We start from the raw sequence: 115,343 nt of genomic DNA on the forward strand, positions 1-115,343 counted from the left end.
GTATCTTCAACCCTATACCTATAGACGGGTCAACTGCCAATTTCACCTTCTTTTTGATGAGGAATACCGGAGGCTAACCAAAAAGCTCATTAGCCAAAGGGGAAACACAAAAATGCCCCTTTTTGTGTCAGTGCCATTCAATCTCACAAATCACAGCAAGTTGGTTTGCCTTACTTATACTTATTCGACGTGCTTCTTTAGCTGTTTATTTATCAACCGAAGCCCCATAATTATGTGCCATTCGTCACAGTTGGTTGTCTCTTATTTATGTTGTTGATTTGTATGACTTACCTTCCAAAAGATGTGTGTAATGATAGTTGGTTTGATTAGAAGCAAGCTACTCGTGCCTAATGACGATGAATTTGATGTACTAAGCGAATGAAGTGCTGAAATAGTTCATGTGTGAGAACCAAGGAAGGCCTCTGAATTTTGGCTTTGTTTTTACATTTGTGATTACGGTGGCGTGCTTGAGTTTAATGTAATGGTCAGCAATTCAGTTTTAGAGGAGGTATCAAATTGTTCAAAGATTACTTTTGGCATTTACTGACAGTTGTGTTTGCACTAATTTTTGTTGTATTAGCGTATTTTCATTCACTTCAAATGAGCGATCTAGAAGTGTATCGTGCATCCACGCTAATCAAATTTGAATTTGCTACCATGCTTCTCACCGTTGCTTGCTCGCTCATAGTGCTTTGGCGAGCGATACGCGCATTATTTCGGTGTTTGTGGTTGCAATTCTCTGTCGGCTCAATTTCTATGATATGTACATGTTGTTTAGTTGGCCTAGGCCTGCTCATCGATGCGGAAACCCTCATCTACATGACGTAGGTATACATGTACAATGTGCGGCATGAAACACAGTTTTGCCCCATTATGGTTTATCGACTTTAAATCACTAGCACGTGCCTGTCGTGTTTTGCCCAAGATTTTTTTATGGATAAAACACACAAAAAACAGCCCACCAATCGATATTATTTGAGATATCTCATAACACTATAGCTAAGGGGCTATTATGTGTTACTTATTGATATTTAATAACTTTAACCTTTAAGGGTTGATCTAAATCACACCACTCATACGCAATAGCATTATCTGCAACCAAATGTACAATTTTGTAAGTTATCATTACCGATAACTCCTTAACCTGACCTTCTGTTGGGTTTAGTTGTGGATAGATAATGTCGTGAGACACTATTCGATGTAGTAACCAAGGAAGGCCATGGAACGGTGGTTTTAATCCCACCGGCAGTATTCATGTTTATGCCTCTAGGCGACAAGGAAGGCGCTGATGGTATTGAAGGGATATCACCGACCTCTCACTCCATTCTGCCGGCAACAGCAAAAATGGAGCGCATCTCGCTCTGCTAAGTCACCTTGCCGCCTTAAATCAGACAAACCCCATTGGGGAATTCTGAGAACAAGCATCTCTGGTGCGAGTTCGAGGCTCCAGCCGGAGATTAAATAAATTTAAGGATAATAAGGTGAAGACTATGAAAATGAGAACAAAATCAACATTAGCGTTATTTGCAGCGGCACTCTTCACAGGCGCGGCGGTTGCTGAGGAAGTTCGTACTCCAGTTGCTCAAGAGGACTACCAAGATTTTATGGTGGCTCTGAAGATTAACTTGGTGAATGGATTCGGAACAGTAACATGTGGTGGTGCGCTATTGGGTGAGAATTATATTCTTACTGCAACGCACTGCATGGTTGGCTGGGATGAAAACCCAATTGAGATTACTCAAGGCCTTAGCCGAAGTAACCCCGCCGCTAAGCATTACCGTAATGTGGAGCATATTCCATCCTTTAGTGGGAACTCAGAGGCTGATGCCTTGCTGCTAGAATGGTCATTCCATGACTCTGTGGTTGCGCCCATTTGGAACAGTAATGGATTTGAGGGTGAACTTCATGTGCATAACGTGCATCTATACAGAGACGGAGTGATTGATGATTATCGTAGCTATGGTGATGCATTTTTGGGCAATAACGTCCATAAAGATCTGAGCTTACTTAAGTTGGACGAGCCTATTCCACATAAGGACTCTGCCCTGATATTCCAAACCTTTAACGGTGTTGACGACCACCTGCAGTTGGGTGATGAATTCACCTTTCGTGGGTGGGGTACACTTGATTCAACCGGGACTACTTCTGATGAATTGATGGAATTCACTTCAATTCTGATGATGAAACCCCATATCGTCTACGAGTGGGTTGATACGGGATACTTGGATATTATGGGTGACCCATTGAAAGTGCCTGAGCCATGTACTCTTGAGTCAGAAAAGTGTTACTACAACCCGGGACACAAAAACCTTTACTACAACGCTAAGGTTTCTGTTAAGCCTGGCGATTCTGGTACGCCACTTGTTCACAATGGTGCGATTATTGGTGTGATTAGCTCTAACACTATGGGCGCGCAAGACGGTTCAAAACTTCGTAGTGAAGTGATCAGTTTTGATGCGTACACCGATTGGTTTGTTCGTGCCATTGATGGTCTTTTGTTCCCATCAGAAGTGAGCATTGATATCGATGAAGCTGACTCAGCGACATTTGTCGTGCAAAACTTTTCTAAAGAGACAATTGATACTTACCTAAATAGCGAAAGTATTGATGGTGTTTTCACGGTAGTTGAAGATTGTGGCCTTCTAGTTTCAAAAGATGGCTGTCATGTAACAATTGAGGTTTCAAGTGATTTCGAGCTTGATAATTCAGTTCAAACATACGCTATTCAATTGACAGATTCTTACTTCGTTCAACTTAGTCTTACTGGTAGTGTTCAAGGTAAACCAGGTACACCAATCCTTCCACCTGAAGGTGGTGACGATGGTTCCAATAACGGCACTGATAAAGAGGAAGAAGAGCCAGAAGAAGAACTGAAACCAGGTACGCCTGGTGAAGGTGGCAATGATAGCCAAGACTCTAGTGGTTCTAAGTCGGGTGGTTCCATTTCATTCGGGTTTATGATGGCACTAGCATTCGTTGGTCTACGCCGATTTACATTCAATAAATAATTTGTTGGGGAGTACATTTTTGCTCCCTTCCTTCACAATTTCTTTCCCTGAGAACATTGTTAAGCAGAGTTCTGTTGAGTAGCTCACTACAAACATTTTCGCCATACAAAAGATTATTCGTCAACTAACGAATTAAGTATTTGCCCTAACAAGGTTTTGTCCAGAACCTTGCTGACTGAGGTTCTGGCACAGTTGTGATCACCAAGCGAATCTGTCGTATGCTTATTACCAAGCGATTTTGTCGTTAAGCTAATTACCAAGGGAAAGTGACGGAACGGATTAGCGTACCTTTTAAAGTAATCAAAACCAGCTTTAAAGGGTGCTAAGGATGTTCTACATGGATTCAAAGTCTCAGTTTACTATCGATATCATTAGCAAAGTTATTGATGGCAAAATCACTATCAATAGCGCAACTCAATTGCTGCAGAAATCACGAAGGACCGTTGAGCGTTACTTGAGCCGGTATCGCAAAGAAGGTATTCGATTCGTGATTCATGGCAATACGGGTCGTGCTCCCATCAATAAAATCCCTGACTCACTCAAGAAGGAGGTCCAGCGCCTCATTCAAATCAAGTACTACGACTTCAATCTTCAACACCTCTCAGAGCTTCTGGAGAAGAATGAAGGGCTGTCGATTAAGCGTGAGACCTTGCGCTCTTGGGCACACGATATTCATCATGTTAAACGCGCTAAGCGCCGTCGTAGCCGGGTTAGAAAGTATCGTCAGCGGATGCCTTCACCTGGGCTGATGCTGCAAATGGATGGTAGTCCGCATCGCTGGTTCGGTAATGAACGGTCGTGTTTAATTGCTATCGTTGATGATGCGACCAGTGATATCCATGCGCAGTTCTTCCGCTCTGAAACCACCGAAGGCTGCATGAAAGTGATGCGGGCCTATATTGAGAAGCGTGGGGTGTTTAAGACCCTGTATGTGGATAGAGCCGGTATCTTTGGTGGTCCAAAGCGCAGTAACTTCTCGCAAATGCAGCGTGCATGTGAGGAGCTCGGTATCGAGATTATCTTCGCCAACTCACCCCAAGGTAAAGGGCGGATAGAACGCGCCTTCGACACCTTCCAGGACCGTCTTGTGCCGGAGCTGCGGCTGAACAACATCACCGATATGGACGGCGCTAATCGCTATTTACACGAGGAGTTTATTCCCAATTACTGGACTAAGAATGTCATGGTGATGGCCGCCAGCTCAAGCACCGCGTTTAAACCCGTGCCGCCTGACTTGGACCTCAATAGTATCTGTGTGCAGAAAGAGTATCGCACGATACGCCGTGACCACACCTTCAGCTTCGACAGCAAAATGTACGTCATCGACTCTCCAGTACGTTACTCCATCGAGAACCAAAAGGTCGAAATCCGCTGCCAGTTCGACGGCTCGTTCTCAGCGTACTTCGGGCATCGTCGCCTCGATATCACCGAACTGGTTGAGCCGCGTAAGTGTCAAGAGTATGGCAAAGAGGTCCAGCGCAAAATCGAGGCGCTTGAGCTGGTTGCCGAGGTCGGTAGTGTCAGCAAAGCTGCTCGTATCTTAGGGTGCTCACGTCAAACGTTGTATACCTATCAGCAAATTATGGAAGAGGAAGGTCCATTGGGTCTCAAGCGGGTTAATAAACCGCTCAATCGCAGTAAAAACCGTATTCCAGAAGCGAGTGAAAATAGGATCATCGAGCTGACCTTATTGAATCCACATCATACGTCCATACAGCTGATGAAATTACTCAAACAAGAGGATATCACCGTGAGCATCACGACTATCCAAAAAATCTGGAAGAGAGAAGCACTCAATACTCGTGAGCTGAGAATAGAACGGTCTCAATCGGTGAATATCGATGTGTGACGCGAGTAAGCTAAAATAAAAGAGCATGACAGAATCGGTTGGTATTTATCCCGCCACGCTTCCTTGGTAATCACATGAGGTTCTGGCACAGTTTTACCCCATTGTTTGTTATGGCCTGCGTACCAAGGTAAGACGATAGCATGTTTTAGATTGAGATTTTCTAATGTGAATATTTAGCTAAACGTCTTTTTACTTAGCTTACGATTTTGAGCTTACTCGATGTTAGTGTGTTGAGTTACGGTATTGGATCGGGGTCATGCCTGTTTTAGCTTTAAACAACTTTGACAGGTGCTGCGGATATTCAAAGCCAAGTCCATAAGCGATTTGGCTAACTTGCATATTGGTACTTAGCAGGGCGTTTTTAATTCGCTCAATCACATGATCCTGGATGTACTGCTGAGCATTACGTCCGGTAGCATTTTTTACCATATCACTCAGATAGTTACTCGACATGCACATAGCTTGGCTTACGTATTTTACTGTCGGTAACCCGCTTTCTGCCGTTTTATCTGATTCAAAATAGTCGCGCAAGATAACATCGACCCTCTCCATCAAATCAAGGTTGTGATTTTGGCGGATGATAAATTGGCGCTCATAAAACCGAGTGCAGTAATTTAGCATCAGCTCTATATTTGAGACGATGAGTTTTTGCGTGTGCTTATCTATATTCTGGCTGTATTCTTCTTCTATCTGGCTGACCAGCTCACCCAATATCCGCTTTTCTCGTTCTGAGACATGAAGGGCTTCGTGGAGGTCATAAGAAAAAAAGGAATAGCTTTCCATTTGACTGGCAAGCCCTGAACGACGGATCAAATCAGGGTGGAAGAGTAGAGCCCATCCTGTTTCATTTTCGACACTTTCGGTGTTGGCGTACTGTTGTGCCTGGCCCGGTTTGGTGAAAACCATACTGCCTTGGCCATAGTCATAGTGATTTCGGCCATAGGTGATATCGCCCTTAATGCCCGATTTTAACGCTATCTGGTAGAAGTCATATACATAGGTAAAATCGCCATAATCGTACCCTGTGACTCTGTCGTTAATCTTGATGAGTGACACCAAAGGATGCATGGGTGATGGTAATCCAAGCGCCTGATGAATTTGAGCGATGGATTTGATATGGATTATGTCTGACATAGCTTGCCTAGTACTCTGATATTCATGCGCTTAGTGTAAAGCTAGCACGCGCAGCTTAAGCGCTCTTGCCATTTTTTCATATTGCTTTTGGGTATGGGTATGACCCCAGAAATTGACCCAGAGCCCAGTATAGTGTTCATCTACTGTGAACTTTGTACCGGCCCCATGGGGTAGCAAGCGATAGTGTTGATCAAACGTAATGATCCCCCAATAACCACCTTTATGGTTCAGATATGTCATCGGTTCGATAGCTTGGACTCTGGAGGTAATATTCGCTGCCTTTTCGTCGGTTTCCTGAAAACGGTATGTTACCGAATTACCGATCGCTAGGGATCCTTCCACAAGAGTGATTGCAGGGTTCCACTCTTGGTAGCGCTCAATATCGACCAAGACTTGCCACACATTTTCAGGTGCGCTTGGAATGATAATTTCTGTATGTACTGATTTTGAGCCAAGCATGGCACTGAATGACATGCTGGCTGCTAACAAGGCTTGAGAGCTTAATAATGGCATGACGACCTCCAGAGTCAGGGGGGAATTTATCGCACCATAAAATCAATAATTTTGTCGAACGCTCTATCGCTCAAGAAACGGCGCATCAATAGTGTTGTGGTAGAAAACTTACCAGCTGCATAACGGGTTTTTGGTTTGGGGCTGGCAATGATCTCTTGTACTACTTTAGAAATCACCGAGGTTGGTGAGCCGGCACCGTCTTTTCCTGATTCTTTCAGGCTTAAATTGGCAACGCGTTTTGCGAGATCTTGATAAGGCCCTTGCCCCGAGTTACCAAGAACCTGCTTGGACATCACTTCAGGAAACTCAGTCTTGATGGCTCCCGGTTCCAATACCACGACATTAATGCCCTTTGGCTCAAGCTCAAGCCTTAAACAGTCGGTAAAGCCTTCAATGGCATGCTTACTGGCATGGTACCAAGCTCCCATTGGCGCATAGATTTTTCCACCAATGGAAGAGGTATTAATGATGGTGCCTGACTTGGCATCCCGCATATACGGCGTGACCAACTGAGTTAAGCGGGCAAGGCCAAATACATTGACATCAAACTGGTATTTGGCATCTTCTAGGCTAGTTTCCTCCACTGAGCCATAAAGGCCATAACCGGCATTGTTCCATAGCACATCGATACGGCCACGCTCTGCGATGATTTGGTCGACACAGCGGACAATGTCATCATCATTTGCTATATCGAGTTTTATGACTTTGCCACCCAAGAGTTTGAGGTCTTCCATTTCTTCAACACGGCGTGCCGCGCAATAGACAATGTGCCCTTGGTTGATTAGATCTAGGGCGGTATCTTTACCCATTCCTGATGATGCACCAGTGATCAAAATGACTTTTGGTGAGGTTACTTTAACCATGTTTGTTTTTCCGTTTCTTTTTAAAATATAACGCTTTTTTGATTAGCGGACAGAAGGCATATGCTTGTTAAAATAGGCACTGAGGTGCTGTGGAGATTCACCCATCCAGTCGTAAGCGGCTGCACGGTTTTTGTCTAAATCCAGCATCATCATTTATTTGTCACCACCAAGAAGCTGGTAATACTCGTTAACAGCTGCAAGCTTGGTCCAGGGATCATTTTTGTTTTGGATAACGAGCGTTGGCACCTTGATGTTTGGGACAAATTCGAAGAAGGATCCTGATAGATCTGCACCTCCTCGCTTGATGTTGTACTGGTTGACGCGTTTGGTAAGAAAATCAGGTATGCCCATTGCACTCATATAATCTAGGTAACGCAGTGGTTGAACCGAGATCAGGGCCTTGATGTTTGGGTAGTTTTGTAAACCGTGCTCAAGGCCGTAAGCAAATGCGGTGGAGCTGGTACCCATACAGATACTAAGTAAGCCAATATCGCTGTTTTTATAGGTAGGATGAGTAGATATATAGTCAACGGCTGCTACTACATCGTGTGACTCTTCGCAGCCCCAGGCGATGTATTCACTCACGCCTTTGCCGCTGTTGCCATGGTTTCTCAAGTCATACATCAATACACTGTAGCCTTGTTCAACAAGATGTTTGGCTTGCCTTAAAAAAGCGATATTCTTTTTGTAGAGCTTGATCATTCCTTTACCGTCGGGAGTAAAACCCGCTCGGCTGCACTGTACGCCAAAGTGTGATTGGATAATGACTTTATCTGAGCCCCCTTCAATTAACCAGCCGGAGAGCTCCACCCCGTCCCGAGTAGTAAGTGTGACGTCTTGGTACTTCAAGCCATATTGCTCTGGCGTTTCGAATACAGGTGACTGACCGCTTTTAGTCATCATATCTGCTAGGTATTTGGTGATCATAACCCACTCCTTTAACGCAATGCTGTAGGACATGGAAAGTATAAAGGGGCGATGGCGGTAGGGGCGTATACATATCCCAGAAGGATGTATACATATCACTAGTTACGAATATCTCACTGATTTAATTGTTTTAATGACCTTTCTATGTAGGTAATCTTCCCTACATAATCACTTGTAGAGAAATAGATTGGTGAACAATGAAACAGAATATTTATGATGACAGTACTTTCTTCCAAGGCTATCAAACTCTAAGAAAGAATGAGTCTGGTTATAATCAACACTTAGAAGAGCCTGCGATTCAAGCTTTTTTGCCTGATCTTGATGGGAAAAGCGTGCTAGATATTGGCTGTGGCTTTGGTAACTTCTCACAATATGCGATAAGCCATGGCGCGAAGTGCTACAAAGGCATCGATATCTCAAAAAGAATGATTTCTGAAGCGTTAAAGTTAAAAACTGAAAAGGTTGACTTCGAAGATTGTTCGATTGAAGACTACACATACCCACAAGAAGAATTTGATTTAATCATTGCCTCTTTGTGCCTACATTACGTAAAAGACATCCAACCAGTTTTCCAAAATGTATTTAGAAGCCTCAAACCCAATGGCATCTTTGTATTTTCAGTTGAACACCCGATATGCACATCATTACTTAATGGGTTATATGAAAATGATGAAGAATCACATTGGCCAGTAGACAACTATTTTGATGAATCAGAAAGGAATCAAAATTGGTTTGTTGAAGGTGTACTCAAGTACCACCGAAGTGTGGAGTCATACGTCGGTGCTTTGCTAGGCGCTGGATTTACTTTGCAAGGCTTGGCTGAGCCTCAACCATCGGAAAAACATATAAAGCAGTATCCACAATTAGCTCTACATAGTAGAAGACCCGCCTTATTGGTGCTTAAGTCTGGGAAGTAAACTGAACACTAGTTTGGGAAGCTGGCATTAGCTTAGAGTATTTGACTTATCTAAGCTAATTTATGTATTGCTAAATTAGCAAACTCCCTGACTCAGAAATGTCCAGAGCCTTGCTGACTGGGGTTCTGGAACACTTTTGCCCCATTTCGCGCCAGCGACGCTCGCCCTAACAAACCATAACGAGGCGATTTGACCTACTTTTCCTTATCGGTTCAATGTCTAGTGATTAGCTTTTCAGCGAAAGAAAAGACAAACAACCATAGTGTGAAAATGAAGGTCGAACACTGGAGTAATAGTGCGTGCTAAACACCGAAAGCCCCACTTAAATCAAGAACCAATCAGCAGGCCCCGCGCCGTACATGAAATCTCAACCATACGCAGAGTCGTAGCCTTCCACATTTCAAGCCAGAACACTACCCAAAAGGAGTATTTTGATGATCTATTAGGTCCGAACACTCAAAAAGAGTTGATCAATTACCAATGCGGTCATAATATGCATCGCATTAAACGAACCTAGGGCTTATAAATGACTTTGCTAGACAAGATTCGCAACGCACAAGCTAACCAAGCTCCTGCTTTCCTTCTGAATGACCGTCACAATGGCGCAGCCACTGGTCGATACAAAGCTGATAACACTCAGTATGACTTTACCGAGGGTAAGCAAGGAAACGGTACATTCCACGCGATCGCCAAAGGTCAGAAGTGTACGACTCTTCGTGCTCAAGACGATGGCTCAGTGATTGCTGTTAGCTTCATCTTCCAAGGCATCTCTTACCAAAGTACACACAGTGAGGGTAAAGCGATGGACGTCCACGGCGAGGAAGTAGAGCGCGAGCACTTCAGTGACTTTGAAAGCGCAAAGGTTGCTTATCCGGAAATGTTTACCAAGTCCGCCAAAGCGACTTGGAAACGCGCAAACATCATCATTTTGTAAGAGAGACCAATTATGAAAACACTAACCACTACTGCACTACTTATCGCTACTTCATTCACTGCTACTGCTGCCGATGAGCACACAGCAGCCAAAGCTGTTGTAGCTGCAGAGGCAGGCGCAATCGTAGCAACTAACTCAGTAGCTACAACTAACCCAGTAGCAGCACCTATCGTGCTAACTGTGTACAGCATCCTAGGCATTGCCGACCACGCGGACTACATCATTAACCACGAGCCAATCGTTGATTGTGGTAAAGACCTAACAGCTGAAAAGCTTCAATGCCTAGCTGACCGTGAAACAAAGTAATCGACTGGAGAGACCAATCATGAAAGCGCTAGTAATCGCACTATTCACAATCACTGTAGCAACTGGATGCGCCACACAATCCGTGACAACCCACGAGGATGGCACCACTCAGGGCAACCTATACCAGTGGCTTAATGATGATGTTGCCGTGGTCATGGGCGACGAAGAGATCGCAAAGCATGGCATGGAATACGTGCGTGCAGCTAATTACCAATAAACCACTTAGAGAGAGCCAAACAATGAAAGTACTATCTATTGCAGTTCTAGTCACTGCAGCACTAACTGGATGCGCATCGGCACCAACACCACCGCCTGTCATTTCAGCTGAGCTTGGAAATACTTTTGGTAATGGCCTATTGGCATCACAGGGATGCTTTGAGCTTGACCAATACACACTTGAGGAGCATACCCAATTCACTCAATCGATTGTCTACAACCTGAACACGTGGACCTACAACAAAGCAGAGTTTGAGCAACAGCTTTCCATGGGTAAAACCAACATGAAAACTGATGAGTGGGTTGATGTAGAAAATTACTGCCAGAAGCAGTGGAAACCTTGGTTAGTCAATAACCTCAGTCAAGCTCAAAACCACTACAACCAAGTGCAAGCAAATGCTCAGCGCCAACACGAGATCAACAAGGCGAAGGCTGGGGCAACACGCGTTACAAATAACAACGGCGGTGGGTTTGGTATGGGCGGCGGCATGCACACGTATAGTATCAACGGCAAAATGACGACGTGCAATACTATTGGCGGGTTCACCACGTGTCTGTAATGTATCGTTGGTGCTACCTTCAGGCCAAGCGCCTACATCTGGTAAAATTCTTAGCGTGGTTACCCTGCATCATAGCGGCAATACTAACCCGCTGATACTACTTTAGCGTACTTTATGCAATCGAGGTTTTATTATTATCCGTATAATTGGATTTCGATCTTGTGATATTCACAACTTAAACAAAAGAAGAATTCAACATGTTTAAACTCGAGCAATCGGTAGCTGCACTAATCGCAATTACAACCCGTGGCATCAGTAACGATGAAGTCAAAGAGGTAGCAAGCTACTACAACACATCATACGCCCACGCGTATGAGATGATCCGCTTCTGCCTTATCTTCAGGAAGAACAATCACCGCCACATCCATCAGACTTGTGAGTTAATCAGTCAAGCGGAGCAGCAAGTCGGTTGGGACAAGTTCAAAGAGATGCGAGCAAACGTGATCCACACTAACGAGTATGGGCACAAGGGCATTGATCGTTTGAGCTTTGCTATCGTCAGCCAGATGCTAAGCCAACCTCGTGGTAATGGCTCTGCAGTGTCCCGTGTAGAGAAGTGGTGATCGATATGACATATGGCCAATGGATCGAGAAAAGCAATCCAGTACCTGCGATGCACAAGGCACTCAATAGTGGCGTTAAACGTGTTATGGACAAGTACCGTACCTGAATGCAGAGCCGCGAGTTTATGCACGAATATGAGCAATGTGCAGACATGCTGAGACGTGGATTCAAAGTACCAGTCAAGCGCCGGTCTGCTGCAATAACGCATCTGATCAAGCTCTTCAGCCGTATCGCGTGGTTTTGTGGGAGTTGTGTCAATCAGGACAGTGTGATGGTGACCGTGTTCATTGTCACCGATGCGAATGGGCAATATGAGTTCAGGCTGGTGAATATCGCGTTACATTCGAATAGTTCAGACATTCACTACTGCATCCTGCCGCTAGTAGTTAGTGGTGACCATATCTTTCAGAGAGCATTACAACCTGACGCGGCTAAGGATTTGGAAGATGTTGCCAACATTACGCGCAACTTCACCGTAGAGATGATGAAAACTTTCACCAGTGACTGTGAATTGTTCACGCTTCGGGTCGCACCGAGCGTTATCGCAAGGTATCACTCAAATTGGACCTAGGCGGCATGGTTCTGGGGGACATCCGCGAGGCGGGGCATAGGTTTGGTCGCTTCGATTACGAGTATGTCGCACGCGCTTGGAGTCAGTGAAGACCAGATCGGTGAGTACAATTACGACACAACCGTTATGTATGTAGACACGTGAGATTAACTGCGACTATAATGCAACCTAGAGCCTGAAAGTTAGAGGGTAATCAATGCTATGGCTAAAATATCGGCAGCTGAACGAGCGACAAACAAAGAGTTATTCGACGCTCTAATCGTAGAGCAATTCATGATCATGGACCCTACCGAGCGAATCGATGAGGTGATAACTCACGGGAAGCTTAGCAAGGTGGCGGGCGTGAGTAAGAGTACCTTTACCAACTACTATCCTGATAAGGCTGCATTATTTGCACCACTGGCGGGTCAGATATTTCCACGAGTGATCAAGTCGCTTGAGATGCTTGGGACCAAAGACGAGTTTATCGATAGTTGGTTGAATGCTTGGGATAGCTCACCGCTGTTTAGAAATATCATTACCTTGCTACTGAGTAATGCATTCAATAGCGGCGCTATGGCACGTGGTGGGTTTATAAGACTTGAGAGAATGCTAGCAGGTAGTTTGGGTAACGTTGAAGCAAAAGACGCTCTACAGCGCTGTATCGGTCTCACAATCTACCGAGCAATCATTGAGGAAAGCCCGATTGACTCAGCGGCGTGATACCTCGGAAGAGGTATTTTTTGGGACTATTGCGACCGTGCACTTATAAATAACCAATCTATTAGACCGACACCCTCAACGTGGTCATATAGAAAGACAACACCCTAAACAAACAAGAGAGAAACAAATGTTTGGACTATTCAGCAAAACACCAAAGGCACCAAAGGCACCAAAGACCGTATTAACCCAAGCTCAATTTGATGAGATGTTTCAGAGTTTCGCTTACAAGACAGCAGCTTGTTCTGAGTACACAAACGACACAAGAGGCACTTTAGCAACATTCGAAGCTGCGATGGCTGAAGCGGGTGACGACCTATCAAGACTAAATGACGTGCAGCAGTGCGCCACCATTTCGGCGGAGAACATCACTAAATTCGGTAGCGAGATTTCAGTAGCGTTACAAGATGCATTGCCAGTTATTCAACGCATGGCCGAGAACGGAGAAGTTGAACGCTTCAAATCAATTCGAGATCTTCAGGAAGTTATGACGCACCATCACGAGGACTTACTAGGCACGGCTGAGACTTTGCTAGATATCGCTGAGAAAGCATCTGACCGCATGCTAGTGATTCTAGGCGACGAACCTGAATATAACTAAGAGGAGCGAATCATGAAATCATTCAACGTACTATCAAACGCCGACGGTAAAATAGCAGCAAGCGCAGCAGACAACCAGCAACGCCTTGATATGTTCGCCAAGCAGGGCTATCAAGTTATAGTTACTTATCAGGCGAGCAATGGATCTCACGCTATCCAACAGCATAATGAAGCCAATGACCCGTCATTGGTAGAAGAGCGAGAGGCACGAGAGCAGCGCCAAGCTGAGCATGCCAGAGTGCAGCAGGAAGCACAAAACAAGAATGATGCACGTCAGCCGCAACTCAAGCGGCAAACAGCGCCTACGGTCATATTCAAACCACAGAGAAGCGCGGCGCAGATTGAGCGCGAGAACCTGATCCGCACTATGCCAACATCAACAACGGCTATCGAGGGTGAAGGTGAAGTGGTCACGACAACTCTAGATAGCGGTACTAACCTTTTCCGCGATATATTCGCTAGTCTCCGCGACATTTTCGGCGGGAAAAACCATACCTACATGAACAAGCTAGACTACCTCAAGCAAGAAGCGAACAGCGGCGGTGGTAAGTCAATGCTGATGGTAACTGTCACCGCTACTGCTATCAAACGTGCATAAGAGCTTTAAGCAGGTGAGCTAGAAAATTGCTAAACATTATCCGATCGAGATTTAATTAATGATCTTTTTTTGGAATCAAGTATCAGTTAGAGGAAACAACATCATGACTAAACAAACAACACTCTCTAACGCATCAATAGTAATTGCATGACTACTCGTTGGCGCAGCTGCGGCGTGGGGCTATGTAGAAGCTACCGGCACGAAGGCAGTGCTGGAGCCCACGCCATACGAGCTAAACGTCACGGCGGACTGTGACGAGTTCACAGTGACCATTGATGATAGCGAGATTGTCGTTACCATGAAGGAAGGCGGCGAGGCTCACGTAGCAACCGTGATGCTTTGGTACACCGCCGAGCACGCTCTGTATGTCGAAATGAAAGAAGGCAGAGTTGACCGCTTGATGAAAGTGACCAAGACATACTTAGGTGAGAATAAGAGCGATGGCCGTATCAAGCATGCGCAAACATGCACCATGTCTGGTTTACCTGAGCTTGGGGCTACGGTGACCTGATTGTTGACGCAATCATATAATAAGGCATGAAAGATTCTGGCGAACGATGCGTACATCTTCGATACTAAAAGTAATCCGTAATCTTCTAATTTAGTAAATGCTATAAAACGTTTTTGTCCAGAACTTTGCTGGTTGGCACCTTGATGGTTGTTAGCACGCCAAATTTCACGATCTAGTCGTAACTAGCCTGCGGATGTAAGAGTTCACGCCAGTGTTACTACTCTTTAAAGAATTATCTTTAAGTTCAATAACTAAATTTTTGTTTTAATTATTAAATTCACATCATCCTACGGTAGATAGTACCTGATTGGATTTGTAAGTTACTGAGTTACAATCAAAGAAAAGGGGAGCTGAGACAAACTCAGATCCCCGATAACTTATCAGCCTAAGGGTAGAGTGGCTTTTCTCATCGACTGAACACATACGTTTAGTACTTAGAAGAAGGTCGTGCAATAGATAGTCGTGCGATAGATAATTGGCCATCAAAACTGCTCAGATCAGCACACTGATCACTAGGAGGGGATTTGAGCAGTTTTCAAATCCCACTTTATGGTCGTATCTTATCGAGTGTGGCTACCTAAAGGCTAAACATCGGTGATAGGCCGACATCTTGGCCGACAATGAGTAGTGCACCGAGCAAGACTAAGACAATCCCACCGAGAAGTTGAACACTGTAACCAGCCGCCTGCCAGCGAGAATGATCGCGGTGTTGTTTAGTGTGTAGATAGTGGTGAACAAACTTCTTACCAGACAGGGTTAATAGGGCAAGGACTGAGGTGGTTAATGCTGTGCCGAGTGACATTGCGATTGCGCTAGCAATTCCCATCCAATAAAGACCAACCATATTGGCAAACAACAGCACCATAATTGCCCCGGTACAAGGGCGAAGGCCAATACTCATAATCACGCCGATGTACTCGCGCAGCGTTTTTGCGTTATCGACTTCTTGGGGAGAGGCGATGTGGCTATGCCCGCAACCACAGCCATGACTATGCTGGTGGTCATGATCGTGAGGTTGTGGTTTTAGTTGTGATAGAAGTTTTCTGATGGCGCGCCAGCCGATCATTAAGCCCAACAGGCTAACCATCATGCTGCTGAGCATCATGAATTTTACTGCCTGTGAGTTCACTTCTCGCATCGAGCTGGTCAGGCCCCATACCAATACACTGACTAGGGCGATGGCGATGAACGCTTGGCACAGTGCCGAGGTGAGAGTAAGGAATAAGCTTGTCTTGACCTTGGTTGGCTGCGTTGCTAAATACGTTGTGACAATTACTTTTCCATGACCGGGCCCTAGGGCATGAAGCACCCCATAGAGAAAGCTGAAACCCATCAAGTAGCTACCAGCAATCAGTGGGTTGTCTTGGGCGTCATAAAGAAGGTCGGCGAGCTGGGTATTCACTGAGCGTTGCCACTCGATGCTTTTGAGAACCATTGTTGGCCAAGCTAACCAAAGTTGATAGCCAGCAATCAGTAGTCCAATAACAAAGACAATAGCCATCAGCCATGGCTGTTGTGACTGCTTTGTAGAAGAGCAACTTTTACTCGCTTGGTGGTGAGAGCAGGTGTGATTATGTTTCATGGTATAGGCTCGAGATCATAAGTTAGATGTTGCAACGAATATGGACAGATTGTGTGAACAGTTGTCCCAGTGTGTTATCGGGCTCGGCGTCGGCGGGCAGTGAGTAAGCGTAACTCATTTGCTCTGGTGTCGGGTTGGGCTCGACTAGCTCAAGGCTGCACAGCGATTTGAGTTCGCGTGACAGTGTGACGTCTTGTGGCGAGCGCCATGACATATCCACATAGTAGCTGGGCTCAAAGATCATCAGCTCCAATGGCCCGTCACCGATGGCAAGTGGTTGTGCTAGAGGCAGATCGAAGCTCATCACTAGCCTTGCGCGATCGCGCACCAAATCCCCATTGATGGCAGGAGAGTACTTAATCTGTTTACCGTCGTGGTACAAAAAACTGAAGAAGTCGTCCTCGATCATGTTTTCCAGCATCGCAGTGGTGAGGTTGGCAAACGTCGCCTGCTCATTATCTGGTGAGGTGTCCTCGCCATCCAGCATGTACATGGAGGTCATAGGGTCGAACGACCACTGCATGTTCAAGCCAGTGATCAAGCCATCTTGACCAAGAACCTGGGTCCTCATCTCAATCCAAGAATGAGGGTGAGCCTGAGTAAAAGAGCAAGCAGAGAGGGCAACACAACCGATAAAGCCGCGCAACAAGGTTGAGCGCAATCGAGTGGATGTTCTGTTGATGAGGTGCATCGTAAACCTTGGGTAACTAACAAAAGCAGGCGATAGTGTTATGTTATAACACTATCGCGGGGTTGGACTACTTTTTCTTGCCAAGCAATCTATGCTCAAGCGGTAGTCTGTAGCGAGTATTCGAGTCCGTTTATGACCAAAGGTTCACTGTAAATCGTCCCTGCTGGCATTTATTCCGGGTAACTGACTTTATAGTTTACCTGAATAAAATCATTGGCAAAGGTGGTGCTCTTGGCCTCGGTCAGTTTGATGTCGTGGTTAGTAGGGCCAAACAAACGGATACCTTCACCAAGTATGATTGGCGCATAGGTGATGGTCATCTCATCAATGCGTTTGAGGTTAAGAAAAGACTGAATAGTGGCTCCCCCATCGACATAGGCGTGCTGATAACCCTCAGACTCAAGTAGCGTTAGCAGAGCATTGAGTTCACCTGAGTAGAGTTCGACCTTATCTTGCATATTCTCAGGAGGCTGGCTCAACGTGGTGCTCAAGACAATAATCCGTGTCTCACCGTATGGCCACTGTACGGGCGTGAGGTCCATATCGGAGATGACTTGCATACAGTTGCGCCCCATGATCATACAATCGATGCTGGCTATGTAATCACCAAAGGTCTGCTCAGCGAGCCCATCATTTTCGGCATTTGGGTTTCCTGCACTGTGCAGCCAATCAACACTGCCATCTTTACGGGCAATAAAACCATCGACACTGGTGGCGATAAAAACTGAGCACTTCATTTGGCTTCTCCTATTGGGTTATTTCTGGACTGTTGCACCACTCCTTGGTTCTTGGCTTCTGAGCCCTTAATTTATGACGCCTTGGCTTATGGAGTCTTCTATACTAAAATATTCTACACTGTAGAATTAATGTTTAGTTTAGCCAGAGGAAATGATGACTGTCAAGGGTAAACGACGCGGTCGCCCTGCAGGGCAGGATAGTGAGCTGAGCGCTGATAGCATTATGCTTGCAGCAAAAGCGCTGATGAAAAGTGAAGGAAAGGTACCAAGTATCCGTAAACTGGCGGGCAGTTTAGGCGTTGATCCAATGGCGATTTATTACTACTACCAGAACAAAAATGCGCTGCTTGAAGCCATGACAACATCTTTGATTGAGGATGTTTACCAGCCAAGCGAAGGGGCGGAGTGGCGAGCAGAGCTGTGTCGATTATCGGAGAGCTATTTACACCTGCTCAGCCAGTACCCAGGGCTATTAGAGATACTGCTCAGCATGGAGAGCGACAACCCATCAGTGGTATTTATTGAGCGCTTTGAGCGGGTTGTTGCTGGCTTAAATTTAACAGCTGAGGAGAAAAACAATGCCATTGCATTGCTGATTGATTACTTGCACGGGTTCGCCTTAGCGATGAACTGCAATCGTGATAGGGAGGCGCTGCACACAGGGATGATTGCTGGAGCGCTCGAGCTATACTGTAGAGCGCTAGAGAAAAGTGCCTAATTCCAAAAGGTCATAGCGACGATGGTTATACTTAGGCTCAGTTCAGCCATTTCTCAAACCAGCGTTTCCACCAAGCCGTACTTGGATTGGTGTTCTGGTAGTGTTTGATGCCTTGATAATAATAACGCGTTAACTCACTGCGAAGGGCATTAATGTCAGAGTCAGTCGGCTCAGCCAAGCGCCGGGCGGTGGCCAGTGCGTGGTCGTTGGCGAGGCTGTAGTCAAGGTTCTGACAGCCTTGAATAAACAGCCATAGCTGAGTTGTTAGCCACAGTTGGGCTATGATTGGCGCGGAGAACTTATCTTGATCTGATTGAGATAGGTTGTCAGCAAGTACGCTCTTCATCGCGACCAAGGCATCGACTTGTTGGTCAAACTCTGTGATCAGGGATTGATGCTGATAAGAAAACAGCCCAAGCAGCGCATCAAGCTCGGTCATTTCGGGCTTCTGCGCCCTCACTTTTGCATACAGTGGCTGCATTTGTGTGAGAAGTTGGCTGAGCGCCTGTCTACTATCATCACTGACAGAAAACGAGGCCAGAGATTCGGTGTTGAAGCCCAATTTCTCTATTTGCTGCGCAAGGCTGTTTTCTAGCGACACAGTTCAGTCCTGGCTGTGCAAAGTCTTAAGTGACACAGCAATTGAGTCTGAGCCAGTATCAACATAGATGTCGGTACCTGAGATCATGACCGACAGATCCATGGTGCGGGTCAGTGCCGCGGCGAACTGGTCGAGTGCTTCAGTATCGATTTGGTAGATGCCCTCACAGAAGCTGCGGATCTTATTTTGGTTTTGCTGCCACCATTGGCCTGCTGAGGTGTTGTATCCGTAGATTGATACTCGCTCGGCCACTCGTGAGGCCTTTTTCACGCGATCAGCATCCGGCTCACCAAGTTCTACCCAACGACGGATATCACCGTGAAGCTCTTTTTCCCACAGATCTGGCTCATCGGTTGTGCTCAAGCCCTTGGTAAACTCCAAGTCTTCGCTGTAGCCATGGCAATAGGCGATAAGGCGAGCCACCATACGGCGCTCAGTCTCTGATGGGTGTTGGGCAACAGTAAGGTTAGAGGAGGTGTAAAGATCGCGATTCATGTCACTGAGAGAAATGCGAAACTTATAGATAGTTGGTTTTAGGGCCATGTTGAGTATCGGGGGTATTGAATTAAGGGAGAAGGCGAGTCTATCAGACACCACTGGTGTGCGTCACGGTAAAAGCTCACGATGCTTCAATTATTTACGAGCTAATATTGTCTCTATCTGTTGCTTATTTCCAGCCTTGACGCCAGAGGTTGTCATTTTTGAGCTCCCGCCAATCGACTTGGTACTCGTTGTTATTTATCACGGCCTCGATTTTGCATTCCGTGACTCTTTGATGCTCGTCAAAATCGACTGAGGTTACGATAAAGTGCAGTTCTTTGTTAGTCGGGTTAATTTTGGTCCACTTGCTATTGAGCAAGGCTTTTGGATTGACGCGATTCATTGTTTATCTCGAGATGAGTTAAATTGGATCTGAATGATTCTGAGTTTAAATGCGCCAGGGAATTTATCAGCAATAAGCACCCCTACTTGATTGAGTTGCGAGGCCTTAAGAGGCGGCGCGTCAGGCAGTAGCCGCCCTCTGAACACTGCTTGGAACTGGTCAAAATGCAGTTTATGAACTTGTTGTTGTCCCTTGATAGTCGCAAACTCATGCTTATATCGGGTAACCACCCCACCTTCGAGTGTAGTTAACCTCATTTGGTAAGTTCGCCCGTCACCAATGACGCTAACCTCCACTTGGTCTGTTTCCGTGGGCAGCGGTGATAAAGGGCGGCTGACTGAGCTAAATCCGCCATTGTTTGCAAGAGATAGTTCACCATCAAACACACTCTCTGAGGATTGGTAGCGGAGACTACCCACTGAGATTCCTCCCATAACATTGTCGTTTACCGCTTGCCAGTGAAGGTATTCATCTGGCTGTGTTAGGTCTATCGTCATGCTTTGTACCGTCGTTGTGTTTAACAGGGATATCACCGCGAATGCGATCAGAAAAAAACATAGGTGTTTGATACCGGTTAAACTATTAGGGCGCGAACTCTTCATGTGTCACTTCCATCTTGTGTCAACGTAGCACCTTGACCACGAGTCGGATAATCAACTTGGGAACTCGAAAACTCGGACCGCAGATAGCACTGTGGCGTTTAACAGGCTGTCTGCAAGCGCAAGAGAATAAAAGCCCTTCCAAACTGGTTACGGCTTAAGTACCAGTGATGATCAGCTGAGGTAATTAGTGACAGATCTAGCCAAACCAATGAGCGGGTGTATTAGCAAACTAGACTGATGAGCCATGGGATTACTTTGAACCGAGGGCTTACTTTGACGAGAGTCGTTTCTTTGAGAAGCGTGAATACTGATTGAACAATTAGCAGGGGAGGTGTGCGAGGTACTCCAGTCTAAGAGTACCTCGGCGGGGGGTGATCAAATAAAAAGAGTCGAGTTAGTTGGCTTTGAGTATCTGCTCACTTTCTAGGGACGTCATTGCACCAATTTGGCGCCAAACGTAGAAGAAGATCCCCATCATCATCAACATGCTTGGAATCGCGATCGCAGGGTAGCTGTAGAGGGTTAGTTTACCTAGCTCCTCATTAAACTGCGCGGTGCCAGCAGGGCTGGTCACTATCCAAGTAGCAAGGAAATAGTTCATCGCTGACGAAAAGGCAAAGGTACTCGCAAATAGGTAGTTTGAGAAACGTAGACACTTGTCAAACGCATCCGCATTGCCCTTTTCATGCAGGCGCTCGGTGATCAGCGGCAGATTAAATACCGAGTCGTTGAGAATCATTTTCTGCATAAATGGGTAGCGAGTAAACGTTGAGCCAAGCACAGCGAGACCGATAAGACCAGGAATCAAAGCTTCCTTGAGCGCGAGCCAGCGAGTATCTAGCTCGAGAAGGCCGATACCACCGGTAAGCAGAACGCTGACAAAACCGAGCGCGGCGATAAAGTTAAAGCGGTTGTTGCGGATCAAATCCATGCCACCATACGCTACTGGGCAAGCGAGCGCGACCACCAAAGCCATCACTGGGCCAAGATGCTCTTCACCACTAAACTTCATCAGGATGAAAGACGGGATCAAGACATTAAAAACGATTTCAAAGAGAGGATTCGACTTTTTGTCGGTAGTGTTACTCATAAGCGCCTACTGATTGCTTCATATGACCGATTATACTGCGAATGGGAGTGTTCATCACATCGTACTGTAAGTAAAGCGCTAAAACGCAGGTTTGTGTAAATTCTTATGACATCACAGCGACTTTGTTTACCCAGTCTCATTGCTGTCATACCCAAAGGGGTATCGCAAAATATAGTTAACGGATTGGAATTGGTGCAGTGTCGTCTATCTTATTAGTATCGTTCACTATATCAATGAGTTAATTGTATGGACCCAGTGACACAGGGCGTGCTTGGTGCGGCTTTGCCCCAGTCGGTTAGTAATAAAAGGCACTTGGTGATAGCCGGTGTGTTTGGGCTTTTGTCGGGTATGGCGCCGGATCTGGATGTGTTTATCCGCTCGTCAACTGACCCATTACTGTATTTGGAGTACCACCGTCAGTTCACTCATTCGTTGCTGTTTATCCCTATCGGCAGCCTGATTTGTGCCTTGGTGTTGCACGCGCTCATCGGTAAGAGGTATGGGCTGTCGTTTAAGCAAAGTTGGCTTTTCTGTGCGCTAGGCTATTCCACTCACGCGTTGCTTGATGCGTGCACCACCTATGGTACTCAACTGCTCTGGCCATTAACTAATCAGCGCTACGCTTGGAATCTAGTTTCGGTGATCGATCCTATGTTCACCTTGCCCATAATACTGCTACTAATTGGCGCGATATGGAGGCGAAACCCTTGGTATGCGCGCAGCGCATTTTTCTGGGCACTCCTGTACCCGACGATGGGGTGGGTCCAAAAAGAGCGAGCAGAGGCGGCGGGTTGGCAATTGGCGCAACAGCGTCAGCATCAGCCAATCCAGTTAGAAGCCAAGCCCAGTTTTGCTAACATTCTGCTGTGGAAAGTGGTTTACGAAACCGAAGGGCAATACCATGTTGATGCGGTAAGAGCTGGCATATCGGTCAAGACTTATCCTGGTGAGTCGATCGAGAAACTGGATATCGATAGGGACTTCCCTTGGCTTAACCCTGCCTCTCAACAAGCGAGAGATATTGAGCGATTTCGCTGGTTTTCCAATGGATTTGTTGCTCAGGATCCATCGAATGAGCTGCGGATCATAGATGTGCGTTACTCGATTGTGCCCAACCAGCTAAAGGCGCTTTGGAGTATCGAATTGTCACCGGCGGCCTCTATGCAAAGCCATGTTGAATACCGTACCCATAGAGATGCTAATCCCGAGGCACGAGAGGTGTTCTACCAAATGTTGTTTGATCATTAGCCGCTTTGGTCAACGAATGTCCACACAGAGAAGGGGAGCTGTGACTAACACCACTTATTGGTTTTGGGCTGAGGATCGAATTTGCAAACACCTGACCTAATATGGGTATAACTGTCTGATATCATGCTGCGCTCTGATTAAAACCTGACAATAAGTTAATGAAACGCCAACTCGCTTTTATCACCCTCTCTTTGGCTTCGAGCACCGTCGCAGCTCACTCTTTAAATATCATGCTTTATCATCACATCGCTGATGATACTCCGCACTCGACCAGCACTAAGGTAGCGGACTTTGTCGCTCAGCTGGATGAGTTTGAGCGGCTAGGGTTAGAGGTGGTTGACCTTGAGCAAGCTATTCATCAGATTAAAACGGGTCAAGGTAGTGACAAACAGGCCGTTGCCCTGACATTTGATGACGGGTTTGCGTCGGTATGTGATACCGCTTATCCGATCCTAAAGCAGCGTAACTTGCCGTTTACGGTGTTCGTCACCACCGATCCGGTCGATGCCAATTACACAGGCTACTGCTCTTGGGAGCAGTTGAAAGAAATGGCTGAGAGTGGCGTGACGATCGCCAACCACACCTTAGATCATGCCTTCCTAGTGCGCGATGTGGAGACGGACCCACAATGGTTTGATAAAGCCACCAAAAATATTTTGGCCGCTCAGCGCCGCATAGAAGAGCAGATTGGCTATGCGCCTAAGCTATTTGCCTATCCTTATGGCGAGTATAATTACCAACTGCGAGATTGGGTGAGTGAGCAAGGGTATATCGCCTTTGGTCAACAGTCGGGCTCGATTGAGGCGCACAGTGATTGGCAGGCACTGCCTCGCTTTAATGCGGCTGGGCATTACGCCAGTGTCAGCTCGTTGCGCTTTAAACTTAATGCTAGGGCATTGCCAACCAAGTTTTCCCAACTGCCAGACCCACTCACTTTAGAGGATAAACCGGCTCTTGATGTCGAGTTACTCGGGGATAATCATGGCGCGCATTATCCTCATCTGCAGTGCTTTTTTAATGGCAAGTCGATTGAGGTTGAATGGCACACTAGTCATCGTTTTTCAGTCGTTCCACCTGAGGCGTTGGCGGAAGGGCGACATCGAGTCAATTGTACCGCTCCGCATCGCAACGGATCACCATTTTATTGGTTGTCTCAGCAATGGTTAGTGATCACGGATTAGCCTTGCGCTTAGCTCGATTGGATTGCCCCTCTGGTGGTTTGGCTGGAAAGGCTTTGCGTTCTTTGATCAGATGTCGAATAGCGAGGAGAGGGTGGCGCAGGAGCATCCGCGGACCAGAATAGCGCATCACCGCTTTCATTTGTGCTTTTTGCGTCGGTTTATAGCAGTGGATTGGGCACTGGTTACACGCAGGTTTATCTTGCCCATAAGGGCAGCGATCGAGCTTTTGCTCGGCATAATCAAGCAGGGCTTGACACTGCTCGCACGGTGGACTGCTTTGGTGGTGGTGCTGACAATACAGCATCACCATATGGGTAACTGTCTGGTGTTCGACGGCGAGATTGCCAAAAAGCAGTGGCTGATTTGATGTTTGTTTGGTCACGTTTGGTCACAAGTTATCGCTGGGTATCCTCAATTTAGCAGCTAAGACTTATTTCTCAAATGATATTTACCAGCGGTAAGCGCTGGCAAAGGTCAGTGTAGGGGGGATGGGTTTAGTCTAGCTCAACAGCGCGGGTGAGTGCCTAACTCCTCAAACCTCGCAGGGCTTTGCCCGTCCCCGCCCCTCGTTACTTGTTTATCGTTACTCGTTTTCGCCGAGTTTCAGCCACGTATCGATCACGGTGTCTGGATTCAGAGAGACTGAGCTTATTCCTTGGGCCATCAACCACTGAGCAAGATCGTCATGATCGGAAGGGCCTTGGCCGCAGATGCCCACGTACTTACCCGCTGATTTTGCCGCTTGGATGGCCATGGTCAACATGGCTTTGACTGCCGGGTCACGCTCGTCAAACAGGTGGGCAATATCACCTGAGTCGCGATCAAGGCCCAATGTCAACTGAGTCATATCGTTGGAGCCAATTGAGAAACCATCGAAGTAACGCAGAAACTCTTCAGCTAGTACGGCATTTGAGGGGAGTTCACACATCATGATCACCCGCAGACCCTGCTCACCTCGACGAAGCCCAAATTTCGCCAACAGGTCGATAACCGAGGCGGCTTCACTAGGCGTGCGCACAAACGGGATCATAATCTCAACGTTTTTTAGACCGAGGTCATCGCGTACGCGGGTGATGGCGCGAGTTTCTAGCTCAAAACAATCCTCGAAGCTCGGTGAGATGTACCTTGAAGCCCCACGAAAACCAAGCATTGGGTTTTCCTCATGGGGCTCATAGCTGCTGCCACCAATCAAGTTACTGTATTCATTAGATTTGAAATCTGACATACGCACGATGACGCGCTTAGGCCAAAAAGCGGCGGCAATGGTCGCGATACCTTCGGTGAGCTTGCTGATATAAAACTCAACCGGATCCGTGTATCCCCGCATTTTATCGCGAATTTTCTGCTGGACTTCAGCGGATTGTTGGTCAAAGTTGAGCAGCGCTTTTGGGTGCACGCCAATCATTTTGTTGATGATAAACTCAAGTCGCGCCAGTCCAACCCCCTCATTGGGTATTTGAGCAAAATCGAAGGCGCGATCGGGGTTACCCACATTCATCATCACCTTGGTCTCAAGTGGTGGTAACTCGTCAACCGATGAGCGACGCACCTCAAACTCGAGTTCGCCCTGATAAACGTACCCGGTTTCTCCCTCGGCACAGGAGACGGTGACAGGCTGATCACTATCCAACTGAGAAGTGGCGTTGCCACAGCCAACAATCGCAGGAATACCCAACTCGCGGGCAATGATCGCGGCATGGCAGGTACGCCCGCCTCGATTAGTGACGATCGCGGCCGCTTTTTTCATCACCGGCTCCCAATCAGGGTCCGTCATATCCGTGACTAAGACGTCTCCTTGTTCAACCAGCGACATTTGAGCGAGTGAATCAACGATGCGAACAGGCCCAACCCCAATACGTTGACCAATCGCTCTGCCCTCAGCCAGGACTTGAGCTTGGCTATTGAGTTGAAAGCGTTCAATGACACTCTTTTCTGTTTGTGAACAAACTGTCTCTGGACGGGCTTGAACGATATACAGCTTGCCATCAATTCCATCTTTGGCCCATTCAATGTCCATCGGGCGTTGGTAGTGGCGCTCAATAATAAGAGCTTGCTTAGCTAGCTCAGCGATTTCATCATCATCGAGCGAGAACTGCTGACGCTCTGCCTCAGAGGTATCAAGGGTTTGCACCTGCTTGCCAACGGCAGGGTTATCGGAATAGATCATCTTGATCAGCTTAGAGCCAAAGGTTTTGCGCACAATCGGTGTTTTTCCTGCCTCAAGCAGCGGCTTATGCACATAAAATTCATCGGGGTTAACCGCGCCTTGCACCACCATCTCCCCCAGACCCCAAGAGGAGGTAATAAACACCACCTGATCAAAACCAGACTCAGTGTCGAGCGTAAACATAACGCCGGATGCGGCTTTGTCCGAGCGTACCATGCGTTGTATCCCTGCCGACAAGGCAATACCACGATGGTTAAAACCTTGGTGGACCCGGTAGGAAATGGCCCTGTCATTAAACAGTGAAGCGTAAACATGCTTGGTTGCCTCGAGCACGGCATCGATACCCTTGACGTTAAGAAAAGTTTCTTGCTGCCCGGCAAAAGACGCATCGGGGAGATCTTCTGCAGTGGCTGACGAGCGCACGGCAACAGAGATATCCTCTTGCCCCTCGGTCAGTTGAGCGTAGTTGGTGCGGATCTGTTGCTCAAGCTCAGTAGGGAAAGGGGCCTCGAGCACCCACTGGCGGATTTGTGCCCCGGTCTGACGCAGTTTCTCAACATCTTCGACATCAAGGGTATCCAACAGCTGGTGGATACGCTGGTCTAAGCCTTGGTAATCGAGAAACTGATTAAACGCGTACGATGTGGTCGCGAAACCATTGGGTACCGAGACTCCGGCATTGGCGAGGTTAGAAACCATCTCACCGAGTGAAGCGTTTTTGCCGCCGACTTTGTCTACGTCGTCCATTGACAGGCCGTCGAACCATAGGGTGTATGTGTGCATGTTCATCTCCGAAATCTTGCAGCGTATGGGGGGAGGTAAGCCAATTCCCATGTCCTTATCGTAGATCACGCTTTGCCGACAGACCTGAGAATGTTGTTAAAAGCTTGGTTATATTTAGTTGTATGTACGTATCGTAATCAAAAATATTTGAAGATATAAAATAAATATGCAAAAAGAAGTTCAAAGACGTGACGTATTCTACGTTTCTGATGGCACGGCCATCACGTGTGAGACGGTGGGTCATGCCGTGCTAGGGCAGTTTCCGTTTGTGCCGAACGAGAAAACCTTTCCGTTTATCGAGAGCACCAACAAACTGCAGGAGCTACTTAAAGAGATAGAGCTCTCTCAGCAACAACACAAACAGAAACCCTTGGTGTTTTTCTCAATAGTTTTGCCAGAAATTCGCGATGCGCTATGCCAGGCTCCGGCGGAGTTTTATGATGTGTTGGGGGGCTTTGTTGGTAAGGTTGAACGCGATCTCAATCTCAAGGCTCAACCGAAGTTGCAACGCTCTCACAGCGTAGGCAAAGATAAAGACAAGTACTTTGACCGGATTGCGGCAATCGAGTATACCCTTGCACACGATGACGGGGTGTCGCTGCGTGATCTTGAACAGGCCGATATCATCCTGCTCGGGGTTTCTCGTAGTGGCAAGACACCAACCAGCTTGTACATGTCGATGCAGTTTGGTTTGCGCGTGGTGAACTATCCGTTTATTGCAGAAGATATGCAGCGAATGCGATTGCTGCCTGAGTTCGAAATCTATCGTTATAAGCTGTTTGGCTTGACGATTGACCCGGAGCGGTTGACGGAGATTCGGCAAAATCGCTTAGCAGACAGTGATTATGCCAGTCGCGACCAGTGCCAGAGCGAACTTGATGTGGTGGAGGGATTGTTTCGTCGCGAGGCAATTCCTTATATCAATACCTCGTCTCTCTCAGTTGAAGAGATCACGACTCGGATATTGGTTCAAACGGGGCTCAAGCGGCGGATTTACTGAAAAAACAGATTCGAGAGGCGAGATCGGGCGTTGCCCTTCGAGAGGCGAGGTGTTTAGCACGCGCGATAGAATACTCGCGACTCGGAATGAAATGATACTCGCTCCTCGCACCCCAAAATAAACACAGGGGCATAAACATAGGGGCGAGGAGCGGGGACGGGCTTTGCCCTACGAGTAGCGAGGAGCATATAACACTCCGTTAGTTCCTCGCTCCTCGGAACGAAGTGTAACCCGCTCCTCGCCCCTTTAATCTGTGTTTAGTTTGTTAGGTATTGGCGCATGAAGTCTGCGATTTTTACCATGTCGTCGATGGCGATGTACTCTTCAGTGGTGTGTACTTTTGCCATGCCGGTAGATAGGTTTAGGGTGTTGACGCCCTTAGCGAAGAAGTTGTTTGCATCACTACCGCCGCCGGTTGGCTGACATTGTGGCTCGATGCCAATCGCTTCAAATGCACCTTTTACGTCGATGATGTGCTGATCGGTCTCTTCAATCTTGAACGCGTTGTAGGCACGCTTTGATTCGATCTCTAGCTCAGCGCCGTGTTTGTCAGCGGCAGCTTGGAAGGTATCAACCATGTGTTGTACTTGTGCCGCTAGCTTTTCATCACACAAAGAGCGTGCTTCTGCCGCGATCTTAAGCTCAGGCATCACGATGTTGGTGGCTTGACCACCAGCTACAGTGCCGATGTTTGCGGTTGTCTCTTCATCAATGCGCAGTAGCTTCATGTTAGCAATCGCGTCTGCAGCCACACCGATAGCACTGATGCCGGTTTCTGGCGCTAGACCTGCGTGTGCAGGGCGACCTTTGATGGTGATCTTCAGGCTTTGTTGACCAGGAGCTACGTTGATGATGGTGCCGATAGGGCCGCCTGAATCAAGCACGATGGCTTTGTTTGAGCTCACGTGAGTCATGTCGTAGAACTTAGAGCCAAACAGGCCGCCTTCTTCATAGACAGTGAACGCCAGTTCAATTGTCTTATGCTCAGCATTTTGCTCTTTGATCACGCGCACGGCTTCCATGATCGCCGCGATACCTGATTTGTCGTCGCCACCCAGGATAGTGTCACCCGCCGAGCGGATGATGCCATCTTCGATTACTGGCTCAATACCGTTGCCTGGCGCAACAGTGTCCATGTGGCAGCTTAGAAGAATGCTATCGTCAAGTTTACCCTCTAGGCGAGCGTACAGGTTGAAGCCATTGGTGTAGCCTTCTGGCATTTCAAGCTTGTGTACAGTGAAGCCAAGGTTACCCAGTTGATCAGCCAGTGTTTCTGCAATCTGTTTTTCGTTGCCTGATTCACTGTCGATTTTTACTAGCTCGATAAAGTGGTCAACAAGGCGTTGTTGGTTAATTTGAGTCATGATTCTTCTCATATTCGAACGAACGGTAGCGACAATCTACCCCAAAACTTGTCAAAAAGCCTGTGTTGAATCAAAAAAAAGGTCTAAATGACGTGCTTGTGATTAATATTTAGCATTTTATAGGAGAAAAAAGGTGAAATTTGGTGCAACTAAATGAATAGCTGCACCTTGAGTATCGGTAGAGGGGCGATGTTAATGAGTGGGATAAATCAGGGCGGAGGTGTCAAACCCCGCTCGTTGCGCAATTTGCTCATAACGTTGCAACTGCTCACGATCAAGTGACGATGAGCGAGCTAATATCCAAAAGTAGTCGAGGTCCGGCCCGCTGACTAAAGCGACGGAGTAATCAGGTTCGAGGTAAAACACGATATAACTGCCATAAAATGGGCCAAAAAAAGACACCTTGAGATGAGCTTGGTCGGAGTCTTCGACGAACTTGGCTTTGCCAACCGCTTCCTGCCATGACTGCTCTGCTTCATTCCAGCCTCGATTGATCACCTTAACGGTGCCATCTGGATTGAGAGAGTAGTTGGCTGTGATTTGATTCAGCCCACGCTCAAAGCTATGATCAAGCCTTGCTATCTCATACCAAGTGCCCAAGTAGCGCTCCAACGTAAACGGTTTGACTGGCTCAATACCATCCGGTTTACCCGTGCATCCGATGAGGGCAATCACCAGGGTGATTAGGGGAATATGTCGCATCCATTGCATAACCGCTCTCCTTGTTTTGATCGTTAACGCACTAACAGTAGTTTACGTGTTGGACTTCTCTCTATCATACAAGTAATTACGACCGACAGAACGATTGAGCCAAACAAAACCAATAGATCGCGAGCTGGCGCACTCAGTGTCAGTAAGCCCGAGAGGTTGCTCATATAAATAATCATTAGCAAATGACTGACGTAAATCCCAAGCGTGCGTTGGCTCAGCCAGTGAATAACGCGGTGATCACCCCAGTTAGGATTGGCGAGCAGCAGCATAAACAATCCCACCGACCAAACAGGGGTACTGAATAAAAAGTCATGTAGGCGAAAATCCACACCTTGGGTGCCCAGCAGCCACGCCTCGACAAAATGACCAAGCATACCAATCAGCATCACGCTCAGTGCAATTGGCGAACTGACGCCTATTCTATTGGCGCGGATCAGGAAGCCTACCGTGATCAATAAGGTGGCAAAGAAGGGGCCATTGCGCGTAAAAAACGGCGCTGGGATAGCAGTAAGGGTTTGATAGCTACCGGCAAGCACACCATAGACATACAGAGCAAGGGCAATGGGGATCGCCCATTTAACCGCATTGAACTTCACCAACAAAGCCAGGATCCCGACACCAATCACTAGCGCTGGAATAAACCACAGATGCACCATTCCACCTTCGAGTAGTGAGTTAAGCGGAGTTTGCATTAAGTATTGCCAGTATAGGTGGCGCTCGGCCAACCAACCTTGTTCTACTAAGGTGGCAAGGTTAAACGGCATCAGTAGGTAGACTAGGCTCCAGGTCAGCCAAATGGTCATCAAAGGGGTACTATATTGTCGCGCAACGGCCAGCGGATTGTTTTCTAGCTTAGGTTGCAGAAAGTAGCCTGAAGCAATAAAAAAGAACGGCACAGCAAAACGCGCCAGTTGGTTGATGATATCCCCAAGCCAAGCTTGGTCTTTGATTAGCGGGTAGCTGGTCATTAGCTGACTGTGAATGAGGATCACGGCCACAATGGCGATCACACGACCAAGCTCGATGCTGGCAATTTTTTTAGGGTATGGGCTGCTCATGGACTTAAACGACGGATAAAGAAAGTTGTTTTACCCCAACGAGTGCCGCTCTAACAGTTATTTATGATGATTTTGCGACTCATAGCGTCGGGTTTGTGCTAAGGCGCTCGTTTTCCCATAGTTCAATCATACTGAGTGCATTTCGGCACTCACCAAACAAGATCTGGTATTGAGGGTCAAATGGCTCGCCAATATAGGTGGTGCGCACCATTTGGTCGGTTTTGAGATCGACCTGGGTCACGACGCGTCCCTTGAAATTATGAAAAACCGCAAACTGGTCGCTGTAGTAAATAAGTTGTTCAGGAAAGTAGATAAAGTTGTCATTGGTCTCGGTAAGATTGCAATTTAGTGCGTAGGTCATGGTGGCTTGAGCCGGAGTGAGGTAGGTCGTCAGAATGAAGGTGAGGCAGAGCTTGATGATTGGCTGCATAAAAAAATACCGAACTGATTGTTGTAGTTTGAGTATAGACAATCGTTCGGTATTTCCTGAGTGAAAAGGTTAAGGCTGCTTTACTTGTTTCTCTTCGCTTTGCGACTAGGCCTCACAATAGTATTCGGCTCGCCAGATTAAGCGTGAAGACCCCTGCATCGAGTCAAGTACTTGCTGACCAGACAACTGGGGATAAGCCAACACAACATCAGAGGTCTCAATGTCGCGATTGGGGGAGTATGCTCGCACGTGGGTAAAGGTCGTTTGTAAGTGTTTTTGCAGAACCCGGTGAGAGAGACAAATTCCCAAACAGTCTTTGTTCATAGTTCCTCCGTAAACAGCATGTGGGGGTAGGAATAACCTAGCTTATTCCTGACTAAATCTTAATCAGTTTATATTGCGCAAGAATTGACTTAGATCAAAATTTCAAACTCGGCCTGTCACTTTTTGTTCATATTATTTATTCAGTCACATTGAGTATTTACCCTATAAATAGATGAATAAACTGATTTTTCATGGTGTTGATACAAAAAAGATAGAGGCAAAAAGGGTGAGATTGGTTACAATCGGATGAAGTTATTGTGGTGAGTGTGTCGAGTATGTCCCCTAGCAACATTTTCGTGGTTTTATTGGTGCTGGTTGTGTTTTTTTTCCTGATACAAAAGCGCTTCAATCGCTCAGAGCAACTCAAAGACAGCCGCTATAAACGACGGCCCACGCTACTCACCAATCAAGAGTCCACCTTTCTCCATACTCTGCAAGAGGCCGTTGGCACACACGGTGTGATCATGGCCAAGGTTGCTATCAGTCAGGTAGTTGCGCCGATTGCAACCAATAAAAAACAGTGGTTTATCGCCAATAATCGTATCGCGAAAAGCTGTTTTGATTTTGTGATTTGTGATCCGACAACCTTAGAGCCGAGGGTAATCATCGAACTCGATGATGGTCGCAGCTTAGACAAAGGCAAAGCGCAGCGTGAGAAGTTACTGCTGCATGTGTGCAAATCGGCAGGCATTCCCTTAATCGGCGCATCGGTTAAACACAGCTATCAAATTGGCCGCTTGCGCCGTTTGCTGGCTGCCCACATCGATTTGATTGAGCCGGAGAGAGAAGTTCGCTTTTGCAAGCAGTGCCGCAGTCCAATGGTGATCCGCGTTGCAACCACAGGTGAGTTTAAGGGGCGACGCTTCTTTACCTGTAGTCGCGCGCCACAGTGCAGCTACACCGAGAATTACAATGTGGTGTTTGATGACTAGATCACCATCCGCTTGAAGTCGTGTTTTGATTGGCTGCAATGACAGACTTTAACCTGATTACGGCCATTTTGTTTCGCTCGGTAAAGCTCCGCATCAGCAATGGCCAAGACTTCATCGAGAGGCTGTTGATTACTTAGACACACCCCGATACTCATGGTGACGTGCAATTTGTTACCGTCAACATTGAATACGTGCTTGTCGATGTAGTGACGGATTGTCTCTGCGGTTTCTGCCGCTTCTGTCATGCTGGTGTTAGGCAAAGGAATGCAAAATTCCTCGCCGCCGATACGATAGACATCGTTGTCAGCGTAGCGGGTGAGTAACCCACCAATTTCCTGAAGGACCTTATCACCACACACGTGGCCATACTCGTCATTAACCCGTTTAAAGTGGTCGATATCAAGGATTAGGATCGATACTGGATCAGTGCTGCTTGCTAGATGCTCATAATCGTGGCTCAAGGCCAAGCGGTTGTAGCAACCAGTTAAAGCATCTTTAACGGCGAGGTTGTGCAGGGATATCGCTGTCTTATTACGATTGAGCTCGTGACTGTGTAGAAGCGCCCAAATCGCCGCATAGCCGAGGATCATATTGCCTGCTGTTTGATAGCCAATCCCCTCAATGGCAATAAACGGGGTATAACTGAGTGCACAATTGAGTATCAGGGTCACGAGTGTAGCAAAAAATCCATGCTTGACACCCAAAAGGGCATACAACAGGACGGGCGCAACCAGTACCCATACCACACTGCCGACAGAGAAAGGCAGCATTCTCGATGTCATACAGGCTACGGCGATGGTGCAGTAAGAGAAAAAAGTCGCATGTTGGCGGTGCAAGTCATGCTGCTTGCGATGATTAAAAATATAAAAACAGTAACCGACGAATCCAAGCTGGGTGAAGCCCAAAAAGCTGTTGGTGGCTAGGGTGAGGTTCATCAGTGCGAAGAATGGGAACACCAGCCCAAAGCATAGACAAGAGACCACCAAGATTTGGTGCTTTGTCTGATCTGCAAATTTTGAGACGTTCGGTTCCATCGACTAAGATTCTCATGAATAATCGTTAACCGCTGATTTTATTATGATTAGCTAGGGGATGGAACAGTAAAGATGATAGAGATCACATTATGTGATCTCTATTTTGGTAATAACATGTAATTATTGAGTATTTCTAATCTAAGTGGCTAACCAAAGCGGCTAATTAATTTGTTTTAACAGCGTTATTAGCTCCTCTTCGGTTTTGGGCTCAGTGCTTAACTCGTAAGATGGGCCAGCACCTCCTTTGAGCAAATAAGCGTGAGTCGTACAATGATCATAGTGATACCAAAGCCCATTGACGCAAATATCTGTGTAACAGCGGATGTCTTGTTTTAATTCCATCATTCTCTCCTCATTGATTCCTTGCCTACTGGTTTAAACCTAGTTTTGGCTGATTAAAGTTGCTAATGATCAAGATCAATATTTGAGTGGCTTAGAGAGAACTGACACTTATTCGCTTTGGTTGTGTAATCAAGCTCTGATTAATATCAATTTTAACTCCGTAAAACATACCGATATGCCGCTTAATAACTACCTCATTAGAGGAAATGAAAGTAGAAATTCGCTGCCTTGTGCTGAACTTATTACCTCGAGTTGTCCGTGGTTTTTCTCTACAAATTGGCGGCTGATGGCAAGCCCTATGCCGGTGCCATTTGACTTACCTTTAGTCACGAATGGCTCAAAAATGGACTCGAGCAAATGGTTGGGAATACCTAACCCATTATCCTTAACCGCGATAATAGCGGTGTTGTCTTTTGTGCTGAGTGACACCTCGACCAGCGCTTTCTCTCTTGGGTGAGTAATAAGCTCTTCTTTGGCATTAGTGATGATGTTGATCAAGGCTCGCCGAATTTGCTGTGGATCTATCTCAACCAAAAGGGGCGAAGTAAAGTTGACCTCAAGCTCAATATCCTCTGGAAACGTAATCGACTGTTGTTGGCAGAGCGTTTGAAGGTAAGTGTTGAGTTCAACAACCTCTGTTTGCGACTGCTTGTCTTTAGAGAGGTCAAGAATATCGTCGATAAGGGCACGCATGTCGACACAGGCAGACGTCATCCACTCGAGCATCTCTGCTTCCCTATCTTCTACCGAGGACTGAAATGTTGGCTTGATGTAGTCGAGTACTCCTTCAAACACATTCAGCGGTTGGCGTAAGTCATGAACGATGATGCTTGATGCTCGACCAACGGCAGAAAGTTCTCTTTGTTTGGCCAGTCCAGCCTGCAATTTGATAGAGTTTAAGGCTTGGCTGGCATGTTTAAGCATCAAATAGGCAACGTGTTTGAGATCATCACTGATGGGATTGTTAGGGTCGATGTTGATGTAAAATCCATACTCACCACAAGCGAAATAGAAGGCGCTACTGCACTGCTTTTCACTGTACATTTGTTGCTCAGTGAGGGCGTTGAAAAATGCGTCAGCGGGCTCAATATCTTCATCTGAGCAGTAGACCATTTGCTTTGAGTCTATTTCCCAGACAAAGACCTGTGAGTTGTGGCCATGGAAAATATTGGTGAGTTGCGGTGCGATGTAGTCAACTAGGTTAAGTCCGGTGTCGCATCGCGCTGGGATCTCGTTGACAATCTCGAGCAAGCTCTCAAGTTGCTTGGCTTTATTCCAATCGCAGCAGGCCTTAGTGGCAATTTGACGCACTTCAACCTGCTCGAAAGGTTTGCAGTGATAGCCGATGTTGTTGCCCAAGTCAGCGTTTAATTGCTCAAGCTTGTAATCGCTATACGCGGTGACAAATACCACATGGGCTTTGTCATCATATTCCCGAATGTGTTTAATGGTTTCTAAACCGTCCATACCAGGCATACGCATATCACAGAAAATGAGGGCATAGGGTTGATTGGATTCGACAGCCTGCTTTACCTTCTCGACTGCGTTGGCGCCATTGCTGGAGAAATCTAGGTGGCAATCGAAAATATTTGCGTTTCTAACTGGTGTGGAGGAGGGTAAATCATCAAACAGGGCGCTTTCTGCTTGCATAAGCGCATCGAGCGAGTGGTCTTGATGCTCATCTTGACCTAGCGCGATTTTAAATGCATCACGCACTGAACTCTCATCATCGATGATCAATACTCTGGAATTAAAGTTACTCATGATGTTCTCCTTTTGGAGATATAGGTAAGCTCAAGATTGCACAGCAGCCGAGGCCGGCGCCTTCGCTGCCCAAGCTAAATGTTCCACCGTGACTGTCAGCAAACTGCGTTGCGCCTAAAGTACCTGTCCCCGAGCCCTGAGGTTTAGTTGTAAAGTGACCGGTGCCGATCTTGGCAGCAATGTCGGGACTAAAGCCAGTTCCATTATCCTCCACGCGCAAGTGAACGTATTGAGGGTCTGATTCTATAACCAGGTTTATGTTGGCCTGAGATCGCTGATGCTTGCCTTCCAGATCACACATGGCTTCACAACTGTTTTTAATCAGATTAACGATCACTTGTGTCAGACGTGTTTTATCAGCCATGACCGTTGCTTGATTGGATTTATCGTCGATTGAAACCTGGCATTTATGCTGTGCTATGAGCTCCGCACAGACTTTCAGCGCGTGATCAACCGACTCAGCAACCGCTATGGGGTTAGTAGATATACCTTCTCCATCACCGACCTGGCTTTTCTGGATCTGAACGATGTCTTGCACATGTTTGACATTAACACTGATCCCGTGATGCAGAGTATCAAAGCTTTTCTGACGGTTAGACAAAGAAGAGTGCAGTGAACCAACGAAGGTACTCAGCGCGTTACCTTTACCTATGCCTAGTGCTTGATCCAGCTCAGCACATTTGGCATCAATTAATTGATGCAGTTTGGCCAAGCTGTCAAGCTCAGGCCAGTTTTTGTCGGCGTTGAGCTTTTCAGTGCTGATGGCAATACCCGTAACCGCATTGCCAATATCGTGAATGATATTGGTCGCCATTTCGAGCTTAGTTAGGGCTTCTGCTCGTTGTATCTCTTGCTGATGACGCGCGTTATCTTGTTCGACTAAAATGGTGCTGTCAGAAAAAGACATCATCATGTGCGTGTCTGAAACCCTTACCAACTCCACATCCAGCCACAGCGTGGTGCCATTAAGCGCATGAAGCTCGACACGAAAAGGAGAGTGATTGCTCGAAGCACACACCGAATCGGTATTGGTGACAAAGTCATCAAGTCTATCTGCAAGAAACGGTGAGAGATCACTTGCTAGTCCAACCAGGTTTAGGAAGTCTGCAGTGGGGTTGATTTGCAAAAGAAGTTGGCTTGCTTTGGCACTCATCAGCTCAATGGTACCATCGGATTGCGCAAGAATTATCCCCATTGGCAACTGGTAGATGAAGCTAAGTAACTCAGCTTCTTTCATTTCAGTCATCGGGCTGACATCGAGGCTAGGCATCGACGCATATCCATGACTGCTGTTGCTGACGAAGAAGTCGCAGGGTGACCTTAGTTGGCTTGAGTTTATAGGTAAAAACGTAATCGAGGGTTTCATCGAGCGCTGTATTATTAGCAACAGCGTCATGAAAGCGCTCTGCAACCATAAAGTTATTGGTGCATGGGGCGACCTGAACAAAGAAATTCTTGCCAAGCGTCTCTTCAGGCGAGAGCCCCGAGAGTGAGGATTGATAATGATTATAGAACTCGACATTACCCGAATCGGTGAGCTTAATAGCGCCAAATACAGCTTGATTGATGGCTTCTTGGCTCGAGGTATTGAGGGCCTCAAATAAATTTTGTTGTTTAAAGTCCATATTATTCACCACTTTGTGAGAGGAACGTCACTGCTAGTCTAGGTAATGTTCTACTCTTTCCAAGTAAAATACCTATAAAGTATGGGGACATAAATTTGCCCAATGCACGTTTGAGTCAATGCAACGACACGATACGTTTAACGACAGCGCAAGTTTTACGTTTTATTAAGCACACCGCCCTGATCGAGCTTGCCGAGTTGCGTCACCAGCCCCTCGATTGGCACGACAACCTTTCATGGCCTGATGATAAGCCCCTCAACCAGCTTGGTATTGATTCCCTTGAGTTAACAGCTATTGTGGTTCGCATCACAACGGCACTACAGCTGACTCAATTTACTCGAATTCCCAACCTCAGCGGCCGGATGAGCCTCAATCAATGGGCACAAGCTATTGTGGAGGTGACTAACGGTGATTTTACTCAGTTTGGTTTCTATTCATCAGGGACAACAGGGCGTAAAAAACTTATCGTCCACCAAGCGAGTAAATTGATTCTCGAGCTCGAGGAGATAGTAAGGCAGGTACAAGGGCTGCAACGAATTGTGTCCCTCGTGCCCAACTGCCATTTGTATGGCTTTATGTTCTCGCTGTTACTCCCGGAAAGAGTTGGGGCTAGCCTAGTTGAAGCACAACATTTGCCAGTCAACTACCTTACTCGCTGCCTTCAAGCCGGGGATGGGTTAATCAGTTTTCCTGACAAACTCGAGGCCTGGCTGCCGCATCTAGATTGCCCACTTGAGCCTATCACTATTGTCAGCTCAACTGCGCCACTGGCTTATCAGATTAAACAGTCCCTTACTCGTTGGCAGTGCAGCGCGATTTTCGACTTTTATGGCTGTGCAGAAGCAGGGGCGATAGCCGTATCCAAGTATCCGAATACAGGCTACCAATTATTGCCCTATTGGCAGGTTAATTTTGATAAGCATTGCCTTATTCATACCCAATTACAGGGCCAGGAGTTCGCGCTGCCAGATCTCTTGACGATAGATGACTGTCGTCAGCTGAGCCTTAACGGTCGAGCTGACCAACAAGTTCAAGTAGCAGGTATCAATGTCTGCTTGAGTGAGGTGGCTGAGCATTTAGACCGGCACCCCAAAGTTGAGACGAGTTCAGTGCGCTTAATGACTAAGGAAGAAGGAAATCGATTAAAGGCATTTATCGTGCTGAAGTCGAAATATCGTCATGAGGTACTCAGTCAAGAGTTAGAAACTTGGTGCCAAACTCTCGCACCAGTTCAGCGACCCAAGAGCTTCGTATTTGGGTCTAAGCTGCCAAAAAACGAATTAGGCAAACTAAAAGATTGGATGGTGGAAATATGAATAATGAGATCAAAGAGAGATGATTTGTGGTGGTGGGATGATAGGAGGGACATTGTATAAACAGTAAGTTCGTGCGGCAGGTTGGCTGTTAAAAACGAAGTCATGCGCGGTGTTTTCACTAGGGATCTGGTTTATTAATTTACGGATATAAACCAAATAACTGATGTGAAGAGGTCTTCATTGCCGTTGTAGTGCGTCGAAGCTTAAGAATTGTTTATAGATTAATATGTTCTAGATTACTAGAAGTGGTGATATTAGGACGCGATTATGGGAAGTAAAAAGCTAATACTCGGATGTGGCACGATATTACTCTTCTGTGTAGGGTTGTTGATATTTGAAGTGTACAAATCATCGTCTGGCCCTTTCTATCAGGATGATATTGATGCTTTGGTTATCGCCAAAGATAATCCAGAACTGAGTCACAAAGAGTTCAGCTCTGAGGAGCATAATAACAACACTAATACCCACTCGGTGAACGCCGACTCGACAAGCACAGGCTCGACTAATCTTGGTTACGTCGACCCCAGCCTCCCAATCCAACCTATCTTACCTGTTGAAGACATTGATATTGAAAAAGCGAGAGTAGGCTGGTTTTTATTTCGGGATCCGGGACTTTCGTCAAACAACCAAGTGAGCTGTGAGAGTTGCCATAATCTTCAAACCAACGGTGCCGAGCTAATACCCGTTTCCCTCGGTGTGCATGGGGCTGGGCAGCGCAACTCCTTGACGGTATTTAATGTCGTGTACAACTACCGATTCTTCTGGGATGGCCGGGTTAACTCTCTAGAGGAGCAGCTTGATGGCCCAGTACACAACCCTGTTGAGATGGACAGCACCTGGGAAAACATCTTTGGGTATGTGTCACAATCTGAGAAATACCAATCGTTATTTTCTGATGCAGGCCTTGAGATCAATATCGATACTATTAAAGGGGCAATTGTCGAGTTTGAACGGGCTTTAACCACACTTGGCGCGCCTTTTGACCGCTATTTAGCGGGTGATGCAGAGGCGATCAATCCATCAGCTCAACGAGGCTGGCAGGCATTTCAGTCTGAGGGTTGCATTGCGTGTCATCAAGGGACTAACGTCGGTGGCGGCCTGGTGATGCGCTTTGGCTATTTTGGTCAGGACAAAACGGGCAGTGAGCGCAGTAGCGATTTAGGCCGGTTTGCCACCACCTCGAAACCTGAGGACCGACACCTATTTCGTGTTCCTAGTTTGCGTAATGTCGGTGATACTGCCCCCTATTTTCATGATGGAAAAACTCAGCAGCTGACTGATGCAATCAAAATCATGGGTCAGAGCCAGTTGGGGAAAGAGTTGGATGAGAGCACCATCGAGGATATTTATCAGTTTTTGCTGACACTCTCAGGCCAGCGCCCAGCGATTCTCGAGGAGTTTGAACATGAAAATGATTAGAGGGCTTTATATTGCGCTGGTAACTTCACTCTGCACGTTAGTCGGTTTGACCATACTCAATTACCTAGAATTTAAGACAATATCTGAATATCAATTAATGGTGACAACCCTTGGGCATGAGCTGGTTGCGACCCGAGATGAAATTACCTTGCAATCGATGGAAGGGATCAGCTCACCTTATGAGCTCAACCGCTCAATCGTCGCGATGGAAAAAAAACTTAACGTACTCGAGTCGAGCATGAGCCAGGATATCAGTGAGCAGCTTTATTTCAATCGCATGAAGGTTTACGAAGTACTAAGTTCTTTTCATGACTCTGGCCTTGAGGTTGCGGATGCACTTGATCATTTGGTGGGAGTGATTGTTGCGCGACACTCGGTCCTCTCTTCGTTGGATCGCCCCCAAGTTAGTCAGAATGAAAACACCCTCAATGAGAGTGTTTTGTTAGAGGCCTTTTTGACCCGAGAGGGTCAGGCGGGGTTTGAAGACCCAAACATCAATAGAATCAGCCATATCTTCAACGATTTAAGTATGCAGCAACGCCAGCTGTTTTCGATTGTTCTCTCAGGCAAAAATGCCGAATTTGTTGAGCACGCCGAACACCAATTAAGCGATATCTCGGCTGAAGTACGAGATAGGGTTGCCTTGTTATTGTTTGCCTCGACGGTCAATGTGTTCGTTATTCTGCTGTTGGTTGGGGTGCAGCGTAGTCGAGAGTTGCGACGCAACAACTCGGCTTACCAAGAATCGGTTGAAAAATCCGAACATGCGAGTCAAGCCAAGTCTTTGTTTTTGGCAACCATGAGCCATGAGCTGCGTACTCCGATGAATGGCGTGATGGGATTGGCGGAATTGATTCGTGAACAATCTAATGAGATTGAGATCAAAAAGCACGCTCAGACGATTGTGGAGTCGGGTGAGCATCTAGTGACCTTACTTAATGACATTCTGGATTTCTCAAAAATCGAGCAGGGTAAGATGACGCTTGAATCGTGTGAATTTAGCATGGCGAGCGTGGCCGACAGTATCGAAAAGTCGCTGCGCCCAGTGGCGAGCAACAAGTCGATAGCTTTAAAAATTCACAACCTGATCCCGAGCAATATCGAGTTGGTAGGCGATCCTGCACGCTTGCGTCAAATTCTGTTTAATGTCGTGGGTAATGGGATTAAATTTACTGAGAGTGGGGAGGTGAGCTTAAGCATTATTCACCATCAGGGCAGTCGAAAAAACATCGAGATTAAAGTCACTGACACCGGGGTCGGCATCGACCGAGAGCGACTGAACAGCATCTTCAATGCATTCGAACAAGCAGAGCTATCCACGACCAGAAAGTTTGGTGGTACCGGATTAGGCTTATCGATTGTTAAGGAGTTGGTTAATCTCATGGATGGTGAGATTGAGGTCTTCAGTCAACCCAACGTTGGGACTGAAGTGACGATTACGCTCACGCTACCCATTCAGGTGATAAAACAAGTCCAAGTGACAGAACCGGCGATATCGACGTCGGCTGAGCCCGACATGCCTTCAACCTCCTCTCCGTCCCCTTCAAGCACCGATACCTTGCGGGTATTAATCGCCGAAGACAATCGATTGAATGCCCTAGTTCTAAAAGAGTTTTGTCACAATGAAGGGTATTCTGTGACCCTTGCTCGAGATGGTTCAGAGGCGATAGAGGTGCTGAGCAAAGAGGGCTTTGATCTAATTTTGATGGATAATCATATGCCCAAACTCAATGGCATTGAGGTGATAAGCCATATTCGTCATCAGCTAAAACTCGATACCTGTATTTTCGCTTGTACTGCAGACGTGTTTAAAGAAGCTCACGATCGTTTTATTGATAGCGGGGCGAACTTTGTCCTGACCAAACCACTGCAAGTATCCAGTCTCAAACGGGCCATCAGTCGTCACTACGCCGTGATAAGAGGCGGACAAGCGGTAAGCAGTCATAGCAACGTAGTGCACTTGATACGTTCCCCTGTGGATACCTTGCCAATGACGGAAGAGGAGATATCAAGCTCTGCCATACTCAGTGATGGTGCGCTTGAGCGTGAAGAAAAGCTCGACCTGTTGGAAACTTTTATCCAAGAGGTTGAGCAGAACATCGAGAAGCTGATCAGCGGCTACTCGGAGTCTTCAGCAGACAAGATTTTCCATACCCTGCATTCAACGAAAGGAATTACGGCGGAGTTCGGGATGCCGGAAGTGTCTCAGCTGGCAGAAAAGTGCGAGATAGAGGCGCGTGGCGGCACAATTCCCGCTCTAGAGGAGTTGCAAGTTTTGGTCAATTTGCTGCTCATTAATGTTCATCAAGCCCATCGGCTCAATGCTGAGTATGCTGGCGCGCGACAATCAGGCAATGGAGAGCGGTCATAATGAAGGTCATAACTTGGTTTAACGTTGTTCCGCTTGTAGTTTGGCTATCTGCGTTATCACTAGGCGTGCTGGCGGTTGATCTAAGCATTCCGTTGGGTGTAGCGGCTGGCGTGCCGTATGTCACTGTGGTTTTACTTTCGCTGATGTCAAAGGAGCAAAACACCACGATTATTTGGGCAACAATTTGTACTGTGCTTACGCTCGTTGGCTATTACGCATCGCCGGTTGGCGGCGAAGTGTGGAAAGTGGTATTCAATCGGGTACTTGCCATTTATGCGATATGGGCGGTCGCCATTGTATCTCTAGTGCTAAAGAAGCGTGCAACAGAAGTGGTTAAGTTGGAGGCAGACCTCATGCTGGCGGATTTTCGCTCGACTTTAGGGCTGGTGGCAGAGCATACGCGCGATGCGGTGATCATAACGGATAGCCAGGGTGGAATAACTTGGGTAAATCACGCATTCACTGAATTATCAGGCTATACACTGGCAGAGGTTACCGGCAAGAAGCCCGGTGATATGCTGCAAGGAAAAGACACCTCAATTGTCGAAATTAAGCGTCTGTCTCAGGCGATAAAGCAGGGCAAGTTTATTTCCAGCGAGATAATTAATTACACCAAAGAGGGGACTCCTTACTGGATTGATATCTCTATCTCGCCTGTGCATGAGAATGGAGAGTTGACGCGATTTATTGCCGTTGAACGCGACATCACTGAGCGTAAAGAGTTAGAGCTTAAGTTAGAGCAAGAGAGGACGATAGCTGTCGCGGGCAGCGAACAAAGAAGCCGACTTTTTTCTTTGTTACACCATGAAGTGGTGAAGCCGGTCAATCACTTATCTGTGCTGGGTGACAATATGTACTCTGCAGAGGATGTCGATGAAATCAAAGCCACCAGCATGCAGATCCAATGCCTTACCCGCTGTTTAAGTTTGATCACGGATAATTTGTCAACGTTAGCCGAAGTTGATGGGGATAATCTGACCTTCGAGTGTCAGACAAATGCACCTCAAGAGTTCATGGATACGCTTGGCAGTAAGTTAAAGCTGTTGGTAGAGGCGTATAACTTGCCCTTTAGCACTGATATCGATGACGCGGTTGAAGGTTTGAAGGTGCGCAGTGATCAGCGTGTGACGGAAACGTGTTTGATGTTCTTGACCCTTCTCGCCGTGTCGAAAAGCCATGCCAGAGAGCTATCACTGAGTGTGCGGGCGCATTTTAATGACGACGACGTTGCAATGTGCTTTGAGCTTGCCGTGAAAGACGATGGCACGACTAGTCAGTTTATTGATCAGCTAAGCAGCTATCCAGACCAGAGCAACAAAAGCCTTGAGGCGGGATTGTCTGCAGGCTATGAGTTGATCACCACTTTATTGAGCGCTTCGAATGGTCGCGTGTCAACGTATCACGATGGCGAGTTGAGTAGAATAGCGATGCACGAGCGTTATGAGGTCGTGGAGCGGGCAAAAGCAAGCAGTGATGGGGAGCTGAAAGTACTGATAGCGGAAGACAATAAGGTTAATGTAATTGTATTGACCAAACTGCTGAAGTCACTGGGCTATGAATCGATTGATGTTGCAGCAGATGGCCAAAAGGCGGTTGAGATGGCGCAGGACAACTTTTATCAATTGATCTTGATGGACAATCATATGCCTAATTTGACGGGGTTAGATGCAACCAAAGTTATTGTACAGGACAAGCAGATCCCTTCGATTGTAATTGCTTGTACCGCTGACACTGGATCAGAGGCGAGAGCGGGCTTTTTTGCTAATGGCGCGAGTGATGTGATCTATAAGCCAATCAAGAAAAACGTGCTGGACAGGGCGATCACGGATGCGTTTGACAAAGCCAATAAGGTGTTGGCGTAAAATCATGCCTCTATCGCGGGTCAAATCTGGGTCTCACTTCCTTATCCGCGTTATTGACCTCGATTTGGCTAACTCGTTACAGTGGCTATAGAAGTGAGGGTAGTGGAGCCTCACTCTCAGACTGACAAGATGGTGAATGTATGTCCAAGACGGCCAAGTTGTATAACGAAGATAAGCTATTAAAAAAGGCATTGGAGGTTGGGCTTAAAATGGCCAAAATGCAAGGCTTTGAGCTACCAACCACGCCCGCCCCAACCAAGATTAAAGCCGTTTATCTATTTTTAGTCGAGGTCAATCAAATCACGCCTCTGCCAAAAGATAAGCTCGACGGCGCCCACATCAAAAAGCGCCTCGCACTGTGGATACACAGTGTCCTACCTGATGACGATCCCTTAAAGTAAGATATTCTGTCTACAGGCTCGTTGCGCCCGCAGACAATATTCCGCGAACCGCGAACCTGGTTTTATCGTCTATGCTTATGGAGTTCGAATAATAAGGAGTCTCCCATGGGTATTTTTTCTTGGATTATCTTAGGTTTGATTGCTGGCGCTTTGGCAAAGTGGTTGATGCCGGGTAAAGAGGGTGGGGGTTGGATTGCCACTATGCTACTCGGGATCGCTGGTGCGTTTGTTGGTGGTTTCCTTGGTGGGTTCTTGGGATTGGGAGGCGCGACAGGTGTCAATATCGGTAGCATCATCACGGCGACAATAGGCGCGTTTGTTTTGCTGTTTGTCTACAACCGATTCTTCAGGTAGTGCCACCTTGGAAACACGTATATTGTAGTACGCGACGTTTAACAGATTAGTCTGCTTAGCTGCCATCATTTCATTTATTGAGTGATCACTCGACAAGATACTGGGGTTTAGTCATAATCTGGCGCCCCACGTATTGCAGTCTACGATCATGAGCCAAATTGCCCCTACCTCAATCACTCGGTCCTTCTATCGCTACCTTATTCCTGCCGTTGTTGGAATGCTTATCAAGTGTGCCTTTATCTTTATTGACACGCTATTTATTGGTCGCCTAGTTGGCTCAGATGCATTAGGTGCAGTCTCTTTGGTGATTCCGTATTTCTCAGTCTTTACTGCAGTGGCGATGATGCTTGGTATTGGTGGCGCGACCTGGATGTCGATTGAACTTGGTCAGCGCAATCGAGCTAAGGGACAAGCCATATTCTCACAGACCGTGTTGTTTGCTCTTGGCGTGTTTATTCTCTTATCAATACTTTGCTGGTGGACACTGAACCCAGTATTGGAACTGATGGGGGCAGAGGGCGCAATCTTCGACCTCAGTCGAGAGTATATGGTGTTCTTGCTGCCATTTCTCACCGCTTATGGCATGAATTGGGTGCTATCGAGTTTTATCCGCAACGATAATAACCCCAAGCTGGCCATGATAGCGATGATCAGTGGCGCATTGGTAAATATCGTTTTCGATGCACTGTTTATCTGGTGGCTTGATATGGGCGTTGGTGGCGCAGCACTGGCGACAGGCTTGTCACAGTGTGTGATGATTGCCATTCTGTTAACGCATTTCTTTACTCGCACAAGTCAGCCGCGATTAGTGTTACGCCTTGTTCCACCTAGTCGCGATACGATAATCAGAGTATGCCAAATAGGCACGCCAAGTTTGTTTATCGAGCTGGCATTAACGGTCACTATCGTCGTGTTCAACGTGGTATTGCTTAACTATTATGGCGAGGATTTCCTAATTGCCTATAGCTTGAGCCTCAATCTTGGCGTATTTGCCCTGTTTATCTTGCTAGGGATCTCTCAAGCGATCCAGCCACTGATCAGTTATAACTTTGGTGCAGGAGAGCATCTCAAGGTCAAACAGAGTTTTTATCTTGGCTTAAAGTTTGCCGCCATGACGGGGATTACTATGGCGACGATCGCGATGATTTTTGCCGATGAGATTGTTGCTTGGTTTATTGTCGATGATCAGGCTCTTGCGACGTTGTCCAGTGAGGCGGTGCGTTGGTACTTTTATTGTGCACCGATTATGGCCGTGAATATTATTGTTTCAACCTACTTTCAATCATTAGCTAAACCAAAGCAGTCCTCCGTGTTGTCACTGTTGCGTGGTTTGGTGTTCGTTTTATTGGGGTTAGTGCTGATACCTGCTGCCTTTGGAGCGAACGCGGTATGGGGGGCGTTCGTATTTGCTGAGTTGATGACCGTTGGCGTCAGCTTTTACCTGGTTAGACGCTATGCTCGACGTAGCCAAGGCAGTCTTGATGGTCAGGTTTCATCTCACGCAATAGGTGGAGAAACACCGCTAGATGCTTGATCATTGTCATCGCACTAATGGACTAGTCGCTGGGCACTTCGTTTTTGAGTGTGGTAAGGATATCGCGTAAATGATCGGGTTGCATAAATACCTTAAACCATTCAGTAAATGTGTCTGGCTCGGCGATCATTTGGGCTTGGAGGGTCTCTAAGCTGATATAGGTGTGAGCTGAGACTTCGTCGGGGTTAGGTTGCATAGGGCCGTTATATCGGCCAACGAACAACTGATCTAACTCATGCTCCCATAACCCATCAGCTAGCTTAGATTTGTAGATGATGCTTTTGACCGGGTAGAGCGTCAAATCGAACCCCATCTCTTGTTGAATACGGCGGTGTGCCCCTGCTAAGTAAGTCTCTCCTTTGCAAGGGTGGCTACAACATGCATTAGTCCACAGACCGGCAGAGTGGTATTTGCTTAAAGCGCGTTGATGCACAAGCATCCGACCTTCATTATCAAAGACAAAGATTGAAAAGGCTCGATGCAGCACGCCCTTTTGGTGTGCCTCTAGTTTATCCATTTCACCAAGTATGTTGTCTTGCTCATCAACTAATACAACTTGATTTATATTCATATAAATAATCCAAATATGTCTTTGCTATCTATGTCTGATCATAGTTGCTGCTTGCCCACTTACAACTGGCGATATTGGTTAGATTTAACATTCAGTTACATCTTGTGCATAGTGAGCACCTTTATAATCAATACATGGCATATTACTATCCAAATTGATGAAAAAGTGATTAGGTAATGAGATGGGTCTAGGACGAAAGGAATTTACTGCCGTGTTTATCTCTCTGCTTTCAGTTTCGTTTAGCAGTATGGGAGGTGAGAGTGGTAGTGGCGAGAATAATCGCCAAATTGAGCCAGCAGAAAGGCAGCAACACTATACAAAACTCAAGGCGGTTGTAGGTGACTCAACTTGGTTTGAAGAGGCTCAGACTACGCTATTTCTTGGTGGGCACCATGCTGATGACTCAAAGTTCGGTCCTTTACTAAAAGCTGGCAGTGCGCCTGAAGATGTCATTGCGTTGCTTGAATCGAAGCAGACAAAGCAAGCGCTCTCAAGAGAACAGTATCCGTTCGAAAATACGATAGCTGGCTTTTTAATGACTCAAGGGGCGCAAATGGAGGACTTGTTTCAATTCCAAAAAGAGATGAAAAAGGCCGTCGACACCTGTATCAAGCGCTATATCCATGTCTACGAAAATGGCGATCCTGAGCTTGGGTTCTGGCCAGGTCAGCTTGGTCAGCCTCAAGCGTACTTTGACAACTATGGTTTGCAGTTAGGCACCCACTCTTATGACGATTTTGGTCATCTCAGTATCGAGTTCGGCCGTCGTTATTGCGAGCGAACCGTCGATTACGACTTTGATGAAGAGTACAGTGTGGTGACCAAACTCTATGACATCGTGTCTGAACAGCATATTGAGGTGGGACAATCTAATCTTAGAGAGTACGTCTTCAATCAGGCGTTCTATCCAGTCATTGGTATGACATGGTCTGAAATGTTGCGAGATGATTATTTCAGCAAAGATACTCGACCAAGTTTTAACTGACAGACTTTAAATCGTGAGAAAAAGGGATCGCAATGCGATCCCTTTTTAGTTGGTATCAATGTCAAACAAAGCGACGGCTCTCAATTTGCGTCGCGATGTGAGAGGTCGCTAGTAAACGACGTTTGGGTTGGCCGGAGTAAACTCTTGCTGAATCGGGTCGCTGCCATCATAGAACCACACTTCAGCGAGTAGGCTCTGGGTACCGCTGGCGTAGGTGATCTCAATCTCTCCCTGACCTGCGCTGAGCGCTTGTGCCGCGACTTTGTGGTTGTTGCTCGGCGCAAAGTCTCCATTTTCGGTCGCTTCATACTGGCTGTAGATGGAGATATAGGCACGCTCAGTTGAGAAGCTGCTCACGTCGATACTGACCGTGATGTTTTCAATTGGGTCGTAGTCAAAGCCGTGCGGTACGCTGAGATCTTGCATGGTGCGCTCGGTCTCTGGTTGGCTTGGTGTTGCTTCGACAACTTCAGTCTCTGTGACTTCTTCTTCAGCCGGTTGCTGGGCTGGGGCAGAGCTGCCGCCGCCACCGCCACCTCCGCCGCCACAGCCGATAAGTGCCAAACTGGTTAGAAACGCTAGGGTAAGGTTATGATAATTACGCATGGTCTTGTCCTTTCTTAATTCGTTATTCATCGTGTGCGTTGCTGTTAGGCACAGGGTTATTGGTAGATGTTGCCATCAACAGCGTTGCTAAGTTCGTGCCAGTTTGTTGCTTGCTCCCCAGCGCTCTCAGCGAACTCCGCAAACTGTGGGTAGGCTTGAACCAGGTCGGTACGCTCGGTTGGCCAGTGCCACTCTTCAGTGATAAGCAGTGCCCATGGTAGGTTTTCAGCGGTCTTAAAGTAAGTACCTTCATCCGGTGAGCTCGCATCCACACCTAGGTTCCATAGAGCGTCTTGGTTGAACTTTTCCGTTGGCGCGTAATCGGGTAGGTGCACTTCCCACTGACGACCTGGGTGCAATGGTAGCCCTTCACCGTGGTAGTAACCCGGGGTTGCAAAGATGAATGGGTCGTATGGCATCCCTAGCATGTTAGAAGTGTCAGTGCCTTGGTCGATGGATACATGCAACTCAAACATAAACAGCTCGTCTTCTTTACAATCTAGTTGGGTACGGTGATAAGCACAGTTACCGGTTTTCAGCGCGGTTAGATTAGGTGAAACGATAAAGATAGCCTCGTTGCTGTCGAGCTCAAGGCCACTGTCATCAAGCTGCACGTCATTGTGGAACTGACGAGTCTTGTCTTGGTCGATTTCGTCGCGCTGAATTCCCTGTAATCTCACCGCAAAGCCGTTTTTGTAGTCTGCACCGGTTGCGCCAAGGCGTCCTTTGATATACGCACGCTCCACATTGCCATCACGCAGGATTTCAGTAATGCGGTAGTGCATCACGACATCGTTCATATCGTAGTCAGCGGTGTAAGGCCAGTTATCTTCATAGGCGAGGGTGGCGTAGCCGTTCTCATTCGGGAAGTGGCGCACAGTAATGCCTTCTGCTGTGACGGTGACTGGGTGGTCTTCGACTTCACCTGAGGTGGCGCCGCCGAAGTAGTCTAGACCCTCTTGTTGACTAAAGCGGAAGCGGCTCCAAGTCATACCCGGCTCAGCGTTGTAATCGACGTTAAACACAATTGACTGTTCACCTGCGTCAATGAATTGATCTTGAATCACGTGCTCGCCTTCATCGTCAAAGTCGCCATCTTGATTCCAGTCAAACCAGGCAGTGAGGTAGCCTGAGCTCGAGGCATTCACGCGGATAATCGAATCTAGGCCTGGCTCGACAGCGGTGACAAAGTTAATACCATCCTCGTCATCAATGCCAACAGTGTCATCACTGAGCGGCGCAATCAGGCCATCTTGCTCACCATCAGGGGCTTGTGTGCCAAGATAGGTGCCATCAATCTGGTGACGTGGACCATTGTTGTTCAGCGTGGTTAGATAGCTGTCTGGCGCATCACCAAAATCGATGGTGGAGTCTTCATCAATCAATGGCGCATTGGCACAGCGCGCGCCGTCGTTTTGACCTGAAGCAGGTCCCTCAGCAAACTTAACCGCAGTAACATTACCATTGTCGATATCGTCTTGGCTGCCTAGGTTAATGCGGAAGATAAAGCCATCGTTGTTGCGAGAAAGGTATAGGTTGCCGTTCACGTCAAAGTAGCCTGCGCCAAAGGTGCCGGTCACGCCGGTATCACCGATTAGGGTAGTGTCGCCATTGTCAGGGTCGAACTGGTAAAGCATGCCGGTTTTGTTGTCCACACCGTAAAGGTTGTCGTTACCTGGGTGGAAGGCAAAGTCAGTCAGTTGAACAGAGGCTTGCGATGAGATTTTTACTACTTCTAGGACCGCCTGTGGGTCGCTATCGAGTGGCGTTAAGTCAATCTTAAACAGCCCTTTGTTTTTGCGATACAGGTAGTAAGTTTTGTTAAATACATCACCGACATAGAAGGTGTGGTCGGTTGGCAGACCAGATGTGTTGATGTCTTCAACTTGGAAGTCTTTTCCTAAGCGAACGATTTTCTTGTTGGTGGTGTCGTAGCCATAGATATAGCGGCTATCGAAATCGAAGCCAACGCCATTGATATTAGCATCTGTCCCAGTGTCACCTTGAAGCAAAGAAGACTGACCGGTAACCAAGTTAACGCCATAAACCTGAACTGGCTTAGACTGAAACAGGTAGGCTTTGCTCGGACAGCTATCAAAAGGCGCTGCTTGAACCGTATAGGTTTGAGCCATAAGTGCTAGCCCGATGAATGATGACGCTTTACTAAGGTTAAATAGTGTTGAGTGGCTCATAACCGCTTCCTTTTGGTAATTAGATTTAATTGTTGACATACCTAGGTAATGCGATTGCCGTGCCAACTTTTAAGTGTTTGTTTTTATTGGCTTTACGTATAAAACCAATTGCATTTCAAATTTGATTCTCAATCTGACTAATAGAAACAAACGCTAACCCCCAAATTTCTGTCAGATTGAGAATCCCCCCAAACAACAAACCAAAAAAAAGAAAACGAGAACTCAGACAAACCCAGAAGTTGTTCGCAGCATTAACAACAAGTCCCACAACACTCGCCCCCCAAACCTGGCTTTTACTCGCTCCTCGGAACGAAGTGTAACCCGAACCCCGAACCTGTCTTTTCCTCGCCTCTCGCAGCGCAGCGATCCCGCCTCTCGCCTCTCCCTAAAGGGGGCGGAAAAAGAAAAAAGCCCAAGCAAGCTTGGGCAAAATGGAAATATCGGAGTTATTGACGTTGTCTTTGATTTATTGGCCACGCCCGTCAACCATAACGGCCACCGTGCGGAACATGATAGATAAGTCAGTTTTTAGCCAGTTCGATAGGCTGCTGTGTGATAATGCATAACTGTGGTCGTAACCGACTTTAGAGCGGACATCTTCAATACAGGTGTCATAACCTTGGTTTACCTGGGCGAGACCCGTGATGCCAGGTAAAACGCCGTAGGTACGGTCGGCAAAGAAAGGGATCTCTTTTTCCAAGATAGTGTAGAAGGCCGGGCGCTCTGGGCGAGGGCCAATCAGTGACATATCACCGCGGATCACGTTAAACAGTTGTGGTAGTTCGTCAAGGCGCGTTTTGCGTAGGAAGCGTCCTACAGGCGTAATACGCGGATCGTTTTCGGTAGCCCATGCAGCACCTGAGCGCGCTTCCGCGTCTTGGTACATGGTGCGAAATTTGATAATGCTAAACAACACCATATGATCAGGTGTCGATTTACCCACGCGAGTTTGAGTGTAGAACACCGAACCTTTGGAAGTGGTCACAATCGCCAAGGCAATCAGTGGAAATAGCGGTAGGAAAATTGCCAGGCAGACTAATGAGATGCTAAGGTCAAAGGCGCGTTTGCTTAGGCTGACTGCTGGGCTAGTGTTGGCTAGAGTGTACATAATCAAATCCTTGTTGAGCGTTAAATTGGGTTATTAAGCTTGGCGTTTAGCAAACAGGTAGCGAAGACCACCTATCAGGTTTGCGGTATGACCCATCAATACATAGTGGATCAGCTGACAGATTTTAATCTTGTTGATCGCAGGTACCAGCGCGCTAGCAATGCCGACCAAGTAGATAAATAGTTGTATGCAAGTAAGAAGCCAAAAAATCGGCATCGAACTTAATAAAGCGCTGCTGACCAGTGCCGTCAGCATCAAATATGGGGTCATCAGGCGCAAACCCTTGCCAGAAAAGAAAGCAAATGCGGTGCGCTTGAAGCGTGGGTGAAGGAGTTTTGCCAGCACCATTATCTGCTGCATGTTACCCGCTGAGATGCGTAGTCTACGGGCAAAATCATCGTCTAGGTTGGTTGGCTCCATTTCGGTGGCAATCACGTTGTTGTCATACACAGATTGAAATCCCTGGCTGACAATCTCCATCGGGATAATGAAATCATCGTTGATGATGCTCGAGCCCAGTGGGGTGAATAGCTCAGTGCGGAAAATGTAGAAAGCGCCGTGTGCACCTATGGCCGTCGCCATCTTGGCTTCCGCAAATTTCATGTCACATTGATACTGCCAGTATTTTTCTTCACCGACTGAGCCAGATTGGTAGAGAATGTACTGGCCGTTCACCACGCCCACCTCTGGGTTCTCAAAATGACGCTCAGCAATCAACAGGGCATCGATAGAGGTAATTGCAGACACATCACTGAACGTGGTGAGATCGGTTTTTACCTCTTTCATGGCGGCGTTTAGCACTGCAACTTTACCGCGGTTTTGCTGACAATCGTGGATAACAAACAAGGTATCTGCACAGGTCGCCTCTTGAATGGTCTCTTGGGCGATTGCCACGGTATTATCCGTACACCCGTCACAGTAGATCTCAACTCTTAGCTTGTCTCGTGGGTAATCCAGCATGGCAAGATTACGAATTTTCTGAGCTATCCATTGTTCTTCGTTGTAAGCAGGTACAATCACGGTAATAGAGGGTCTGAAGTGATCATTATGGCTAAAACTAAAGCGACGCTCATTGCCCTTCTTAATCTGTCTTGCGCGGTATTTGCTGTAGAGTTGTAGGAGCAGGGGGTAGCCCACATGGTGGTAGGCGATAAGCAAAAAGCTAATACAAAAGGTTGCAAAGCATATCCATTGCCATGTACTCATGCGACTTCTCCTTCACGAGTTAGAACATCATATTGGGCCACCATGTGGCGAATATCGTTGTTGGCAATTACATGGTCACGTGGTGACTGCAGAGTTAAGCCAACGGCTTTTTGCTCAAGGCCCTGTGCAAGAGCCATAATACGATTGGGCTTAACCAGAGCCCCGGTGTAAGGGCACAAAGTCTCACCTGATGAGCCGACATCCGTTACAACCGTGTGGATTCCGCAAGCTTGCGCTTCCAGTGCCGTAAGAGGGTAACCCTCATGGCGGGAAGGAAGGCAGAACACATCTAATGCTTGATAAAAGCGCGCCATGTTGTCTATTCGACCCAGCAGGCGGACGCGATCTTCAAGGTGGAGTTTAGTGATCAGCTTGGCAAGCTCCTCTCGCTGACTACCATCACCAGCAATCACAAGTTTGATATGACTAGGTACATAACGCATCGCTTTGATCAGTAGGTCGTGGCCCTTAACGGACTCTAGTCGCCCGGCGCTGCCGATGACGATATCATGGGCATCAATCGCAAAATCCAAGCGGGCAGATACTTTAGGCCCTGGTTTAAAGCGAGTGACATCAATGCCATTGGGGATACAGCTGAGTTTTGGGTACTGGAATAGTTTATCGAGCTGCTCACCGACACGGAATGCATCCGCGACAAGCTGTGGTTGAACATGTTTAAGCAGCATGGACTGCATCAGTTGGCTCTTGCGCTTACTCAGGTGCCACACATCATGCTCAGTGTGCAAACGAACTGGCACCTTAGCATGCTTAGCCGCGGTTCCGCCGTACAGTAGAGGACCAATGTGGTGAGTGTGTACCACATCTACCTTCATCGCGCGAAACAATCTCAATAGATCGTGGTAGACATGGCCTTGAAACCCAGGGGCTTTGTTGAGAAAAACCAAGTTGTCTTTATGCGCAGCAAGCTTTGGCCAATTAGCGATTGCCTGATGTTTGGTGCCTTCGATACTGACCACATAAACCTCGGTGCCCGGTTGAGCAAAGGTCATAAAATCCAGCACTAGGCTTTCAAGACCGCCAGGGGCAAGATGCTGTACAACGTGAATGATAATTTTATTGTTAGAAGTCTTCATGGCTGATCCCTTGCAGAGCATTTGATTTAGAGAGTTACTCTTACAATGCAGGGGACGTGCCAATTTATAAGTGTTTGTTTAGTATAAGAAATTAATCTTAGGCTAATGATTTCTCATATTGAGAATGAATCTGACTCTATGGCTGATTAAAGTTGGGTAAGGTCGCGATCACAGGGATACTGGTGTGTTTACGAATGTCTGCTGGATTACGAATCGTCGAATCAAACAGCTCAAAGATAACTGCGATGCCGATGCCGAGCGCAAGTCCACCAAAAATACCAGCGATGACAAAAACAATAGTCGGAAGGTTAGACGGGCGACTTGGTGTGTAGGGTAAGTCAATGATCTTGACTCGTTTGTCTTGCTCAAACTCACCCAGCGAGCCGGTAAGCTCTGCCATTTCATACCGTTGTAGCAACTCTTCATACAGATCACGCTTGAGCTCAACATCACGTTGTAGGCGGTAGAACTGCTTTACGTTGTCGCCATAGCTAAGAGTTTGCTGCTCAAGCTCATTGATCATGTCGCGCATCCGTGCCGTCTCTTCCTTAAGTGCCTCGTAGCGCCCTCGAACCTGTTGTAGGCTTTGCAGTTGACTCATTAACAAGGGCTGCATAGTACTATTGGTTTGAAATTTTTGACTGCTCGCCATATCCCATAGCTGATCAGTATTGAGGTTTGGTTGCTGTGATGTGAGTAGCGCTTCGCGCTCCTGCTCTAAACGAGCGAGTTGGCGCAGCTTGGCCTGCACGGAGCTGTGGCTGTCGGTGTATTTGGCTTGGAGCAGGGTGAGCTCACTGCGCGTTTCAATGATCTGCTCTTCGATTCGACCAACCACGGGGTTGGTCTGTGAGAGTTGCTGGTCGAGTGAACCAAGGCTGCTTTCGACGCCATAAAGCTCGGCTTCTTTTTCGGCTAGGCTCTGCTGCAACGAGGCGAGACGAGCAAAGCTTTGTGACTGAAGCTCTGGGGTTAGTGCATTGTTTTGGTTGGTGTAATCAGCCAGACGCTGCTCAGCGGCTTGCAGCTCAGCAAAGCGCTTGTCCATATGCTGGGCGAGAAACGAGCTAGAGTCACGAATGGAGGAACGCTCTGGCGCCAGGATCTGCTCGATAAAATGGTCACTGACCGACTCGAGCATCTCTTTCATCCCGTCTGGCGTTGAGGCGGTGTATTGGATCTTGAGTAGGTCCTTGCCCATTTGCGACACCGTTAGGTTGGCTGCAATTTTGCCAATAATGTAGTCTTTCTCTGCGTCACTGGTTTGCGCATTGATCAGGTTGCGCTCAGTGGCCACTAGTGTCAGTACGTGACGACTTTTGAGCAGGGTCTTCACCGCATTGAGTCGATCATTGAGCATGGTCTCAACGGCGATGTCCTCCAAAAATGGATTCATCTTGGCGGTTTCTTGGATCAGCATACTGGTGTGAGAGACATACTGTGTCGCCGCCAGTTTTGACACGCCAACGGCTGCGAACGGTAAGACTAACATTGGGATCAATATGACCCAACGGCGACGCCATGCTGCGAGGATGATACAGGTCAGTCTTACTTTTAAATCGCTCATAATAACTCCAGTAACCAATCAACGAACATCGCTCGTGATGCCCAGCTTTCCTGCTGGATAGATTCGGGACGAGTTGCTACCAGTTCCGAATGTTGTTGTAGCGCATTAATCAACTCTTGTGTGCTAGTGACCTGATTCAGTTGGCCTTGATAGGGCCTCGCCGCTGGAAAAGGGGTGTGTATCACTGGCTTACCCGTTGCAATATACTCTAGCAATTTTAGCGGACTGCAAGCTTGGATTTGCTTATTATTTTTGAACGGCAGCAGGCTCACCTCCCAATGTTGACTGTACCGTGGTAATTCTGCGTGTGGTTTTGCGCCGAGTAGATGGATATTGGGCAAATTTTCAAGCTTTGGCTGCTTAAGCTCATTTTTACCAATGAATACAAAATTCCAGTCAGGCAGCGCCCTAGCTGCCGCGTTGATCATATCGTAGTCGAGCCACTCCGATAGGCTGCCGTAAAAACCGGCTATCGGCTTGCCTTGTGGCAAATCATCGGCGCGTGGTACAGGCGTAGCGAAGCGCTGATAATCGACACCGTGGCGCAAGACATGGGTCTTGTGATGGGGGAATTTGTTGGCAATATTTTGACTGGCAGCCAAGACGATATCGGCCTTAGTCACCATGGTTTGTTCGTGCTCCGCAATGGTCGTATGATCAACACCGGCCAAGGCCTCAAAGTCGTCACCGCAATAATACACCACTGCTCGTTCACCTAACTCGCCGGCCAGATCGGCGGCAGTGGGCAGGGATGACCATAGGATTGGGTCTTTAAACCCATGTTTTGCCATTAGAGGCTTAAGCTGCGCCACCATCATATTTTTCGCTACTGAGCGCTCCCAGGGACGGCTTGGTGCTGGGATAGTGCGCAAATTAACGACATGAATATTACTCGGTGTTTTCGCTTGCTCCTGGCCGTGGAAATCTCGCTTGCCACGTCCTGCAAGTTTCTGTACCACCCGCTTTGCGTCATTGGTGGTCATGCGCGGCTTTCTCAGCCCAATTGAGTTCACCCACAGTATCTTACGCTCAGGATTAAGATTAGAAATCAAATGTTGAGTGCTGGATGGAAGACCGGCAAAGTCCTCACCGAAAACGATAAGATCACGCATGGTCCACCTCCAATGTTTGCTCAGGCGCTGCCTTGTCTAGGGTCTTGATCACTTTAGCGGGCACGCCAGCGGCGATAACATAATCAGGAATATCTTCGGTTACCACACTACCCGCCGCAATGATGGCACCCTCACCAATAGTAACCCCGGCTTTAACGATCACGTTGGTTGCCAGCCAACAGTCTTTCTTAAGTATAATCCTACCCACTTGTTCTAAATCATCGGGAGCTCCGGCAGCGCGTCGCTGCGCATCGAGTGGATGACCGGAATAACCGAATAGATTGGCTTTGCCCGCAATGCGGACATTGTCTTCAATGATGACCTCAGTTCCCACGGCGATGGTGGTTTGCCAGCCAATTCCCACATTGTGGCCAATACTTAGGCGCGGATTTGGGGTGTGGCTGCTGGCCGAAAATGTGGTTTGCCCCGAGATACGGCAGTCATTGCCTACGTCGATGTTTAATGGTCCGGAGATAAACGGCAGGCCTGCGTAAAGATAGAGGCGATCACCACAGGCGTTACAGCGACCGCGAAAGGCTGGTGTTTGCACTAAGATGCGAGTGAGGTTACTCCATGTATCACGGCTAAGTGTGTAGCTGGTATAGAGCAGTTTGTTGACTAGGCGTGGGTAGCGTAAATCACACACGCGGATGCGCTTGGCGACAACAAATAGTCGTTTGGCCACAGGGCTGTCGCTGTTTTTTAGCCAACGTTTGAGTTGCATGGTCGGGGCATTCATCATGGTGACGTCCTCTTGTAATCGAAATTTGCTAATTAGCTTGTGTCAGATTGAGAAGCCAATTGCGCTGAGTTATCAAGAGTGTTTCATATAACGTGCCAAAAAATTAAGCCAATAAAAACAGCTAGTTAATATGACGAGGATTATCCTTCTCAATTTGAGAATCGTTTTGAACAATCGTCGAGATGCAAATGATCAATGCAGCTAGGATATAAATTGGCCAGACAAAGCCTTGAGTGAGGAAAGTCCCCGAGACCACGGTGCCCATCAGACCCGCCAACACAGCTTTGGATGCCGAAACCAAGTAGGGAGGTGGAGATTGGCTGGCATTGAGGATATCCAAAGAGCGCTTTGCGGTGCGAGCGAGCGAGACAATCATCGCAATAAAGACAGCCAGTCCAAGCATGCCAGTTTCACCCAGCACGCCAAACCAAGTACTGTGAACCGCGTGAGGTAATCCATCCCAATGAGAGCTGTAGTAGTAATAGTTTGAATAAAAGTTATTCAAACCCACTCCGGTAAGTGGGTTGACCACAGACATACGCGCAGCCGCCTCCCAAGCATACAAACGGCCCATGGCTGAAGCATCGATACCTTCTTCTGCGGCGCCGCCTGAGGCGCGATCTGAAATTCCCGCGACCGCATAGAGAAAGGCCATGCCACAGATGCCGATAGAGATGAGCAGGAGCTTAGATTTAATCGCCTGCTGCATAAAGATGCCATACACGGTGAGCATGCCGAGCAGTCCCCCACGGCTTTGAGTTTCGATGATGGACAGTGACAGCGCGGCGGCAACAATAAACCCAAAGGTGCGTGGCAGCCAGCCAAGTTGAGGGTTAAACAAAAAACTGACTGAAAAGGCCAGGGGGAACAGCAATACTAGGGCGAGATCATTGGGGTCGCCAAGCATGGAGCCAATTGCGCGTCCTATCGTGACGCGTGAGCCTTCCACTAGACCAATCCCGGCTTGAGCATTATAGAGTGCGACACTGGCCACCAGCAGACCCGACCAAACAATCAACCAGCAAGTTTGGGTCAACTGCTGCTTATTATTAACAATCCAGATGATGGCCAGAGTCATGATGATGATCTTCCAGTACACCGATTTGTAAGAACTGATTGCAATCCCCCGGTTAGAGGCGAATAACAGCCCAATGGTGACCAGTGCCCAGAAGAGCACCAGCCATTTCATCGAAGGGTGCCAATACAGGTCCAGTGTTCTACTTATAAACACATGCCAGCACAGAGAGGCTAGTGCCCCCAGTGAGAGCAATAGCGGCAGTTTGAGCGGCATAAGTTGTGGGATGACCTCATGAATACGGAAAAACGAGAACACCACAAACAGGATCACAAACCAAAACAGCTGGCGTATCACCACCAAAATCGCCAGTGGTAGCGCACAAAGCACGACCACTAAAGCCGGGTGGGGAATAAGTACCCACAATGCCGCAATCAACACGGCAAATAAACCGGTTAGTATTGGGGCAGGTGTGAGCAGCGAGTGTTTCATAGCGGCTTTCCGCTATCGATAACCTCTTTTTGCTCGCGACTGAGGCGCTTACTCACTAACCAGTTACCAGGGGCACTCGTCAATTGTTTGAACAAGTCTGGCATTCGTTTGAATAAGTCTGGCATAGTGATTGAGGCCAACACGACGCTGTAGACAAGCCAGATAAGCAAATGAAACTGCAGCAAGTTTGTCTGATGTAGCGAGATCAATCCGCATAGGGTGAGCGTTACCATAAGACAGATTTTGCCAGTGTTGTATGGTAAGCGATAGCTACGTTGGCTGGCGATATATAGGGTTGCCGCGCGCAGGGTTTGCGCTATGCCGATAATGACCATGACCGCCCATACGCCATATTGATAAGTCAAGGAAACGCACCCCAATGCCAAGGTACAGGTCGTAAGGTTAATGTAAAACAGGGTTGAAGAGCGCTTGTGCTTGAGCAGCCCTAGATTGACCAATTCACACAGCTCCTTGCCTAACACCATGAAGATAGCGCCAGTGAGTAGCTCCGCGGCTTGTGAATAGCTTTGAGTCAGGATCAAATCGAGCGTCCAGCGACCAAAGACCACCACGGAGATGGCGAGAAAGCAGATGTAGGCGATTCCCCGTTCAGTGATGGCTGCTGTGCGCTGAGTTGATTGTTCCAGCATGGCAAAGCGTTTGGGCAGCCACCACATCCCAAAGGGTTGGACTAGGATGCACATCGCCAAGGCAAACTTGGCGGCAATCGCGTATTGACCGAGTACGGCAAAAGAGTCTCCCTCAAGGATAAACCAACGCTCTGCACCGTTGAGACCAAATGCACACAAACCAGAAAGCATAATGGGCGAAGAATAACGAATCGACTGACGGATAAACTCCCTGTTTGGTACGCGCAGGCGCAAGCGACTGGTTTGCACAACCCATATGAGCTGAAGTATGTGAGCAACGAAGCTAGATAGCAGAACACCCTCGATATCGAAACCGAATTCAAGTGAAGTGATCACCATTATGACTTGCAATGTGCTTGTCACGATGCAAATCATACTGAAGGTTTTGGCACGATTTTGCATTCGCAGCCAAGCCAGCGCCATTGCCAGTGCCCCCTCGATCCCCAGTGAGCCGAATAAAATCAAAAATGGGCGCTTGTCTATTTGCCACTCACTGGGCCAGCTGAACTGCCAGATAGCGGTAACCATGACCAAGGTTGCCGAAAAAGAAAGAACTAAGGTAAGTGTAAACAGATAGTTGGCGATCTGTCTTTGCTGTTTGCCCTTCGCCTCACCAGCGAATCGATACAGGGCCTCATGCAAAGCTAGTGAGAACAAGATACCTAACAGCGCCCCGGTTACGGCTAATATTTCCAGCTGACCTAGCTGCTCAGGTGATAGGTAGCGGGTGATGATCGGCAGCATTAACAGCGATAACCCCTTCATAAAAAACAGGGCAATTGCATAGCTGAGCATATCTCCCGCTTGAGAGCTGAGTAGGGCTCTGCATTTACTTACCACACTGGCGCTGCTGATCATGATAATTCTCCGGTTGCTTTGGTCGGTATCGAGTTTGGAGGTTGCTCTAAGGCGCAGGCAATAGCGCGATAGGTCACCTCTGCACGATACTCCTCTGCAATTTTCTGACCATTAATGCCAATATTTTTGTAGTGTTTAAGGTTGTCGCAGATATGAGTCAGTGTTCGGTTGAGATCGTTGACATCTCCAGTTTGGTATTTTAAGCAAGAGTGCTCATGCTGCAGGTGACGATCCCAGTAGGCGCCGTCGGCAGGGATCACAACAATCAAGCCAGCGGCCATCGCCTCGAGGGTAGACAGGCCGAAGGGCTCTTGCTGGCTGGTAGAGACGTAGATATTGGCTAGCGCGCGCAAATCATCAAGGTTGTTGGGCGATTCATGCCAATGACAGTTTGGCAGGCTCACAGGCGCTTTGGTGATCTCTGCCGTGGTTTTTTGTGGACGGATATAGCAGATAGTGCTGCTCAGCTGTTGGTTAAGTTGATTGGATTTGAGGGTATCAATCAAAAGGTCTAGCCCTTTCCACTTTAGCAGTGATGCCGCCCAGAATAGGTGGGGAGAGTCAAAGGCACTGGGCTTGACCTGCTGTGGCCACAGATACCCGGGTAGTCCATTGACAAAGGGCTCGAAGTGCTCCGGTAAGGTTTGATGGTCAAAAAGGGCTTGCAGGCTCTGTTGGGCAGAGTCGAGATAGAAGGTCTTATGACCTTGAGCAACGCACCAGCGTGAGACCCGACTGGCACCAACCGAACCATGAACTAACTGCACAGCGCTCAGTCCGGTCAGGTGCGCAAACACATAACCGGCAAAGTCGACGCCAGGGCCCGATGCCAAAAGCAGCTTATCGGGCTTACTGATATTGCACAACGCCACGCAGAGCGTATAAGCCATCAGCCAAAGCAGTAAGTACATCTGCTTTAACCAATAGCCTTTGCCTTGTGTTTGGTTTGCCAGCCTGGCCGGGATAATAAGTTGCTGAATAAAAATATTTTTAGCTTGGCTCACACGCCAGCTTTCAGCACTGGCTGACAGCACATGATAATGGATATCGGGTCGCGTTTGCTCCATCGCGTGCCGAGTCGCCACTTTGGAGCCTCCGTGGAATGGGATTGGATCAAATACGATCACGTGGCGTGTCTTAGCATTTTTCATATCGAGATCCTTGGATAAAAAAGCGCGGTAACCAGTGTTTTTGCACCACGGTTTTTAATGGTTTCAACCATAGAAAGGCGAGCGATAGTAATGGGCGGCGTTCCAGTGGAGCGTCCAGTAACTGTTGATAGACATGCTCAATTTGCGCAATGTTCTTTTCGATAGAGAAATGCTGTTTGGCATGTTTTCGTGCACGGATCGCCAAACGCAGAGCGTATACAGGGTTGTTCGATAAGCAGCTCACGTGTTGACAGATTTTCTCAACCGCTTGCTGATCGTTTGGATAGAGAAGTCCAGTTTGCTGATGCTCGATAACCTCGACTATCCCGCCAGTCGATGGAGCGATGATCGGCAATTTCGCTAGCGCGGCCTCCACAAGCACCAAGCCAAAGGCTTCACAGCGAGCACCACTGATAAAGATATCGACCCCCGAGTGCAGCCAACGTGGAACATCATTTTGCTCGCCGACCAAATGCACCAGGTGCTCAACGTTTGCAGCGCGCGCAAATGCAAGAAGATTATTCCTTTCAGGGCCCTCACCGATGATAACCAGGTGATGTGAGTGTCCCTGTTGATTCAGGGTGCTGATTGCCGTTATTAATCTATCGAATCCTTTGCGAGCAATGAGTGAGCCTACACTAAGCAGTACCTTTGCCTCGGGCTCTAAGCCTAAGTGGACGCGAATATCCATGCTGGAAATGCCCAGCAAGTCGGGGTCGGTGACACCATTGTGGATAATACGCATTCGCTGCGGACTGTAGCCTTCATCAAGCAAGGGTTTGGCAGCGGCCTGACTGACGCAAAGCGTCGTGGGCACCGCGTGCAGTCCCAGTGTCAACCGATCATGTAAGGGGTAAGGGCAGTGCAAATGGGCAAGGATTGGCGTTTGGCTCTGGTGGGCGGCTAACGTCATCCATAGGCAGGGGGCCCCGCTAGAAACATGAATTAAATCAATGTTATGTTCTGAGATAAGCGCTCGTCCTCGCTGGTACAGTTTGTGAGCAGCGCGAAGGTCTAGTTTGCGTTTTGTGGGGTAGAGAGAGCATAGGGTTGGAAAGGGAGTGCACTCAATATGGATGCCTTTGCTTGCGACCTGCTGGGCGAGAGATGGGTTATTTGTCCACAAAAATGGCACGTAGCGCGCATCTAGGCCATTTAGCAACTCAATCAGCATGACTTCGCTGCCACGAATCCAGTCATCTCCGTAATGAACAATCAATATATTGACCCTGTTTTTCATGCTAATCCCAATCGTGTTGTTGTCTCGTTCCAAGGCAATTCCAAGTTTTACCCTTGAGGAGTGCTGATTTATAAAGTGTTTTCATTGCGCGCCCCTGTATGCAAAATCTCCCCTCCTAGTTCTGCAAGCTAAATGCCAGATATTTAATCAATAATCCATTGCATATCAGCACTAGCACCCAAGTAATCCGAGTCAAGGCAAGTGGATAAGTTGAGACCAGTTGGTTTTCGCGTCAGTTTTCTCATTTTGAGAAGCAAACTGCTCGATACATCCAGCGTGTTGCCAACCTGAATCCCATAACCGATAGCAGCAAAATGCAGGGGCCAAGTGCTTCCTAACGATGGATCGGTTGACTGGACGCATCAAGCGAATAAAGGGCCATGACTTGCGGGATCACCGCTTGGGCAGAAAACTGCGCCTTAACTGTCTCGCGTGCTTTGTCCTTCAATGATTGCTGGCGAGCAGGGGAGGTTGCGAGCCAGTTTGCGATAAGGGTGGGGAATTGCTCACTATCTTGGACAATCCAGCCATTTTGCTCATGCTCAATCAGGCGATCAATGGCTCCTACCTGTGTACTGATCACTGGAATGCCTCGCGCCATTGCCTCGATAGCCGTCATCGGCAACCCTTCAAAACGAGAAGTGATCAGCAGTAAGCCTACCTGCTTCCACACCGCGGACATATCTGCTTGAAAACCATGAAAGTGGCAATTGGGTGACGCGTGCTGTTCGAGTTGTTCACGCATCGGGCCATCACCATAAATCTCGAACGACAAGTCAGGCGTCTGCTTGGCGATTTGCAGCAAGATATCGGGCCCTTTTTCATGGCTGAGTCGACCGACAAACGCAATTTGTTTCCCGCTTGACGCTGGGATCGTCTCGGTGGTAATGAAATTGTTGAGGACCACACTCGGGCTAGGAAGTTTATCCGCAACACCCTGACTGACCGAAATCACGCGAGATGAGAGAAAAGCCGTGTACCTATCCAATGAATCATAGAGTCGCACGCGACCCTTGGGCGTTTCTCCCGCATGAAAGGTGGAGAGTTGCCGAGTTCTACCGCGTGCAAGCTTGCTCACCAGGCTTGCTTTATAGCCGTGAGAATGCAACACACCGGGCGAGAACCTTGTGATGGCGAGGTGAAGCTGACTCACCAACTTAACAAAGCTTTGCGTATTCGGCGCGTTGGCCAATTCACATAAGAATGAATAGGCAAGCCCAGCCGCATTCAATCGCTCGATGATGGCGGAGGGTTGGTTGAATTGGCTTAGCAGCACAACTCGGACTTTCACCCCGTGTGTGGCTAATCCACGCGCAAGTTCAACTACATGAGTTTCTATCCCGCCAAAACTTAGGCTATCGAGTAACAACCAGATCTCGTGTTTCGCTGGGGTTAAGCCGTCCGATTTACCGCGCATGATCGCCTCCTTGAGGGGTTAACCCTCTTCCGCTTCCCACTGCTGTTTCTTGCGATAGACTGTCGAAGGGCTCAGGTCGAGCAACACGGCGGCATTCAGCACGTTACCATCACAAAACTCGATGGCATTTTGGATTGTCTCGCGCTCGACCTGCCACATCGGTTTGATTGGCTGTGGCGTAGAAGGCTGCACACTAGCCTGCGCCACAGGCTCTGGAGTTGATTCACTGACGCTGTTATCGACTTCGGCAGTCTCCACTACCTCGGGTACCCTAACTGGCTGAGTGACAGGTTTTGGCTTGGCATCAGTGGGCATATTAAGTGGTGGTGGCAGGTGGGTCATTTCAACGTAATCGCCATCATTGAGCACGACGATATTGCGCATAATATTCTGTAGTTGGCGCACGTTACCGGGCCATGGATAGTTGAGCAGGTGTTTTTTCACCTCCTTAGAGAGATCTTTGAATTTCTTGCCATCTTGTTTGGCATAGAGCTTAACAAAATGCGTCGCCAGTGTGACAATGTCACCTCCTCGCTCACGAAGGGGCGGTAGCTCAATCGGAATCACGTGAACGCGATAGTACAAGTCTTCGCGAAAGCGCCCCTCGGCCACTTCTTTCAGGGGATCACGGTTGGTAGCACAGATGATCCGACAATCGACTTTGACTTCACGGGTGCCACCAAGAGGGGTGAAGGTGCCCGTTTGCAAGAAGCGCAGCAATTTCTTCTGCATCTCCAGTTCCATCTCGCACAACTCATCGAGGAACAAGGTCCCGCCATTGGCTTGCATCGCTGCGCCTTTACGATCGCTAGTGGCACCGGTGAATGCACCTTTGACGTGACCAAAAATCTCACTTTCCATCAGGTCTTTGGGAATAGCACCACAGTTTATGGCGACAAAGGGCTTGTTAGCACGAGTACTTTCACGATGGATAGCTTCAGCGGTGACTTCCTTACCCGTGCCACTCTCACCATGAACGAATACGCTAGCAGAGGTTGGGGCAGCAGACTCGATGGTCTTGTAGACAGCCTGCATCTCTAGACTTGAACCAATAAACCCATGAAAGTTAGTGCGATCAAACTCAGTCTCGAGTTTAGTGACTAAGGTTTCGAGCTTTTTACGCTTGAGATGAAGCTGCACCGAGGTTTTGAGCCTATCTGCCTGGATTGGCTTCTCAAGGAAGTCTTCTGCGCCTTTTTGGATTAGGTTGACTGCGATATCGACCGAGCCATGCGCCGTAGCAATAATCACGCTCACTGGGAATTCATTCTCGACAATCCAGTCAAGGATCTCCTCACCAGACGTGTCAGGAAGTTTGAGGTCAAGGATCACCAATTGTGGCTTTTGGTTTTCAATAAAATTCTTTGCTTCGCGTCCCGTCTCGACATGGAAAAGGTCGTAGGGCTCATCTTTAACATACTGTTTGTACAATATGGCCAGCGAGGTGGAGTCTTCAACTAATAATACTTTGGGTCTCATAACACGTCCTTGTAGATAAAGCCAAATGACATCTAATGTAGAGCTCGCTATAGTGTTTGCTTGAGCGTCTCTAACGCACTTCGCGATTGCAGAGCGACCTGGTTGACTTCAGCATGCAGGGCAAACGCTTTGGCATGGTCGCCTTCTAGACACCGCTGCTCTATCTCGCGTGCTAATAACCCAAGCGCTTGAACGCCGAGTGCCAGTGACGTGCTGCCAAGAGTGTGCGCCTCAAACTCGAGCATCTTGCAGTCGGATTGCTCCACGGCTTTATCAATGTTGGCCAAACGTTGCTCCGATTCTTGCAAGTAGCTATCGATAATTAGCGGCACTACCTCAGGGCCGGTGTCACTGATCATTTGCTCTATCGCTTGCTGGTCCAAAATGGGCATAGATGTATAAGCCATAATCTAAAATCCTTTGTCATTTTTTATAATAATCATCATCAGCTTAGACCGCCTGTCGGAACAAAGACGTGCGACGCAGCCAATTTTTGATTCGCTGTTTGAGTGAAGGCGTCAATAGCCGACCCTTGTCGGCGACACGTACAAGCTCATCAGCCAATTGTGATTGATTATGTTGGTTAAGAATGATACCGACAATGTTGGCATCGGTGGTCTGCAGTTGTTCAATGGCAGCCTTGAGTTCCTCTTCTGTCGTCTCCCCACCAGAGACCACTAATAGGGTGGCATCCGTTACATGGGCAATGGAGGCGGTGGGGATCGAAAACTGACTGGTATCGCTTAATGCACAGGTATCAAACACAATTCGGTCATACTCTTGTGACCAATGAGCAACGCGCTGTTTGAGGCTGTTTGGGTCGCGATAAAGCATTTGCATGGAGCGCTCTTTGGGGCTGGCTATACCGCAAAACACTTGCTGGGTTTCATCGCGTACGATAAGCGGTTGTTCATTGCCTTGGCTCGACAGGGGGCCTTGACTTGGCAGGGGCAGTGGGCTAAATGATGGATTAAACAGATTAAAATCCACTAGCAGCGTTTTGTAACCGGCAAACAGATAGCGTTCGACCAGTGCAGAGGCGAGGCTGGTGGCACCAGCGCCGCTTTTTACTGCAGAGACACACACCGAGCGCGCGCCGGCAAGCTCAAGCTTGATAAACACCTGTTCTAGCTCTGCATGAATACTGGTAATACTCATTACAACGCTCCTACCAGCACAATCACTGTGGCAAGGCGCAGTACGTCATCAAGGGCGTTACGCGCCTTCTCGACAAAGCTGTCACTGCGGTTGGGAATAAATACAGTGTCACCGGCTCTAATGACGGGCAGACTGCGAAAATCAGCCGTTTTACTGAACTCGATAAGATCAAACGTACGCGCTTGGTTATGGCAGCACGACAGATTCACCACGCTGATTTTTTCAAGATAGGCATACTCCGATGGCCCACCGGCTTCCGCAATCAGGTCAAGAATGGTCATGTTATCGTTGAACACATAGCGACCGGGGTTATGCACTGCACCAAGCACGCGCACCGTGGATTCTTTGGAGTTGTCTAGCCAATTTCGGTCTTTTTCTGGAATAAAAATCGTATCGCCTGGTACCACCTGCGGCAAGATGGACTCATCGCCGGTCTCAAAGTAGAGCGAGAGATTCAGCTTACTGACTCGGCTGTAGGGAGCATCTCTATGGGTGACGCGGATATTGTGAATATCAGCATCCTTAGTGGGTCCATCGGCGGCAGCTAAGATGTCGAGTAGGTGCATCTCACGCGTGAAGCGATAGCGCCCGGGGGCATTGACTTGGCCAAACACGTAGATTGAGGCATCTGAGCTTTGTCGAACCCACTGCGATTTATTATCAGAGGGATCTTGGGGTAAGTCGTGAACGCGGACGATTGTGCCAGCAATGACCTCGGGGAGTTCACTGCGACGCGCACCATTTTTGATGTAGGCGTCGAGATCAAACACCACAACCGGGCCCTTACCGGTGGCAATCTCAAGACGTGTGGTATCAGCACGCAGAGTCGGGCCGCCAACATGCGCGAGCAGGTCCATAAGATCCATTTCGCTTGACCACTCGATTCTACCAGGTCTCACCACCTCACCGATCACATTCACGGCGCGATCAGGCGAGATCTTAAGCCAGGACTTCTCGTTCATGTCAGTCTTTTCCGGGACAAAGATGGCATCACCAGGTTGAATACTCGGTGGTTTCAGGCCATTTAACCCCTCAGTATACGCTGTCAAATCAAAGCGAATGACCTCGCCACTAGATTTGAGCACTCGAATCTGGCGTGACTCGGCAAAGCGAGTAGGACCGCCCGCATTGGCAAGGATATCCATAAAGGTTGCGCCTTTGTTGCCTTCAAAGGCACCTGGAGCAGCGACTTCGCCCATGACGTAGACGGTATTAGCGCCCGCTTTGATCTCTTCCTCGGTTTTGGGTACGAATACCGTCGCCCCCGGCGCGATAGTCGGCAGTAGTGAAGAATCGCCGCTATCAAGGTATTGCTTGAGGTTAAAAAGCGTTGGTGTGTTATCCGAGATCACGCGGATTTGCTCAACGCTGGCATAGCGGGTTACGCCGCCAGAACGCATCAGGATGTCAACCAAATCGGTGTCGGGCTTATAGCTAAACGAGCCGGGTGCGTTGACTTCACCGAAAACCTTGATTGCCATACGGGCATCGGCACTGTCCCCTGCATTCGCGAGCTTGGCGGCGTCAAACTCTTGCTCGATATTGCCGACCAAAGGTGAAGCGGGAACAAAAATCGCGTCGAGCGAGCGCAGGGTAGGCAGAGCGTCACTATCTCCGGTATCTAAAAATAGCTTGTAGTTGAACTCGGTGGTTTCAGCTCCACGTTTGAGCTGCAGTTTATCCAGTTGCGCCCCGGGACGCAGGCCTCCCGCCGCATAGAGCACCATCTGCACGGTTGAGCTTTCTGCCAAGGTATATTCTCCAGGCGAGCGCACATAGCCTTGCACTGAGATAAGAATTTGTCGCTCGGAGACAAATACGCGCAGGTTGGATAAGTCACGAAAAGCGCCACTCAAGGCGTCAGTAATCACTCGCTCAAGTTGCTGATCGTCATAGCCTGCAACATAGGTTAATCCCACCTCTGGTAGGCTGATTCGCCCGGTTTTATCGACCTGAAAGCCTTGGTTGAGGGTTGACTCGCCGGGTAGATTTATCTGGATAAGATCGCCGATTTGCACCGGGCTTGCCAATCCTGAGAGCGGGCTAAGCAAGGAGGTCAGCAAGCAGGCAAGCAGTAACCACAGCCTAGCGCTTCTCATAGCCACCCCCCTGCGAGCGAGTTGAGATAACATCAACACTGACTCGGCGGTTGGTCAGGCGCACTCCGGGTGTATCGCCCTCAAACAGGGGTAGGGTTTCACCCACAGAGACGGTTTGAATTCGATTGGGTGACAAACCAAATATGGTTAAGTAGCGGCCCACTTGCTGGGCGCGTCCCATAGCCAACTTGTCATTATATTCAGCCGATCCGGTTGCATCGGCATGACCGGTGACGGTTAAGTTTAAGTATTGATACTGCTTGAGAATATTGGCTGACTCAGCCAAGTTGCCCATGTATTTGGGATTGATTTCAATTGAGTCTACCGCGAATTGATTGTCGATATTCAGTAGTGCAACCAGCTGGTTAATCACCGCGACTTCGCTTTGAAACGCAATGTTTTGCTCAGGGGGGACACACTCGGCGTGATCGGTCACGTAGTCAAGCCGACGTTCTAGTAGAGATAAGTTTTTGCGCTGAATAATGATGTCGTTGGCGGCATCGATGAGCAGCTGTCCTTCGAGCTCTCGGGCGATGCGATTTTCTTTGGTCTTGGCCTGCACGACACTGGCGGGAAAGCACCACTCCGCGCCTTGCTGGATTAAGGCGTCGAGTTGCAGCTTAGTTAGGTGAAAGTCAAAGCGTAGGCCATGCTCTGGGCCTAGTGGTTCGTCGGGAAGTACAGGAGAAAAATCCGACACAGCGGTATATTCACCCAAACCGCCATTGCCTTCTTCAGGGTAGCTGGTGCAACCTGCCACTAGGATAAGTGACGCGGCTGCTACCACCATAGTACTGATGTTGACTAACTTCATGACGTAATGCTCCTTGCGACGACATTCTTTCATGGTTATTTTGTCTGGGCCAAGGAGTCTGGTTTTTAATGTGCAACAGACAATTCTCCTTGTACCGATGAATTCTGGGCTACTTTTTTATTGAGAGGAATCGCCTGACCAATGCGCAGCAGCTCCATCATTTTAAGCGGCTGACCATGGACATTCTCAATTCTCATCTCGCGCTCGGCTTCAACCAAACGCTTGTAGAAGTAAACAATGGCGCCAATGCCCGATGAATCGAGAAAATTGACGTGTTGCAAGTCGATCTCTATCTCTCGGTGTGCGTCATCTTGTAACAGCTTGTCGATGCAGACTTGGGCTTGTTTGCTCCCAGAAGCGTCAAAGTCACCCAAAATCGCTAGAGAAAGTACGTTGTCGTTTAGAGCGGTTGTATGTAGTTCCATGGTGTTATCTCCTAATAACGTGTCCGATGGTCTCTACAAAGCATCTAGTGTGCCAACTTCTATTTCTCTTCAAATACATGAACTTAAATAAGTCTAGTCGTGTTTTTCTCAAATTGAGAAATTTAATCTAGCTCAATCATGGTGTGTTTCTCATTTTGAGAAATTAACTCAACCATTTTGCGAGAGCGCCTGTTATCTCGTCAGCTCGATAAGGCTTAGTCAAAATATCGTTCATACCCGATTCGATACACAGCTCGCGCTCAGCGGCGGTAGTGCTGGCAGTGAGGGCAACAATCGGACGCTGAAAACCAAGCTCGCGAATCTTGCTGGTGGCCTCGAAGCCATCCATGATTGGCATGCGACAATCCATAAAGATCAGGTCGTAGTCTTTGTTTTTTACTGCTTCTACCGCCTCGACACCGTTGTCTTTGATATCCGCGCAGACGCCAATTTTCTCGAGCATTTTATTAATGATCAGCTGATTCATTTTTATATCTTCAACCACCAGCAGCGACAGGTTTTCAGGGATCACTGCGGCCGCTTCTTCAGGGGCTTTAGGCGCAGAGGACTTGGTTTGACTGATCAGTTTGAGCGGAATAGTGCCAAAAAAACATGTACCCACTCCAACCTCACTGGTGAGGTCGACATCGCCGCCCATCATCTCGATTAACTGATGGCAAATAGCAAGCCCTAAACCTGTGCCCTCAAAGTTGCGCTTACTTGAGCGATCAGCCTGGGTAAAGGGTTGAAAGAGCTTGGCCCTTGCTTGCTCATCTATCCCAATACCTGTGTCCTCGACCTCAAAGCTCAATACCTCCGCTGACCAGGAAAAACGCACGCTGACTGCGCCCGAATCGGTAAATTTGATTGCGTTGCCGATGAGGTTAACGAAGATTTGCGTGATCCTCTCCAAATCCCCCAGCACCACCTTTGGTAATTTGGTGTTTTGGCTAATGCTAAAGGTCAGGGATTTCTCTTGCGCTTTAGGCTCGAAAATACTGTTGAGTGTCTTGAACAAGGTTTCAAACTCGAACTCGCTGGGGATCAGCTCAAACATGCCTGCATTGATTTTGCTGAAATCAAGCAGATCATTGATGATTACGCGTAAGAATTCACCTGACTGGGCTAAGTTGTTGACGAGCTCAAGTTGCTGCTCATCAAGCGTGGTTTGCTGAAGTAGCTCAGAGCTACCGAGCAGCCCATTGAGTGGCGTGCGCAGTTCATGGTTGATCATGGCGACGAAATCGCGCGTTGCTTGCTCAGATTGTTCAGCTTTTTTGCGTGATTCAATATTGGTCACGATAATTAACTGACGATTGACCGCGCCACTGAGCAGATCGCCAATCAGTTGAAATGAGCGCTGGACAAAGTCTGATTCGAGCTCGGTCTCATCGAGCTTAATCACCAATCGACCAATGATCTTGCGCTGAGCTTTAAGCAGCATAAAGAAACGGTCGTCTTGCCAGTGTGTTTTGTTAAAGTCCTTCGCCAGGTCCTGTTGACCATAAAAGGGCTTTTGTAGACTAGGTAAGAGGTGATCGTTGAGGCCGATGTATACGTTGGCGACGGCGGGCATTTCGATGATGCGCGCGACGAGGTTAGAGATCAGGACATCATCAAGGTGATGATTTAAGAACGCTTGACCAAAGTAGATCAGCAGCGAGTCAATCTGCTGCTGAAATTCGAGTTTGACGATATTCTCGGCCGAGGCTTTCTCTAGTTGGGTGAGGGCAACCTCCAGTTTTTGATTGGCATAGTAGAGATCGAGGCTTTTTTCCTCCAGTAATTGCTCAGCTTGCTTGCGCGCAGCATTCTCCCGCGCAAGCTTTCGCTCGAGCGCTCTGGTTGAAATAGGTGGCTTGTTGTCAGAGCTCAATGGGACACCTTCAACTTCTGTAATGCCGCGCGTTCAGCTAGAGCTAAGCCGTTGTGACCGTAAAGCGAACATCACTACCTTGTTCATTCTGTGACCGCATCGCAACATCGATTTGCTGTTCAAAGTGATTGGCACACCCTTTGAGCAGTCCAAGACAAACATGCGCCATACAGCGTGCACTCTTGTAATCGAACACCAATTCAGTTTCACTTTCAGAAATGAACTCGAAGGTGGGTGGCTGCGCATCCGGGTAGAGCTTTTTCACCTCTACGTGAATGTACTCTTCCACATGCCGGACAAATTCGAAGCAGTGGCTGCAGTCTTGCAAAGCGGCTTTATCGGGCAAAGTGGCAAGCAAGTTGATAAACACCGTCTCACCAAACACTTCCTGCAACTTCTCTGCGGGGATTTCGGTGGTTTTACTCAAATTGACAATCAACTTAACCAGCAGTCGATGGTCATAGCTGCCAACTGCGGTGTAGATGCCCTCATCCTCGGAGAGGTCGAGGATTTGGTCAACCACCTCTAAACCGAATTCGCGCTCGACCAGCTCCAAAAATTCGGTGAATATGATCCCTTTCATAAAGACTCCCGCGGCAATGAAAATTTGAGTACTTACAATAACTAACCCATACAGTAGATATAGTATTGATTAGCTAGAACTCAAATAAACTACAGCCAAGAGTCTCGATTTTTAGATCCAAAAGTCTTTAAGACGGTCCTGATGCCACTGATTGTGATGGATTTGCGCCTGTAACAGCTCAGCCGTGGCAATTGCATCGGTTAAGGCATGATGGGGGGAGTATTGCGGCAAGCCGTAGCGCTCACGTGATTTGGCTAAACGTACTGACTCAGGGTGTTTACCTAATAGGCGCTTGAAAAGGCTGCCGTTCTTGCGCTGTTGTATCGAAGATTCAATCGCCATCGTATCGATTAGCGGGAACTCAACGCCCTCGTTATAGCGGCGGCGAAACTCATGGTCGAGAAAGTCGCGTTCAATGCGGTGATAATGCACTACGGGGACAAAGCCCTGCATGGTCGAAAGAACATCATCAATTACATCCTCAAAATCGGGGGCGTCAATGAGATCAGAGTGGGTAATACCATGGATGACAACAGAGTCTTCACTTAGCTTTTGTTGTGGACGAACTTTCCACTCTTGTGCTTGACGCAGGTAAATTCGATTGAGATCAAAGGGGACGACGCCAATCGAGATAATGCTGTCATTTTTACAATCGAGCCCGGTAGTTTCAAAGTCCATCGCAAGAAACTTCACCTCGCACATCGGAGTGTCATCGGCTGGCAGTGGAGAGCGGTAAAATGATTGCAGTCCCATATGCTGGCAGCGTTTCGCGCGCTGAGCAAACTTGCCTTTCCAGTCAATCGCCGGAGCTTCGATTAATCTTGATATCATCGGTGGCGTCTCATCTAAAGTGATTGCTGGCTTGGTAGCGGAATTTGAGAAAATTCTGCGCGGCGCTTAGGATCTGGAAGGCATCCTTAAGGTTGCGTCTCTCGAAGTCAGACAGATTATCGGGCTCAATATTATTGTCAGGCTCGATCCCTCCCTCGACATCGAGCGCTTGGTGGCGGATACGCACCATACAGATGAACTCCATTGCATCACGCAAGTCTTTAGCGCGGCCTTTTGGCAGGATATTGGCATCAATAATGTCATCTAATCGCTCAAAGGAATTCTTTGCTCGCGAGCCAACAGCGAGTGCATGAACACGGATTAGATCCGCTAATGGTGCAGTACCACGGCGCTTAAGGTTGATCGAGTTACGATGCTGGCCATCTTTCTCCATCACAAAACTCTGGAAAAAGCCCAAAGGCGGCGTTCGATTGAGGGCATTGCGCGCAAGGCAGGCCAAAAAGCGGTTATTTTTGCGTGCACGACGCAGGATAAAGCCGTTCAGCTGCTCCGCCCACTTGAGTCGTCCATAGACTCCGTCGAGATCAAAGAAAATCGATGCGTTAAGTAGGGCTTTAGGGTTGGGGTCATCAATCCAGTCGGCAAAACAGGCTTCCCACTCTTTGCGGGTCATGCGCCACATCGGGTTACTTGCCATGATTTCGCCAGTGCAATAGCTATAGCCACACTTGTCCAATGCCTCGCATACATAATTGGCAAATTTGGCAAAATAGGCGCCGTGCAGTTCGGCATCGTAACTGTCATCGAGGATGATGGCATTATCTTGGTCAGTGACGATCAACTGCTCATCACGCCCCATCGAACCGAGCGCTAAAAAGCAGTAGGGAACAGGGGGCTCACCAAATTCTTCTTCTGCCAGTTCGATGATACGCTGCTTAAATGAGCGGCCAATCACGGACATCGCACTGCCGACCATGTGAGAGTTGGCGTCCTCATTGACCAAGCGAACAAAACTGTCTTTGACTTGCTCTGAGATGGCGACCAGGTCGTCTATGGTTTGCTGTTGGAAAATACTGCTCACCAGCAGCAGCGAGTTTTGGGATTCATAGTGAACGATATCGGTGGTCTCAATTACCCCAATCGGTTCGCGATTTTTCATCACAGGCAAATGGTGGACGTTATAGCGCAGCATGGTTAGCATAGCTTCATAGACATAGGCGTTGTGGTCGAGAGAGATCACCTCAGTGGTCATGACTTTCTCAAGCTTGTCTTGTGGGTTAAGTCCGGTGGCGAGCACGCGAGTACAAAGGTCACGGTCAGTGACGATGCCGATCATTGCTTGCTGGTCATCTTCGTCGTCATCAAGTACTTCTGGGTTCATTACCAAAAGAGATGAAACTGATTGCTCAGCCATTATGATAGCGGCGGCTTGAATCGTCTCATCCCTGTTGATGGTGTGTACATCGCCGCTGAGCAAAGAACGCACTTTTACTGTCGAGAGGTCATTTTGCTCATTAGAGGTTGATACGGCATTACGCAGACGAACCTTGTCGTCTATCTCGACAAAGTCGGCAAAGGTGTCGAACTCGTCATACAACTGCTGGAAGATTTCTTGAGGAATACAGTAAACCAGCGTGTCTTCGATTGCCTTGGCAGGAAAGCGCACTTTGTTGTTGGTTAGCAGTCCCATCTGCCCAAACATATCGCCTTCATCAAGACGGTTGTAAAGTTCCCCTTTACGTCGGTAAACCTCTACCACGCCGCTTCGTACCACGTACAGGTCATGAATCGGGTCACCCAAATGAATGATTGGTGAGTCAGCACGAAAATACGAGATCTCCACATTTTGCGTAATGTGCTGCATAACCTCTTCTGGAAGTTCATCGAATGGGTGGTGGCTAGATAAGAAACTCTGGATTTCGAGTAGTTCAATTTCCATGAACTGTCCTTTTTGCTGAACGGTGTGGTGCCTTTTGTAAGGGTAGCATGTTAGCTTCAGTGACCACTTTTGTATAGTGATAGAGCAATGATATCTAATACCGACACATGGGCAATAGTCGATTATTTCCGTGATGAAAAATATATTATGGAGGCACAACAACAGACAGTAGTAACCCAAAGCTTGTTGCCTGCATGACTAATATAACGTTAATTTAATTAATGATCTAATTTAAAGGCACCCTAATGAGAGTTTGTTTGTAGTCATGATTATATTAGTGGCAATTATTAAATTTAGGTGACTTTTTTAGCAGAATGGCATACTGAGCTTGAATTTAAATTATTGAAATTAAACACAATTATGTTAATTTCTTTATTGCTGGTTACCTGGTCTAGTCCATGCAATGGATTACATGTAAGTTAGGTTTCAGTTTGGTTAAGCATCTAGATAGTAAAGATGGAAGAGATAGGGTTTAATGCTATTGCTTAATGGCTTTTTATTAAGTGCGTTTATCAATATGGATATTAAAATGAAAAAAACAACACTTGCACTCCTATTGCCATTGCTGATAGTGGGAAAAGCAAATGCAGATATTATTATTTCAGAAGTCGTAGAAGGCTTTGGTCATCATAAGGCGATCGAGGTCGCTAATGTGGGTGATAGTCAAGTCACCCTGTCAGACTATAGTCTTCAAGTGAATACAAACTGTTCGTCAGACTGGACGCATGATTATGACTTGGGGCATGTGACCTTAGAGCCGATGACAACTTTTGTTATTGGTCATAATCAAAGCACGAATGATCAAGCATTTAAAGATTTGCTCGATGATGCGTTTAACACAAACCTAACTAATTTTAATGGCAATGACGCGATTCGACTGGTAAAAAATGGTCAAGTTGTTGATATGTTTGGTTGGGACCAGTTGGGCCAGGGTAGTAGCAATTGCGCCTATTTCGCCCAAAATGTCACTAAGCGCCGCTTGGTCTACAGCCCTACAGATACATGGGATGAAGAGCAGTGGCTTACCATCCCGCGTGAAGATTCTGGCTATTACTCAGATTTGGGCAACATCGACCCAGAAGGGACGACTCCAGAGCCACCAGAGGGCATCCCTGCCACTATTATGCAGCTGCAAGGCGATGGGCCTTACTCTCCATATACTAATCCACCAGAGTACAAGTTCAAGTCCGATGAAGTGTTTGAAGTAACGGGTATCGTTACTGCTATTCAAACTGCTTCCCTAGGTAGCGATCTACCCGTTGGCTTCTTTATCCAAGATGAACATGGAGACGCTAATCCAGCAACTTCTGATGGTATCTTCGTTACAGGAAGTCCATCCGGCCTCAGTGCTGGTGATGAAGTGACTGTAATTGGCCATGTTGAAGAGCACTACTATTGGACCCGTATTCCTGCGCTGCACATCGAAAAGACCGGTCGAGAGGGTGTTTCGATTGAGCCGACGACCATCGTTGCCATGGATAGCGACGAATCATTCGAGATGACTCTTGAGCGTTACGAGGGCATGTTGGTACGAGTTAACAACCAAACGGATATGCACGTTGCGCGTACCTTCAGTTTTGATTACTCCCCATATCGTAACAATATGGTTCTAAGCCATGGTGGTGTGAACTATCACCCGAATCAGTTTAATGCACCAGAAAGCGCTGAAGCGAAAGCCCAGAGTGAAAGTAATCAAGATCGCCGTTTGTGGGTAGAGTCTTTCACTAAGGCGCCAAATGGTGTTGTGCCTTGGTACCCAGATTTTGGCCAAGATAACGGGACAGGCACCACAGATGACTATATCCGAATTGGTGCAACGCTCAATGACGTTGGTTTCGAGGGCGTACTGGGTTATTCGTTCAGTGAATATCGTTTGTACGTGATGAATGAAGCTACGGCGGCGACGTTTGAAAACAACGAGCGTCCGACAACAACGGACATGCTTGAGGGTGATTTGGTCGTATCAAGCTTTAACGTTGAGAATTTCTTCACTTCTTACTTCGGCAATGGTACTGGCAACCCGCTGGACCAGAATCGCGGTGCAGAAAGCCTAGAAGACTATGAGATGCAACTGCAAAAAATCGTCGCTTCGATGAAAGCGATTGATGCAGATATCTTTGGTTTGATTGAGATTGAGAATAACGGTTTTGACACTAATTCCGCGATTGAGGTGTTGTTGAGTGCGATAAATGCTGAGATGCCGGAGGATAAGCAGTATGCGATGGCAGTGCCAGTGGACGCTTACAATACCGGTTGGATTGGTACCGATGCGATCACTAATAAGATCATCTATCGCCCAAGTAAAGTTGAACTGCTCGACGTCTTTGTCATCGACATGCCTCAACAGCACGTTGAACTGGAAGACGGAAGCTACAAGCGCGCGTATCAGCGTGATGCGTTTACTGCTTCATTTGCGCATCCTAAATCAGACCAGCCATTGGTGATTTCAACCAATCACTTTAAGTCAAAAGGCTCAACCTGTTGGGAAGACGATCACGAGCAAGATGGTCAGGATCCTAACCTGCAAGGAAGCTGTGAGCATTTCCGTGTCTCCGCAGCCTACCATCTTGCTGAAGAGCTGGCTAAAGTCGACGGCTACAAAATCTTGATGGGTGATCTCAACAGTTACGGTATGGAAGACCCAATGATGGTGCTGACCAACCGTGATAAAGCCACTGATAATTATCAAATCCGTGCGGCTCGCAATACCTACCTAGGCGGTGATGAAAACACAGGCACGCCGCTTCATGGTGAAAACGGCGCATTGATAGAGCAATCATACGGTTATGTGGACATTGTTGAAGAGCTGATGCCGCATACTTACAGCTACTCTTATAACGATGAGGTAGGTACTCTCGACTACGTGCTGGTGGATGCCGAGCTACAAGAGTTTGTTATCGATGCCAAGGTTTGGCCAATCAATGCCGTAGAGTCAACGCTATTTGAGTACGACAGTCGTTACACTGGCGACTTTATGAAATTTGCTGATCCATACCGTTCTTCTGATCACGACCCTGCAGTCGTTGTCATTCAGTTTGAGGATGATGACAATAATGGTGGCGACGGTGGCGACGGTGGCGACGGTGGCGACGGTGGCGACGGTGGCGACGGTGGCGACGGTGGCGACGGTGGCGACGGTGGCGACGGTGGCGATGGTGGCGACGGTGGCGATGGTGGCGATGGCGACGATGGCGACGATGACAGCGACTCATCTAGCGGTGGTTCAACATCTCTATTTATGCTGACACTAATGTCTATGCTAGCTGTGTTCAGACGCAGGCAGTGGCTACAATAATAGCTTAGTTTGAGGTTTGACCACTAATCTGAGCAAAAGGTGAGCGAAATGCTCACCTTTTTTGTCGCTACCCTGTCACTGACAGTGAGGTAGATTGGCTTGTTTTGAATGAAATTTGAACAGTGCGAGGTGCATTTGTGAGATATGTCACAAGAATTACTGTGATTTCGCCCCTGTAATAATAATTTAATCTTTATATGTATTGCACTTAAAGTGAAAATTCATCATATTGTAATTGAAGCGTAACAAAGACAATTATTAGAGATTCATAGAGAGGAGACGCCTATGCAACACCAAGAAATGATCGTACATTCAAACCTAGGAGTAATCAGCCGCACATGTCTATTTGCACTAGCAGCAATTGTCGCGACTTTTGCTATCGTCTAGTGATTGATACTTTGGGGGATCGCCTTAGCTGATAAGGCATTCCTCTCCCAGTACACCATTCCAACTTCTTCAGTTTCAGTAATCTACAGCTACTTCCTACTGTTCTAGTCCAGAGCGACACTCCAACTCATTCATTGCCATCCACATCAAGCGACGCACTATTGTGTAAATAGCACCAATTGACTTTCACACCTCTACCTTAGCGTGGAGTGACCTGCTATGCCTAAGTTTGTCTTCATTGTGGGAGGAGAGTAGCAATATGCTAACCTGCGTGGGCGTCAAAATAGACAGAATGGCTAGCCGCTTTACACTATCTGTTTGAGTGATACTTGATCTGTTAAGAGGCGAAAAACCTCCCCCCACCAATGTGAGGGAAGGGTCCGTGAGAGATCACACGGTTTGAGTGCAGACCTGTTTTTGCAATGTACTTGGTGCTGGCTCGTAGTGGCTATGACTAAAGCTAAAGGTGCCTTGGCCACTGGTCATCGAGCGCAGTCGAGTCGCATAGTCTTGCAGCTCGACCATAGGGGCTTTTGCTGAAAGGAATGAATAGCCCATATTTGAGGTTTGTGTTCCCTCGATCAAGCCGCGGCGGCTGGACAGATCGCCAGAAATATCGCCAACACATTCGGTTGGGATATTGACCTGGATCTGGACAATCGGCTCGAGCACGATCGGATTAGCCTTGCTAATGGCGTCGAGTAGGGCTTTTTTGCCTGCAATCACAAAGGCAATCTCCTTAGAGTCCACCGAGTGGAATTTGCCATCGTAGACGGTGACCTCGATATCTTGAATTGGATTACCTGAGATTGCGCCTTCACTCACCGCTTGGTAAATGCCTTTTTCAACGGCTGGGATCAAAGCGGTCGGAATGGCCCCACCAACGACCTTATTGATAAATTTGACGCCAGCACCGCGCTCGAGAGGGCGGATCTTAAGCTGCACTTCGCCAAACTGGCCCGCGCCACCACTCTGCTTTTTGTGCCGGTAATGGCCTTCTGCTGCTTGAGTTATGGTCTCAAAGTACTCGATACTCGGGTCAGAGGTGGTGATATTGAGATTGTAGACTTGGCGCATTTTCTCAAGCGCAATCTGCAGGTGGAACTCACCCAGTCCACACAAAATGGTCTCATTACTGCGAGTTCGCTGCTCAATCTTGAGCGACGGATCTTCACTGACGATCTTGTGCAGCGTATCCGATAGCTTCTGTTCATCGCCGCGTTTTTCCGGTTGAATCCGTAGGCTGTACATCGGGGTCGGCATGGATAGGGGATGAAGGGAGAGTTCGTCCTCGTCGTGCGAGTCGTGCACTATGGTATCAAAATCCAGCCCATCCACTTTGGCAATCACGCAGTAATCACCAGGCAGTGCCTTGCTGATCTCGGTGCGAGTATTGCCCTGTAATTGATACAGGTGTGTGACTTTGAACGCTTTATTCGTTTCGCCAATAAACAGCTGGCTACCAAGGTGGAGATCGCCTTGAAAGACTCTTAAATAGGCAAGCTTACCTAGATAAGGATCGTTACTGACCTTAAACACGTGGGCAACGCTGTGGCCCAGCTCATCAGGGTGAATCGAAACCGCTTTGCCCTGTTTTTCGAGCAGAGGTGGGTTACCTTCTGCTGGGGTGGGCATAAGCTTAGCGAACACATCAAGCAGAAGCTCAAGACCGGCGTTATTTTCACAAGAGACAAAACATACCGGGACTAAGTGATCGTTACACATGGCAATTTCAAAGGTATCGTGTAATTGCGCACTCGTGATCTCAGTGTCGCCCTCGAGGTACGCCTCCATTAATTCATCATCTTCTTCCACCACTTGGTCAAGCAGTTGGTCATGTGCATCGGCGACAGAGCTAATCAGTGTTTCTTCAGAGTCAGCCGCCTCTTGATAACAGTCCACGACCTTGGTGCCATTGTTGTTGGGGAGGTTGATAGGCAGGCAACGACCTTCAAACAATAGGTTAAGCTCATCCAGGACTTGGCTACACCGCTTAGGTGAGAGGTCAATCTTATTAACGATTACCATTTGGCACTTATGCCGGGCTCGGGCTATTTCGACCAGTTGTTGTGACAATTGGGTGATTGGGGTTTGAGTGTCAACGACCAGTGCGATGGTTTCGACCGCTGGAAAAACACTGATTGAACGGCCTATCAGCTCGTTTTGTCCCGGGGTATCAATCAAATTAAGGCGGTGTTCGTGCCACTTAAGGGTAACCGGTGTGGCCTCGATACTGTGGTGGTAATGGATCGATTGGGAGTCGAAATCTGTGACAGTGTCACCGTTATCGACGCTGCCTAGATGATGAGTTGCGCCGCTGGCGTGAAGTAACTTTTCCACCAGCGTGGTTTTACCTGTGCCTGATTGGCCCACAATAGCAATATTTCTGATCAGATTGGTCGTCATAGCGGCCTCCTTGCAGAGTGAGAGTAGGGGTCGGGATCGGATAGGCGGCATCATGCGCCGCTAAGTCGTCTTCCAAGACATTTTTTTACTCTCACCTGAAAAGCGCCGATGACGAGAGCCATCTTGCATAGTCCATATCGATGTCACGGTCAGGGGGTCGGGCATAGCACCTCAGGTCAATACCATGGTTAAAATTTAGTCTGCACTAATCACTTGATTATAGTTGTGATTGATCTCATGCTCTGAGGGAGAGTCGCTGTGTGAATGATGAAACTGTGACTTGGGGAAGAAGAAGAGGTTTTGCAGGGGCCAAAACGGTGAAAACCCAGAGGTGGTAAGTCTCTGGGTTTTCGAATTTTTTAGATGTCTCGGATGGTAAGGCCGATAATCTTTATATGCAAAAGGCTGGATTTAATCCGATTAATTCCTTGGTAGGGAATTAGATACGGATGAAGTCCATGTGCTCAACTTTTGGCTTGAACGCGTGACGTTGAACGTCTTGTGGCTTAACCTTAACTTCTTCGCCGCCGATCACTAGAGTGATTGCTTCGTAGAATTCAGGCTTGTCCATTTGGTTGATCACGTCGTCGTGGCTTAGAGCGATAGAAACAGGTGCTGCTTCACCACCGTAAACGATTGCTGGGAATTGGCCAGCGTGACGTAGGCGGCGGCTCGCACCTTTACCTAGTTCAGTACGTACTACTGCTTCGAATTTCATAGTATTTACTCTCAAATTAGTAAATTAAATTGACACATCAACAATGCGACCTTGTCGATGTAGTATAGCTAACTCAGTAACGGATTACTGTGAAAGCGAGCGCGGATACTAGCATTGTTGTTAGAGTCCGGCAATAGTAAATTAGCAATAAATTCGCTAATTTAGCTCATCCGCAAACACTTTGTCTCTAAGTGACCAAAAACGCCCCGATTTTCGCGCGATAACAAACTGTGGTGGGCGAAAACGATGTTGATTATCCGAGGCCTGCTTAGCAGTCAGGGCATTATAAGGGTTGTGTTTATCAGCCAGATGCGGCCGGACAAATTGTTTGGCAAAGGTCTGCTTTTGTTTTTGGGTGTTAAGCGACCAAAACTCGTGCACTTGTGCCTGGTTCTCGCCCTGATAGGTCACCTTAAGGCTCGATTTACCTGCTTGGTCTTTGTGCACGCTCAATGACATGTGCAAGCATTCGAACACCAGAGCGTCTTTCAGGTCGAGCGCTTCTTTAAGCTTTTTATCCGGATCAACCAGTGTCGCGTCACACTCGTGACAGATGCGCGCAGCGATATCGTTGTCTGCGCCACACTCGCCACAGTATTTGGCGCGAAAACGATAGCCGCAGTGCTCACGCTCACCGGTGTCTTCATCAGTGAAATAGCCCTGACAGCGTCGACCAAAATGCTCAAGCAGAAAGCCGTTACTATCGAGCTTACCCCAGAAGTTATTGTTAAACCCGCAGGCGGGACAAGGGATGGTAATGATCTCGCTGTCGGATTCAGGCTTAGGGTCGCCGACTTCTGGCTGATAGAGATCGTAGCTATTACCGGCGTAATCGAGCACCAGACACTCGCTTTTGCCTTCAGACAGTCGCAGGCCACGCCCAACAATCTGCTGATAGAGACTGACCGACTCGGTTGGGCGAAGAATAGCAATTAGATCGACGTGAGGCGCGTCAAAACCGGTGGTCAACACCGACACATTGACCAGATACTTTATCTCGCGCCGTTTGAAGCGTTGAATGATCTCATCGCGTTCGGGTGTCGGCGTGTCACCGATCACTATGGCTGCTTGGTGCTCGGGAAGTAGAGAGTGAATTTCTTGCGCATGGCGTACCGTCGCGGCAAAGATCATGACTCCAAGGCGAGATTTTGCCTGTTCGATCACCTGTTGCACAATCTGTGGCGTGGCGCGTTTCGAGCGCTCAATCACGAGGTCTAGCTCTGACTCTTTATAGCGTCCAGTGGTCGCAGGCTTAAGCTGCGAGAAATCATAGCTGAGCACCGGCGCGTCGATCATCTGCGCAGGGGTAAGAAATCCCTCATCAAGCAGATAGCGGATTGGCAGCTCAAAAATGCAATCGCGGAAAAAACGTGGCTCTTCACTGCGCACTAAGCCTCGCGTGTGATACTGGTAAATCCAGCCCATACCAAGGCGATAAGGCGTAGCGGTAAGCCCCAATACCTTTATATTCGGATTCAGCGTCTTAAGGTGGCTAATCACCTTCTGGTAGCCGCTATCTTTATTATCGGGTACACGGTGACACTCATCGATAATCAACAGCGAAAAAGGCTGGGTAAAGTCATCGAGGTTACGTACCACTGACTGCACCGAAGCAAACACAACTTGCTCATCGGTCTCTTTACGCCCAAGCCCAGCCGAATAAATCGCACCGGTTAAGCCATAGCCTTCATATTTCGCATGGTTTTGCTCAACCAGCTCCTTCACATGCGCCAGGACCAACACTTTGCCCTTAGCCAGACGAGCCAACTCGGCAATCACCAAGCTCTTACCCGCCCCAGTGGGCAACACGATCACCGCTGGCGTCTGATGCTGACGAAAATAATGAATAACAGCCTTTACGGAATCAGCTTGGTAGGGGCGGAGAGTGTACATGCTTTTTCGAATGGTGTTGGGAGCGAATCGAATAGTATACCTATTACAGAGTCGAGCTTCTACTAGGGGCGAGGTGCGGGGATGCTGCGCTACGAGGTGCGAGGAGTTTGTCCGTATTTTGTTCCTCGAAACGAAGTGTCCTCGAACCCCGCTCCTCGCCCCTGAAAAATCCGACCAAAGGAGGATTTTTTTCTGTATACTGCGCCAGTTACAAATAATAAACGAGGTCACAATGCGTTTGGACAAATTTCTCTGTGATGCCCTAGGTGCGACACGTAAAGAAGCAACCAAAATCATCAAAAGTGGTGAGGTTACGGTTGATGGTGAGATGCAAAAAAGTGGGGCATTTAAGGTCGGGGAAGAGGCTGAGGTGGCTTGGCAAGAGCGAGTGATTGCGAAACCTGGTCCGCGCTATATTATGCTGTATAAGCCAGATGGCTTTGTCTGCTCGCACGAAGACGGCTTTAACCATACTGCATTTGTTCTGCTCGATGAGCCAAAGATGGAGAATTTGCACTTCGCCGGTCGCCTTGATGTGGACACCACTGGCCTGGTGCTGATCACTGATGATGGTAAATGGTCACATCGCATTACCTCACCGAAACATAAGTGTGAGAAGGTGTATCGCGTTTGGCTTGCCGATGCGATTGGCGATGACTACGCCGATAAGCTTGCGGCGGGTGTTGAGCTACGCAACGAAAAAGAGCCTACCATGCCTGCCAAGATGGAAGTGGTTAACTTTGCGGAGAATGAGCTGCTACTGACTATCTCTGAGGGCAAGTACCACCAAGTGAAACGCATGTTTGCTGCGCTGGGTAATAAGGTGGAACACCTGCATCGTGAGCAAATTGGTCAAATCGTACTAGACGAGACGCTCGAGCCGGGAGATTACCGCTTCCTGACTCAACAAGAAATCGATTCTATCTGGGAAAAATAACTTCTAATGACAAACCCTAACCAACAGGCGAGGGCATCACTGAGCTTGATGCTGTTCGTCGTGCTGGGTGCCGTAGGGGCACTGACTCCGCTCGCCATTGATATGTATCTGCCTGCTATGCCGGATATCGCCCGCGACCTGGGTGTAACTCCTGGTGAAGTACAGATCACGCTGACCATGTATACCGCAGGCTTTGCAATTGGTCAGCTTATCCATGGCCCGCTGTCGGATAGTTTTGGTCGCCGCCCGATACTGTTGACCGGCATCGTGTTCTTTATGATCGCAGCTATTGTCAGTGCCATGGTGTCGGACATTGGTGCGTTGACCAATGTGCGCGCCGCTCAAGGGTTTGCAGGCGCGGCGGCGGCTGTGATTATCCAAGCCGTGGTGCGCGATATGTTTGAGCGTGAAGACTTCGCTCGCGCCATGTCGTTTGTCACCCTAGTGATCACGATTGCACCGCTAATTGCGCCAATGATCGGTGGCTATATCGCGGTGTGGGTTGGCTGGCGTGGCATCTTTTGGGTGTTGTCCGCCTTTTCGGTTTTGGTGATTGCTATGGTTCTGTGGCGTATCCCTGAGACATTAGCCGATGAAAATCGAGCGCCGCTCCGTTTTGCTGCGACTTTACGCAATTACGCCAAACTGATGATCAACCCTGTGGCGCTTGGGTTGATGTTTTGTGGCGCATTTTCGTTCTCAGGCATGTTCGCCTTCCTTACCGCAGGCTCGTTTGTCTATATCGATATCTATGGCGTCGCACCGCAGCACTTTGGCTATCTGTTTGGTCTCAATATCGTCGCGATGATCATTATGACCACACTTAATGGCCGCTTTGTTAAGCGTGTGGGCTCGCACAACATGCTGCGCTTTGCTTTGACGATTCAATTGCTTGCGGGGCTGGGTTTGTTTGCAGCCTGGTTGCTTGACGCCGGTCTTTGGGGAATTGTGCCGTTTGTGGTGCTGTTTATTGGCACACTCTCAACCATTGGTAGTAACACCATGGGATTGCTTTTAAGCAGTTATCCCAATATGGCGGGTACGGCGGCATCGCTTGCGGGCACGCTGCGCTTCGGTCTTGGCTCGATCATTGGGGCGATTGTCGCAAGTTTGCCAAGCGGCGATTCATGGCCAATGCTGTTGATGATGACGGTATGTGCGGTATTATCTGCGACTTTTTATGTGACTCTAGCAAGAAAGGCTTAATCTATGTCTCTTTATTCTCAAGATATTCAAGCTGTCGTTGACAGTGCACTGGGCGAGCTAGCCGACCTGCATAAAATCGGTAAAGCCGTAAACGCTCCAGTTGCAAACAACCTATTCTTGGTTCGCTGGATATCCACCGCTCTTAAACAGCAACGCTTTGGCCGTGTTGTCAGCCAGGACTTGATCCGCTGGCAGAAAGCGGGGCGCTCAAAAGGCAACAATGCTGGTCTTGAGCAGATTTTTAAGCGCATCTCTGCTTACTACAAGGTGTTTTTCGCCGACAATGCCGAGGGTGAACCCCTTACTGACTCCATGGTTGAGGCATTTCTCGATACGATGGAGCAGGCGGGTTGGGAAGTCTCAACGGCAGAGCCGCTAGTAGATGCTGGCAAGGTACAGATCTTCACCGACGGGCAGAACTCATTAGCACTGTGTGCCAACCAGTGTGACAGCAGCTTTGATGGTGAGCTCATGACCAAGCCCATGAGCTGGTTTGTTCGTGGTCACCACGCCGAGTTTGTGGAAAAAGCCAGCCAGGCAGGATTTATGGTGCACAAAGTGACGGACTACAAATCGAACGTTAAGTACCACGGTGAGTATCTGATCTTCCCAAATAACCAGGGCGATCGGCTTGCAGAGATCCCGCTTAGCTTTAACTTAGATTAACTCTAACTTAGATTAGTTTTAACGCAGTGGGCCAGTTTTCGCCCAGATGTGCAGCGAAAACTAATCTTGATTGAGGGCCATTGCCTTTTTAGCAATGGCTCTCACCATACCGCGAAAGATAAACAGATGCGCTGGCATCATCGCAAACCAATACAATAGCCCTCGAAACCCTTTCGGGTGCCACCATGCTGTCACCGACAAACGTCGCTTATCACCTAACTCCTCAATCTGTACCTCTAATCGGCCAAGGCCGGGCCCCTTCATGCCGAACAGCAAAGAGAGAAAACTTGGCGCTTCACAGCGAATGACCTTCCAAGAGTCGATAAAATCCCCCACTTGTAGTTCAGCACCTTGCGGTTGACGGCGTATGGGTCTGCCTGCGCCAAACAGAACATCCAACCATTCACGCAGCCGCCACAGTGAGTTGGCGAAAAAGTAACCTTGTTGCGGGCTGCCGAGCTGTGAGGCGATGCTCCACAGTGAGGAAAGACTGGCGGTAGTTTCAATACTTGCGCCAGCCTGCTTAGGGTAGTAGCCGTAACCCGGTTGCCAGCGCTTTAATGCTGCTGGGTCAAAGCCCCAAACGTTAGAACGGACGAAATCACCATCCTGGGCAATGGATTGAGCCACAGCCTGGTCGAACGGAATCAATGGTTGGGGAAATTGCCGCTCTATTGCGCGGCTATCAGCGACAAAATCATGCTCAAGCCCTGCGAGCAGTGCACGGCCGATACTGGCGGGGACAGAGGTCACTAAGCTTAACCAATGAGCCGCCATTCCAGGTGTCAGTAGTGACGTGGTTGCGATGCGAAATGGACGGTTGTGTGCTTGACAGATCGTCATGAACTGCTGTCGATAGCTGAGTGTATTAGGGCCGCCGACCTCATAAGTGACGCTTTTCTCGCTCGTGGATTTCAAGAGAGAAGTAATATAAAAATTTAAGTTAACCAGGGCGATAGGGTTGGCTTGAGAGTCGACCGAGCGGGGTGTGATTAATATCGGCAAGTTAAGGACAAAGTCACGCATGATTTCGTAAGCTGCCGAGCCAGGACCTATGATGACACCGGCGCGCAGCTCAACAATAGGGACCTTAGACTGACGTAAGATATCTCCTGTCTCTCTTCGGGCTCTGAGGTGCGTGGAGTCCGCCGTTTGCGGTTGAAGTGCACTAAGATAGATAACTTGCTGTACCTGACTTTGGTTCAGGGCGTTCCTCACATTCATCGCGAGGGAGATCTCGTACTCTAAAAAATCGTGCCCATGCGCCATCCCGTGGACTAAAAACAGCACCTGATCATGCTTTATCACCTCACGCTCGGTCGCCTTGGCATCTGCAAGGTCAAGGTAAATCAACTCAATATTGGTGCGAGGGATCACACGGGCTTTAAGGTAATCGAGTTGACGCGCTGCGCCTGTGACGTGATAGCCTTGCTCGGCAAGCAGAGGCAGTAGTTGCGAGCCGATGTAGCCAGAGGCACCTAACACCAGGATACGAGGTTTACGACTTGCCATTGGGGGTCACTCCTTCGACCTGTATGAATTATTAACGTTGTAGATGTTATCTACGAATACACGTGTTAAAACAGTAGTATAACCCAACCCCCTTAAGATGCTGCGAGCAAGCTTAGATTAGTTAAGGAGAGTCCTGTGTCCACAATTGCATCCACTATGACCACAGTTAGGCGCTCAATGGATAGAGCCTTTGTGACCAAACTGGTATTGATTGCCTTGCCAATCACTCTGCAAAATATGATGTTCTCCAGCCGTAGCTTGGTGGATGTGGTGATGCTTGGTCAGCTTGGGGAGAATGAGGTTGCCGCGATGGGGATCGCGGCGCGAGCAGCCTTTGTGGCCACCATTATGCTGGTCGGGATCACCACGGCAGGGGCCATGCTCACGGCTCAACATTGGGGAGCAGGGGACGAATCTGGGGTTCGGCGCAGCACTGCATTGACTTGGTTAATTGCCACGCTCTGTGCAGTAGGAACCGTGGGGATATTTATCTATTTCCCCAGTCAGATCATCGCGTTTGCGACCGATTCAGCCGAAGTGGTCGCGCTGGGCTCAGAATATCTTCAAGTTGCCGCATTCTCGATGCTTGGCGTTGCCTGCGTTGCCAGCATGGCCGTCGGTTTACGCTCGGTTCATCAGCCCGGAGTAAGTGCTTTTTTTAGTTGTATCGGTATCGTGGTAAACATAATGTTGAACTGGCTACTGATATTTGGTCATTATGGATTTCCTCGTTTGGGTATTGTCGGTGCAGCGTTAGCAACCACCATCAGCAGTGCCATTGAGGTAGTGTGTCTTTATAGCTATCTGTATCTCAAACGCCATTTATTGGCCTTCTCGATTCAGGATCTGTTGCGTGTTGTTAACCGAGAGCAAATCCAACAATTTTTTTCGCTCTCTTTACCGACCACGCTGAACTATTTTGCTTGGTCTGCAGGGCTGTATGCCTATCAAGCGATCATGGGGCAAACGGGACTTGAGGGATTGGCCGCCCTCGCGGTGATGGTGCCAATTGAATCGATGGCACTGGCGTTAGCCATAGGGCTCTCGATGGCTGGCTCGGTGTTGATTGGTAATGAGCTTGGCGCGAAACGCTACAAGAGCGTGTATTTTTTGGCATGGGGCATTATCGTTGTCAATGTTGTGGTATCGATAGTGGTAGCGCTGTGCGTGTATTTGGCCAGTGATATCATTCTGGGGGCGTTCTCTGCGCTGACAGGCTCGACTAAGCAACTGGCAGAGCAGTTTTTCCTCGTTATGTGTGTTGGTTTGGTGCTGCGCTCACTCCCGATGATGGCAATTATGGGGGTATTACGCGCCGGTGGGGACGTAAAATACTGCCTCTATCAAGATCTTACCGCGCAGTGGGGGATTGGCATCCCAGTCGCTACGCTGGGTGCGATTTGGTTAGGGTGGTCGCCAGTGTGGGTTTACACACTGTTTCTGGTTGAAGAGGTAATTAAATGGGGCGGCTGTATCTGGCGAGTTCGTGGTAAAAAGTGGGTTAATCATTTGCTCTAAAATGGCATTGATAATGAGACTTTATCTCAACTAAAACAGCCGCTAGGCATCTGATTGTTAAGTTTTTTCTATCAATCGACCAAATTATTGGATAATCTTGAGCAAATTGTGATCTCGTCACCAAAATGCTTTCTGTTTGAGGGTTTTTAGTGTAGATTCTCACTCCGTAGAAAAACGTCAAACAATGAGCGGTTAAATGTTACAGCTGACCAATTTAAACAAGGGATATGTTGATGGAGGGGAGTTCTATCCTGTATTGCAAGGAGCGGAATTAACGCTAGCGCAAGGTGAGCAGATGGCATTGATGGGGGAGAGTGGCTCTGGTAAGAGTACATTGCTTAACCTGATTGCGGGTCTGGATACTGTTGATGCAGGCGAAATCACCTTTCCAAGCTTCGCCATGCACGATGCGAAAGAGCACCAGCGTACCGCTTACCGTCGTAATAACATTGGTCTAATATTCCAACAATTTAACCTATTACCGACACTTAATGTTGCCGATAACATTCGCTTTTGTCGTCAACTAAAAGGATTGCCTGAAGACCCAGGTCTTTGGCGCCAAATCCTATCCGTACTCGATTTAATGCCTCTTCTTGGTCGCTATCCAGAAGAGATTTCGGGTGGTCAGCAGCAGCGTGCGGCGATTGCGCGCGCTTTGTATCTTGAGCCTAATCTGCTACTAGCGGATGAGCCGACCGGTAGTCTCGATGAACGTAATGCCGAGGCGGTGATGCGTCTACTAACCCGTCTGACTCGCGATCTCAATTGTACCTTACTGCTGGTCACGCACAGTGAGAAGGTTGCCAATCATATGGAAGGACGTGTACGCCTGCAAGGAGGGCAGCTGCATGTCATGGCCCGTAGTTAAGGCGCTACTTGGCCACTATCATCGCCACCCTATTCAAGTCATTCTGGTTGCCCTCGGGTTAACCCTTGGGGTGTCATTGTTGGTCGGTGTTACGACGATCAATAACCACGTTAAGCAGAGCTATGAAAACTCTGACCAGCTGTTTTCTAGTCCAATTCCTTATCTTATCCGTACCAGCGATCCCAGTGGTGTATTACCACGTTCGCTCTATTCTGATTTGCGTGATGAAGCCTTTGAACACTGCGCTCCGTTTGATGTGGTAAGTTTGCGTACCCGCTCCGGCAACGATCTGACCATTGTTGGCGTTGACCCTGGCTTTATGGCGCATTTTGACCAAAAATTGCATATCAAAGGCGCTGAACATCTGCCGATGGCAGCGCGCCCATTTCCTATCCTTGTTAGCGCTGAATTGCTCAAAGGCAAGCAGTGGATGGCGGGTAACATGGTACCGCTCGACGATGGTCGCCTGATTGGTCCAATCTTGGTTGACCAAGACAACATCCTCAGCAGCTCGCAGATCGTCGCCGATATCGAAACACTGCGTCAGTTTCAGCGCGATACTGAGCTGACCATGATTGGTTGTGGTGAGATGTCGGTGGATAAGATTGCCGTGCTCAAGGCGCGTCTACCAGAAGGGGTGATGCTAACCCGCAACTCGCGCGCGGAACTTGAAGCCATCACTCAGGCCTTCCACGTCAACCTTAAAGCCTTGGGTATGCTGGCATTCCTGGTGGGTCTGTTTATATTTTATCAAGCGATCTCACTGTCGATGATCCAGCGTCAGACTCTCGTTGGTGCGATGCGCCAGTTGGGTGTTTCTAGCCTGCAACTGGCCAAAGCGATGGCGATAGAGCTAGTGGTATTGGTGACGTTCTGTTGGCTTGCGGGCAATATTCTTGGTTTAGTACTCGCTAACCAGCTTATGCCATCTGTTTCGACGGGCCTTGGTTATGTGTTCGGTAAGAGCATGACCCTTGACGTTCGTTGGACCTGGGATGCGGGCCTTTACAGTTGGGGAATGACGTGCATGGGAGCGATTCTCGCCTGTGCGTGGCCATTGATCCGTCTATTGCGCTCACAACCCATTCGCCTGACGGCGAAGTTATCTATTGTTCGTTTTGCCGGTCGCGAATTTGCTTTGCAGGCTGCCATGTCGGTCGTATTGACCTCCGCTGCGATTGTATTGCTTTTGGCACCACCGAGTTATGAGTCGGGTTTCGCCGTGATCACCTTGATGCTACTCAGTGTCGCGCTGTTTACCCCATTTTTGTTTTGGCACCTATTTCAAAGCTTTTCGTTTAGCTTGAAGTGGGTCAAGGTGCGTTGGTTCTTCGCCGATGCAGCCGCCAGTATGGGCTATCGAGGCATCGCTACCATGGCATTTATGCTCTCTATGGCCGCCAACATTGGCGTAGAGACTCTGGTTGGCAGCTTCCGTCAAACCACAGAGGTGTGGCTAACGCAAAAACTAGCGTCTGATGTTTATGTTCATCCGTATGCGAAAACCGCCCCGACCTTGAGCCGCTGGCTGCGCGTTCAGCCTGAGGTAGAGGATGTCTGGTGGCGTTGGGAGCGTGATGTTGCCACCGATCTTGGTCAGATTCAGGTAGTCAGTACCGGTACCAGTAAAGGTGAACACGACGCCCTAACGGTGAAATTAGGCGTGCCGCAATATTGGCAAAACCTGCATCATGCGCGCAGCGTCATGGTCAGTGAATCGATGTCGCTGAAGTTGGGCATCAGGCCGGGTGATTATGTCAACCTAGGTGCGGATTACGGTACAGCTTGGCTCGTCACCGGCGTGTATTACGATTATGGCAATCCGTTTAACCAAGTCGTGATGTCCCACCGAAACTGGCTAGCAGGCTATGAGGGGCAGGGTAATATTACTCTGGGTGTCAACCTAGCACCTGGCGCATCAAAGACTGAGCTGACCCAGCGCTTGCTGGCCAAGTTTGACCTTGGGGCTGAGCGCGTTATCAACAACAAGACCATCCATCAGCAGGCCATGAATGCTTTTGATCGCACCTTTGCGATTGCCGGCACCTTAGGCAATATCACTCTGATTATTGCCGTCGTGGGTATTTTCTTTGCCACACTGGCGGGTGAATCGTCACGACAAAAACAGTTCTCTTTATTGCGTTGTTTTGGTATTTCCGGCCGTGAGTTGGTGATCATCGGTGGCCTTCAACTGTTGGTATTTGCATTTCTGTCGGTCATTATTGCCGTGCCACTCGGGCTGACCTTGGCACAATTGGTGGTTGATATCATTATTCGCCAGTCATTTGGTTGGACTTTGCAGCTCCACTTCGAGCCGATCATCTACATGCACACGATTGTACTAGCGTTCGTAGCGCTTGTTATTGCAGGAATTATTCCTGTCGTGCGGCTACTCAGGCAGACACCGATGGAATCTCTCAGGGATGCAATTTAACATTTCGTTCAAAATTTGAGATACAAAGTACGTTTTATTAAGATTTGTGTAACAGGTCGACTACAGCGCATGTAATGCGAGCTAAACTTGCAGTTGGTGTTTTTTGCACCATTTTTGGGGTAGTTCGCGTTTCTTTCTCGTAAACAGGGAAAGGTCAATATTACAAGGAAAGCAGTCGATATGATTAAGGTCTTACGTACTATTGTTAAGTCCGAGGCATCCGGAGGGATATTGTTGCTGTTCGCAACACTCTGCGCGATGATTTTGGCAAACAGTCCACTCAGTGGTGTCTACCACGCCTTCTTGCACACCTATGTTCTTGGGATGTCAGTCAGCCACTGGATTAACGATGGCTTGATGGCTATCTTCTTCTTACTCATCGGGCTTGAGGTAAAAAGGGAATTACTACACGGGGCACTAAAAACAAAACAAACCGCCCTGTTTCCAGCCATCGCTGCGCTAGGTGGTATGATCGTTCCCGCTCTTATCTATGTGATGCTTAATTGGCAAAACCCTGAGGCATTATCTGGCTGGGCGATCCCCGCCGCAACCGACATCGCCTTTGCCTTGGGTGTAATGGCGTTACTTGGCGATCGCGTGCCAACCAGCCTCAAAGTCTTTCTGTTGGCGCTCGCCATCATCGACGACTTGGGCGCAATTGTTATCATTGCGCTTTTTTATACCAGCGACTTATCGACTTTGGCCTTGTTGGCCAGTGTTGCCGCGACGGTTGTCCTGTTCGTGATGAATGTAAAAAAAGTTTACTCCATTCCGGCCTATCTATTTGTTGGTCTTATCTTGTGGGCGGCTGTGTTGGCATCCGGTATTCACGCGACCATCGCCGGGGTGTTGCTTGGTTTTGCCATCCCACTTGAGGTCGATAAAAAGGGACGAGCGCCGCTTGAGGTCATAGAAGACGCCTTAAGTCCCTACGTAGTGTTTATAATCCTGCCAGTGTTTGCCTTTACTAATGCGGGGATCACCCTTAAAGAGGTCTCAATTGCGGGTTTAACTTCAATGGTGCCCGTGGGGATTGCAATGGGGCTAATGGTCGGCAAACCCATCGGTATTACTGCCTTCTGCTGGCTGGCGATAAAACTTAAACTGGCGAAACTGCCGCGGGGCACCAATTTTGGTCAGGTGGTCGCGGTGTCAGTGTTGTGTGGTATCGGTTTTACCATGTCGATCTTTATTACTTCTCTGGCGTTTACCGGTGATACCGCAGTGTACGAAAACTATGCTCGACTTGGAGTGTTAATGGGCTCAAGCTTGTCGGCGATCGCTGGCTTTACGATCTTGTGGTGGTCATTACGGCCACGAACGCGTGCAGTCGTGCAGGATAAGCGCGTATCAGAGCAGTAAAAAAATAATAAAATATGACCTAGACCAACATAAAAAGTCATAGCGGTTTATCGCTATGACTTTTTTTTACAATGCGATGAATGACGGGTACTGGTTGACAGAAAAAGGTAACATCAAGACAGGCAGTATGAATTTTACGCATTAAGTGGGCTTTTAAATCGGAAAAACCGAAATAGAAACTCATAACAAGCGAATATAAGTATGTCATCTTATTAAATAAACTTTGACTTTAGTCAATTCAAAAAAAATTGAATCGATAAAAACCACAAAGTTGTATTAAGCAACGTTAAAATAGTTAATCAAATGCAAGGCAAAATGGTTTGCTTGGTTTGATTAGGATAAAGTTCCTTAGCATCAGCATAGGGAAGGGAGGCTTTCATTAATGCTTATCGCCGTTCTGTCAGGGTTTATTCTGGCGGCGTTTGTTCCTTGGCTGTTTAGGCAGTTTGGGGAGCGGACCAGTCGACTGCTGGCCATATTGCCCGCAGCACTTTTTATCTATTTCGCGAGTTTTCTTTCCGAAATAACACAACAAGGGCCCAAGATCATCAGCTATGACTGGGTGCCTTCTCTGGGGATCAGCCTCAACTTCTTGTTAGATGGCTTAAGCTTGATGTTCGCACTGCTCATCTCGGGCATCGGCTTTTTTGTCATTATCTATGCCGGTAGCTATCTGGCCCATAAACCCGATCAGCGCAAACTTTTAACTTACCTGATGGCGTTTATGGGCGCGATGCTGGGTGTCGTGTTGTCTAACAACCTGATCGCCATGTTTGTCTTCTGGGAGCTGACCAGCATTACCTCGTATATGTTGATTGGTTACTATCACGAGAAAGAATCATCGCGTAAAAGTGCTCTGCAAGGCCTGTTTGTCACGGTAGGGGGTGGCCTTGCGCTACTGGCGGGCATTATTTTGCTTGGTCTTGTCGCAGGCACCTACGAGTTAAACGAAATCCTTAGCCAAGGATCAAGCTTACAAAACCACGCGCTCTTTGGTGTGATGATGTTCTGTGTGCTGGGTGGTACGTTTACCAAATCAGCGCAATTCCCGTTTCACTTCTGGCTGCCCAATGCGATGGCGGCGCCGACTCCGGTCAGCTCTTACCTGCACTCGGCAACCATGGTTAAAGCGGGGGTCTATCTAATGGCCCGCCTACAGCCAACGATGGCTGGCTACGATCTTTGGACATGGATGTTAACGGGTTTTGGTGCGGTGACTATGCTGCTTGGTGCCACCCTGGCGGTAACCAGTACCGACCTCAAACGTATTCTTGCTTACTCGACTGTGATGGCGCTGGGTACCTTGACCATGCTGATTGGTATCGGTACCCAAGCCGCGATCGTGGCCTCAGTCGTGTTCTTGCTTGGCCATGCGCTATATAAAGGTGCGCTGTTTATGGCGGCAGGCACGATTGACCATGAAACAGGAACCAAGGATGTGCGAGAGCTTGGTGGATTGCGCAAAGCGATGCCTTATACCGCAGCCTTTATGTCACTTGCAGCGCTTGCGCTCGCTGGCGTACCTCCGCTGTTTGGTTTTATCGGCAAAGAGCTGATGCTTGCCGGGGTATTGTCTAGCCCTTGGGGTGTCGCTTTGGCATTTATGGCGGTGCTGACCTCGCTGTTTATTGTCACTTGTGCTGGTTTGGTGGTGCTAAAACCATTCTTTGGCCCACTAAAACCGACGCCTAAGCAACCACATGAAGCGCCAATGGGGTTAAGATTGGGCTTTACGGTGTTGTCAGTGATCGGCTTAATCTTTGGCTTGATGCCGAGTCTTGCTTCACCACTTGCCACGTCAGCGGCGACAGCGATCAGTGGCGGCAATGTCGGTGATATCGACTTGGCACTATGGCACGGGATTAACCTGCCATTGATCATGAGTTTGACGGCATTGGTATTGGGCTACCTTTTGTTTAAACGCTGGGATAAGTTAGGCAGTTCGATGCAACGATTTAAGCCAATGCTTAACTATGGTCCAGAGCGTGGCTACTACGTGTTTATGGATAACCTGCTGGCGTTCGCCAAGTGGAGCACGGCCAAGCTGCAAAATGGTTATATGTCGAATTACATCCTAACCATCTTTATGACCACTATCGCCCTCGTTGGCTACACCTTATTCACTAAGGTTGGTATCCACTGGCAGCTTGACTTCTCGGATGTCACGATCAAGGGCTTCGGCATTGCTATCTTGATTGTTGCTGTGATCACCTATGCGTGTGTGTCCTCAGCCCGTCTCAGCGCAGTGGCGGCTATCGGTGCGTTGGGCTTTGCTATGGCTCTCATCTATGTCTTCTTTAGCGCACCGGATCTAGCGATTACTCAGGTGCTGATTGAGACGCTGACGGTGATCATGTTGGTGCTAGTGCTGTTTAAGCTACCAAAATTCCAGACCCTCTCGAGCTCAGATACTCGTTGGCGCGATTGTACCGTTGCGATTTTATTTGGCGCCATGATGGCAACGCTACTCATGACGGTGGTGCATTTCTCTATGCCAGGCGGGATCAGCGAATACCTAATTGCCAATAGTTATCCTATCGCGAAGGGGCGCAATATCGTCAACGTGATTTTGGTTGACTATCGTGCGCTCGATACGCTCGGTGAAATCTTTGTCTTGTCTTTGGCAGCGCTGGGTGTGACCGCGATGCTACGAACCAAAAGGGGTTAATGATGAATAATGGAACCTCGTTAATTCTTCAGGTTATCGCGCGCTTTCTATTACCAATGCTACTGCTGTTCTCGGTGTTTCTGCTGCTGCGTGGTCACGATGAGCCGGGCGGTGGGTTTATCGCCGGGCTCGTTGCCTCGGCAGGCTTTGCGCTGCACCTGTTTGCTTTTGATGCCAACAAGACCCGTCGCTTGATTGGTATCGATAGCGGCTATTTGACCGGCGGCGGTTTGCTTATCGCCACTTTAAGCGGCTTTGTCGGCGTGATTAAATCAGGCAGCACCTTTCTCAGCGCGGTGTGGTGGTATGTCCATGTGCCAGGTTTGGGTGAGCTCAAACTGAGCACGCCACTTATCTTTGATATTGGTGTCTACTTGGTGGTTATCGGCATGGTCACGACCTTGCTGTTTGCCTTGGCGCAGTTGGAGGAATAGATGACTACGTTATTTGCTTTTGTAATCGGCGCCTTATATGCGGCTGCCTTGTACATGATGTTACGTCGTAGCATCGTTAAACTCGTGATTGGTTTGATCATTCTATCTAACGCTACCAACTTGCTTATCTTTACGGGCGGTGGATTGGTTAAAGGGGCACCACCTCTAATCGAAGAGGGGCTGTATGCGCCGATAGGGCCGATTGCGGATCCTCTGCCGCAAGCACTTATCCTGACCGCGATTGTGATCAGTTTTGGTGTCCTTGCATTTGCTGTGGTGTTGATTAAGCGTGCCTACGCTGTGATTGGCGCAGATGACATGAACGAAATGAAGAGTACAGATTCTCAATTATGATGTTATTAATGCCTGTTCTGATCCCGATGCTTGCTGCAGCGCTGTCGATGACGCTGTGGAAGCATCAAACCTTGCAGCGTTGGATCAGCGTCTTCGCAAACTTTGCTTTGCTCGTTGCTGCACTTACTCTATTCACTAGCGTCTACCAAGACGGCATTCAAGTGGTGACACTGGGTGATTGGGAAGCGCCGTATGGTATCTCATTGGTTGCTGACTTGCTCGCGGTGATCATGGTGACGGTCTCCGCTGTAGTAGCGTTTTGTATCTCTATCTACGCCTTGGCCACCATGACCAAAGAGCATGAGAAATTTGGCTTTTACCCGCTGCTGCACCTGATGCTAGCTGGCGTAATTGGCTCTTTCCTAACGGGTGATATCTTTAACCTCTACGTATGGTTTGAGATCATGCTCGTGGCGTCCTTTGGCCTGCTGATCTTAGGTGGCGAGCGCAGCCAGATGGAAGGGGCACTCAAATACGTGACTCTTAACCTGCTGTCATCAGCTCTGTTTTTGAGCGCAGTAGGTCTGGTGTATGCTTACGCGGGCACACTCAATATGGCTGATCTTGGCCAAAAGCTGGCGACTTCGGACAACCCTGAGGTGGTCACGGTTATCTCGCTGTTGTTCCTCGTCGCGTTTGGTATCAAGGCGGCGGCATTCCCATTGTTCTTCTGGTTACCAGCCTCATACCACACGCCGCCTGTTGCGATCTCAGCGGTGTTTGCTGGCCTGCTAACCAAAGTGGGGGTCTACGCCCTCTATCGCGTGTTTAGCGTGATCTTTGTTGGCGATATTGCCTTTACCCACAGCACCTTGCTGATGTGGATGGGCATCTTCACCATGGTGACAGGGGTGCTTGGTGCCGCTGCCCAATTTGAGGTGCGCCGCATTCTCTCGTTCCATATCGTCAGTCAGATTGGTTATATGATCCTGGGTTTGGCAATCTTCACGCCTCTGGCCATCATGGGCGGGGTGTTCTACCTGTTCCACCATATCGTGGTTAAGACCAATCTGTTCTTAATTGGGGGTGTGATGCATCGCCTGCATGGCAGCTATGGACTCGATAAGCTCGGTGGCTTGTACAAATCAGCGCCATTTCTGGCCATTCTGTTTGCCGTACCGGCAATGTCACTCGCGGGTATCCCGCCGCTGTCTGGATTCTTCGCTAAGTTTGTCGTGATCAAGGCCGGTATCGAAGCCAAAGAGTGGATAGGGGTGATTGCCTCGCTAGCGGTTGGTTTGTTGACCATGTACTCGATGGTCAAGATCTGGGCGGAAGCGTTCTGGAAAAAGTTGCCAGAAGACGCCGAGACACTGCCGTCCTTGTCAGATTCAGAACGCTTTTGCCTGTATCTGCCCATCATCTTGATGGCCACGATCACGGTGACTATCGGTATCAACGCTGAATGGTTTATCAACTTAGCCAGTATGACCGCGGAGCAACTGCTTGATCCTCAGCAGTACATTCAAGCTGTGTTAGGAGGCCAATAAAATGAAAGCATTTGGTTGGAATATGGCCCTGGCTTTGGCTTGGGTAGTGTTATCGGGCTCTTACACCATCTCGAATTTGGTGGCAGGGATGATCCTCAGCTACTTGGTGTTGGCCTATGTGTTGCGTGACAGTCAATCGTTTGAGGCCTACTTTGGCAAGTTACCTAAGATGGTACGCTTTGTGTTGTTCTTTATTTGGGATTTGATCAAGTCTAACGCGCGTGTGGCTTACGATATCGTGACGCCGACTCATATGATGAAACCGGCGGTGATTGCGTTTCCACTCGAAATCAAAAGTGATGCAGGCATCACCCTGTTGTCAAACTTGATCACCGTAACGCCAGGCTCACTTGCGCTGGATGTCTCCACCGATAAGAAGGTTCTATTTGTCCATCTGATGTACTTCGAGGAAGAGCAGCAGCATATCGCTGAGCTGAGACGTCTTGAGGTGATGGTGATGGAAATTTTGGAGTAATAGTATGATTGAAACGGTTTACGATATTGGCTTTGCCATGTTGACCCTGGCGCTACTGATTGCTTCAGTACGCTTGCTAAAAGGACCGTCACTGCCAGACCGAGTAGTGGCACTGGAGTTGATGGCATCGCTTACCGTGGGGCTAGTTGTGCTGTATGGCATTGCTCATGGCGAGCCTAAGTTTATCGATGTGGCGATCGTATTGGCTCTAACGTCATTCCTTGCTGCGGTAGGCTTCTCTCGATTCTTGGAAAAGCGAGGTATTCGTGATGATGATTGATACCATAGTGGCGTTTTTTGTCCTGTTGGGCTCTTTCTTGATGTTGCTAGCGAGTATTGGCCTGAATCGAATGCCGGACTTGTTGACGCGTATGCATGCGACCACCAAGGCGGGGGCGCTTGGGGCGGGTCTTCTGGCGATAGCGTTTGCCATCGTATTTTGGGATAACAGCGCAATCGTGGTTCGAGCCGGGGTAGTGGTGCTGTTTATCATGCTTACCGCGCCGATCGCTGCCCATGTTTTGGCGCGCACCAGCTATTTTGTTGGTGTAGAGGTGTGGGATGGCACAGTCAAAGATGCGATTAAAGAGCAGTATGACCTTGATACTCACCATCTATCGAGCAAAAACTGCACTGAAGAAAAATAGTGTTCAGTGAGCATCGCTGGTACTAAGTTTAAAAAGCAGGTTTGATACCTGCTTTTTTCTTGTCTCATGTGCGCGAAAACTGAACTATTGTCGCGTTTTGTAATGCATTTTTAGTTGCAAACTCTCTCATTTTTATGATATTTTCGCGCGCAATCTCGGATAGATGAGTACAAGCTCAGTCTCTGGGGGATACGCGCAGTGACCATTCAAGCTGATTGTGACGCTGCGTAGGGTAGGTATCGGTAAGACCTTTACCGATAGACGGGATACTAGTGTTGCTAGAGTGCAACATGTTATTGGGAAACCCAACATTGAACTCACTAATGATAGACATATTAATCAGCTCCATTCCATATCAATGTCCAGTACTGCACACCAGCAGTATTACGGAACCTTGAGCTTCTAAATAATAACGTCGCCACCTTTGTGGTTTGATGCGCTTTGCTAATTTGTTAGCAAGGGCGTCGTCTATATTTGCCGTCTATGGAATAGGATCGGCTCGTGTTGGATTTTCTCGGATTCAAGGTATATATAATGAGCACCGCCTTTGAAGTCGATACCAGTATCGCAAGCAATTTTTCTTCTCAAGTGCCTGTATTAGAAGGCACTTATGATTTAACCCTAGACTCAGCGCTGCTTGAGCAGCAAGAGCATGAGTCAGAGGTTCGTTCGTATCCTCGTCGACTACCAATCGCCATTAAAAAAGCGTACGGAGCGTTGGTTGAAGATACGCGTGGTCAGGTCTTTCTTGACTGTTTAGCGGGCGCTGGCACGCTCGTATTGGGTTATAACCACCCAGAAATCAACCAAGCACTCAAAGAGCAGCTTGATTCAGGTCTGCCTTATCAGACGCTGGACATCACCACTGAAGCGAAAGCTAACTTTATTCGTCAGGTAAAAGCCTTCTTGCCAGAAGATTTTGCCAAAGACTCAGCGATCCAGTTCTGTGGCCCTTCTGGCGCGGATGCGGTTGAAGCGGCGATTAAACTGGCTAAGCAGACCACCGGTCGCAACACCATGTTTGCGTTCCGTGGTGCTTACCACGGCATGACCAACGGCACCATGGGTATGATGGGTAACCTGGGCACCAAAGAGCGTCGCACTGGCCTAATGTCAGATGTGCACTTTATGCCGTTCCCATACAGCCTACGCTGCCCATTTGGTCTTGGCGGCGAAGAGGGCGCGAAAGCCAACATCCGCTACATTGAACGTCTCCTAAACGACGATGAAGCGGGCATCATGAAGCCTGCTGCGATCATCGTTGAACCAGTACAAGGTGAGGGCGGTGTGATCCCTGCCCCTGCACAGTGGCTACGTGAACTGCGCCGCATTTGTGATGAGCACGAAATCCTACTTATTCTGGATGAGATCCAGTGTGGTGTGGGTAAAACCGGTTACCGCTTCGCGTTTGAAGAAGCGGGTATCAGCCCCGACATCCTGTGTTTGTCAAAAGCGATTGGTGGCGGCCTGCCAATGTCGATCTTGGTCTTCAACAAGAAAGTCGATACTTGGCGTCCAGGCGAGCATACGGGCACGTTCCGTGGTAACCAGCTCGCGATGGTTTCGGGCGCTAAAGCGCTAGAGATCATTGAGCGTGATAATCTGGTTGAGCATGCCAATATCGCGGGTCAATACCTGCGCCTTGGCCTAGAGAACATCCAGAAACGCGTTAACTGCATTGCAGAAGTGCGTGGTAAAGGTCTAATGCTTGGCGTTGAAATCAAAAAGCCAAGCGGTGAGCGTAACAAATTTGGTGAGCCAGCCTCTGATGGCGAGCTAACTCTAAAAATCCAGCGTGCAGCGCTAGAGCGCGGCTTGATGGTAGAGAAGGGCGGCCGTGATGGGTCGGTGATCCGCTTCCTACCACCTGTGATCATCTCATTTGAGCAGATTGATTTTGCTCTGCGCACCCTAGAGGCGGCCATGCTTGCAGCGGGCGCTGATATGGTTGATGAGCCAACAGACAATCACAAGTGGAAAAAGCACTTTATTCACACCGGTGAGACCGGCGCGAACGAGTTTGCTGATGTGATGAACCACACCACGCGCGTGATGAAAGAGATCTTCGAGCAAGTCGAGCAGCCGTACTCAGGTATGGAGCCAGCCCAGCTAGAAGCGCAAATCAACGCGGTTAATCTTGATGCGTCAGATAAGAGCCTCAAAGAGGTGATCGACAGCACGACAGATTTGGTAGCGAAGAACGCGATCTTCACTCAGCATCCGAACTGTATTGCTCACCTGCACACTCCGCCTCTGATGCCATCTGTGGCAGCTGAAGCGATGATTGGTGCACTTAACCAGTCAATGGACTCGTGGGATCAAGCCTCGTCAGCGACTTATGTTGAGCAAAAAGTGATTAACTGGCTGTGTGACAAGTATGAGCTAGGCACCAAGGCCGATGGCATCATGACCAGCGGCGGCACGCAGAGCAACCAGATGGGTCTGCTGCTGGCGCGCGACTGGATTGCTGACAAGCTAAGCGGTCACTCGATCCAGAAGCTAGGTCTGCCGGATTATGCCGACAAGCTGCGCATTGTCTGCTCAGACAACGCCCACTTCACAGTGCAGAAATCGGCTTCTTGGATGGGCCTAGGCGAGAAAGCGGTACTGAGCGTGCCGGCTAATCTCGACGGCACTATGAAAGCTGAGCTGGTTGAGCAAGTTGTCGCTGATGCCAAGGCAGAGGGTTTGATCCCGTTTGCGATTGTTGGCACTGCAGGCACCACTGATCACGGCGCGATTGATAACCTTGAGGTGATTGCCGACGTTGCTGACAAGCACGAGCTGTGGATGCACGTTGATGGCGCTTACGGTGGCGCACTGATCCTGAGCGGCTCAAAAGGGCGCCTATCAGGTATTGAGCGTGCAGCGTCAGTGAGCGTGGACTTCCACAAGCTGTTCTTCCAAACCATCAGCTGCGGTGCGCTACTGGTGAATGACAAAGCGAACTTTAAGTTCCTGCTGCATCATGCGGATTACCTAAACCGCGAGCATGACGAGCTGCCAAACCTAGTGGACAAGTCGATTGCGACCACTAAGCGTTTTGATGCACTGAAAGTCTTTATGACCATGCAGAGCGTAGGGCCGCAGGCGCTGGGTGAGATGTACGATCACCTTCTAGAGCAGACTCAACAAGTTGCGGATATGGTTGATGCAAAAGCTGGCTTTGAGCTGCTGGCTCGCCCATCGCTATCAACCGTGTTATTCCGTACTACACTTGGTGAAGCTACAGGCTGGGACAAACTAAACCAACAAGTGCGTATCGAAGCCTTGGTACGTGGTGTCGCAGTGCTGGGTGAAACGGTAATTGAGGGCCAATCGGCGCTGAAATTCACCATTTTGAACCCAACCCTGTCTATGACGGATTTTGAAAAACTACTTAATGATATCAACCAACTAGCGGTTGAGTTAGTAAAATAAGGTAACGGAAACTATGGCAATTCTACAGATTGGTGCAGGCGGTGTTGGCTGGGTAGTGGCGCACAAAGCCGCTCAGAACAACGATGTACTAGGTGATATCACGATCGCATCACGTACCGTGGGCAAGTGTGAAAAAATCATCGAGTCGATTCAGAAAAAGAACAACCTGAAAGACCCATCGAAGAAACTGGAAGCGCGCGCGGTGAACGCGGACGACGTAGAAGCATTGGTTGCATTGATCAAAGAGGTTCAGCCTGATCTTGTGATTAACGCCGGTCCTCCGTGGGTAAACATGACCATCATGGAAGCGTGTTACCAAGCAAAAGTTTCATACCTTGATACGTCAGTGGCAGTTGACCTGTGCTCTGAAGGTCAGCAGGTACCACAAGCGTACGACTGGCAGTGGGGCTACCGTGAGAAGTTCGCTGAAGCGGGCATCACAGGTATTCTTGGCGCGGGCTTCGATCCAGGCGTAGTATCAGTATTTGCCGCTTACGCGGTGAAGCACTTATTCGATGAGATTGATACCATCGATGTCATGGATGTGAATGCGGGTGACCACGGTAAGAAGTTTGCAACCAACTTTGACCCAGAAACCAACATGCTTGAGATCCAAGGCGACTCTTTCTACTGGGAAAACCAAGAGTGGAAACAGGTTCCTTGTCACTCGCGTATGCTCGAGTTTGACTTCCCGCTAGTGGGTAAGCACAAGGTTTACTCAATGGCGCACGATGAAGTACGTTCAATGCAGGAGTTTATCCCAGCTAAGCGTATCGAATTCTGGATGGGCTTTGGTGATAAGTACCTAAACTACTTCAACTGCATGCGTGACATTGGCCTATTGAGCCCAGATCCGCTAACGCTACACGACGGCACTGTGGTACAGCCTCTGCACGTACTGAAAGCACTGCTACCAGACCCAACATCTCTAGCACCAGGCTACACAGGCAAAACCTGTATCGGTACTTGGGTTCAAGGTAAAAAAGACGGCGCGGAGCGCAGCGTGTTCATCTACAACAACGCAGACCACGAAGTGGCTTACGAAGACGTAGAGCACCAAGCGATCTCTTACACCACGGGCGTTCCGGCTATCACTGCAGCATTGCAGTTCTTCCGTGGCAAGTGGGCAGACAAGGGCGTGTTCAACATGGAGCAATTGGACCCAGATCCGTTCCTAGAAACCATGCCTGAGATCGGCCTAGACTGGCACGTTCAAGAGCTTGAAGTGGGTCAGCCTGAGATCCATAAGCTAAAATAAGTTAGCTTGCTGGCGCTTTTCACTTTGCAAAGATGAAAAGCGCGCTAAGGCCAAATTCACCATTTGGCCTAATATTTAGAGCCGATGCGCAAGCGTCGGCTTTGTTCGATTTAGAGTGATGGTCTGTATGCAAAAGCACGAACTAAAAACCCCTTACTTTATGATCAACGAAGATAAGTTGATTGAAAACCTAGAAAAAGCGAAATACCTCAAAGAGATCTCCGGCGTGAAATTGGTTTTGGCGCTGAAGTGTTTCTCGACATGGGGTGTGTTTGACATCATCAAGCCTTACCTAGATGGCTCGACTAGCTCAGGCCCATTTGAGGTCAAACTCGGTTACGAGACCTTCGGCGGCGAAACCCACGCTTACAGTGTTGGCTACAGTGAAGACGACGTACGCGAAGTGGCAGACATTTGTGACAAGATGATCTTCAACTCGCAAAGCCAACTGGCAGCCTACCGTCATATCGTTGAGGGCAAAGCGTCTTTGGGCCTGCGTCTTAACCCAGGTGTAAGCTATGCAGGCCAAGACTTGGCAAACCCAGCACGTCAGTACTCGCGCCTTGGCGTGCAAGCGGATCACATCAACCCTGAGGTGTTTGAAAGCCTTGATGGCGTGATGTTCCATATGAACTGTGAGAACAAAGACGTTGATGCTTTTACTGCACTGCTTGATTCGATCTCTGAGCAGTTTGGTGAGTACCTTGACCAGATGGATTGGGTTAGCCTTGGTGGCGGCGTATTCTTCACCTGGCCTGGCTACGAAATTGATAAGTTGGGCGCAGCGCTGAAAGCGTTTGCCGATAAACACAGCGTGCAACTGTACCTGGAGCCTGGTGAGGCGATTATCACTAAAACTACTGACCTCGTAGTGACCGTGGTAGATATTGTTGAGAACGTGAAGAAGACCGCTATCGTTGATTCAGCAACCGAGGCGCACCGCCTAGATACACTGATCTATGATGAGCCTGCATCAGTACTGGAAGCCAGCGAGCAGGGTGAGTACGAATACGTGATTGGTTCATGTTCATGTCTGGCTGGCGATCAGTTCTGTGTTGCTAACTTCGATGCGCCGCTAGAGGTTGGCCAGCGCCTACATATCCTAGACAGTGCTGGTTACACCATGGTGAAACTAAACTGGTTTAATGGCTTGCGTATGCCGTCGGTTTATTGTGAGCGCTCAGATGGTCAAATTCAGAAGTTGAACGAGTTTGACTATAACGACTTTAAACGCTCGCTGTCACAGTGGTCGGTTGCGTAACAAGTTACAGGGGGCGAGGTGCGGGTTTCACTTCGTTCCGGGGAGCGAGTAGTAGGGCACTTGTGTTGTGTTACTCGCGCCCCTTTAGCGTAATGTTAGCTGGGCTTTGATAAAATTTACCCTTTCTTCAACTGTGCCCCACGGGATATCTATTAGTTCATAGCCTAATTCTGAGTAGGCAGAAATCAAATTTTGGTGGATGAGTCGTGCTTCCTCAAAACTGTGTGGCCGGACTTGGTCTTGGTTGTAGATACTTGCCTCGGGTTTACACATAAAAATCTTATGGTAGTAGCCTGACCCTGCCTCAATATATTTTGGGTCAACGTCGCACTCGCCTGTTTTTAAATAGGCAATAATATCTGGGATTGCGCGGTCTAAAAATGTGGCTTTCGCACCCGCGTTTTCTGCCGATTGCTTTTGGTTGAGCATTAAGTCGAAACACAAATCAGCAAAAGCTGGCAAGTCAGTCCAAGGTAATACGCCACCTTCAAGCTGCAACTGCTGCTCAATGATACTTCTTGAGCCCTCCTTAAACGTCACAAAGCCCTGATCACTCAATGCCTCAATAATGGTAGTTTTTCCAGCGCCGGGACCTCCGGTGATGACGATTGGATTCATTTTGATCTATCCGTGACTAATCAGAAAGTTACGCCAGCGTACGCATTAGCGTGTATGATGCCACCTAGGATAAAGGTCAAACTAGAAACAAGCAACTTAGAGTACAAGGAGTCGGGGGCTTAATCATGGACAATGCACTGACACATATTGAGCTTTTGCGCCACGGTCGGCCTGAGGGGGAGCAGTGTTTTCGTGGTCACAGTGAATTTGCGCTGACCGAGTCTGGTTGGCAGCAGATGCATAAAGCGGTGGCTGGGCTTACCCAAGTCGATGTGGTGATCACATCGCCAAGGATCCGTTGCCAGGTGTTTGCCAAGCAATATGCGAGTGACCATAAGGTTCCCTTAGAGGTTGAACCGGGTTTTCAAGAGCTCAATTTTGGTGATTGGGACGGCAAAGAAAAACAAGCGGTCTGGGAGCAAAACCAAGCCCAACTGATGGCCTTTTGGGATGACCCTTGGACAACCACACCGCCAAATGGAGAGCGTTTAGTCGATTTTGATCAGCGCATTGAAACCGCTTGGCAAGCGATAGTTGAGCGTTATCAAGGTAAGCGCGTACTGCTTGTCACTCATGGCGGCGTAATTAAGCAGATCATTAGGCAAAACCTGAACATGCCAAGAGATGGCCATTATTTACAGCGAATGAATATCCCCTATGGTGCGCGGGTCTCGATGTCGGTTTATCGAGATGAACACAATAAACTGTGGCCACAGTTATTATGGCCAGAGCAGGATTAATAAGTGAGTACAAGCCCAATGAAGCAATGGTTAATTCGCGAGTGGCAAGTCTATTGTCTGGCGCTGATGATATTCACCCGTATCCCAGTACCACAAAGTACCCCTTATAGTGAAGCCCTAAAAAATGAGGCGTATAAATACGCCGGCTTAGTCGGGTTATTGATTGGTGGACTTAACGCAGGCGTTTATTTTCTTGCCTTTCAAGTGTGGCCAATTGAGATTGCGGTTGTGCTCTCCATGATGGCGGGGATTTACCTAACCGGTGCCTTTCATGAAGACGGATTCGCCGACACCTGTGATGGCTTTGGTGGTGGATTTACCCCACAGCGCAAGCTGGAAATAATGAAAGACTCGCGCGTTGGCGCCTATGCGTTACTCGGAATGGCAATGATGCTGCTGTTAAAATATTCCAGCCTGACTGCCCTTGGTGAGATTGGTATGTCTGAGGTTATTGTCAGTATTGTGCTGGCGCATGTTATTAGTCGTACCGTTGCAGTAAGTTTTATTTATACCCATAACTATGTCCAGCAGATTGACGTATCAAAATTACAGGTATCACGGAGCCAAAATGCGAAGGGGGACCTAGCTACGTTATTGTTAGTCGCGTTAGCTTGTTTGATATTATTGCCATCCTTTAGCTACCTACTGGGGTTAATCTCCGTACTTTTGGTTACACGTTGGTTTTTAGGACGCTGGATGGTTGGTCAAGTGGGCGGATATACCGGCGATGCTTTGGGTGCGGTTCAGCAGATCACTGAAGCAATTTGTTATCTGTTTCTTTTGAGTTGGGCTTGAGTCATGCTGACACTGTTCATTAAGGGTCAAAAGATAATGTAAATATTTTTTGTACTCTTAATCATCAACCAGGGGTAAATACCAGTATCGGGATCAAATATTTTGGTCCAACAAATTTATTACCAGTGTTTTAACGACCTGGTTAACAAATGATGGCAGAACTGGTTTACCATTGGTCAGATCTATCTCTAAACTGGTTGAGCTAATTTGCTGATAACGATAATTGAGTAAGTTCGACCGAGTAGGGAAATGGATAGGCAGCACCGAGATTGTCTTCCCAGCGCTTTCACTCAACCAAATCAGCAAGATTTTTAATCAAGTGAAACACAGATAGGGAATCAATCTTATGAAGGCCGCGTCAAAATCGCTGGGTTTAGCGACCGTGCTACTCTCAGGCTACGCTGTTGCAAGTTCGCCGGTATATGTCGACCTCAATGTGAAACATGAGGTCGGTGGTATTTCGGAATTTGACCGTAGTAAATACATCGTCATGCACTCCACTATTACCGAGCCGGACTGGCGAGGAGAAGAGACTAAACTGCAGTACCTGCTTGAAGATCTCGATGTCTATTTTGGGCGTGATAATGGGGTTCTGCCAGGTAATGCACGCCAAGTTGAGCAAGACCCGAATCGTCCGGGTTACGCTGATCCTGAGAGCATTGCCAAGCTCGGTGAGAATCGCCGCTTAAACATTTATGGTAAGCAGTTAGCCAAGCACCACCAATATGATGACCGCTTTGATGTCATGGTAGGTGGTCAAATCAATCAGTTCTGGATTGGCAATCATAAAGGCAAGGGTGGCTGGTCATTTAAAAACACCGATGCAGTCGGTGAATTTATGGGCCGCTTTATCAATGAATACTACCGCGAAGAGGGCGAGGGGCCAGAAAAAGGTCAAAAACGTCCTAAGTACGTGGAGATCTTGAATGAGCCACTCTATGAACTGGTGACCGTTCACGGCCATGACCCCATTGATACCTTCATCTATCACAACGAAGTCGCTGAGTCGTTTCGCAAACATGTTAAAGATGAATCGGTAATGATCGGTGGCTACACGACTGCATTTCCATGGTTTGATGAGAGAAACTTTGATCGCTGGGAAGAGCGGATGAAGCTGTTTATCGACACCAGTGGTGAGCACATGGACTTTATGTCGATCCACCTTTATGACTTTGGTTACTTAAGTCGCAACAACGGTGAGGTGAACTTCCGCGGTGGGCGTATCGAGGCGACTATGGATATGATGGAGCAGTATCAACACCTTCAGTTGGGTGAAGTTAAACCGTTTATGATTTCGGAATATGGCGGGCGCGACCACAAGACCGAGCAAGAAACTTGGTCTACGCGTAATGACTGGCAAACGATGAAGTCATTCAGTCCAATGATGATTCAACTTATGGCCAAGCCTGATCAAATCCTAAAAGCGATCCCGTTTAGCTTGACCAAGGCGAGATGGCACGGCGAAGAAGGGCGCAATTACCCATGGCGTTTAATGCGTCACAACGATGAAAAACCGGGTCAAGAGGGCAATCACTACATCTTTACTGACATCATCAAATTCTATGAGCTGTGGTCAGATGTTAAAGGCACCCGTGTCGATACTAATTCGGTAAATAAAGACGTGCTAGTTGATAGCTATGTGGATGGCAACAAGGTTTATGTGGCCGCAAGCAACCTGCTTAATCAAGCTGCCGAGATCAATGTTGAACTACTCAATATCAAGCCCTCAGATTTTGAGCGCGTTAAGATTAAACAGCTGCATTTCGTTGACGGTGATATCAAGTTAACCGAGAAATCTCGTTATAACATGCCTGCCTCGATTGCGATTGATCCTGAAGCGACAGTGGTTTTAGAGTATGTGTTTAAGCGCCCAATTGAGATTAAGGAGACCTCAGTTGAGCGTAAGTACTATGCCGATAACTACCACCAGCCGATCAAGAAAAATCGTGCGATTACATTTAATATCAATGATGTCGCTACGAGTGATTTTGGTGAGGGCGTTCTGCGCTTGAGCTTTGGTCGTAAGCATCAGCACTCTAAACAGCCTGTCGTTACGTTTAATGGCACTAAGTTAACCTTACCAGCCACACATTCAGGTGATGATCAGGGAAATCGTCCGCAGTTCTTTACGATGCTTGAGATCGATGTACCAAACAGCTTGCTCAAGGATAACAATGAGGTTGCAATTACCTTCCCTGATAAAGGTGGCTTTGTGACCAGTGCAACACTACAGACTTTCGAATTTAGTTCAGATATTCGCAAGCTTGCTCAGCGTTAATCAGCGTTAATCAGCGTTAATCAGCGGTAATAGGCAAAAGGAAAACCAGCAGACCACGTGCGTGATTTGCTGGTTTTTTCGTCGTAGGTTAATTAGCTCGGATGGGGCAGAAGGCCTATAGTTGCTTAGACTGGTATTACAAGTGAACCAATAGCCAGTAGAGCGAGGCCAACCATTCAATTGTTGATTGAACTTGACTTAGGACTCAAGGATCACACGTGTGTCTTCACTAAGCATCTCAAGGTCCTTGGTGACATCCTCAATACTTAACTCAGGCGCCAGCTTGAGCGCCATGTTGGCACTGAATAGGCTCGAGCTTATCCCACCACCACTGGCAACGAATACGCGATTGCAGTCCATATCAAGGATGGAAATTCCTTTGGCATCCAAAATGTGAGTGATCTCGTTGACGATCCCGGCGCGATCGTTAGCATCAAGCCGCACTTGATGAATCGTATCGGTTTTCGAGGAGTGATCAACGCTATCTTCGATCTGCACCATCAATCCAGGGTGCGCCTGAAATGCGTCTTTGACCACTGATTCATTGGCTCTAGGTACCTCAACCTTAATGACTGCGGCCACATGCTCATCAATAAAGTTGACTTTACTGGTGAGCCACTTACCGCCATTTTCATGGGTGACAGCCGCGAGTTGCTTGATAGTCGAAGGCTGTGCTTTACCGGCAAAGTTTACGATAAATATGCTGTTCATAATCTCCTCCTAGACTTCGGTGCTTTTTGGCGCAGGTTGTTATATCAAGGTGTATTTATGGTTACGCCACAGCACTGGTTAAGGTTTAGTTTAGAGACCTGACCAGACAATTGTTTGAGTAAGTTCAAAAAATTAAAGCTAGACGAATACCTATGCGCTAAAACAGTAGCTTGGGCACATAATTGACCACAAAAAAAGCGACCGCATGGGTCGCTTTAGTGCGTTAAGTTGAATACCTTTAGCTTAGAAGTGAACCAGCTTAGAAGTGAACCTTAAACTCGACCGCGTAAAACTGCGAGTCGTACTTGGCCCCAGAATCAAGCGCGAATTGCGCCGCTTGAGAGTTACCAAACCACGGGGTGTGGTTAAACTGGAACTCAGCACTGCCACCCCACGCATCGGATACCCAACCATGAATGTGTCCAACTGGGTTGAGGAAGAACAGAGTCACATCACCCATGCGCTGTGAGCCCCACACTTCGCCGCCGTTCGCAACGATGTCTTGCTCAGCCTCGAACATCATTTCACCCACCACGGCACCAAAGAAAGGTGTGATAAACAGATCCTGCCATGACGGGACTTCAGCAAAGGCCTCTACACCGTATTCCCAAAAGAATGCCGACATAGTCGCAGAGTAGATAAACGACTCAAATTCATTAAATCCAGAGTGACGCGCTGCCGTGTAGTACACACCGCCAAAGTAGGGGTGCATTACGTAGTTTAAAAAGTGTTCGTCACGATCCCATACCGGGCCTTCCTTGACGTTGTCCCACCACTGTCTACCTAAGCCACTCAGCTTGATGTCATCTTCATCCCACTTGGTAATTGACTCGGGAAGAAGCGTCATAAAGCCGACGGTAACCACACTCAGACCTAATATGGTGTAGGTTTGCCCCATTAGGTAGTCCCAATCCTTCTCATCCTGTACGGTTAAGTACTTAGGTAGAGTGGGCTCATTGATATTGAGTTCTGGCTCGGCCAAGCTCATTGAATATGGGTCGAGCTTAGGTTGATAGCGATAAGGTTGTGCCTGTGTCCAACAAGATCCTTGGCAATCTGGGGTATAGGAGAATTCAATATGTTGATGCTCGTTGAATGAGCTTGCCGCAGCAGTCGTACAAACGGATGCAGAGACCAGCAAGGCACTAAGACGATTTCTTAACACGAAAACTCCAATAGATTGATTGTTAGTTGTAAACCTAAGAATTATCCTTCAAAGCACGCAAGATTGGAAATTTTTTTCAGCATCAATCACATATTTTTACTCTGCATGTTGTCTTAACATATTAGCGTCAAGTTGCTGTGATATTTGTTCCAATTCTGTGTCTTCTTGATAGCTAGGTGCTTGCTCATCAATTGGAGATATTTTAGGGAGCAAAGTCACCAATTGCAGATAAAGCACTACTGACTAAGCTAAAAGGGTAGGGGTTTACAGTCCCATTTCGTTACAATGGACTGATGTGCTATATGGCTCGCTTAATGTTCGTTTCATTTGGAACCCTATACCTAACAGCGACTTAATAGTAAGTAATCGTCCCGATATTGGAGACATTAAACAATAAGGATTGACCGTCTTAATGATCAAAATCGTAATGCTAAGCACGGGTGAAGAAGTGCTTCATGGCGACATTGTCGACACTAATGCTGCCTGGCTGTCAGAGTATTTTTACCAACAAGGGCTGCCCTTAGCCCGTCGCTCGACTGTGGGCGATCACATGGATACGTTGATCGAAGAGTTGGTTACGCTGAGTTTTAACAACGATGTGGTGATCGTCAATGGTGGTCTGGGACCGACGACCGATGATATGAGCGCCGAGGCCATGGCCGCGGCAGCCGAGGTGGGTTTGGAACTCAATACCGAGTGGCTAGACAGGCTCAAGCAATTTTTCGCCGCTCGAGGCAAAGAGATGCCCAAGAGCAATATCAAGCAAGCGATGTTACCTGTGGGTGCTGAGATGATCGACAATCCGGTCGGTACGGCGTGTGGGTTTAAGGTTCGACTCAACGATTGTGACTTGTACTTTACTCCGGGTGTGCCGAGTGAATTTAAAAAGATGATCACAGAGGCGATTTGCCCACGCATCAAAGCCGATGTTCCCACACTCACGCCGATGCGTTGCAGTCGTTTGTACACCTTTGGCAGTACTGAGTCTGGTCTGTCAGATAGACTGGCTAAGTTTGACCTTCCACAGGGCTACGAGTTTGGTTATCGTTCCGCGATGCCTTTTATCGAGGTCAAGTTGCTTGGTCCGGCCGATGATATCGAGGTGCGGGTAAAGTTGATGCAGATGGTCTACAAGCTGATCGCGGAATTTGTGGTCAGTATCGATGAAACAATGATTGAGCATATTGGTCATTTACTCGCAGACAAAAAATTCAATCTATCGATTGCAGAAGAATCGACCTTTGGTCACCTTAGTTACTGGGTGAACTCAGATGAGAAGGCCAGTGCCCAGATGGGCTCTGCCTGGGTGCTCGGTAGTGATAAACCTAACTTTAGTCATGAGCAAGACCCGGTGGCAGCAGCTTTAGCTCTTGCAGGGGCTAGCAAAGACCGCTGTAAAAGTGATGTCGCGGTCGTCACTGGGGCGTTAGATAACCAGACCTTTGCCATTGCCGTCGCGACCGAGCAAGGGGAGTGGGGGCAGTTGCTGAGCTTCAATCGTCGCTACAACACTGAAAACAGTAAGGTGGTCATTTCGACACTGGCAATGGATATGTTGCGCCGAATCCTGTCAGCGGCGAATGTTTTTCCAGAATACGCCTCGGTAACGCGCAGCAAAGAGATTTTTATCCCTGCCTCAATGATTGAGAGTTAGTCTAATTGTTACGTTTGAACGGCCCCAAGCTTGGGGCCGCAGCTCATCCTAGCCTAGGCGTGCTGCCTAGAGTCCTTGACTAAGCGCTGATACAGCATCACCACTAGA

103 protein-coding genes and 1 pseudogene (1 of these 104 running past the window's edge) are annotated in these 115,343 nt (G+C 48.2%); 47 read left to right on the plus strand and 57 right to left on the minus strand.

Annotation, left to right across the window (positions count from 1 at the left end; genetic code table 11):
* The first annotated feature begins 1,490 nt into the window (after nucleotides 1-1,490).
* On the plus strand, nucleotides 1,491-3,008 hold the full coding sequence (locus ACSTTG_RS12740; RefSeq protein ID WP_438475086.1) for a trypsin-like serine protease: 1,518 nt from the start codon (nucleotides 1,491-1,493) through the stop codon (nucleotides 3,006-3,008).
* A 328-nt stretch (nucleotides 3,009-3,336) separates the two neighbouring features.
* Nucleotides 3,337-4,857, plus strand: coding sequence for an ISNCY family transposase (locus ACSTTG_RS12745; protein WP_438475087.1), 1,521 nt, complete (start codon nucleotides 3,337-3,339; stop codon nucleotides 4,855-4,857).
* A gap of 222 nt (nucleotides 4,858-5,079) precedes the next feature.
* On the opposite strand, the gene ACSTTG_RS12750 is transcribed toward ACSTTG_RS12745, so the two are convergent.
* The 4 genes from ACSTTG_RS12750 to ACSTTG_RS12765 all read right to left on the minus strand — a co-directional run bounded on the left by ACSTTG_RS12750 (nucleotide 5,080) and on the right by ACSTTG_RS12765 (nucleotide 8,294).
* Nucleotides 5,080-5,991: a helix-turn-helix domain-containing protein gene (locus tag ACSTTG_RS12750; RefSeq protein ID WP_438475088.1), complete on the minus strand. Its 912-nt coding sequence runs from the start codon at nucleotides 5,989-5,991 to the stop codon at nucleotides 5,080-5,082.
* Between the two features lie 30 nt (nucleotides 5,992-6,021).
* The gene (locus ACSTTG_RS12755) at nucleotides 6,022-6,504 is read right to left on the minus strand and encodes an SRPBCC family protein (protein WP_438475089.1); all 483 of its coding nucleotides are present in this window, start codon (nucleotides 6,502-6,504) and stop codon (nucleotides 6,022-6,024) included.
* 26 nt (nucleotides 6,505-6,530) lie between these two features.
* Nucleotides 6,531-7,367 (minus strand): oxidoreductase, encoded by an 837-nt coding sequence (locus tag ACSTTG_RS12760; RefSeq protein ID WP_438475090.1) that lies wholly within the window; start codon nucleotides 7,365-7,367, stop codon nucleotides 6,531-6,533.
* Between the two features lie 153 nt (nucleotides 7,368-7,520).
* Nucleotides 7,521-8,294 carry an alpha/beta hydrolase gene (locus ACSTTG_RS12765; protein WP_438475091.1) on the minus strand — a complete coding sequence of 258 codons (774 nt, stop codon included), beginning with the start codon at nucleotides 8,292-8,294 and terminating at the stop codon, nucleotides 7,521-7,523.
* A 197-nt stretch (nucleotides 8,295-8,491) separates the two neighbouring features.
* On the opposite strand from ACSTTG_RS12765, the gene ACSTTG_RS12770 reads away from it, so the two are divergent.
* From ACSTTG_RS12770 to ACSTTG_RS12815, 10 genes are all read left to right on the plus strand, one after another.
* A complete protein-coding gene (locus ACSTTG_RS12770) occupies nucleotides 8,492-9,211 on the plus strand; it encodes a class I SAM-dependent methyltransferase (protein WP_438475092.1) in 720 nt (239 codons plus the stop codon).
* Between the two features lie 526 nt (nucleotides 9,212-9,737).
* Complete coding sequence (locus ACSTTG_RS12775) at nucleotides 9,738-10,145, plus strand: hypothetical protein (protein ID WP_438475093.1); 408 nt, start codon at nucleotides 9,738-9,740, stop codon at nucleotides 10,143-10,145.
* Between the two features lie 12 nt (nucleotides 10,146-10,157).
* Nucleotides 10,158-10,451 (plus strand): hypothetical protein, encoded by a 294-nt coding sequence (locus ACSTTG_RS12780; RefSeq protein WP_438475094.1) that lies wholly within the window; start codon nucleotides 10,158-10,160, stop codon nucleotides 10,449-10,451.
* Between the two features lie 19 nt (nucleotides 10,452-10,470).
* A complete protein-coding gene (locus ACSTTG_RS12785; RefSeq protein WP_438475095.1) occupies nucleotides 10,471-10,668 on the plus strand; it encodes a hypothetical protein in 198 nt (65 codons plus the stop codon).
* 22 nt (nucleotides 10,669-10,690) lie between these two features.
* Nucleotides 10,691-11,227 (plus strand): putative periplasmic lipoprotein, encoded by a 537-nt coding sequence (locus ACSTTG_RS12790; protein WP_438475096.1) that lies wholly within the window; start codon nucleotides 10,691-10,693, stop codon nucleotides 11,225-11,227.
* A gap of 197 nt (nucleotides 11,228-11,424) precedes the next feature.
* Nucleotides 11,425-11,790, plus strand: a complete 366-nt coding sequence (locus ACSTTG_RS12795) for a hypothetical protein (RefSeq protein ID WP_438475097.1) — start codon at nucleotides 11,425-11,427, stop codon at nucleotides 11,788-11,790.
* A gap of 773 nt (nucleotides 11,791-12,563) precedes the next feature.
* Nucleotides 12,564-13,064, plus strand: a complete 501-nt coding sequence (locus ACSTTG_RS12800) for a TetR/AcrR family transcriptional regulator (RefSeq protein ID WP_438475098.1) — start codon at nucleotides 12,564-12,566, stop codon at nucleotides 13,062-13,064.
* A 127-nt stretch (nucleotides 13,065-13,191) separates the two neighbouring features.
* On the plus strand, nucleotides 13,192-13,662 hold the full coding sequence (locus ACSTTG_RS12805; RefSeq protein ID WP_438475099.1) for a hypothetical protein: 471 nt from the start codon (nucleotides 13,192-13,194) through the stop codon (nucleotides 13,660-13,662).
* A gap of 12 nt (nucleotides 13,663-13,674) precedes the next feature.
* Entirely contained in the window at nucleotides 13,675-14,259 is a 585-nt protein-coding gene (locus tag ACSTTG_RS12810) for a heavy metal-binding domain-containing protein (protein ID WP_438475100.1), read from the plus strand.
* 208 nt (nucleotides 14,260-14,467) lie between these two features.
* Nucleotides 14,468-14,770 (plus strand): hypothetical protein, encoded by a 303-nt coding sequence (locus ACSTTG_RS12815; RefSeq protein ID WP_438475101.1) that lies wholly within the window; start codon nucleotides 14,468-14,470, stop codon nucleotides 14,768-14,770.
* A 577-nt stretch (nucleotides 14,771-15,347) separates the two neighbouring features.
* Here ACSTTG_RS12815 and ACSTTG_RS12820 read toward each other — a convergent pair.
* The 3 genes from ACSTTG_RS12820 to ACSTTG_RS12830 form a co-directional block, all read right to left on the minus strand.
* Nucleotides 15,348-16,352, minus strand: a complete 1,005-nt coding sequence (locus ACSTTG_RS12820; RefSeq protein ID WP_438475102.1) for a nickel/cobalt transporter — start codon at nucleotides 16,350-16,352, stop codon at nucleotides 15,348-15,350.
* A 22-nt stretch (nucleotides 16,353-16,374) separates the two neighbouring features.
* The gene (locus ACSTTG_RS12825) at nucleotides 16,375-17,043 is read right to left on the minus strand and encodes a DUF1007 family protein (protein ID WP_438459624.1); all 669 of its coding nucleotides are present in this window, start codon (nucleotides 17,041-17,043) and stop codon (nucleotides 16,375-16,377) included.
* Between the two features lie 170 nt (nucleotides 17,044-17,213).
* Nucleotides 17,214-17,780, minus strand: a complete 567-nt coding sequence (locus ACSTTG_RS12830; protein WP_438475103.1) for a dihydrofolate reductase family protein — start codon at nucleotides 17,778-17,780, stop codon at nucleotides 17,214-17,216.
* A 154-nt stretch (nucleotides 17,781-17,934) separates the two neighbouring features.
* Here ACSTTG_RS12830 and ACSTTG_RS12835 point away from each other — a divergent pair, with 154 nt between their 5' ends.
* Nucleotides 17,935-18,498 (plus strand): TetR/AcrR family transcriptional regulator, encoded by a 564-nt coding sequence (locus tag ACSTTG_RS12835; RefSeq protein ID WP_438475325.1) that lies wholly within the window; start codon nucleotides 17,935-17,937, stop codon nucleotides 18,496-18,498.
* Between the two features lie 37 nt (nucleotides 18,499-18,535).
* Here ACSTTG_RS12835 and ACSTTG_RS12840 read toward each other — a convergent pair whose 3' ends face one another.
* The 5 genes from ACSTTG_RS12840 to ACSTTG_RS12860 all read right to left on the minus strand — a co-directional run bounded on the left by ACSTTG_RS12840 (nucleotide 18,536) and on the right by ACSTTG_RS12860 (nucleotide 21,674).
* Nucleotides 18,536-19,099: a hypothetical protein gene (locus ACSTTG_RS12840; protein WP_438475104.1), complete on the minus strand. Its 564-nt coding sequence runs from the start codon at nucleotides 19,097-19,099 to the stop codon at nucleotides 18,536-18,538.
* A gap of 3 nt (nucleotides 19,100-19,102) precedes the next feature.
* The gene (locus tag ACSTTG_RS12845; protein WP_438475105.1) at nucleotides 19,103-19,642 is read right to left on the minus strand and encodes a YaeQ family protein; all 540 of its coding nucleotides are present in this window, start codon (nucleotides 19,640-19,642) and stop codon (nucleotides 19,103-19,105) included.
* A 124-nt stretch (nucleotides 19,643-19,766) separates the two neighbouring features.
* Nucleotides 19,767-19,982 (minus strand): TIGR02450 family Trp-rich protein, encoded by a 216-nt coding sequence (locus ACSTTG_RS12850; RefSeq protein ID WP_438475106.1) that lies wholly within the window; start codon nucleotides 19,980-19,982, stop codon nucleotides 19,767-19,769.
* Nucleotides 19,979-20,584: a CIA30 family protein gene (locus ACSTTG_RS12855; protein WP_438459620.1), complete on the minus strand. Its 606-nt coding sequence runs from the start codon at nucleotides 20,582-20,584 to the stop codon at nucleotides 19,979-19,981. The genes ACSTTG_RS12850 and ACSTTG_RS12855 overlap by 4 nt, the downstream gene beginning before the upstream one ends.
* Before the next feature lie 394 nt (nucleotides 20,585-20,978).
* Nucleotides 20,979-21,674 carry a VC0807 family protein gene (locus ACSTTG_RS12860; protein WP_438459619.1) on the minus strand — a complete coding sequence of 232 codons (696 nt, stop codon included), beginning with the start codon at nucleotides 21,672-21,674 and terminating at the stop codon, nucleotides 20,979-20,981.
* A gap of 246 nt (nucleotides 21,675-21,920) precedes the next feature.
* Here ACSTTG_RS12860 and ACSTTG_RS12865 point away from each other — a divergent pair, with 246 nt between their 5' ends.
* Together ACSTTG_RS12865 and ACSTTG_RS12870 are read left to right on the plus strand one after the other, a co-directional pair.
* Nucleotides 21,921-22,922, plus strand: a complete 1,002-nt coding sequence (locus ACSTTG_RS12865; protein ID WP_438459618.1) for a metal-dependent hydrolase — start codon at nucleotides 21,921-21,923, stop codon at nucleotides 22,920-22,922.
* Between the two features lie 158 nt (nucleotides 22,923-23,080).
* Nucleotides 23,081-24,103 (plus strand): polysaccharide deacetylase family protein, encoded by a 1,023-nt coding sequence (locus ACSTTG_RS12870; RefSeq protein WP_438475107.1) that lies wholly within the window; start codon nucleotides 23,081-23,083, stop codon nucleotides 24,101-24,103.
* Here the strand turns inward: ACSTTG_RS12870 and ACSTTG_RS12875 are convergent.
* Both ACSTTG_RS12875 and ppsA read right to left on the minus strand, forming a co-directional pair.
* Complete coding sequence (locus tag ACSTTG_RS12875) at nucleotides 24,093-24,485, minus strand: nitrous oxide-stimulated promoter family protein (RefSeq protein WP_438475108.1); 393 nt, start codon at nucleotides 24,483-24,485, stop codon at nucleotides 24,093-24,095. The genes ACSTTG_RS12870 and ACSTTG_RS12875 overlap by 11 nt on opposite strands.
* A 201-nt stretch (nucleotides 24,486-24,686) precedes the next feature.
* Nucleotides 24,687-27,053, minus strand: a complete 2,367-nt coding sequence (gene ppsA / locus ACSTTG_RS12880; protein ID WP_438475109.1) for a phosphoenolpyruvate synthase — start codon at nucleotides 27,051-27,053, stop codon at nucleotides 24,687-24,689.
* A gap of 166 nt (nucleotides 27,054-27,219) precedes the next feature.
* Between ppsA and ppsR the strand changes: the two genes are divergently transcribed.
* Nucleotides 27,220-28,053 (plus strand): posphoenolpyruvate synthetase regulatory kinase/phosphorylase PpsR, encoded by an 834-nt coding sequence (gene ppsR / locus ACSTTG_RS12885; RefSeq protein ID WP_438459614.1) that lies wholly within the window; start codon nucleotides 27,220-27,222, stop codon nucleotides 28,051-28,053.
* 257 nt (nucleotides 28,054-28,310) lie between these two features.
* Here the strand turns inward: ppsR and ACSTTG_RS12890 are convergent, their stop codons facing one another.
* The 5 genes from ACSTTG_RS12890 to ACSTTG_RS12910 all read right to left on the minus strand — a co-directional run bounded on the left by ACSTTG_RS12890 (nucleotide 28,311) and on the right by ACSTTG_RS12910 (nucleotide 31,940).
* Nucleotides 28,311-29,417: a M20/M25/M40 family metallo-hydrolase gene (locus ACSTTG_RS12890; protein WP_438459613.1), complete on the minus strand. Its 1,107-nt coding sequence runs from the start codon at nucleotides 29,415-29,417 to the stop codon at nucleotides 28,311-28,313.
* 192 nt (nucleotides 29,418-29,609) lie between these two features.
* Complete coding sequence (locus ACSTTG_RS12895) at nucleotides 29,610-30,128, minus strand: lipocalin family protein (RefSeq protein WP_438475110.1); 519 nt, start codon at nucleotides 30,126-30,128, stop codon at nucleotides 29,610-29,612.
* A gap of 23 nt (nucleotides 30,129-30,151) precedes the next feature.
* Nucleotides 30,152-31,186 carry an acyltransferase gene (locus ACSTTG_RS12900; protein ID WP_438475111.1) on the minus strand — a complete coding sequence of 345 codons (1,035 nt, stop codon included), beginning with the start codon at nucleotides 31,184-31,186 and terminating at the stop codon, nucleotides 30,152-30,154.
* A gap of 79 nt (nucleotides 31,187-31,265) precedes the next feature.
* Nucleotides 31,266-31,616, minus strand: coding sequence for a hypothetical protein (locus ACSTTG_RS12905; protein ID WP_438475112.1), 351 nt, complete (start codon nucleotides 31,614-31,616; stop codon nucleotides 31,266-31,268).
* A 105-nt stretch (nucleotides 31,617-31,721) separates the two neighbouring features.
* Nucleotides 31,722-31,940: a hypothetical protein gene (locus ACSTTG_RS12910; RefSeq protein WP_438459610.1), complete on the minus strand. Its 219-nt coding sequence runs from the start codon at nucleotides 31,938-31,940 to the stop codon at nucleotides 31,722-31,724.
* 275 nt (nucleotides 31,941-32,215) lie between these two features.
* On the opposite strand from ACSTTG_RS12910, the gene ACSTTG_RS12915 reads away from it, so the two are divergent.
* On the plus strand, nucleotides 32,216-32,872 hold the full coding sequence (locus ACSTTG_RS12915) for a DUF2726 domain-containing protein (protein WP_438475113.1): 657 nt from the start codon (nucleotides 32,216-32,218) through the stop codon (nucleotides 32,870-32,872).
* Here ACSTTG_RS12915 and ACSTTG_RS12920 read toward each other — a convergent pair.
* From ACSTTG_RS12920 to ACSTTG_RS12940, 5 genes are all read right to left on the minus strand, one after another.
* Nucleotides 32,869-33,906, minus strand: coding sequence for a GGDEF domain-containing protein (locus ACSTTG_RS12920; RefSeq protein ID WP_438459608.1), 1,038 nt, complete (start codon nucleotides 33,904-33,906; stop codon nucleotides 32,869-32,871). The two genes, ACSTTG_RS12915 and ACSTTG_RS12920, sit on opposite strands and share 4 nt — an antisense overlap.
* 159 nt (nucleotides 33,907-34,065) lie before the next feature.
* The gene (locus tag ACSTTG_RS12925) at nucleotides 34,066-34,248 is read right to left on the minus strand and encodes a hypothetical protein (RefSeq protein WP_438459607.1); all 183 of its coding nucleotides are present in this window, start codon (nucleotides 34,246-34,248) and stop codon (nucleotides 34,066-34,068) included.
* Between the two features lie 189 nt (nucleotides 34,249-34,437).
* Nucleotides 34,438-36,012: an ATP-binding protein gene (locus ACSTTG_RS12930; RefSeq protein ID WP_438475114.1), complete on the minus strand. Its 1,575-nt coding sequence runs from the start codon at nucleotides 36,010-36,012 to the stop codon at nucleotides 34,438-34,440.
* Nucleotides 36,005-37,282: an ATP-binding protein gene (locus ACSTTG_RS12935; RefSeq protein WP_438475115.1), complete on the minus strand. Its 1,278-nt coding sequence runs from the start codon at nucleotides 37,280-37,282 to the stop codon at nucleotides 36,005-36,007. The genes ACSTTG_RS12930 and ACSTTG_RS12935 overlap by 8 nt, the downstream gene beginning before the upstream one ends.
* Complete coding sequence (locus tag ACSTTG_RS12940; protein ID WP_438459604.1) at nucleotides 37,275-37,637, minus strand: PAS domain-containing protein; 363 nt, start codon at nucleotides 37,635-37,637, stop codon at nucleotides 37,275-37,277. The genes ACSTTG_RS12935 and ACSTTG_RS12940 overlap by 8 nt, the downstream gene beginning before the upstream one ends.
* A gap of 95 nt (nucleotides 37,638-37,732) precedes the next feature.
* Here ACSTTG_RS12940 and ACSTTG_RS12945 point away from each other — a divergent pair, with 95 nt between their 5' ends.
* From ACSTTG_RS12945 to ACSTTG_RS12975, 7 genes are all read left to right on the plus strand, one after another.
* Nucleotides 37,733-38,953 (plus strand): AMP-binding protein, encoded by a 1,221-nt coding sequence (locus ACSTTG_RS12945; RefSeq protein WP_438475116.1) that lies wholly within the window; start codon nucleotides 37,733-37,735, stop codon nucleotides 38,951-38,953.
* Nucleotides 38,954-39,220: 267 nt separating this feature from the next.
* Nucleotides 39,221-40,372, plus strand: a complete 1,152-nt coding sequence (locus ACSTTG_RS12950; RefSeq protein ID WP_438459602.1) for a cytochrome-c peroxidase — start codon at nucleotides 39,221-39,223, stop codon at nucleotides 40,370-40,372.
* Nucleotides 40,359-42,743 (plus strand): ATP-binding protein, encoded by a 2,385-nt coding sequence (locus ACSTTG_RS12955; RefSeq protein WP_438459601.1) that lies wholly within the window; start codon nucleotides 40,359-40,361, stop codon nucleotides 42,741-42,743. Before ACSTTG_RS12950 ends, ACSTTG_RS12955 begins: the two co-directional genes overlap by 14 nt.
* A complete protein-coding gene (locus ACSTTG_RS12960) occupies nucleotides 42,743-44,605 on the plus strand; it encodes a PAS domain S-box protein (RefSeq protein WP_438475117.1) in 1,863 nt (620 codons plus the stop codon). Before ACSTTG_RS12955 ends, ACSTTG_RS12960 begins: the two co-directional genes overlap by 1 nt.
* Nucleotides 44,606-44,745: 140 nt before the next feature.
* On the plus strand, nucleotides 44,746-45,006 hold the full coding sequence (locus ACSTTG_RS12965) for a DUF5062 family protein (RefSeq protein WP_438459599.1): 261 nt from the start codon (nucleotides 44,746-44,748) through the stop codon (nucleotides 45,004-45,006).
* Between the two features lie 105 nt (nucleotides 45,007-45,111).
* On the plus strand, nucleotides 45,112-45,360 hold the full coding sequence (locus ACSTTG_RS12970) for a GlsB/YeaQ/YmgE family stress response membrane protein (RefSeq protein WP_438459598.1): 249 nt from the start codon (nucleotides 45,112-45,114) through the stop codon (nucleotides 45,358-45,360).
* Between the two features lie 148 nt (nucleotides 45,361-45,508).
* Complete coding sequence (locus ACSTTG_RS12975) at nucleotides 45,509-46,894, plus strand: MATE family efflux transporter (RefSeq protein WP_438459597.1); 1,386 nt, start codon at nucleotides 45,509-45,511, stop codon at nucleotides 46,892-46,894.
* Nucleotides 46,895-46,916: 22 nt separating this feature from the next.
* On the opposite strand, the gene idi is transcribed toward ACSTTG_RS12975, so the two are convergent.
* Nucleotides 46,917-47,465 carry an isopentenyl-diphosphate Delta-isomerase gene (gene idi, locus ACSTTG_RS12980; RefSeq protein WP_438459596.1) on the minus strand — a complete coding sequence of 183 codons (549 nt, stop codon included), beginning with the start codon at nucleotides 47,463-47,465 and terminating at the stop codon, nucleotides 46,917-46,919.
* A gap of 181 nt (nucleotides 47,466-47,646) precedes the next feature.
* Between idi and ACSTTG_RS12985 the strand changes: the two genes are divergently transcribed.
* A complete protein-coding gene (locus ACSTTG_RS12985) occupies nucleotides 47,647-48,450 on the plus strand; it encodes a hypothetical protein (protein ID WP_438459595.1) in 804 nt (267 codons plus the stop codon).
* A 108-nt stretch (nucleotides 48,451-48,558) separates the two neighbouring features.
* Here ACSTTG_RS12985 and ACSTTG_RS12990 read toward each other — a convergent pair whose 3' ends face one another.
* The 23 genes and pseudogenes from ACSTTG_RS12990 to ACSTTG_RS13100 all read right to left on the minus strand — a co-directional run bounded on the left by ACSTTG_RS12990 (nucleotide 48,559) and on the right by ACSTTG_RS13100 (nucleotide 76,065).
* A complete protein-coding gene (locus ACSTTG_RS12990) occupies nucleotides 48,559-49,056 on the minus strand; it encodes a hypothetical protein (protein ID WP_438459594.1) in 498 nt (165 codons plus the stop codon).
* 56 nt (nucleotides 49,057-49,112) lie between these two features.
* Complete coding sequence (locus ACSTTG_RS12995) at nucleotides 49,113-51,248, minus strand: LruC domain-containing protein (protein WP_438459593.1); 2,136 nt, start codon at nucleotides 51,246-51,248, stop codon at nucleotides 49,113-49,115.
* Between the two features lie 466 nt (nucleotides 51,249-51,714).
* The gene (locus tag ACSTTG_RS13000; RefSeq protein ID WP_438459592.1) at nucleotides 51,715-52,356 is read right to left on the minus strand and encodes a sugar transferase; all 642 of its coding nucleotides are present in this window, start codon (nucleotides 52,354-52,356) and stop codon (nucleotides 51,715-51,717) included.
* Nucleotides 52,357-52,389: 33 nt separating this feature from the next.
* Nucleotides 52,390-53,562, minus strand: coding sequence for a glycosyltransferase family 2 protein (locus tag ACSTTG_RS13005; protein ID WP_438459591.1), 1,173 nt, complete (start codon nucleotides 53,560-53,562; stop codon nucleotides 52,390-52,392).
* Nucleotides 53,559-54,656, minus strand: coding sequence for a glycosyltransferase (locus ACSTTG_RS13010; protein WP_438459590.1), 1,098 nt, complete (start codon nucleotides 54,654-54,656; stop codon nucleotides 53,559-53,561). The genes ACSTTG_RS13005 and ACSTTG_RS13010 overlap by 4 nt, the downstream gene beginning before the upstream one ends.
* A gap of 136 nt (nucleotides 54,657-54,792) precedes the next feature.
* Complete coding sequence (locus ACSTTG_RS13015) at nucleotides 54,793-56,223, minus strand: GumC family protein (RefSeq protein WP_438459589.1); 1,431 nt, start codon at nucleotides 56,221-56,223, stop codon at nucleotides 54,793-54,795.
* Nucleotides 56,220-57,335, minus strand: coding sequence for a glycosyltransferase (locus tag ACSTTG_RS13020; RefSeq protein WP_438475118.1), 1,116 nt, complete (start codon nucleotides 57,333-57,335; stop codon nucleotides 56,220-56,222). The genes ACSTTG_RS13015 and ACSTTG_RS13020 overlap by 4 nt, the downstream gene beginning before the upstream one ends.
* Nucleotides 57,328-58,077 carry an acyltransferase gene (locus ACSTTG_RS13025; protein WP_438475119.1) on the minus strand — a complete coding sequence of 250 codons (750 nt, stop codon included), beginning with the start codon at nucleotides 58,075-58,077 and terminating at the stop codon, nucleotides 57,328-57,330. Before ACSTTG_RS13025 ends, ACSTTG_RS13020 begins: the two co-directional genes overlap by 8 nt.
* Before the next feature lie 121 nt (nucleotides 58,078-58,198).
* Nucleotides 58,199-59,584 (minus strand): O-antigen ligase family protein, encoded by a 1,386-nt coding sequence (locus ACSTTG_RS13030; RefSeq protein ID WP_438459586.1) that lies wholly within the window; start codon nucleotides 59,582-59,584, stop codon nucleotides 58,199-58,201.
* On the minus strand, nucleotides 59,581-61,092 hold the full coding sequence (locus ACSTTG_RS13035; RefSeq protein ID WP_438475120.1) for a lipopolysaccharide biosynthesis protein: 1,512 nt from the start codon (nucleotides 61,090-61,092) through the stop codon (nucleotides 59,581-59,583). Before ACSTTG_RS13035 ends, ACSTTG_RS13030 begins: the two co-directional genes overlap by 4 nt.
* Nucleotides 61,089-62,243, minus strand: a complete 1,155-nt coding sequence (locus tag ACSTTG_RS13040; protein WP_438475121.1) for a glycosyltransferase family 4 protein — start codon at nucleotides 62,241-62,243, stop codon at nucleotides 61,089-61,091. The genes ACSTTG_RS13035 and ACSTTG_RS13040 overlap by 4 nt, the downstream gene beginning before the upstream one ends.
* On the minus strand, nucleotides 62,230-63,483 hold the full coding sequence (locus tag ACSTTG_RS13045; RefSeq protein ID WP_438459583.1) for a glycosyltransferase: 1,254 nt from the start codon (nucleotides 63,481-63,483) through the stop codon (nucleotides 62,230-62,232). The genes ACSTTG_RS13040 and ACSTTG_RS13045 overlap by 14 nt, the downstream gene beginning before the upstream one ends.
* Before the next feature lie 334 nt (nucleotides 63,484-63,817).
* On the minus strand, nucleotides 63,818-64,900 hold the full coding sequence (locus ACSTTG_RS13050; protein ID WP_438475122.1) for a glycosyltransferase family 4 protein: 1,083 nt from the start codon (nucleotides 64,898-64,900) through the stop codon (nucleotides 63,818-63,820).
* 18 nt (nucleotides 64,901-64,918) lie between these two features.
* Nucleotides 64,919-66,379, minus strand: coding sequence for a sigma-54-dependent transcriptional regulator (locus ACSTTG_RS13055; protein ID WP_438459581.1), 1,461 nt, complete (start codon nucleotides 66,377-66,379; stop codon nucleotides 64,919-64,921).
* Nucleotides 66,380-66,426: 47 nt separating this feature from the next.
* Complete coding sequence (locus ACSTTG_RS13060; protein ID WP_438459580.1) at nucleotides 66,427-66,786, minus strand: Hpt domain-containing protein; 360 nt, start codon at nucleotides 66,784-66,786, stop codon at nucleotides 66,427-66,429.
* A 43-nt stretch (nucleotides 66,787-66,829) separates the two neighbouring features.
* Nucleotides 66,830-67,537, minus strand: a complete 708-nt coding sequence (locus ACSTTG_RS13065) for a Clp1/GlmU family protein (RefSeq protein ID WP_438475123.1) — start codon at nucleotides 67,535-67,537, stop codon at nucleotides 66,830-66,832.
* A pseudogene (locus ACSTTG_RS13070) lies at nucleotides 67,537-69,555 on the minus strand (SLBB domain-containing protein); the annotation flags it as partial. The pseudogene ACSTTG_RS13070 and the gene ACSTTG_RS13065, both read right to left, overlap by 1 nt.
* A 67-nt stretch (nucleotides 69,556-69,622) precedes the next feature.
* Nucleotides 69,623-70,450 carry an OmpA family protein gene (locus ACSTTG_RS13075; RefSeq protein ID WP_438475124.1) on the minus strand — a complete coding sequence of 276 codons (828 nt, stop codon included), beginning with the start codon at nucleotides 70,448-70,450 and terminating at the stop codon, nucleotides 69,623-69,625.
* A 65-nt stretch (nucleotides 70,451-70,515) separates the two neighbouring features.
* The gene (locus ACSTTG_RS13080; protein WP_438475125.1) at nucleotides 70,516-70,875 is read right to left on the minus strand and encodes an STAS domain-containing protein; all 360 of its coding nucleotides are present in this window, start codon (nucleotides 70,873-70,875) and stop codon (nucleotides 70,516-70,518) included.
* Nucleotides 70,876-71,038: 163 nt separating this feature from the next.
* Nucleotides 71,039-72,751: an ATP-binding protein gene (locus ACSTTG_RS13085; protein WP_438475126.1), complete on the minus strand. Its 1,713-nt coding sequence runs from the start codon at nucleotides 72,749-72,751 to the stop codon at nucleotides 71,039-71,041.
* Nucleotides 72,752-72,794: 43 nt separating this feature from the next.
* A complete protein-coding gene (locus tag ACSTTG_RS13090) occupies nucleotides 72,795-73,334 on the minus strand; it encodes a heme NO-binding domain-containing protein (RefSeq protein WP_438475127.1) in 540 nt (179 codons plus the stop codon).
* 111 nt (nucleotides 73,335-73,445) lie between these two features.
* Nucleotides 73,446-74,162, minus strand: a complete 717-nt coding sequence (locus ACSTTG_RS13095; protein WP_438459637.1) for a 3'-5' exonuclease — start codon at nucleotides 74,160-74,162, stop codon at nucleotides 73,446-73,448.
* 13 nt (nucleotides 74,163-74,175) lie between these two features.
* Nucleotides 74,176-76,065 carry a DUF294 nucleotidyltransferase-like domain-containing protein gene (locus tag ACSTTG_RS13100; protein WP_438475128.1) on the minus strand — a complete coding sequence of 630 codons (1,890 nt, stop codon included), beginning with the start codon at nucleotides 76,063-76,065 and terminating at the stop codon, nucleotides 74,176-74,178.
* Between the two features lie 529 nt (nucleotides 76,066-76,594).
* Between ACSTTG_RS13100 and ACSTTG_RS13105 the strand changes: the two genes are divergently transcribed.
* A complete protein-coding gene (locus ACSTTG_RS13105) occupies nucleotides 76,595-79,360 on the plus strand; it encodes an ExeM/NucH family extracellular endonuclease (RefSeq protein ID WP_438475129.1) in 2,766 nt (921 codons plus the stop codon).
* Between the two features lie 777 nt (nucleotides 79,361-80,137).
* On the opposite strand, the gene fusA is transcribed toward ACSTTG_RS13105, so the two are convergent.
* The 3 genes from fusA to radD form a co-directional block, all read right to left on the minus strand.
* Nucleotides 80,138-82,153, minus strand: a complete 2,016-nt coding sequence (fusA, locus tag ACSTTG_RS13110; protein WP_438475130.1) for an elongation factor G — start codon at nucleotides 82,151-82,153, stop codon at nucleotides 80,138-80,140.
* A 439-nt stretch (nucleotides 82,154-82,592) separates the two neighbouring features.
* The gene (gene rplY / locus ACSTTG_RS13115) at nucleotides 82,593-82,871 is read right to left on the minus strand and encodes a 50S ribosomal protein L25 (protein ID WP_438459571.1); all 279 of its coding nucleotides are present in this window, start codon (nucleotides 82,869-82,871) and stop codon (nucleotides 82,593-82,595) included.
* 156 nt (nucleotides 82,872-83,027) lie between these two features.
* Nucleotides 83,028-84,764: a DNA repair helicase RadD gene (gene radD, locus ACSTTG_RS13120; protein WP_438475131.1), complete on the minus strand. Its 1,737-nt coding sequence runs from the start codon at nucleotides 84,762-84,764 to the stop codon at nucleotides 83,028-83,030.
* A 232-nt stretch (nucleotides 84,765-84,996) separates the two neighbouring features.
* On the opposite strand from radD, the gene rsuA reads away from it, so the two are divergent.
* From rsuA to ACSTTG_RS13135, 3 genes are read left to right on the plus strand one after another with little or no spacing between them, the layout of a single operon-like run.
* Nucleotides 84,997-85,701 (plus strand): 16S rRNA pseudouridine(516) synthase RsuA, encoded by a 705-nt coding sequence (gene rsuA / locus ACSTTG_RS13125; protein ID WP_438459569.1) that lies wholly within the window; start codon nucleotides 84,997-84,999, stop codon nucleotides 85,699-85,701.
* Nucleotides 85,702-85,707: 6 nt separating this feature from the next.
* Complete coding sequence (locus ACSTTG_RS13130) at nucleotides 85,708-86,907, plus strand: Bcr/CflA family multidrug efflux MFS transporter (protein ID WP_438475132.1); 1,200 nt, start codon at nucleotides 85,708-85,710, stop codon at nucleotides 86,905-86,907.
* 3 nt (nucleotides 86,908-86,910) lie between these two features.
* Entirely contained in the window at nucleotides 86,911-87,573 is a 663-nt protein-coding gene (locus tag ACSTTG_RS13135; RefSeq protein WP_438475133.1) for a DUF2913 family protein, read from the plus strand.
* Between the two features lie 60 nt (nucleotides 87,574-87,633).
* On the opposite strand, the gene ACSTTG_RS13140 is transcribed toward ACSTTG_RS13135, so the two are convergent.
* Nucleotides 87,634-89,085: a DUF2867 domain-containing protein gene (locus tag ACSTTG_RS13140; protein WP_438475134.1), complete on the minus strand. Its 1,452-nt coding sequence runs from the start codon at nucleotides 89,083-89,085 to the stop codon at nucleotides 87,634-87,636.
* 156 nt (nucleotides 89,086-89,241) lie between these two features.
* Here ACSTTG_RS13140 and ACSTTG_RS13145 point away from each other — a divergent pair, with 156 nt between their 5' ends.
* From ACSTTG_RS13145 to mnhG, 11 genes are all read left to right on the plus strand, one after another.
* Nucleotides 89,242-90,603 carry an MATE family efflux transporter gene (locus ACSTTG_RS13145; protein WP_497583952.1) on the plus strand — a complete coding sequence of 454 codons (1,362 nt, stop codon included), beginning with the start codon at nucleotides 89,242-89,244 and terminating at the stop codon, nucleotides 90,601-90,603.
* Between the two features lie 196 nt (nucleotides 90,604-90,799).
* A complete protein-coding gene (locus tag ACSTTG_RS13150; protein WP_438475135.1) occupies nucleotides 90,800-91,471 on the plus strand; it encodes an ABC transporter ATP-binding protein in 672 nt (223 codons plus the stop codon).
* Entirely contained in the window at nucleotides 91,452-93,905 is a 2,454-nt protein-coding gene (locus ACSTTG_RS13155; protein ID WP_438459564.1) for an ABC transporter permease, read from the plus strand. The genes ACSTTG_RS13150 and ACSTTG_RS13155 overlap by 20 nt, the downstream gene beginning before the upstream one ends.
* Nucleotides 93,906-94,085: 180 nt before the next feature.
* Entirely contained in the window at nucleotides 94,086-95,267 is a 1,182-nt protein-coding gene (nhaA, locus tag ACSTTG_RS13160) for a Na+/H+ antiporter NhaA (protein ID WP_438475136.1), read from the plus strand.
* A 382-nt stretch (nucleotides 95,268-95,649) separates the two neighbouring features.
* Nucleotides 95,650-97,935: a putative monovalent cation/H+ antiporter subunit A gene (locus ACSTTG_RS13165; RefSeq protein WP_438475137.1), complete on the plus strand. Its 2,286-nt coding sequence runs from the start codon at nucleotides 95,650-95,652 to the stop codon at nucleotides 97,933-97,935.
* 2 nt (nucleotides 97,936-97,937) lie between these two features.
* Entirely contained in the window at nucleotides 97,938-98,369 is a 432-nt protein-coding gene (locus ACSTTG_RS13170) for a Na+/H+ antiporter subunit B (RefSeq protein WP_438459561.1), read from the plus strand.
* On the plus strand, nucleotides 98,370-98,723 hold the full coding sequence (locus ACSTTG_RS13175; protein ID WP_438459560.1) for a Na+/H+ antiporter subunit C: 354 nt from the start codon (nucleotides 98,370-98,372) through the stop codon (nucleotides 98,721-98,723).
* Nucleotides 98,720-100,213, plus strand: coding sequence for a Na+/H+ antiporter subunit D (locus ACSTTG_RS13180; RefSeq protein ID WP_438459559.1), 1,494 nt, complete (start codon nucleotides 98,720-98,722; stop codon nucleotides 100,211-100,213). Before ACSTTG_RS13175 ends, ACSTTG_RS13180 begins: the two co-directional genes overlap by 4 nt.
* A 1-nt stretch (nucleotide 100,214) precedes the next feature.
* Entirely contained in the window at nucleotides 100,215-100,688 is a 474-nt protein-coding gene (locus ACSTTG_RS13185) for a Na+/H+ antiporter subunit E (RefSeq protein ID WP_438459558.1), read from the plus strand.
* A 4-nt stretch (nucleotides 100,689-100,692) separates the two neighbouring features.
* Nucleotides 100,693-100,968 (plus strand): MrpF/PhaF family protein, encoded by a 276-nt coding sequence (locus tag ACSTTG_RS13190; RefSeq protein ID WP_438459557.1) that lies wholly within the window; start codon nucleotides 100,693-100,695, stop codon nucleotides 100,966-100,968.
* Nucleotides 100,958-101,335, plus strand: coding sequence for a monovalent cation/H(+) antiporter subunit G (gene mnhG / locus ACSTTG_RS13195; protein WP_438475138.1), 378 nt, complete (start codon nucleotides 100,958-100,960; stop codon nucleotides 101,333-101,335). The genes ACSTTG_RS13190 and mnhG overlap by 11 nt, the downstream gene beginning before the upstream one ends.
* 175 nt (nucleotides 101,336-101,510) lie before the next feature.
* Here the strand turns inward: mnhG and ACSTTG_RS13200 are convergent, their stop codons facing one another.
* The gene (locus ACSTTG_RS13200) at nucleotides 101,511-101,669 is read right to left on the minus strand and encodes a hypothetical protein (RefSeq protein ID WP_438459555.1); all 159 of its coding nucleotides are present in this window, start codon (nucleotides 101,667-101,669) and stop codon (nucleotides 101,511-101,513) included.
* 200 nt (nucleotides 101,670-101,869) lie between these two features.
* On the opposite strand from ACSTTG_RS13200, the gene ACSTTG_RS13205 reads away from it, so the two are divergent.
* From ACSTTG_RS13205 to nspC, 3 genes are all read left to right on the plus strand, one after another.
* Nucleotides 101,870-104,755: a pyridoxal phosphate-dependent class III aminotransferase gene (locus tag ACSTTG_RS13205; RefSeq protein WP_438475139.1), complete on the plus strand. Its 2,886-nt coding sequence runs from the start codon at nucleotides 101,870-101,872 to the stop codon at nucleotides 104,753-104,755.
* A 13-nt stretch (nucleotides 104,756-104,768) separates the two neighbouring features.
* The gene (locus ACSTTG_RS13210; RefSeq protein WP_438459553.1) at nucleotides 104,769-106,013 is read left to right on the plus strand and encodes a carboxynorspermidine synthase; all 1,245 of its coding nucleotides are present in this window, start codon (nucleotides 104,769-104,771) and stop codon (nucleotides 106,011-106,013) included.
* Nucleotides 106,014-106,140: 127 nt separating this feature from the next.
* Nucleotides 106,141-107,274, plus strand: coding sequence for a carboxynorspermidine decarboxylase (gene nspC / locus ACSTTG_RS13215; RefSeq protein WP_438475140.1), 1,134 nt, complete (start codon nucleotides 106,141-106,143; stop codon nucleotides 107,272-107,274).
* Between the two features lie 84 nt (nucleotides 107,275-107,358).
* Here the strand turns inward: nspC and ACSTTG_RS13220 are convergent, their stop codons facing one another.
* Nucleotides 107,359-107,892: an AAA family ATPase gene (locus ACSTTG_RS13220; RefSeq protein WP_438475141.1), complete on the minus strand. Its 534-nt coding sequence runs from the start codon at nucleotides 107,890-107,892 to the stop codon at nucleotides 107,359-107,361.
* A gap of 125 nt (nucleotides 107,893-108,017) precedes the next feature.
* Here ACSTTG_RS13220 and ACSTTG_RS13225 point away from each other — a divergent pair, with 125 nt between their 5' ends.
* The 3 genes from ACSTTG_RS13225 to ACSTTG_RS13235 all read left to right on the plus strand — a co-directional run bounded on the left by ACSTTG_RS13225 (nucleotide 108,018) and on the right by ACSTTG_RS13235 (nucleotide 111,705).
* A complete protein-coding gene (locus ACSTTG_RS13225; protein WP_438459550.1) occupies nucleotides 108,018-108,632 on the plus strand; it encodes a histidine phosphatase family protein in 615 nt (204 codons plus the stop codon).
* Nucleotides 108,633-108,650: 18 nt separating this feature from the next.
* A complete protein-coding gene (locus ACSTTG_RS13230; protein WP_438475142.1) occupies nucleotides 108,651-109,427 on the plus strand; it encodes an adenosylcobinamide-GDP ribazoletransferase in 777 nt (258 codons plus the stop codon).
* A gap of 346 nt (nucleotides 109,428-109,773) precedes the next feature.
* The gene (locus tag ACSTTG_RS13235) at nucleotides 109,774-111,705 is read left to right on the plus strand and encodes a hypothetical protein (protein WP_438459548.1); all 1,932 of its coding nucleotides are present in this window, start codon (nucleotides 109,774-109,776) and stop codon (nucleotides 111,703-111,705) included.
* Between the two features lie 198 nt (nucleotides 111,706-111,903).
* On the opposite strand, the gene ACSTTG_RS13240 is transcribed toward ACSTTG_RS13235, so the two are convergent.
* On the minus strand, nucleotides 111,904-112,416 hold the full coding sequence (locus ACSTTG_RS13240; protein ID WP_438459547.1) for a glycine cleavage system transcriptional repressor: 513 nt from the start codon (nucleotides 112,414-112,416) through the stop codon (nucleotides 111,904-111,906).
* Nucleotides 112,417-112,675: 259 nt separating this feature from the next.
* A complete protein-coding gene (locus ACSTTG_RS13245; RefSeq protein ID WP_438475143.1) occupies nucleotides 112,676-113,581 on the minus strand; it encodes a DUF3943 domain-containing protein in 906 nt (301 codons plus the stop codon).
* Nucleotides 113,582-113,993: 412 nt separating this feature from the next.
* On the opposite strand from ACSTTG_RS13245, the gene ACSTTG_RS13250 reads away from it, so the two are divergent.
* Nucleotides 113,994-115,235, plus strand: coding sequence for a CinA family nicotinamide mononucleotide deamidase-related protein (locus tag ACSTTG_RS13250; protein ID WP_438459545.1), 1,242 nt, complete (start codon nucleotides 113,994-113,996; stop codon nucleotides 115,233-115,235).
* Nucleotides 115,236-115,288: 53 nt separating this feature from the next.
* Here ACSTTG_RS13250 and ACSTTG_RS13255 read toward each other — a convergent pair whose 3' ends face one another.
* Nucleotides 115,289-115,343, minus strand: the 3' end of a protein-coding gene (locus ACSTTG_RS13255; RefSeq protein WP_438475144.1) for an MATE family efflux transporter. It continues 1,277 nt past the right edge of the window; the window shows 55 of its 1,332 coding nt (coding positions 1,278-1,332); its start codon lies beyond the right edge, outside the window; its stop codon occupies nucleotides 115,289-115,291.

The sequence above is a fragment of the Vibrio glycogenivorans genome (assembly GCF_051660965.1).
Lineage (GTDB): Bacteria > Pseudomonadota > Gammaproteobacteria > Enterobacterales > Vibrionaceae > Vibrio.

Coding starts and splice junctions, on each gene's coding strand:
- mnhG (WP_438475138.1), top strand. CDS start 100,958: ATGATGATTGATACCATAGTGGCGTTTTTTGTCCTGTTGGGCTCTTTC.
- ACSTTG_RS12785 (WP_438475095.1), top strand. CDS start 10,471: ATGAAAGCGCTAGTAATCGCACTATTCACAATCACTGTAGCAACTGGA.
- ACSTTG_RS13150 (WP_438475135.1), top strand. CDS start 90,800: ATGTTACAGCTGACCAATTTAAACAAGGGATATGTTGATGGAGGGGAG.
- ACSTTG_RS13130 (WP_438475132.1), top strand. CDS start 85,708: ATGACAAACCCTAACCAACAGGCGAGGGCATCACTGAGCTTGATGCTG.
- ACSTTG_RS12835 (WP_438475325.1), top strand. CDS start 17,935: ATGACTGTCAAGGGTAAACGACGCGGTCGCCCTGCAGGGCAGGATAGT.
- ACSTTG_RS12745 (WP_438475087.1), top strand. CDS start 3,337: ATGTTCTACATGGATTCAAAGTCTCAGTTTACTATCGATATCATTAGC.
- ACSTTG_RS13015 (WP_438459589.1), bottom strand. CDS start 56,223: ATGAGCGATTTAAAAGTAAGACTGACCTGTATCATCCTCGCAGCATGG.
- radD (WP_438475131.1), bottom strand. CDS start 84,764: ATGTACACTCTCCGCCCCTACCAAGCTGATTCCGTAAAGGCTGTTATT.
- ACSTTG_RS12825 (WP_438459624.1), bottom strand. CDS start 17,043: ATGCACCTCATCAACAGAACATCCACTCGATTGCGCTCAACCTTGTTG.
- ACSTTG_RS13000 (WP_438459592.1), bottom strand. CDS start 52,356: ATGTACACTCTAGCCAACACTAGCCCAGCAGTCAGCCTAAGCAAACGC.
- ACSTTG_RS12965 (WP_438459599.1), top strand. CDS start 44,746: ATGTCCAAGACGGCCAAGTTGTATAACGAAGATAAGCTATTAAAAAAG.
- ACSTTG_RS12930 (WP_438475114.1), bottom strand. CDS start 36,012: ATGAGTAACTTTAATTCCAGAGTATTGATCATCGATGATGAGAGTTCA.
- ACSTTG_RS13205 (WP_438475139.1), top strand. CDS start 101,870: ATGAGCACCGCCTTTGAAGTCGATACCAGTATCGCAAGCAATTTTTCT.
- ACSTTG_RS13010 (WP_438459590.1), bottom strand. CDS start 54,656: ATGAAGACTTCTAACAATAAAATTATCATTCACGTTGTACAGCATCTT.
- ACSTTG_RS13250 (WP_438459545.1), top strand. CDS start 113,994: ATGATCAAAATCGTAATGCTAAGCACGGGTGAAGAAGTGCTTCATGGC.
- ACSTTG_RS12770 (WP_438475092.1), top strand. CDS start 8,492: ATGAAACAGAATATTTATGATGACAGTACTTTCTTCCAAGGCTATCAA.
- ACSTTG_RS13075 (WP_438475124.1), bottom strand. CDS start 70,450: ATGAAGTTAGTCAACATCAGTACTATGGTGGTAGCAGCCGCGTCACTT.
- ACSTTG_RS13040 (WP_438475121.1), bottom strand. CDS start 62,243: ATGAAAAATGCTAAGACACGCCACGTGATCGTATTTGATCCAATCCCA.
- ACSTTG_RS12775 (WP_438475093.1), top strand. CDS start 9,738: ATGACTTTGCTAGACAAGATTCGCAACGCACAAGCTAACCAAGCTCCT.
- ACSTTG_RS13005 (WP_438459591.1), bottom strand. CDS start 53,562: ATGAGTACATGGCAATGGATATGCTTTGCAACCTTTTGTATTAGCTTT.
- ACSTTG_RS12975 (WP_438459597.1), top strand. CDS start 45,509: ATGAGCCAAATTGCCCCTACCTCAATCACTCGGTCCTTCTATCGCTAC.
- ACSTTG_RS13035 (WP_438475120.1), bottom strand. CDS start 61,092: ATGATCAGCAGCGCCAGTGTGGTAAGTAAATGCAGAGCCCTACTCAGC.
- ACSTTG_RS12955 (WP_438459601.1), top strand. CDS start 40,359: ATGAAAATGATTAGAGGGCTTTATATTGCGCTGGTAACTTCACTCTGC.
- ACSTTG_RS12870 (WP_438475107.1), top strand. CDS start 23,081: ATGAAACGCCAACTCGCTTTTATCACCCTCTCTTTGGCTTCGAGCACC.
- ACSTTG_RS12820 (WP_438475102.1), bottom strand. CDS start 16,352: ATGAAACATAATCACACCTGCTCTCACCACCAAGCGAGTAAAAGTTGC.
- ACSTTG_RS12905 (WP_438475112.1), bottom strand. CDS start 31,616: ATGCAGCCAATCATCAAGCTCTGCCTCACCTTCATTCTGACGACCTAC.
- ACSTTG_RS13055 (WP_438459581.1), bottom strand. CDS start 66,379: ATGAGACCCAAAGTATTATTAGTTGAAGACTCCACCTCGCTGGCCATA.
- ACSTTG_RS12810 (WP_438475100.1), top strand. CDS start 13,675: ATGAAATCATTCAACGTACTATCAAACGCCGACGGTAAAATAGCAGCA.
- ACSTTG_RS12760 (WP_438475090.1), bottom strand. CDS start 7,367: ATGGTTAAAGTAACCTCACCAAAAGTCATTTTGATCACTGGTGCATCA.
- ACSTTG_RS12855 (WP_438459620.1), bottom strand. CDS start 20,584: ATGAAGAGTTCGCGCCCTAATAGTTTAACCGGTATCAAACACCTATGT.
- nspC (WP_438475140.1), top strand. CDS start 106,141: ATGCAAAAGCACGAACTAAAAACCCCTTACTTTATGATCAACGAAGAT.
- ACSTTG_RS12830 (WP_438475103.1), bottom strand. CDS start 17,780: ATGAAGTGCTCAGTTTTTATCGCCACCAGTGTCGATGGTTTTATTGCC.
- ACSTTG_RS13230 (WP_438475142.1), top strand. CDS start 108,651: ATGAAGCAATGGTTAATTCGCGAGTGGCAAGTCTATTGTCTGGCGCTG.
- ACSTTG_RS13105 (WP_438475129.1), top strand. CDS start 76,595: ATGAAAAAAACAACACTTGCACTCCTATTGCCATTGCTGATAGTGGGA.
- ppsA (WP_438475109.1), bottom strand. CDS start 27,053: ATGCACACATACACCCTATGGTTCGACGGCCTGTCAATGGACGACGTA.
- ACSTTG_RS12950 (WP_438459602.1), top strand. CDS start 39,221: ATGGGAAGTAAAAAGCTAATACTCGGATGTGGCACGATATTACTCTTC.
- ACSTTG_RS12890 (WP_438459613.1), bottom strand. CDS start 29,417: ATGACTCAAATTAACCAACAACGCCTTGTTGACCACTTTATCGAGCTA.
- ACSTTG_RS13020 (WP_438475118.1), bottom strand. CDS start 57,335: ATGCGTGATCTTATCGTTTTCGGTGAGGACTTTGCCGGTCTTCCATCC.
- ACSTTG_RS12845 (WP_438475105.1), bottom strand. CDS start 19,642: ATGGCCCTAAAACCAACTATCTATAAGTTTCGCATTTCTCTCAGTGAC.
- ACSTTG_RS12990 (WP_438459594.1), bottom strand. CDS start 49,056: ATGCGTAATTATCATAACCTTACCCTAGCGTTTCTAACCAGTTTGGCA.
- idi (WP_438459596.1), bottom strand. CDS start 47,465: ATGAATATAAATCAAGTTGTATTAGTTGATGAGCAAGACAACATACTT.
- ACSTTG_RS12850 (WP_438475106.1), bottom strand. CDS start 19,982: ATGAATCGCGTCAATCCAAAAGCCTTGCTCAATAGCAAGTGGACCAAA.
- ACSTTG_RS13030 (WP_438459586.1), bottom strand. CDS start 59,584: ATGAAACACTCGCTGCTCACACCTGCCCCAATACTAACCGGTTTATTT.
- ACSTTG_RS12795 (WP_438475097.1), top strand. CDS start 11,425: ATGTTTAAACTCGAGCAATCGGTAGCTGCACTAATCGCAATTACAACC.
- ACSTTG_RS12800 (WP_438475098.1), top strand. CDS start 12,564: ATGGCTAAAATATCGGCAGCTGAACGAGCGACAAACAAAGAGTTATTC.
- rsuA (WP_438459569.1), top strand. CDS start 84,997: ATGCGTTTGGACAAATTTCTCTGTGATGCCCTAGGTGCGACACGTAAA.
- ACSTTG_RS13100 (WP_438475128.1), bottom strand. CDS start 76,065: ATGGAAATTGAACTACTCGAAATCCAGAGTTTCTTATCTAGCCACCAC.
- ACSTTG_RS12910 (WP_438459610.1), bottom strand. CDS start 31,940: ATGAACAAAGACTGTTTGGGAATTTGTCTCTCTCACCGGGTTCTGCAA.
- ACSTTG_RS13060 (WP_438459580.1), bottom strand. CDS start 66,786: ATGGCTTATACATCTATGCCCATTTTGGACCAGCAAGCGATAGAGCAA.
- ACSTTG_RS12740 (WP_438475086.1), top strand. CDS start 1,491: ATGAAAATGAGAACAAAATCAACATTAGCGTTATTTGCAGCGGCACTC.
- ppsR (WP_438459614.1), top strand. CDS start 27,220: ATGCAAAAAGAAGTTCAAAGACGTGACGTATTCTACGTTTCTGATGGC.
- ACSTTG_RS13235 (WP_438459548.1), top strand. CDS start 109,774: ATGAAGGCCGCGTCAAAATCGCTGGGTTTAGCGACCGTGCTACTCTCA.
- ACSTTG_RS13045 (WP_438459583.1), bottom strand. CDS start 63,483: ATGAAAAACAGGGTCAATATATTGATTGTTCATTACGGAGATGACTGG.
- ACSTTG_RS12940 (WP_438459604.1), bottom strand. CDS start 37,637: ATGGACTTTAAACAACAAAATTTATTTGAGGCCCTCAATACCTCGAGC.
- ACSTTG_RS13180 (WP_438459559.1), top strand. CDS start 98,720: ATGATGTTATTAATGCCTGTTCTGATCCCGATGCTTGCTGCAGCGCTG.
- ACSTTG_RS13210 (WP_438459553.1), top strand. CDS start 104,769: ATGGCAATTCTACAGATTGGTGCAGGCGGTGTTGGCTGGGTAGTGGCG.
- ACSTTG_RS12895 (WP_438475110.1), bottom strand. CDS start 30,128: ATGCAATGGATGCGACATATTCCCCTAATCACCCTGGTGATTGCCCTC.
- ACSTTG_RS12985 (WP_438459595.1), top strand. CDS start 47,647: ATGGGTCTAGGACGAAAGGAATTTACTGCCGTGTTTATCTCTCTGCTT.
- ACSTTG_RS12805 (WP_438475099.1), top strand. CDS start 13,192: ATGTTTGGACTATTCAGCAAAACACCAAAGGCACCAAAGGCACCAAAG.
- ACSTTG_RS13090 (WP_438475127.1), bottom strand. CDS start 73,334: ATGAAAGGGATCATATTCACCGAATTTTTGGAGCTGGTCGAGCGCGAA.
- ACSTTG_RS13080 (WP_438475125.1), bottom strand. CDS start 70,875: ATGGAACTACATACAACCGCTCTAAACGACAACGTACTTTCTCTAGCG.
- ACSTTG_RS12780 (WP_438475094.1), top strand. CDS start 10,158: ATGAAAACACTAACCACTACTGCACTACTTATCGCTACTTCATTCACT.
- ACSTTG_RS12765 (WP_438475091.1), bottom strand. CDS start 8,294: ATGATCACCAAATACCTAGCAGATATGATGACTAAAAGCGGTCAGTCA.
- ACSTTG_RS12865 (WP_438459618.1), top strand. CDS start 21,921: ATGGACCCAGTGACACAGGGCGTGCTTGGTGCGGCTTTGCCCCAGTCG.
- ACSTTG_RS13225 (WP_438459550.1), top strand. CDS start 108,018: ATGGACAATGCACTGACACATATTGAGCTTTTGCGCCACGGTCGGCCT.
- ACSTTG_RS13145 (WP_497583952.1), top strand. CDS start 89,242: ATGACCACAGTTAGGCGCTCAATGGATAGAGCCTTTGTGACCAAACTG.
- ACSTTG_RS12920 (WP_438459608.1), bottom strand. CDS start 33,906: ATGGAACCGAACGTCTCAAAATTTGCAGATCAGACAAAGCACCAAATC.
- ACSTTG_RS12995 (WP_438459593.1), bottom strand. CDS start 51,248: ATGAGCCACTCAACACTATTTAACCTTAGTAAAGCGTCATCATTCATC.
- rplY (WP_438459571.1), bottom strand. CDS start 82,871: ATGAAATTCGAAGCAGTAGTACGTACTGAACTAGGTAAAGGTGCGAGC.
- ACSTTG_RS13155 (WP_438459564.1), top strand. CDS start 91,452: ATGTCATGGCCCGTAGTTAAGGCGCTACTTGGCCACTATCATCGCCAC.
- ACSTTG_RS13065 (WP_438475123.1), bottom strand. CDS start 67,537: ATGAGTATTACCAGTATTCATGCAGAGCTAGAACAGGTGTTTATCAAG.
- nhaA (WP_438475136.1), top strand. CDS start 94,086: ATGATTAAGGTCTTACGTACTATTGTTAAGTCCGAGGCATCCGGAGGG.
- ACSTTG_RS13140 (WP_438475134.1), bottom strand. CDS start 89,085: ATGGCAAGTCGTAAACCTCGTATCCTGGTGTTAGGTGCCTCTGGCTAC.
- ACSTTG_RS13220 (WP_438475141.1), bottom strand. CDS start 107,892: ATGAATCCAATCGTCATCACCGGAGGTCCCGGCGCTGGAAAAACTACC.
- ACSTTG_RS12860 (WP_438459619.1), bottom strand. CDS start 21,674: ATGAGTAACACTACCGACAAAAAGTCGAATCCTCTCTTTGAAATCGTT.
- ACSTTG_RS12900 (WP_438475111.1), bottom strand. CDS start 31,186: ATGAGCAGCCCATACCCTAAAAAAATTGCCAGCATCGAGCTTGGTCGT.
- ACSTTG_RS12755 (WP_438475089.1), bottom strand. CDS start 6,504: ATGCCATTATTAAGCTCTCAAGCCTTGTTAGCAGCCAGCATGTCATTC.
- ACSTTG_RS13190 (WP_438459557.1), top strand. CDS start 100,693: ATGATTGAAACGGTTTACGATATTGGCTTTGCCATGTTGACCCTGGCG.
- ACSTTG_RS12925 (WP_438459607.1), bottom strand. CDS start 34,248: ATGGAATTAAAACAAGACATCCGCTGTTACACAGATATTTGCGTCAAT.
- ACSTTG_RS12790 (WP_438475096.1), top strand. CDS start 10,691: ATGAAAGTACTATCTATTGCAGTTCTAGTCACTGCAGCACTAACTGGA.
- ACSTTG_RS13200 (WP_438459555.1), bottom strand. CDS start 101,669: ATGTCTATCATTAGTGAGTTCAATGTTGGGTTTCCCAATAACATGTTG.
- ACSTTG_RS12935 (WP_438475115.1), bottom strand. CDS start 37,282: ATGCCTAGCCTCGATGTCAGCCCGATGACTGAAATGAAAGAAGCTGAG.
- ACSTTG_RS12960 (WP_438475117.1), top strand. CDS start 42,743: ATGAAGGTCATAACTTGGTTTAACGTTGTTCCGCTTGTAGTTTGGCTA.
- ACSTTG_RS13170 (WP_438459561.1), top strand. CDS start 97,938: ATGAATAATGGAACCTCGTTAATTCTTCAGGTTATCGCGCGCTTTCTA.
- ACSTTG_RS13185 (WP_438459558.1), top strand. CDS start 100,215: ATGAAAGCATTTGGTTGGAATATGGCCCTGGCTTTGGCTTGGGTAGTG.
- ACSTTG_RS13135 (WP_438475133.1), top strand. CDS start 86,911: ATGTCTCTTTATTCTCAAGATATTCAAGCTGTCGTTGACAGTGCACTG.
- ACSTTG_RS12915 (WP_438475113.1), top strand. CDS start 32,216: ATGTCCCCTAGCAACATTTTCGTGGTTTTATTGGTGCTGGTTGTGTTT.
- ACSTTG_RS12750 (WP_438475088.1), bottom strand. CDS start 5,991: ATGTCAGACATAATCCATATCAAATCCATCGCTCAAATTCATCAGGCG.
- ACSTTG_RS12970 (WP_438459598.1), top strand. CDS start 45,112: ATGGGTATTTTTTCTTGGATTATCTTAGGTTTGATTGCTGGCGCTTTG.
- ACSTTG_RS13240 (WP_438459547.1), bottom strand. CDS start 112,416: ATGAACAGCATATTTATCGTAAACTTTGCCGGTAAAGCACAGCCTTCG.
- ACSTTG_RS13025 (WP_438475119.1), bottom strand. CDS start 58,077: ATGATGAATGCCCCGACCATGCAACTCAAACGTTGGCTAAAAAACAGC.
- ACSTTG_RS13165 (WP_438475137.1), top strand. CDS start 95,650: ATGCTTATCGCCGTTCTGTCAGGGTTTATTCTGGCGGCGTTTGTTCCT.
- ACSTTG_RS13050 (WP_438475122.1), bottom strand. CDS start 64,900: ATGCGCGGTAAATCGGACGGCTTAACCCCAGCGAAACACGAGATCTGG.
- fusA (WP_438475130.1), bottom strand. CDS start 82,153: ATGACGACCAATCTGATCAGAAATATTGCTATTGTGGGCCAATCAGGC.
- ACSTTG_RS13175 (WP_438459560.1), top strand. CDS start 98,370: ATGACTACGTTATTTGCTTTTGTAATCGGCGCCTTATATGCGGCTGCC.